104 protein-coding genes, 1 tRNA gene, 1 other RNA gene and 2 pseudogenes (2 of these 108 cut by a window edge) are annotated in these 115,343 nt (G+C 42.1%); 15 read left to right on the top strand and 93 right to left on the bottom strand.

Annotated features, from left to right (window positions below; genetic code table 11):
* From ACESR9_RS02820 to ACESR9_RS02810, 3 genes are all read right to left on the bottom strand, one after another.
* Positions 1–429 carry the 5' end (the start) of a sensor histidine kinase gene (locus ACESR9_RS02820; RefSeq protein WP_373105449.1) on the bottom strand. The gene continues 927 nt to the left of window position 1, outside the view, so the window shows 429 of its 1,356 coding nt (coding positions 1–429); it begins with the start codon at positions 427–429; its stop codon lies off the left edge, out of view.
* The gene (locus tag ACESR9_RS02815; RefSeq protein ID WP_373105446.1) at positions 413–1,093 is read right to left on the bottom strand and encodes a response regulator transcription factor; all 681 of its coding nucleotides are present in this window, start codon (positions 1,091–1,093) and stop codon (positions 413–415) included. Before ACESR9_RS02815 ends, ACESR9_RS02820 begins: the two co-directional genes overlap by 17 nt.
* A 135-nt stretch (positions 1,094–1,228) precedes the next feature.
* On the bottom strand, positions 1,229–1,738 hold the full coding sequence (locus ACESR9_RS02810; RefSeq protein ID WP_023917779.1) for a hypothetical protein: 510 nt from the start codon (positions 1,736–1,738) through the stop codon (positions 1,229–1,231).
* A 204-nt stretch (positions 1,739–1,942) separates the two neighbouring features.
* On the opposite strand from ACESR9_RS02810, the gene ACESR9_RS02805 reads away from it, so the two are divergent.
* Complete coding sequence (locus ACESR9_RS02805) at positions 1,943–2,476, top strand: biotin transporter BioY (protein WP_373105444.1); 534 nt, start codon at positions 1,943–1,945, stop codon at positions 2,474–2,476.
* A 152-nt stretch (positions 2,477–2,628) separates the two neighbouring features.
* Here the strand turns inward: ACESR9_RS02805 and ACESR9_RS02800 are convergent, their stop codons facing one another.
* Together ACESR9_RS02800 and ACESR9_RS02795 are read right to left on the bottom strand one after the other, a co-directional pair.
* Positions 2,629–3,351, bottom strand: coding sequence for an ABC transporter permease (locus ACESR9_RS02800; protein WP_049503982.1), 723 nt, complete (start codon positions 3,349–3,351; stop codon positions 2,629–2,631).
* A gap of 1 nt (position 3,352) precedes the next feature.
* Positions 3,353–4,309 carry an ABC transporter ATP-binding protein gene (locus ACESR9_RS02795; RefSeq protein WP_373105542.1) on the bottom strand — a complete coding sequence of 319 codons (957 nt, stop codon included), beginning with the start codon at positions 4,307–4,309 and terminating at the stop codon, positions 3,353–3,355.
* Positions 4,310–4,415: 106 nt separating this feature from the next.
* Between ACESR9_RS02795 and ACESR9_RS02790 the strand changes: the two genes are divergently transcribed.
* Both ACESR9_RS02790 and ACESR9_RS02785 read left to right on the top strand, forming a co-directional pair.
* Positions 4,416–5,126 (top strand): LytR/AlgR family response regulator transcription factor, encoded by a 711-nt coding sequence (locus ACESR9_RS02790; RefSeq protein ID WP_049517974.1) that lies wholly within the window; start codon positions 4,416–4,418, stop codon positions 5,124–5,126.
* Entirely contained in the window at positions 5,126–6,403 is a 1,278-nt protein-coding gene (locus tag ACESR9_RS02785) for a sensor histidine kinase (RefSeq protein ID WP_373105441.1), read from the top strand. The genes ACESR9_RS02790 and ACESR9_RS02785 overlap by 1 nt, the downstream gene beginning before the upstream one ends.
* A gap of 98 nt (positions 6,404–6,501) precedes the next feature.
* Here ACESR9_RS02785 and ACESR9_RS02780 read toward each other — a convergent pair whose 3' ends face one another.
* The 13 genes from ACESR9_RS02780 to truB form a co-directional block, all read right to left on the bottom strand.
* Positions 6,502–9,045, bottom strand: a complete 2,544-nt coding sequence (locus ACESR9_RS02780; RefSeq protein ID WP_373105439.1) for a M1 family metallopeptidase — start codon at positions 9,043–9,045, stop codon at positions 6,502–6,504.
* 129 nt (positions 9,046–9,174) lie between these two features.
* The gene (gene phoU, locus ACESR9_RS02775) at positions 9,175–9,828 is read right to left on the bottom strand and encodes a phosphate signaling complex protein PhoU (protein ID WP_201087642.1); all 654 of its coding nucleotides are present in this window, start codon (positions 9,826–9,828) and stop codon (positions 9,175–9,177) included.
* 12 nt (positions 9,829–9,840) lie between these two features.
* Entirely contained in the window at positions 9,841–10,599 is a 759-nt protein-coding gene (pstB, locus tag ACESR9_RS02770) for a phosphate ABC transporter ATP-binding protein PstB (protein ID WP_003003393.1), read from the bottom strand.
* 29 nt (positions 10,600–10,628) lie between these two features.
* The gene (gene pstB / locus ACESR9_RS02765; protein ID WP_003006600.1) at positions 10,629–11,432 is read right to left on the bottom strand and encodes a phosphate ABC transporter ATP-binding protein PstB; all 804 of its coding nucleotides are present in this window, start codon (positions 11,430–11,432) and stop codon (positions 10,629–10,631) included.
* A gap of 10 nt (positions 11,433–11,442) precedes the next feature.
* The gene (gene pstA, locus ACESR9_RS02760; protein WP_003006597.1) at positions 11,443–12,327 is read right to left on the bottom strand and encodes a phosphate ABC transporter permease PstA; all 885 of its coding nucleotides are present in this window, start codon (positions 12,325–12,327) and stop codon (positions 11,443–11,445) included.
* Entirely contained in the window at positions 12,317–13,228 is a 912-nt protein-coding gene (gene pstC, locus ACESR9_RS02755) for a phosphate ABC transporter permease subunit PstC (RefSeq protein WP_014713132.1), read from the bottom strand. The genes pstA and pstC overlap by 11 nt, the downstream gene beginning before the upstream one ends.
* A gap of 16 nt (positions 13,229–13,244) precedes the next feature.
* Positions 13,245–14,111: a phosphate ABC transporter substrate-binding protein PstS family protein gene (locus ACESR9_RS02750; protein ID WP_049490904.1), complete on the bottom strand. Its 867-nt coding sequence runs from the start codon at positions 14,109–14,111 to the stop codon at positions 13,245–13,247.
* A 105-nt stretch (positions 14,112–14,216) separates the two neighbouring features.
* The gene (locus ACESR9_RS02745; RefSeq protein WP_373105436.1) at positions 14,217–15,521 is read right to left on the bottom strand and encodes an RsmF rRNA methyltransferase first C-terminal domain-containing protein; all 1,305 of its coding nucleotides are present in this window, start codon (positions 15,519–15,521) and stop codon (positions 14,217–14,219) included.
* Positions 15,522–16,292 (bottom strand): inositol monophosphatase family protein, encoded by a 771-nt coding sequence (locus ACESR9_RS02740; RefSeq protein WP_371605346.1) that lies wholly within the window; start codon positions 16,290–16,292, stop codon positions 15,522–15,524. It lies immediately after the preceding gene.
* Complete coding sequence (locus ACESR9_RS02735) at positions 16,282–16,560, bottom strand: UPF0223 family protein (protein ID WP_031577056.1); 279 nt, start codon at positions 16,558–16,560, stop codon at positions 16,282–16,284. Before ACESR9_RS02735 ends, ACESR9_RS02740 begins: the two co-directional genes overlap by 11 nt.
* A 12-nt stretch (positions 16,561–16,572) precedes the next feature.
* Positions 16,573–16,974, bottom strand: coding sequence for a Spx/MgsR family RNA polymerase-binding regulatory protein (locus ACESR9_RS02730; protein ID WP_009732658.1), 402 nt, complete (start codon positions 16,972–16,974; stop codon positions 16,573–16,575).
* 309 nt (positions 16,975–17,283) lie between these two features.
* Positions 17,284–18,219 (bottom strand): bifunctional riboflavin kinase/FAD synthetase, encoded by a 936-nt coding sequence (locus ACESR9_RS02725; protein ID WP_155167801.1) that lies wholly within the window; start codon positions 18,217–18,219, stop codon positions 17,284–17,286.
* A gap of 4 nt (positions 18,220–18,223) precedes the next feature.
* Entirely contained in the window at positions 18,224–19,120 is an 897-nt protein-coding gene (gene truB / locus ACESR9_RS02720; protein ID WP_373105431.1) for a tRNA pseudouridine(55) synthase TruB, read from the bottom strand.
* A gap of 181 nt (positions 19,121–19,301) precedes the next feature.
* On the opposite strand from truB, the gene ACESR9_RS02715 reads away from it, so the two are divergent.
* Positions 19,302–20,618, top strand: coding sequence for an FAD-containing oxidoreductase (locus tag ACESR9_RS02715; RefSeq protein WP_155171589.1), 1,317 nt, complete (start codon positions 19,302–19,304; stop codon positions 20,616–20,618).
* A 35-nt stretch (positions 20,619–20,653) separates the two neighbouring features.
* Here the strand turns inward: ACESR9_RS02715 and ACESR9_RS02710 are convergent, their stop codons facing one another.
* From ACESR9_RS02710 to pcrA, 4 genes are all read right to left on the bottom strand, one after another.
* Positions 20,654–21,454: an alpha/beta fold hydrolase gene (locus tag ACESR9_RS02710; RefSeq protein WP_031576625.1), complete on the bottom strand. Its 801-nt coding sequence runs from the start codon at positions 21,452–21,454 to the stop codon at positions 20,654–20,656.
* A 31-nt stretch (positions 21,455–21,485) separates the two neighbouring features.
* On the bottom strand, positions 21,486–21,929 hold the full coding sequence (locus ACESR9_RS02705; RefSeq protein ID WP_373105427.1) for a GNAT family N-acetyltransferase: 444 nt from the start codon (positions 21,927–21,929) through the stop codon (positions 21,486–21,488).
* A 9-nt stretch (positions 21,930–21,938) separates the two neighbouring features.
* Positions 21,939–23,213 carry a DUF2130 domain-containing protein gene (locus ACESR9_RS02700; RefSeq protein ID WP_045759278.1) on the bottom strand — a complete coding sequence of 425 codons (1,275 nt, stop codon included), beginning with the start codon at positions 23,211–23,213 and terminating at the stop codon, positions 21,939–21,941.
* A 328-nt stretch (positions 23,214–23,541) separates the two neighbouring features.
* On the bottom strand, positions 23,542–25,827 hold the full coding sequence (gene pcrA, locus ACESR9_RS02695; RefSeq protein WP_373105425.1) for a DNA helicase PcrA: 2,286 nt from the start codon (positions 25,825–25,827) through the stop codon (positions 23,542–23,544).
* 151 nt (positions 25,828–25,978) lie between these two features.
* Here pcrA and ACESR9_RS02690 point away from each other — a divergent pair, with 151 nt between their 5' ends.
* Positions 25,979–27,169, top strand: coding sequence for a cation diffusion facilitator family transporter (locus tag ACESR9_RS02690; protein ID WP_373105423.1), 1,191 nt, complete (start codon positions 25,979–25,981; stop codon positions 27,167–27,169).
* Positions 27,170–27,350: 181 nt separating this feature from the next.
* On the opposite strand, the pseudogene ACESR9_RS02685 reads toward ACESR9_RS02690, so the two are convergent.
* The 12 genes and pseudogenes from ACESR9_RS02685 to dnaG all read right to left on the bottom strand — a co-directional run.
* Positions 27,351–27,749 (bottom strand): annotated as a pseudogene (locus ACESR9_RS02685) (transporter substrate-binding domain-containing protein); the annotation flags it as partial.
* A gap of 28 nt (positions 27,750–27,777) precedes the next feature.
* Complete coding sequence (gene lepB / locus ACESR9_RS02680) at positions 27,778–28,338, bottom strand: signal peptidase I (RefSeq protein ID WP_003006560.1); 561 nt, start codon at positions 28,336–28,338, stop codon at positions 27,778–27,780.
* Positions 28,339–28,503: 165 nt separating this feature from the next.
* Positions 28,504–30,009, bottom strand: coding sequence for a pyruvate kinase (pyk, locus tag ACESR9_RS02675; RefSeq protein ID WP_021152957.1), 1,506 nt, complete (start codon positions 30,007–30,009; stop codon positions 28,504–28,506).
* A gap of 69 nt (positions 30,010–30,078) precedes the next feature.
* Positions 30,079–31,092 (bottom strand): 6-phosphofructokinase, encoded by a 1,014-nt coding sequence (pfkA, locus tag ACESR9_RS02670; RefSeq protein WP_021152956.1) that lies wholly within the window; start codon positions 31,090–31,092, stop codon positions 30,079–30,081.
* An 84-nt stretch (positions 31,093–31,176) separates the two neighbouring features.
* The gene (locus ACESR9_RS02665; protein ID WP_373105419.1) at positions 31,177–34,278 is read right to left on the bottom strand and encodes a DNA polymerase III subunit alpha; all 3,102 of its coding nucleotides are present in this window, start codon (positions 34,276–34,278) and stop codon (positions 31,177–31,179) included.
* An 83-nt stretch (positions 34,279–34,361) separates the two neighbouring features.
* Positions 34,362–34,449, bottom strand: a tRNA-Ser gene (locus ACESR9_RS02660).
* Between the two features lie 10 nt (positions 34,450–34,459).
* Positions 34,460–34,808: a transfer-messenger RNA gene (gene ssrA, locus ACESR9_RS02655) on the bottom strand.
* A 103-nt stretch (positions 34,809–34,911) separates the two neighbouring features.
* The gene (locus ACESR9_RS02650) at positions 34,912–35,706 is read right to left on the bottom strand and encodes a hypothetical protein (RefSeq protein WP_373105417.1); all 795 of its coding nucleotides are present in this window, start codon (positions 35,704–35,706) and stop codon (positions 34,912–34,914) included.
* 9 nt (positions 35,707–35,715) lie between these two features.
* A complete protein-coding gene (locus tag ACESR9_RS02645) occupies positions 35,716–36,423 on the bottom strand; it encodes an ABC transporter ATP-binding protein (RefSeq protein ID WP_118228334.1) in 708 nt (235 codons plus the stop codon).
* A 171-nt stretch (positions 36,424–36,594) separates the two neighbouring features.
* Positions 36,595–36,924: a metal-sulfur cluster assembly factor gene (locus ACESR9_RS02640; RefSeq protein WP_049486316.1), complete on the bottom strand. Its 330-nt coding sequence runs from the start codon at positions 36,922–36,924 to the stop codon at positions 36,595–36,597.
* A gap of 76 nt (positions 36,925–37,000) precedes the next feature.
* On the bottom strand, positions 37,001–38,110 hold the full coding sequence (gene rpoD / locus ACESR9_RS02635) for an RNA polymerase sigma factor RpoD (RefSeq protein WP_003003251.1): 1,110 nt from the start codon (positions 38,108–38,110) through the stop codon (positions 37,001–37,003).
* Positions 38,111–38,112: 2 nt separating this feature from the next.
* Positions 38,113–39,891, bottom strand: coding sequence for a DNA primase (gene dnaG, locus ACESR9_RS02630; protein ID WP_373105413.1), 1,779 nt, complete (start codon positions 39,889–39,891; stop codon positions 38,113–38,115).
* A 214-nt stretch (positions 39,892–40,105) separates the two neighbouring features.
* Here dnaG and mscL point away from each other — a divergent pair, with 214 nt between their 5' ends.
* Complete coding sequence (gene mscL, locus ACESR9_RS02625) at positions 40,106–40,486, top strand: large conductance mechanosensitive channel protein MscL (protein WP_373105411.1); 381 nt, start codon at positions 40,106–40,108, stop codon at positions 40,484–40,486.
* Between the two features lie 101 nt (positions 40,487–40,587).
* Here mscL and rpsU read toward each other — a convergent pair whose 3' ends face one another.
* Complete coding sequence (rpsU, locus tag ACESR9_RS02620) at positions 40,588–40,764, bottom strand: 30S ribosomal protein S21 (RefSeq protein ID WP_000048054.1); 177 nt, start codon at positions 40,762–40,764, stop codon at positions 40,588–40,590.
* 179 nt (positions 40,765–40,943) lie between these two features.
* On the opposite strand from rpsU, the gene ACESR9_RS02615 reads away from it, so the two are divergent.
* Positions 40,944–41,912, top strand: coding sequence for an NAD(P)/FAD-dependent oxidoreductase (locus ACESR9_RS02615; RefSeq protein ID WP_373105408.1), 969 nt, complete (start codon positions 40,944–40,946; stop codon positions 41,910–41,912).
* Positions 41,913–41,934: 22 nt separating this feature from the next.
* On the opposite strand, the gene whiA is transcribed toward ACESR9_RS02615, so the two are convergent.
* The 11 genes from whiA to cdaA form a co-directional block, all read right to left on the bottom strand.
* Positions 41,935–42,852 carry a DNA-binding protein WhiA gene (gene whiA, locus ACESR9_RS02610; protein ID WP_003006525.1) on the bottom strand — a complete coding sequence of 306 codons (918 nt, stop codon included), beginning with the start codon at positions 42,850–42,852 and terminating at the stop codon, positions 41,935–41,937.
* Positions 42,849–43,826 (bottom strand): YvcK family protein, encoded by a 978-nt coding sequence (locus ACESR9_RS02605; protein WP_003017791.1) that lies wholly within the window; start codon positions 43,824–43,826, stop codon positions 42,849–42,851. The genes whiA and ACESR9_RS02605 overlap by 4 nt, the downstream gene beginning before the upstream one ends.
* Positions 43,823–44,713: an RNase adapter RapZ gene (gene rapZ, locus ACESR9_RS02600; RefSeq protein WP_009732574.1), complete on the bottom strand. Its 891-nt coding sequence runs from the start codon at positions 44,711–44,713 to the stop codon at positions 43,823–43,825. The genes ACESR9_RS02605 and rapZ overlap by 4 nt, the downstream gene beginning before the upstream one ends.
* Before the next feature lie 77 nt (positions 44,714–44,790).
* On the bottom strand, positions 44,791–45,174 hold the full coding sequence (locus ACESR9_RS02595) for a RidA family protein (RefSeq protein ID WP_373105406.1): 384 nt from the start codon (positions 45,172–45,174) through the stop codon (positions 44,791–44,793).
* Positions 45,175–45,192: 18 nt separating this feature from the next.
* A complete protein-coding gene (locus ACESR9_RS02590; protein WP_061455439.1) occupies positions 45,193–45,396 on the bottom strand; it encodes a hypothetical protein in 204 nt (67 codons plus the stop codon).
* A 12-nt stretch (positions 45,397–45,408) separates the two neighbouring features.
* Positions 45,409–46,722: a GTPase ObgE gene (gene obgE / locus ACESR9_RS02585; RefSeq protein ID WP_023917726.1), complete on the bottom strand. Its 1,314-nt coding sequence runs from the start codon at positions 46,720–46,722 to the stop codon at positions 45,409–45,411.
* A 33-nt stretch (positions 46,723–46,755) separates the two neighbouring features.
* Positions 46,756–46,887, bottom strand: coding sequence for a DUF4044 domain-containing protein (locus ACESR9_RS02580; RefSeq protein WP_003011566.1), 132 nt, complete (start codon positions 46,885–46,887; stop codon positions 46,756–46,758).
* A 117-nt stretch (positions 46,888–47,004) separates the two neighbouring features.
* On the bottom strand, positions 47,005–48,321 hold the full coding sequence (locus ACESR9_RS02575) for an Ig-like domain-containing protein (protein WP_373105403.1): 1,317 nt from the start codon (positions 48,319–48,321) through the stop codon (positions 47,005–47,007).
* Positions 48,322–48,368: 47 nt separating this feature from the next.
* On the bottom strand, positions 48,369–49,718 hold the full coding sequence (gene glmM, locus ACESR9_RS02570; RefSeq protein ID WP_373105401.1) for a phosphoglucosamine mutase: 1,350 nt from the start codon (positions 49,716–49,718) through the stop codon (positions 48,369–48,371).
* A 21-nt stretch (positions 49,719–49,739) separates the two neighbouring features.
* Positions 49,740–50,489: a CdaR family protein gene (locus tag ACESR9_RS02565; protein ID WP_301362409.1), complete on the bottom strand. Its 750-nt coding sequence runs from the start codon at positions 50,487–50,489 to the stop codon at positions 49,740–49,742.
* Positions 50,486–51,334: a diadenylate cyclase CdaA gene (gene cdaA / locus ACESR9_RS02560; protein ID WP_373105398.1), complete on the bottom strand. Its 849-nt coding sequence runs from the start codon at positions 51,332–51,334 to the stop codon at positions 50,486–50,488. The genes ACESR9_RS02565 and cdaA overlap by 4 nt, the downstream gene beginning before the upstream one ends.
* A gap of 103 nt (positions 51,335–51,437) precedes the next feature.
* Here cdaA and murT point away from each other — a divergent pair, with 103 nt between their 5' ends.
* The 3 genes from murT to ACESR9_RS02545 are packed head-to-tail and all read left to right on the top strand — an operon-like array spanning position 51,438 to position 53,864.
* Complete coding sequence (murT, locus tag ACESR9_RS02555) at positions 51,438–52,781, top strand: lipid II isoglutaminyl synthase subunit MurT (protein ID WP_373105397.1); 1,344 nt, start codon at positions 51,438–51,440, stop codon at positions 52,779–52,781.
* Complete coding sequence (gatD, locus tag ACESR9_RS02550; RefSeq protein ID WP_373105395.1) at positions 52,781–53,569, top strand: lipid II isoglutaminyl synthase subunit GatD; 789 nt, start codon at positions 52,781–52,783, stop codon at positions 53,567–53,569. The genes murT and gatD overlap by 1 nt, the downstream gene beginning before the upstream one ends.
* 10 nt (positions 53,570–53,579) lie before the next feature.
* Positions 53,580–53,864: a LapA family protein gene (locus ACESR9_RS02545; protein WP_070589415.1), complete on the top strand. Its 285-nt coding sequence runs from the start codon at positions 53,580–53,582 to the stop codon at positions 53,862–53,864.
* Positions 53,865–53,886: 22 nt separating this feature from the next.
* On the opposite strand, the gene ACESR9_RS02540 is transcribed toward ACESR9_RS02545, so the two are convergent.
* The 25 genes from ACESR9_RS02540 to ACESR9_RS02420 form a co-directional block, all read right to left on the bottom strand.
* Positions 53,887–55,074, bottom strand: coding sequence for an MFS transporter (locus tag ACESR9_RS02540; protein WP_315377934.1), 1,188 nt, complete (start codon positions 55,072–55,074; stop codon positions 53,887–53,889).
* Between the two features lie 109 nt (positions 55,075–55,183).
* Positions 55,184–56,362 carry an MFS transporter gene (locus ACESR9_RS02535; RefSeq protein WP_373105392.1) on the bottom strand — a complete coding sequence of 393 codons (1,179 nt, stop codon included), beginning with the start codon at positions 56,360–56,362 and terminating at the stop codon, positions 55,184–55,186.
* Between the two features lie 25 nt (positions 56,363–56,387).
* Entirely contained in the window at positions 56,388–57,260 is an 873-nt protein-coding gene (locus ACESR9_RS02530; protein WP_373105390.1) for an XRE/MutR family transcriptional regulator, read from the bottom strand.
* Between the two features lie 4 nt (positions 57,261–57,264).
* Complete coding sequence (locus tag ACESR9_RS02525) at positions 57,265–57,621, bottom strand: hypothetical protein (protein ID WP_003006477.1); 357 nt, start codon at positions 57,619–57,621, stop codon at positions 57,265–57,267.
* A 205-nt stretch (positions 57,622–57,826) separates the two neighbouring features.
* Positions 57,827–59,734: an ABC-F family ATP-binding cassette domain-containing protein gene (locus tag ACESR9_RS02520; RefSeq protein ID WP_373105387.1), complete on the bottom strand. Its 1,908-nt coding sequence runs from the start codon at positions 59,732–59,734 to the stop codon at positions 57,827–57,829.
* 103 nt (positions 59,735–59,837) lie between these two features.
* Positions 59,838–60,560 (bottom strand): M57 family metalloprotease, encoded by a 723-nt coding sequence (locus ACESR9_RS02515; RefSeq protein ID WP_118095714.1) that lies wholly within the window; start codon positions 60,558–60,560, stop codon positions 59,838–59,840.
* A gap of 81 nt (positions 60,561–60,641) precedes the next feature.
* The gene (locus tag ACESR9_RS02510) at positions 60,642–61,481 is read right to left on the bottom strand and encodes a DNA/RNA non-specific endonuclease (RefSeq protein ID WP_373105383.1); all 840 of its coding nucleotides are present in this window, start codon (positions 61,479–61,481) and stop codon (positions 60,642–60,644) included.
* Between the two features lie 82 nt (positions 61,482–61,563).
* The gene (locus ACESR9_RS02505; protein WP_024056063.1) at positions 61,564–61,752 is read right to left on the bottom strand and encodes a DNA-directed RNA polymerase subunit beta; all 189 of its coding nucleotides are present in this window, start codon (positions 61,750–61,752) and stop codon (positions 61,564–61,566) included.
* On the bottom strand, positions 61,742–63,025 hold the full coding sequence (gene murA, locus ACESR9_RS02500; protein ID WP_023917703.1) for a UDP-N-acetylglucosamine 1-carboxyvinyltransferase: 1,284 nt from the start codon (positions 63,023–63,025) through the stop codon (positions 61,742–61,744). Before murA ends, ACESR9_RS02505 begins: the two co-directional genes overlap by 11 nt.
* 66 nt (positions 63,026–63,091) lie before the next feature.
* Positions 63,092–63,322, bottom strand: a complete 231-nt coding sequence (locus tag ACESR9_RS02495; protein ID WP_013903322.1) for a DUF1146 family protein — start codon at positions 63,320–63,322, stop codon at positions 63,092–63,094.
* Between the two features lie 98 nt (positions 63,323–63,420).
* The gene (locus tag ACESR9_RS02490) at positions 63,421–63,840 is read right to left on the bottom strand and encodes a F0F1 ATP synthase subunit epsilon (RefSeq protein WP_201089832.1); all 420 of its coding nucleotides are present in this window, start codon (positions 63,838–63,840) and stop codon (positions 63,421–63,423) included.
* A gap of 13 nt (positions 63,841–63,853) precedes the next feature.
* Positions 63,854–65,260 carry a F0F1 ATP synthase subunit beta gene (atpD, locus tag ACESR9_RS02485; protein WP_013903321.1) on the bottom strand — a complete coding sequence of 469 codons (1,407 nt, stop codon included), beginning with the start codon at positions 65,258–65,260 and terminating at the stop codon, positions 63,854–63,856.
* Positions 65,261–65,345: 85 nt separating this feature from the next.
* On the bottom strand, positions 65,346–66,227 hold the full coding sequence (locus ACESR9_RS02480) for a F0F1 ATP synthase subunit gamma (protein WP_003006449.1): 882 nt from the start codon (positions 66,225–66,227) through the stop codon (positions 65,346–65,348).
* A 15-nt stretch (positions 66,228–66,242) separates the two neighbouring features.
* Positions 66,243–67,748, bottom strand: coding sequence for a F0F1 ATP synthase subunit alpha (gene atpA, locus ACESR9_RS02475; protein WP_003006447.1), 1,506 nt, complete (start codon positions 67,746–67,748; stop codon positions 66,243–66,245).
* Positions 67,749–67,763: 15 nt separating this feature from the next.
* Positions 67,764–68,300, bottom strand: coding sequence for a F0F1 ATP synthase subunit delta (locus ACESR9_RS02470; protein WP_049483899.1), 537 nt, complete (start codon positions 68,298–68,300; stop codon positions 67,764–67,766).
* A complete protein-coding gene (gene atpF / locus ACESR9_RS02465) occupies positions 68,300–68,794 on the bottom strand; it encodes a F0F1 ATP synthase subunit B (RefSeq protein WP_003006439.1) in 495 nt (164 codons plus the stop codon). Before atpF ends, ACESR9_RS02470 begins: the two co-directional genes overlap by 1 nt.
* Before the next feature lie 19 nt (positions 68,795–68,813).
* On the bottom strand, positions 68,814–69,527 hold the full coding sequence (gene atpB / locus ACESR9_RS02460) for a F0F1 ATP synthase subunit A (RefSeq protein ID WP_024055550.1): 714 nt from the start codon (positions 69,525–69,527) through the stop codon (positions 68,814–68,816).
* Between the two features lie 33 nt (positions 69,528–69,560).
* Positions 69,561–69,761 (bottom strand): F0F1 ATP synthase subunit C, encoded by a 201-nt coding sequence (locus ACESR9_RS02455; protein ID WP_003006433.1) that lies wholly within the window; start codon positions 69,759–69,761, stop codon positions 69,561–69,563.
* A gap of 228 nt (positions 69,762–69,989) precedes the next feature.
* Entirely contained in the window at positions 69,990–75,863 is a 5,874-nt protein-coding gene (locus ACESR9_RS02450) for a ZmpA/ZmpB/ZmpC family metallo-endopeptidase (protein WP_373105374.1), read from the bottom strand.
* A 233-nt stretch (positions 75,864–76,096) separates the two neighbouring features.
* Complete coding sequence (glgA, locus tag ACESR9_RS02445; RefSeq protein WP_373105372.1) at positions 76,097–77,524, bottom strand: glycogen synthase GlgA; 1,428 nt, start codon at positions 77,522–77,524, stop codon at positions 76,097–76,099.
* The gene (gene glgD, locus ACESR9_RS02440; RefSeq protein ID WP_371494643.1) at positions 77,524–78,660 is read right to left on the bottom strand and encodes a glucose-1-phosphate adenylyltransferase subunit GlgD; all 1,137 of its coding nucleotides are present in this window, start codon (positions 78,658–78,660) and stop codon (positions 77,524–77,526) included. The genes glgA and glgD overlap by 1 nt, the downstream gene beginning before the upstream one ends.
* On the bottom strand, positions 78,650–79,792 hold the full coding sequence (locus tag ACESR9_RS02435) for a glucose-1-phosphate adenylyltransferase (protein ID WP_021152896.1): 1,143 nt from the start codon (positions 79,790–79,792) through the stop codon (positions 78,650–78,652). The genes glgD and ACESR9_RS02435 overlap by 11 nt, the downstream gene beginning before the upstream one ends.
* A 50-nt stretch (positions 79,793–79,842) precedes the next feature.
* Positions 79,843–81,750, bottom strand: a complete 1,908-nt coding sequence (gene glgB, locus ACESR9_RS02430; protein ID WP_373105368.1) for a 1,4-alpha-glucan branching protein GlgB — start codon at positions 81,748–81,750, stop codon at positions 79,843–79,845.
* A 331-nt stretch (positions 81,751–82,081) separates the two neighbouring features.
* On the bottom strand, positions 82,082–83,815 hold the full coding sequence (gene ptsP / locus ACESR9_RS02425) for a phosphoenolpyruvate--protein phosphotransferase (protein WP_049474827.1): 1,734 nt from the start codon (positions 83,813–83,815) through the stop codon (positions 82,082–82,084).
* Between the two features lie 4 nt (positions 83,816–83,819).
* The gene (locus ACESR9_RS02420) at positions 83,820–84,083 is read right to left on the bottom strand and encodes a phosphocarrier protein HPr (RefSeq protein WP_003006411.1); all 264 of its coding nucleotides are present in this window, start codon (positions 84,081–84,083) and stop codon (positions 83,820–83,822) included.
* 476 nt (positions 84,084–84,559) lie between these two features.
* Here ACESR9_RS02420 and nrdH point away from each other — a divergent pair, with 476 nt between their 5' ends.
* From nrdH to nrdF, 3 genes are all read left to right on the top strand, one after another.
* Positions 84,560–84,778 carry a glutaredoxin-like protein NrdH gene (nrdH, locus tag ACESR9_RS02415; RefSeq protein ID WP_003006408.1) on the top strand — a complete coding sequence of 73 codons (219 nt, stop codon included), beginning with the start codon at positions 84,560–84,562 and terminating at the stop codon, positions 84,776–84,778.
* Positions 84,779–84,893: 115 nt separating this feature from the next.
* Positions 84,894–87,053 carry a class 1b ribonucleoside-diphosphate reductase subunit alpha gene (gene nrdE / locus ACESR9_RS02410; RefSeq protein ID WP_373105364.1) on the top strand — a complete coding sequence of 720 codons (2,160 nt, stop codon included), beginning with the start codon at positions 84,894–84,896 and terminating at the stop codon, positions 87,051–87,053.
* Between the two features lie 112 nt (positions 87,054–87,165).
* Positions 87,166–88,125 (top strand): class 1b ribonucleoside-diphosphate reductase subunit beta, encoded by a 960-nt coding sequence (gene nrdF / locus ACESR9_RS02405; RefSeq protein ID WP_373105362.1) that lies wholly within the window; start codon positions 87,166–87,168, stop codon positions 88,123–88,125.
* A 108-nt stretch (positions 88,126–88,233) separates the two neighbouring features.
* Here nrdF and ACESR9_RS02400 read toward each other — a convergent pair.
* The 13 genes and pseudogenes from ACESR9_RS02400 to ACESR9_RS02340 form a co-directional block, all read right to left on the bottom strand.
* Positions 88,234–88,665, bottom strand: a pseudogene (locus ACESR9_RS02400) (DHHA1 domain-containing protein); the annotation flags it as partial.
* 148 nt (positions 88,666–88,813) lie between these two features.
* A complete protein-coding gene (locus tag ACESR9_RS02395; protein WP_023917686.1) occupies positions 88,814–89,140 on the bottom strand; it encodes a hypothetical protein in 327 nt (108 codons plus the stop codon).
* Between the two features lie 531 nt (positions 89,141–89,671).
* The gene (gene cas2, locus ACESR9_RS02390) at positions 89,672–89,845 is read right to left on the bottom strand and encodes a CRISPR-associated endonuclease Cas2 (RefSeq protein ID WP_023917684.1); all 174 of its coding nucleotides are present in this window, start codon (positions 89,843–89,845) and stop codon (positions 89,672–89,674) included.
* 456 nt (positions 89,846–90,301) lie between these two features.
* Positions 90,302–92,920, bottom strand: coding sequence for an alanine--tRNA ligase (gene alaS, locus ACESR9_RS02385; protein ID WP_373105359.1), 2,619 nt, complete (start codon positions 92,918–92,920; stop codon positions 90,302–90,304).
* 23 nt (positions 92,921–92,943) lie between these two features.
* Positions 92,944–93,429: an LURP-one-related/scramblase family protein gene (locus ACESR9_RS02380; protein WP_003012021.1), complete on the bottom strand. Its 486-nt coding sequence runs from the start codon at positions 93,427–93,429 to the stop codon at positions 92,944–92,946.
* 253 nt (positions 93,430–93,682) lie between these two features.
* Positions 93,683–94,627 (bottom strand): peptidylprolyl isomerase PrsA, encoded by a 945-nt coding sequence (gene prsA / locus ACESR9_RS02375; RefSeq protein ID WP_340280384.1) that lies wholly within the window; start codon positions 94,625–94,627, stop codon positions 93,683–93,685.
* Between the two features lie 72 nt (positions 94,628–94,699).
* Positions 94,700–95,419: an O-methyltransferase gene (locus ACESR9_RS02370; protein ID WP_031573456.1), complete on the bottom strand. Its 720-nt coding sequence runs from the start codon at positions 95,417–95,419 to the stop codon at positions 94,700–94,702.
* A gap of 1 nt (position 95,420) precedes the next feature.
* Positions 95,421–97,223 carry an oligoendopeptidase F gene (pepF, locus tag ACESR9_RS02365; protein WP_031573459.1) on the bottom strand — a complete coding sequence of 601 codons (1,803 nt, stop codon included), beginning with the start codon at positions 97,221–97,223 and terminating at the stop codon, positions 95,421–95,423.
* Between the two features lie 266 nt (positions 97,224–97,489).
* On the bottom strand, positions 97,490–98,440 hold the full coding sequence (locus ACESR9_RS02360) for a competence protein CoiA (RefSeq protein ID WP_373105356.1): 951 nt from the start codon (positions 98,438–98,440) through the stop codon (positions 97,490–97,492).
* A gap of 73 nt (positions 98,441–98,513) precedes the next feature.
* Positions 98,514–99,095, bottom strand: coding sequence for a lipoprotein (locus ACESR9_RS02355; RefSeq protein WP_373105353.1), 582 nt, complete (start codon positions 99,093–99,095; stop codon positions 98,514–98,516).
* Positions 99,096–99,262: 167 nt separating this feature from the next.
* Positions 99,263–100,435: an MFS transporter gene (locus ACESR9_RS02350; RefSeq protein WP_373105351.1), complete on the bottom strand. Its 1,173-nt coding sequence runs from the start codon at positions 100,433–100,435 to the stop codon at positions 99,263–99,265.
* Between the two features lie 70 nt (positions 100,436–100,505).
* Entirely contained in the window at positions 100,506–101,852 is a 1,347-nt protein-coding gene (locus tag ACESR9_RS02345; RefSeq protein ID WP_373105349.1) for a DUF1958 domain-containing protein, read from the bottom strand.
* Positions 101,853–102,040: 188 nt separating this feature from the next.
* Positions 102,041–102,748, bottom strand: a complete 708-nt coding sequence (locus tag ACESR9_RS02340) for a glucosamine-6-phosphate deaminase (RefSeq protein WP_373105347.1) — start codon at positions 102,746–102,748, stop codon at positions 102,041–102,043.
* Positions 102,749–103,055: 307 nt separating this feature from the next.
* Here ACESR9_RS02340 and queA point away from each other — a divergent pair, with 307 nt between their 5' ends.
* Together queA and ACESR9_RS02330 are read left to right on the top strand one after the other, a co-directional pair.
* On the top strand, positions 103,056–104,084 hold the full coding sequence (gene queA, locus ACESR9_RS02335) for a tRNA preQ1(34) S-adenosylmethionine ribosyltransferase-isomerase QueA (protein ID WP_373105344.1): 1,029 nt from the start codon (positions 103,056–103,058) through the stop codon (positions 104,082–104,084).
* Between the two features lie 11 nt (positions 104,085–104,095).
* Complete coding sequence (locus ACESR9_RS02330) at positions 104,096–104,566, top strand: arginine repressor (RefSeq protein WP_003006364.1); 471 nt, start codon at positions 104,096–104,098, stop codon at positions 104,564–104,566.
* A 29-nt stretch (positions 104,567–104,595) separates the two neighbouring features.
* Here ACESR9_RS02330 and ACESR9_RS02325 read toward each other — a convergent pair whose 3' ends face one another.
* The 9 genes from ACESR9_RS02325 to sodA form a co-directional block, all read right to left on the bottom strand.
* Positions 104,596–105,930, bottom strand: a complete 1,335-nt coding sequence (locus ACESR9_RS02325) for a dipeptidase (RefSeq protein WP_373105341.1) — start codon at positions 105,928–105,930, stop codon at positions 104,596–104,598.
* A gap of 19 nt (positions 105,931–105,949) precedes the next feature.
* Positions 105,950–107,464: a YfcC family protein gene (locus ACESR9_RS02320; RefSeq protein WP_049523137.1), complete on the bottom strand. Its 1,515-nt coding sequence runs from the start codon at positions 107,462–107,464 to the stop codon at positions 105,950–105,952.
* 124 nt (positions 107,465–107,588) lie between these two features.
* The gene (gene arcC, locus ACESR9_RS02315; protein WP_373105339.1) at positions 107,589–108,533 is read right to left on the bottom strand and encodes a carbamate kinase; all 945 of its coding nucleotides are present in this window, start codon (positions 108,531–108,533) and stop codon (positions 107,589–107,591) included.
* A gap of 85 nt (positions 108,534–108,618) precedes the next feature.
* Positions 108,619–109,635 carry an ornithine carbamoyltransferase gene (gene argF, locus ACESR9_RS02310; protein WP_003006350.1) on the bottom strand — a complete coding sequence of 339 codons (1,017 nt, stop codon included), beginning with the start codon at positions 109,633–109,635 and terminating at the stop codon, positions 108,619–108,621.
* Between the two features lie 84 nt (positions 109,636–109,719).
* A complete protein-coding gene (gene arcA, locus ACESR9_RS02305) occupies positions 109,720–110,949 on the bottom strand; it encodes an arginine deiminase (RefSeq protein ID WP_003002445.1) in 1,230 nt (409 codons plus the stop codon).
* A gap of 236 nt (positions 110,950–111,185) precedes the next feature.
* Positions 111,186–111,875: a Crp/Fnr family transcriptional regulator gene (locus ACESR9_RS02300; protein WP_373105335.1), complete on the bottom strand. Its 690-nt coding sequence runs from the start codon at positions 111,873–111,875 to the stop codon at positions 111,186–111,188.
* Positions 111,876–112,034: 159 nt separating this feature from the next.
* Positions 112,035–113,102 (bottom strand): serine hydrolase, encoded by a 1,068-nt coding sequence (locus ACESR9_RS02295; RefSeq protein WP_042760211.1) that lies wholly within the window; start codon positions 113,100–113,102, stop codon positions 112,035–112,037.
* 98 nt (positions 113,103–113,200) lie between these two features.
* Positions 113,201–114,673, bottom strand: a complete 1,473-nt coding sequence (locus ACESR9_RS02290; protein WP_049472134.1) for a helicase HerA-like domain-containing protein — start codon at positions 114,671–114,673, stop codon at positions 113,201–113,203.
* Between the two features lie 210 nt (positions 114,674–114,883).
* On the bottom strand, positions 114,884–115,343 hold the 3' portion of the coding sequence (sodA, locus tag ACESR9_RS02285; RefSeq protein ID WP_003006336.1) for a superoxide dismutase SodA. Its footprint extends 146 nt past the window's final position; only the last 460 of its 606 coding nucleotides appear in the window; its start codon lies off the right edge, out of view; the stop codon is at positions 114,884–114,886.

Raw genomic sequence — 115,343 nt, 5'->3', positions numbered from 1 at the left:
GTAACTATTTGTGATTTGGAGTTGGGAAACCTTGTTAAGCAATTTACGACCAAAAGTTACGGTTTTGAAGTTTAAAAACCCACTTCCCGTTGTTAAGTTTTGATATTTTTTGTTCAGTAGAACAACAGTGGTATTGGAAGTAACGTCACCTTTTGGTTCCGATTTATCAGGATTAGGCATCATCATCTCATGCTCATCACCCTCTTTGGAATTAGACTGTTTCTGATCCCGGTTGGCAATAGCTATAATGGAATAAGGATCCTGACTCAAGGTCTTGAGATTCTCATCGACCGTTGTATAGAGACTCGAGCGCATAACCTGAATAATAATTAAGGTCATGGCTGAGAATATCAAGGTGAAGAGACCAAAATATCGGATGAAGTAAGAAAAGTCATCTTCTCCGACTGTTTTCTTAATCCTTGTTAGCATCTTTTAAGATATACCCCACACTGCGTAATGTTTGCAAGCTCTCAACAAAATCAGTACCTTTTAATTTCTTACGAATTTTTGAAACATAGACCTCAACAACAGAGATGGTTGTGTCACTATCAAAGCCCCAAAGACGATCGAAGATCTGTGTCTTTGGAAGGATGACATTTTGGTTTTGAAGGAAGTAGACCAAGAGATCAAATTCCTTCCCAAGAAGTTCCACTTCTTTCCCATCCACATAAGTCGAATTGGTAGATAAATTGACCTTCAAATTGCCATAATTAAGGGTGTTTTCATTGACCTTTCCTGAGCGCTTCAAGAGGGCTTGAATCCGCATCTTGAGCTCTTCTAGGTAGAAAGGCTTGGTGAGGTAATCGTCTGCCCCTAGCTCAAAGCCGTGTCCTTTGTCATCCAGACTTTCTTTGGCTGTCATGATCAGAACAGGGGTTGTCACGCCTTTTTCACGCAATTCTTTCAAGACATGGAAACCGTCTTTTTCAGGAAGCATCAGGTCCAGCAAAATCAAATCATAGATCCCGCTTTCTGCTTCGTAAAGACCTTCTTCTCCGTCAAAGACCTGCATGACATCCGCAAAATCATCTAAAAAATCAAATACTGAATTTGATAAACCAAGGTCATCTTCGACCAATAGAATTTTAATCATCGTCGTATCCTCTTCTCTTTCGTGAGTGAGTCTTTCTAATCTATTCTTAACCATTATAACACGACTTGCCTTCATTTCCTATAGTTTAGAACCTGGTTTTATGATCAAATTCAGCCTGCCTGAGGAAGGCTAATTCTATGAGTTTGTCGTGTTTTCTTTGTTACTTTGACTGTCACTCGTCTTGTTTTTATTTTTTGAATTCTTCTTATTGGACTTTTTAGAGGACCCCTGGTTCCCTTCTTGTCCGCCAGATTGGTTCATGCCATTATCTGGACCATTCCCTTGTGGGCCACCATTGCCTTCCTGTGGCATCTGACCCGGACCGCCACCTTGTGGACCACCGCCTTGAGGTCCGCCATCCTGTGGGCCACCATTTTGCTGGTTTCCTTGTGAAGGATGGCCAGTTTGACTATTTTGTTGCTGATTGGATCCTTGGTTCTGACCCGTTTGGACCGGTTGAGAAAATTGTTGATTATTGGAAGATTGTGAGGCGATGACACCGACACCAAAGCCACTTCCAGCACCAACCAACAATCCACCAACGGCTGCCATGCCAATCCACCACTTAGGACTTCGTTTGAGGACAACCATTTTTTCTTTGGATTCTTGCGTTTCGACTACTTGTTTTGTTTCTTTTTGATTCATCTTTTTACCTTTTATCTTTTTGTACAAGTACTTGTCTTTTAAAATTTAAAGGGAGCTCGATCCTTTAGTAAGGCGATTATACTTTAGGAGTCTTAAGCCTGCCTAAATTTTTACTTAAAACAACCTAAAACGACTGGGACTATTGACAGGATGAAACCGATATTGTAGAATAGTTACCATAAAATAAATAAGAGGTTAACTGTTATGAAGAAAATCTTTCCCTTAGTTCTCATCTCCATTGGAGTGGCCATGATCTCCGTCCTATCTCAATTCACCATTCCCTTTGGTCCAATTCCTTTGACCCTGCAGACACTCATGATCGGGATCATCGGGACCATCTATAAACCCAGCCATGCCTTTGTCACAGTCTGTCTCTACCTACTTTTAGGCTTCTTAGGTTTTCCAGTATTTGCCGGCGGTGCTGGTGGCGCTTCGCATTTCCTTGGTCCTACTGCTGGTTTCCTCCTCTTCTTCCCATTCCGAGCATGGATCACGTCTCTGTTCACGAGTGCTAAATCCAGCCTTGTCACTATCTTTTTGGCCAATCTCCTCAGTAGTGCTCTCCTCTTTGTGTCAGGAGCTATCGGCTTTATGCTGGTCACGCATACCGATCTCCAAAAAGCATTTACTTTGGTCGTTGCTCCCTTTATCCTTGCTGACCTCATCAAATTGATCATCATTACGATCACCAGCAAGGCGGTTTTCGCCAGCCTTAAACACCACTGGTATTTCAAATAAGATACAAAGGGCTTAGCGGATATATTAAAAATATCAACATCTGAACACAGATGTTGATTTTTGTTATAGGGATACATGTATAAATCTTTTCAATTGAACTCCTTTTAAAGAGAACACTGTTTTAATGATGAAAAACATAGATCCTCCTTCCTTTATTTTTCCTTATAAAGAACTCTCAAGATCAGTAACTGTGTTAACAAAATCCAGATGATCAGAATAGTGAAGTCAAAAAATGAGACGGGACCATGACTATAGACACAAGCTCGTAGGAGGTTGACAGAAGGGACAAATGGAAGAACATGGTAGAGATGGTTTATCCAATCTGGAAGACGACTTGCAGGGTACATGATTGGTGAAAACATCAAACCAATCATGAGAATCAACTGAGACATCAGCGTGACAATATTGGGAGAAAAAGTATAAGCAATGGCAAATCCAAGACTGATCATCGTAAGACAGATCAGAAATAGGATGAATACAGCCAGAACAGATACATTTAGTCGGACAGAAAAACGAAAATAGCCCAGTATAACAGAAATGAATACTCCAGGTAAAATAGCAATCATCCACATCCAAAGATCTGCTAAGGAAATCAGAATTCGTGGTATTGGAAGGGCTCGTACGTAGTCTACATGTCCTTCTGACTTCGCATTTGCTATAACAGGGGATGAGATAGTACAGCCAATAGAAATGATTCCTATCAGAACTGAACCAGAAGAGAGATAGTAGGCAGCTGTCGTATCAATCTCACCGATCACTAGTGGATAACCAAAAAGAAGTGAAATGGATAACAGAACCTGAGCTAGCGTAAAGAGTAGAAATAGATCTTTTTGACGAAGATAGTTCCAACGAAGTAAGTAAAAAAATTGAGTCATATCAGTTTGTCAACTCCTCTCTATAAAGATCTGAAATGGATACGTTTTTCTGAGTAAGTGACAGATTAAAAATATTCTTTCTATCCAATTCCTGTGTTAGTTTTGGTAGCAGTCTTGTTAACTCCTCCTCTTCTATTTCAATCTGGCAAATCGAACCATTGATAATGGTATAATCATGAAATAGAGCTAAGCTATCTTCATTTCTAAACTCAAAAGAGATTTGATACTGTTTTTGATAGGTTATTTGCTGAACTGGGCCTGATTTGATTAACTTCCCATGGTTAAATAAGGCATAGTTGTCTGCATATTTTTCAACTTCCAACAAGTTATGTGTCACAATAATAATGGTATGACCTTTATGCGCCAACTTCTGTAATAATTGCCACTGTTTTTCACGACGTATTGGATCAACATCGTTCGTGGGTTCATCAAGAAGAATGATGGTCGGAGATCCGATTAAAGCCATTGCAAAAGAAGTTAGACGCTTTAAACCGCCTGAGAGATCCTTTCCTTGTTTTGCCCTGTACTCCTTAATTTCCAAGTCGGTTAAGAGCTGATCCATTTCTTTTTGTAAATCTATGGTGTTTAACCCTCTCATTCTTCCAAGCATTTCTATGTTTTGTTCCACCGTCAATTTCTCAAGTGGTGCATACTGTTGCGACATATAGCTCATCATTGAGCGAGCTTGTTTACGATTTTGAACAAAAGAAATATCTCCATAGCATACGTCTCCTTTATCAGGTTTGGTAAAACCAATCATTTGATTTAAGAGGGTGGACTTACCAGCACCATTGTGTCCTAAAAAGGCTGTAATTTTAGCAGCTTCTATTTCTAAGGAAATATGGTTATTAGCAAAATGTTGCTTATCGAATGATTTTGTCAAATCTCTAATAGTCAGTGTCGCAAATGTCTTCATCTCATCACTCAAGACTGAGAAGATTTTCCCAGCTTCCTTCATTTTTGATAAGATTATTGTATAATAAACATATGACTTTCCATGGTTTACGTCATGATTTACCATTTTAGTGTCATAATTAGCCAACTCAATTTGATAAGGGGGACTTATGTTAAACGTCGTTATTTGTGATGACTCAACTAGAGATGCTAGTCAGTTAGAACAGTATTTACTTTCTTACGACAAGGTTCCTGTAGAAACAAAACTATATACAAATCCACAAAAAATGCTAGAACAGTTAACAAGGGATACACATTGTGTTTTTTTGGATATTGATATGCCACAAATTACTGGAATTGACCTTGCACGTGAAATTCGTCAGTTCAATCCTTTTATCCCCATTATTTTTGTGACCAGCTATCGTGATTACATGGAACAAGTATTTGAAGTACAGACTTTTGATTACTTAGTAAAACCATTTGAACCCCAAAGGTTAAATAAGGTAGTAGACAGAATTTTACGTTATTTAGATTTAGGACAAACCATCTTTAACTTCTCATTTGGAAAACAAAGTTACTCTATTCCTTTAAGTGACATTACCTATTTTGAGAAAGATAAGCGTTCCGTTTTTATTTATACACTAGCAGATACCTATAAGTCCTTACTGAAAACTCAAGACATTTTAGATAAACTACCTGATTATTTTATTCAAATTCATGCTTCTTATATTGTAAATCCCAAATATATCAAAGATTTTGATGCGAAAACAGTAACTATTTTGCTAAATGGAACCGAGGAGCATTCACTTCCAATTAGTCGTAAGTTCCAGTCTTCTTTTAAAGAAAAATACTATAACTATCTCAGTGAAAGGAATTTCTAATGCTAATAGGATTGCGGATCATTAGTATCTTGTTTGACTTATTTCTAGCAAGTGTTTTATTTTATAGGCCAATATCCAAAAGTAAACATTCAAAAGAGACACTATTAGTCCTTTGTTGTTGCTTGCTTTTTCATGTGGCTCTTGTTTTTCTATTTTTAGAAAGTCGCGTTTTTTTAGTTAGCAATCTCTTTCTGAGTATTGTAGAATCCGCTCTTGTAGGACTCTATTTTGATTTCTCCTTTCGTGATTCTTCTTTTTGGATATTCTTACAAACAAGCCTGACATTATTAGCCGGAGCTGTCCTCAATCAAGCTATCCAACTATTTCTTCCACTGTCAAAAGTATCGAAAAATTTAGAACTGATTAGTGGTTACCTTGCCATCAGTTTTCTTTTTTCAACTGTGATCACTCTTGTTCTTCGACAGTTATTTCGAACACATCAAAAGTTAAGCATGGCAACATCTAGAAGAAATTGGCTTTATCAATTCATCGTGCCGATTTTATCGATTATTTTTGCCTTTACTGTATCTGCTATTCAAGGGCAAGTATTTGGACCAGATTATCTTTCTGTCATTTCACTCTTGTCTCTTATTGTATTGTCGTTTTCCTCGCTGTATTTTACCTTACATCTTTCTCAACAACAGCACGCTTATTATCAAAATAAATTAGATAAAGAACAACTTCAGTTCCAATTAAGAGAAACACAACAGTCTCAAGAGGAATACCAACGATTGCAAAGTCTTCGGCATGACTTAAAAAATAAACATTTAACCCTCTTGGCACTTCTAGAAGAAAATCCTGATGAAGCTAGAGAGTATCTTCAATCGTTAACCGATAGTATTTCAGGAAAACAAATCTTTTACTCCAAAAATCCAACGGTTAATTATTTACTAAATCAAAAACTGCGCGATGTGGAAGATGCAATTGCATTAGAAATTGACTGCTTTATCCCACAAGAACTATCTATTCAGCCCGATGTTCTAGCTGTTATTTTAGGAAATTGTTTGGATAATAGTATTTCAGCCTGCCTTCGATTGACTGATAAATCGGAGAGAACATTATCTCTGAATATACGTTATTTTCAACAAAATCTATTTATTTCGATCAATAATACCTTTAATGAACAGGAACAAGAGACTCGTAAAACACGTCAAAGAGATGGTTGGGGCTTGCGAAACGTTGATGCTCTAGTACAAGAATACCAAGGAACTGTCAAGCGTTTCAAAGAAAATGGCCGCTATCGAACGGAGATTCTCTTACCAAGCCCAATAAACTAATGATCCTTCTCCTTTGATATCCAATACAAATGATTCATTGAAAAAGCAAAAGATGCTACAGAATGAATTCTGTAGCATCTTTTATAAATTTATTTCATTTATTTCGTCGCAAGGATAGCGGCTTCTACTGCTGCTTTTTCCCGTTGAATCAAATCCACACGCGCTGCGATTTCCTTGATTCCCATGCTGATGTTTCGGCTGATAGCCATATCAGACAATTGAGGCTCAAAGAAGGCCTTATATTCATTCAAGCGTTCACGGGTCTTGAAACAGTTTGCTGGGTAGATGACAAACTTATCAAAGCTCATATCACCACCGAGGGCTTTCTTGACCCAATCCCAGTTTTCACGCGCCCAAGTCCAAGTTCTTCCTTGGGTAAAGTCATCGTGTAAGAAGTTGTAGTACCAACTCATAGCCAAGTCCTGAGGTTTCACCACATCCTTGTTCTTCCACTCCTTCAATAGAGCTTCCAAAGTTTCCTCATCCTTGGTATAAGAAAGTGCAGCCGCCAACTGGCGTTTAAAGTTCCCATCTACTGTCTTAACATAAGTATCCAGGTATTGTTGGCTAAGCTCCTTGGTTTCCTGGTGCTTGATTTGGTTAACCAAGATTTGCAGGCGGATGGCAGCTGGAAGTTTTTCCAAATCAGCTGCATGCGCTTCAAAGATAGCGCTCGCTTGAGCTTTTGCAGCTTCATCATTGGCCTTGATCATATTAGCAATCATTAGCTGACGAACTTTTTCGTCTTCTTCTGTTTCACCAGGCTTAGCTTCTAGACCCAAGCGTTCAAAGTTGTAACGGTTCAAGCGTTTCAACAACTCATGGAAGGCCGCTTCTGTTTCAGTTCCTTCATCCACAAAGAGACTGATTCCAGCTAAGACGCTCGAAACAGCTGAAACAACCAAGTAGGAACTTTCTTCTGTCAAGTGTTCAATCACTGGCAAGAGGCTTGCATAAGAAATTTGACCACTTTCAGCTAAAAGACGGCGTTCTTGAACCACTTGTAATTTTGAAGTGCTATCCAAGCTAGCAAGGTCAGCAAGGATGTCTTCCAACAATTCCCCACGGTAGTCACTGATATAGTGAGCTGTATTTTCTGTATTGAAGCGAAGAGCTCCGCTGTTAGCTGCTTTCAAGGCACTGTAGTTTGGAATTTCTAAAACTTCTGTTTCCAAGGTATCTGGAATACCCGTCCAGTTGCTATTTAACGGAACAACCCACTTGCGTCCTTTTTCTTCTCTTTCTCCGATGAAGAACTGCTCTTGACAGATGATCAAGGTATCGTTTTCCACAGAAGCTGAAACAACAGGGTATCCTGGTTGCTCCAACCAAGAATCCATAAAGGCTGCGACATCACGACCTGAAGCTTGCCCAAGAGCATCCCAAAGGTCACGACCGATAGTATTGCCGTATTGGTGTTTTTCAAAGTAGATCTTCAACCCTTTACGGAAGGCGTCATCGCCTAACCAGCGGCGAAGCATGTGCATGAGACGGCTACCCTTGGCGTAAACGATTGCTGGGTCAAAGAGGGTGTTGATCTCATCAGGGTGTTTGACTTCCACATGGACGGATTGAACGCCATCTGTAGCATCGCGTTTCAAGGCAGCAGGCACTCCAGTTGTTTGGAAGTCTTCAAAGATATTCCAGCTTGGTTCAATGGCATCCAAGCTGACATATTCCATCATATTGGCAAAGCTTTCATTCAACCAGAGATCATCCCACCATTTCATGGTCACGAGGTTTCCGAACCATTGGTGAGCCAATTCGTGAGCCACCACCAAGGCTACTGTTTGACGGCTTTGGGCCGTAGAGTTTTCATCTACTAGAAGGTAGACTTCACGGTAAGTCACCAAGCCCCAGTTTTCCATCGCTCCAGCTGAGAAATCAGGAAGCGCTACATGGAGGGATTGAGGAATTGGATACTTGACGCCATAATAGTCTTCATAAAACTCGATGACACGTACAGCGACATCAAGAGAAAACTCTAAGTTTTTCAACGGATGGGCCTTGGTTGAATAGATACCTACGAGAGTGCCATTTTTTGTTTTGGCTGTGATCCCTTGAAGATCTCCGGCAGCAAAGGCAAGGAGGTAAGAAGACATCCGTGGAGTCGTAGCAAATTTCCAAATTCCTGTTTCTTTGCGGTTTTCCACATCAATTTCAGGCATATTTGAGAGGGCAATTTCACCTTCTTCTTGGTCAAATTTCAAAGAAAGATCGAAAGTTGCTTTGGCTTCAGGCTCGTCCACACTTGGAAAAGCTTCACGCGCAAAATGGCTCTCAAACTGGGTAGAGAGGACTTCCTTCTTCACGCCATCAATGCTGTAGTATGATGGGTAAATCCCTGTCATATTGTCTGTGATCTTACCAGAATAGGTCAGAGTAACTGTCACTTGACCTGTTCCTTCCAATTCAACATAGACTGCTTCATTGTCATCATCAACCGTAAATGGACGGGCTTGACCTGCTATTTCTACTGTTTCGATGGTCAAATCCTTTTGGTGAAGCGAGATCTTGTCCGCCTTGGCTTGACCTGTGATCACCACACGACCGCTAAAGGTCTTGGTTTTACGACTTAAATCCAAAAACACTTCGTAATGTTCTGGAACGAATGTTTCTACAAAATGTGCAACTGCTTGCATAATTTCCTCCTTTAAATGTTTCATGCTTTCCAATGAAAAGCCCTAACAAAACTATTTTATCACAAAGTTAAGATAAAAGAAAAGACAAGCATGACAATGCCTGTCTGAGATCGAAAAGACTTTATGATCTTACATTTCGATAATTTTACCTGTTTCAAAGTAAACCACCCATTCACAGATATTTTTTGCATAATCTCCGATGCGTTCCAAAAAGTTGATCACTTGGAAATAATCACGTCCGGTCACGATGGACTCTGGATTATTCCGAATTTCTTCTGTTGCTAATTCTTGGATGCTATCGAAGTAATGGTTGATGACTTCGTCTCGTGTCGCAACTTCATAGGCCAAATCCACATCGCCTTTGAGGTAAACATCTAGTGTCGCTTCGACAAAATCTTTGACTTCACGGCCCATCTTGCTGATCTCTTCCTCAACAGATTGGATGCGGACTTCCCCTTTCATGCGAATCGTTGCCTTGGCAATTGATACTGCGTGGTCACCCATCCGCTCTAAGTCAGAGACCGCTTTTAAGACAGTCATCACGACACGAAGGTCTTGTGAAACGGGCTGTTGAAGGGCAATAATCTCAAAGGATTTGCGCTCTAATTTCACTTCGTAGTCGTTGATCTCCGCATCATCTTCGATAACTTGGCGGGCCAATTCACGGTCATGGGTCACGAAAGCGCGGACCGTACGGTTGATCTGACTCAACACTTCATTTCCCATTGCATAAAACTGGTTATGCAACTTCTCTAAATCTTCTTCAAATTGAACTCGTAACATTTTATTTTCTTCCTATCCAAATTTACCAGAGACATAGTCTTCTGTTTCTTTCTTAGCTGGGTTCAAGAACATTTCATTGGTGTCATTGTACTCAATCAAATCGCCATCCAAGAAAAAGGCTGTTTTATCAGAAATCCGACTCGCTTGCTGCATGGAGCGTGTCACCAAGAGCATGGTGTAGCGGTCTTTTAGTCCATATAAGGTTTCTTCAATCTTACCAGCTGAAATCGGGTCCAGCGCTGAAGTTGGTTCATCCAAAAGAATAATCTTTGGACTAGTCGCAAGAACCCGCGCCACACAGACCCGCTGCTGCTGACCACCGGAAAGTCCGATAGCTGAATCATGCAGGCGATCCTTGACTTCATCCCAGATGGAAGCGCGTTTCAATGAGGTTTCAACTGCCTCATCTAAGACAGCCTTATCCTTGACACCATTAATCATCAACCCATAAGTCACATTATCATAAATGGACATTGGAAAGGGATTTGGCTGTTGGAAGACCATTCCGATTTCCTTCCGCAATTCGACCGTATCGGTCCGTGGTCCGTAGATATTGTGACCGTTGTAGAGGATGGTCCCTGTGGTGGTGACCTCATGGTTAAGGTCCCCCATACGGTTAATGGCTTTTAAAAGGGTAGATTTCCCTGATCCTGAAGGACCAATCAAGGCTGTAATCTCCTTTGGAGCAAAATCCAAAGAGACACTATTCAAAGCCTTCTTTTTATTGTAATAAACCGACAAGTCCTTGACTTGCAAAATTGGTTCTGTCATTCTATTTTCCTTTTTGTTGTCATATTACTTTATCCAAAGTGACCCGATACATAATCGTTGGTCGATTGCAATTTCGCATTTTGGAAAATATTCGAGGTCTTATCGTACTCGATGAGGTTTCCAAGATAAAAGAAACCGGTATAATCACTAGCACGCGCTGCTTGTTGCATGCTGTGGGTCACGATGACAATGGTGTAATCTTTCTTCAGCTCCAGCATGGTTTCTTCTAATTGCGCTGTTGCGATCGGATCAAGCGCTGAAGCTGGCTCATCCATGAGTAGGATATCCGGCTTCACCGAGATAGCCCGCGCGATACAAAGTCGTTGCTGTTGACCACCTGAAAGCGTTAGAGCTGATTTGTGAAGATCATCCTTGACCTGATCCCATAGGGCTGCCTGTTTCAAAGAAGTTTCGACCAATTCGTCCAAGATCTTCTTGTCTTTCACCCCAGCACGTTCATGAGGGAAGGTGATATTTTTGTATATTGATTTGGCAAAAGGATTGGGTCGTTGGAAAACCATCCCAATGTGCTTGCGCATTTCATAGACATTGATATCTGGACGATTGACATCGATTCCTTCATACCAAATTTCACCCGTAACACGCGCAATATCGATGGTATCGTTCATCCGGTTCAAACTACGAAGATAGGTTGATTTCCCAGATCCTGAAGGACCGATCAAGGCTGTAATCTTATTCTTTTCAAACTGCATGTCGACGCCTTTGATGGACTCGTTAGTTCCATAATAGACATGCAAATCTTTAGTCGATAGGACCACCTTTTCTTCAGGAAAAGTAATGATGTGTCTCTCATCCCAATTGTATTTTGACATTTCTTCTCCTTTAAGCAGATGTTAGTTTTTTATGGAGGTAACTTCCGAGTTTGCGGGCTCCAAAGTTAAAGATCAAGATAAAGATCAAAAGAACGGCGGCAGAACCGGCTGAGACTTCGATCGAGTCTGGAATGGTTCCTTCACTGTTGACCTTCCAGATATGGACAGCCAAGGTTTCAGCCTGACGGAAGATCGAAATCGGGCTGGTCACACTAAAGATATTCCAGTTTGACCAATCAAGGGCTGGAGCCGATTGACCTGCAGTATAGATCAAGGCAGCGGCTTCCCCAAAGATCCGTCCTGAAGCTAAGACGACCCCAGTGATAATACTTGGAAGAGCTTCTGGTACCACGACATGAATCACAGTTTCCCAGCGAGACAAGCCCAGTGCTAGACCTGCTTCGCGCTGCGTATGGTGGACGTGCTGCAAGCTATCTTCGATATTGCGGGTCATCTGTGGCAGGTTAAAGACGGTCAAGGCCAAGGCCCCTGAAATGATCGAAAATCCGTATTTGAACTGGACAACGAAGACCAGGTAACCAAAGAGACCTACAACGACAGATGGCAAAGAAGACAAGATCTCAATACAGGTACGAACCAAATTGGTCAAACGCCCTTTTTTGGCGTACTCAGAGAGGTAAATCCCAGCCCCAAGAGAAAGTGGGAAGGAAATCACCAAGGTAATGACCAAGAGGAAGAAGGAATTATACAATTGAATTCCGATCCCTCCTCCTGCTTGGTAAGAAGAAGATTTCCCAGTCAAGAAGTGCCAGGATACATGGGGCAAGCCACGGACCAAGATATAAAGGATCAATGAGGCAAGAATCGCAACGATGATCCCTGAAATAGCATACAGCACTCCTGTGGCAATTTTATCCATTCGTTTAGCGTGCATAGTTCTTCTTACCTCTTTCTTTCGTAATCAGTTTAATCACACTGTTAAAGGCAAGACTCATGAGGAGCAATACCAAGGCGAGTGACCAAAGAACATTGTTATTGACCGTACCCATGACGGTATTTCCGATTCCCATGGTCAAAATAGAGGTGAGGGTGGAAGCTGGTGTAGTGAGCGAGGTTGGTACCACTGCAGAGTTTCCGACCACCATCTGGATAGCCAAAGCTTCCCCGAAGGCACGCGCCATACCAAAGACAACCGCTGTAAAGATTCCTGAGCGGGCTGCCTTGAGCGTGACATGCCAAATCGTTTGCCAGCGTGTCGCACCCATGGCCATACTAGCTTCCCGGTAATGACGGGGCACAGCTCGGAGGCTATCGGTCGTCATAAAGGTGACAGTTGGCAGGATCATAACAAAGAGGACAAAGACCCCTGAGAGAATCCCAAAACCAGTCCCTCCAAAGAGACTACGCGTAAATGGGACGACCACTTGAAGGCCAATAAATCCATAAACAACTGAAGGAATCCCCACTAAGAGCTCAATCGCTGGTTGTAAGAAACGAGCTCCTTTAGGAGAGACTTCTGTCATGAAAACTGCTGCACCAATGGCAAACGGCGTTGCCAAGAGGGCAGAAAGCAAGGTTACAATAAAGGAACCTAGAATCATTGGTAGGGCTCCGAATTCCTTTGCAGCAGGATTCCAAGAGCTCCCAAATAGAAAACTAAAGATATTGACTTTATTGACAAAGAAAGTCGATAAACCTTTTTGGGCCACGAAAATCAAAATCATGGCAACGACCACAACAATCAAACTCATACATAGAAAGGTAATGGTTTTCCCAAATTTTTCTAGGCGGGAGTTTTTTGATTTCGTCAGCATTTTTTTTGCTACTTCGTTCATTTTTTACCTAATTCTTTTATTTTTTTGTCACATTCCCTTTTAAATCACGGGTGACTTTCATATCATTGATTGGGATATAGCCCATCTTGCCAACAACTTTTTGCTGGATCTCATCGGTCATCATGTAGTCAATGAATTTTTTAGACAACTCATTGGGTTTTCCTTTGGTATACATGTGTTCATAAGACCAGATTGGCCAGTTATTGTTGACAACATTGGCTTTGGTTGGTTCATAACCGTTAAGCTTCATGGTTTTGACACTGCTATCCAAGTAGGTAAAGGCCAGATACGAGATGGCTCCTGGCGTTTGAGAAACGATGTTTTTCACCATTCCATTAGAGTCTTGCTCTTGGGCCTGCTTGGGTTGTTTGCCATCCATGATAATGGCATCAAAGACAGCACGACTACCAGAACCAACCGCCCGGTTCACAATCGTGATTTCAAGATCTGGACCTCCCAATTGCTTCCAGTTGGTATATTCACCCGTAAAGATCTTTCGCAATTGCTCTGTTGTCAAATTGTCGATTGAGATATTTTTATTGGCAATGATGGCTGTCCCTGCTACGGCTACCTGATGATCGACCAGACTAGAGGCATCAATCCCCGATTTTTCCTCTGCAAAGAGGTCACTATTTCCGATGTCCACAGCGCCTGATTGAACTTGTGAAAGTCCTGTACCAGAACCTCCTCCTTGAACATTTACAATCTTACCAGGATGTTCTTCAATGTAGCGATCTACTACTCCTTCAACCAAGGGTTGTAAGGCAGTCGATCCAACAGCAGTGATGGATTCTCCGCGATTGATCCAAGAAGCACAAGCAGATAAACTTCCTGCTAATGCAATCGTCGCTAGTCCTAGGATCAGCTTTTTAGACTTTTTCAAATCATGTCTCCTTGATATTCACTATTTCACTTATGATTTTGACAAGTTTTTTTCAAAAAAACTGTACTTCCACTATATCATAGAACGGGTTCTTTGCCCAGCATTTTACCTAAAACGAAGCCCCTTTGGATAGAAATTTTTCAGGGTTTGCCCGGTCACTTTGGCAAAGCCCAAACCATTGCCTTCTACAAGGACCTGGTACCATCCATTTGGATGCGTTTCCTTCAATTGAACTGTCTCTCCCGCCACATAATGAACAAAGTCCTCAGGCGTGATCGAAACAGTCTCTTTGACTTCACTCGGTTTCAGAGCTAGACCAAGCGCAAAACTAGGTTCAAATCGATTTTTCTTGAAGGTCCCTAGGTGCAAGCCATTTCGGGCGATTTTTACTTTGCGCAAATCTGGTAAACCTAAAGGAACCAAATACAGCTCGTCACCAAAGGTTTCGAGGACACCTTCTAGAGTGATCTTCAAGTGTTTCTTAGCAAATTCCTGCCACCATTTCTTTTGTTCAGCAGATAATTGGTCCTTTTTGGAAGGGATTTTAGCAGGCCGATTCTCTCCTAGATAACGAAACTTAGCGACAAATTGACCCTCCCCTTTAAAGCGATGAGGATACATACGCGCGGTTTCTGGATAGTCAATGCCTTCTGCCATACCATTGATCTTCTCGATCGTTTCCAGCTCCAGATCATAGTTTTCCAAAAGCCAGGATACAATTTCTTCATTTTCCTCTGGAGCCCAGGTACAGGTTGAATAAACCAAGGAACCACCTGGGACCAACATCTTGAGGGCATCCTCCAGAATTTCTCTTTGAAGAAGACTACACTCTCGAGGATATTCGACAGACCAATAGTCCATGGCATCAGGTTGCTTACGAAACATCCCCTCACCCGAACACGGGGCGTCTAGTACAATCAGATCAAAAAAGCCTGAGAAAACTTTGGCCAGACGATCGGCAGACTCATTGGTCACCAGCACATTTCGCGCACCAAAGCGTTCTACATTCTCTACAAGAATTTTCGAACGACCCTTGTGGATTTCATTGGAGACCAAGAGTCCCTGATTGTCCAAATAAGACAAGAGCTGGGTGGTCTTTCCACCAGGAGCTGCGGCCAAGTCTAAGACCTTCATTCCTGGCTTAGGCTGGGCGACTTGGGCCACTATCTGAGCTGCTGGCTCTTGCGAATAGACCAAGCCCGTTGCGTGCTCGATGGATTTTCCTGAGACCTTTCCATAATGTCCCCAAGGGGTATTGGGAATCGGATCATCAAATGCTTTTTGAGTTTCTTTCAAAGGATTAGTCCGAAAGGCCGATACTGCTTCTTGCTCAAAGGTCGCAAAAAAAGCAGCAGCATCCTCACCTAGAAGATGCTGGTATTTTTCTTTAAAACCATTGGGAAAATTCATTTAACTTCTCCCTTTCTTAAGATAGGTTTGAATTTCTGTTAACTTCACTTTTGGAACCATCATAATGGGTTCCACTGACTGGTAATTAGGTTTATCTCCATTTAGATTTAAAACGGTATAGCCCAACTGTTCCCCCATGATCGCAGCTGCGGCATAATCCCAGGGCCAGATATAGCTAAAATAGGCTAGAATGCCACCTGAGAGAATTTTTGAAAAACTAATACCGGCACTTCCGTAGACCCGAATGCCCAGGGAATCTATACCAAGATCGGCCATGCCCCAGTCATTTTTCTCAAGCATACCGACATTTGAAGCAATCAAAAGGTTTTCCAGAGGTTGGTCCACAAAGGGCGTCAGTTCAACCTCATTGCGATAAACAGGGAATTCTCCACCCCCGTAAAAAAGGTGATCCCGCATCACATCGTAGATCAGGCCAAACTGACCAATTCCGTCTTCAAAATAGGCCACCATCACCGCAAAATCTTCCTTTTGGGTCACAAAATTATTGGTCCCATCAATAGGATCAATCACCCAAACGGATCCTTCTGAAATCGGTGAACGAAGGCCATTTTCCTCCGCAAAAATCCGATCTTCTGGGTAGCGATGTGTGATTTTTTCAACCAAATCCTTTTGAACCTGTTGGTCCATCTGGGTGACTAAATCTGTCGGCCCAGTCTTTTTTGAGATCATCAAGTCATCATGGAGATGAAGACGCAAGTAGTCTCCAGCCTCTAAAACGATTTGTTTGGCAAACTCTAATTTATTCTTCAAGAGAAAACCATCCTTCCTCTTTTTGCTTTGCAGTCTGGGTCGCACGATAGAGAGAATAACCGCTCACTTCTTCGAACTCCCGTCCAAGACGCTTTTCTTCTCCGATACTAGGTACGACCTTCTTAAAAGCGCGGTAGGCTTCCATGTATTCTTTGGCCTCTACCTTACTTTCATAAGCTTCTTCAACTTTATTGAAAAAAGAAAGCACTGAAGCAAGCTCTTCAGTGCTCCACGATAAGTCCAGTGGGTAACTATAATTTTTTTGCATTCGACATACTTCTTAGTTTATTTCTGCTCTTAGAGTGGCAGAGCGTAACTCTTGTTTGCGATAACTCCGTGGCAAGAAGGCCCGAATTTCATCTTCGTTAAAGCCAATCTGCATACGTTTGTTATCTAAAATAATCGGTCTCCGCAAGAGACTAGGATTTTCCTCAATCAGATGGATCAAGGCTGAGATGGATAAATCTTCAACATCAACATCCAATTTTTGAAAAATTTTTGAACGAGTTGAAATAATGTCGTCTGTTCCGTTTTCGGTCAAGGCCAATATACTTGTCAACTCCTGTTTGCTCAAAGGACTTGTCATAATATTGTGTTCTTTAAATGGAACATCGTGCTTTTTTAACCAAGCCCGAGCTTTTCGACATGATGTACAACTCGGTGATAAAAATAATGTAATCATGTGGTTCACTTCTTTTTTTATATATAACTATCTGACTCTATTATACAAAAAAAATAGGTGCTTGAAAAGCGCTTTTTTGATTTCTCGACGATTTTTCTGGATTTCAGTGGAAAAAAGAAATCCCTTTCATTATTCTCAAGAAGAGGCCCGAAAAAAGAGAGTGGGACAGAAATCGGTAATTCGTTAGAATTCGATTTCGTCGTCCCACCTCCGCACAGTTGAGTAGGGCTGTAAAAGCTGATGAAATCAGCGTAGTAGAGCCCACTCAACCACTGCGTCTTGTTCGACAATCCAAAAACAATTGAGAGGCTAGGACTTTTGTCCCAGCCTCTTGGTCCAGTTTCGTGAAATTGCTTCATCTTCTTTCAATTGAGCCACTAGTTGATCGATCCCATCGAATTTGACCATTTCTCGTATCTTATCCAACCAATGAATGGTCAGGGTATGACCATAGATATCTCCTGTAAAATCAAAGAGATTGACTTCGAAACGAAGCTCTTTTCCATCAAAGGTGACATTTTTTCCGACAGAAGCCATCCCACGGTAGGTCTGCCCTTTAAAATCGACATCGACTACATAAACGCCATCTGATGGGAGATAGGTCCGATCAATCGGCGCTAAATTGGCAGTAGGATAGCCAATGGTGCGTCCACGCGCATCCCCATGCACGACGATTCCTCGACTGGATAAAGGGTGACCAAGTAGACAGGCAGCTTCTTGGACGCGTCCTTCTAGGATAGCTTGACGAATGCGGGTTGAACTAATCTTTTCCCCCTGATCCAATACAGGAGAAATGACTTCCACTTGACCATCAAAATAAGCAGCTAAGTCAGAGGCCTTTTTCTTATCAGAGCCAAAACTATAATCAAATCCAGCAATTAAAACTCGGGCTCTCAAGGCTTTGACAAATTGATCGACAAATTCTTTCGCAGTTTTAGAAGCAAAATCGGTCGTAAAATCAATGAGGAAGAGCTCATCCACTCCTAGTTCGTTTAATTTTTGGAACCGATCCTCAGGGCTCTGCAAATGAAGCAGTAATTCTGGTTGGTAGCGAACAAAGGCTAACTTAGGAGATTCAGGGAAGGTTAACAAAGCGACCTTCAAGCCTTTTTCATCCGCGATCTGACGCGCCTTTTTAAAGAGTTCTTGATGCCCCAGATGCAGGCCATCAAAGTAGCCCAGAACCAAAACTGTCTCATTCTCCAAATGGATCTGGTTAGCAGTAGTAATCGTACGAATATTCATGAATTTATTGTAACACACTTTCTGTTAGAAAGACTTTTCGAGGTTTGTAAAGTTCTTCTCTTTTTTCTAAAATGGCTACCAATTTTCCTTGGTAAAAAGCAGCTAACTCTTTGGAGTCACTCTCAACTGGAATAAAGCGTCCCACTTGGACTTCGCTAACCTTTTCAACTGTCAGCTCTACTTTTTCCAGATCCCCGGTGCCAATTTCAAGTGGGTGAAGGAAGCTCAAATCTCCTTGCGCTACTTTTTCAGCCACTTCTTCTAAGGTCAGGGCATCATCCAGTGACAAACCAGCAGCACTGGTCCGTGTCAGATGAGACATATGGGCTGCGTAGCCCAGTTTTTGACCCAGATCCACCGACAAGGTTCGGATATAGGTGCCCTTGCTGCATTTGACTCGGAAACGAAAACGGGCTAGCCCTCCTTCATAGCTAATCTCACTGGTGCGCGTAAAGTCATAAATGGTTACCTGCCGGACAGGGCGTTCCACTTCTTCTCCTGCCCGCGCATATTCATAGAGCTTACGTCCATTGACCTTGACAGCGGAATACATAGGTGGTACTTGCTCCATTTTTCCCACCATTTGGGCAATCATGCGATCGACCTCTCCTACATCTAAAGGTGCTTCCACTGGGGTCCGCTCTACGACTTCCCCGCTGGCATCCTCCGTCGTGGTAGAAAATCCCAAAGTGATTTCTCCTTCATAGACCTTGCCTTCATCTTGCATAAATTCCACCATCCGGGTCGCCTTTCCAACTGCTATCGGAAGCACTCCCACCACATCCGGATCCAGCGTTCCCCCATGGCCGATCTTCTTAGTTCCTAAAATTTTTCGCAGTTTAAAGACCACATCATGTGAGGTCATGCCTGCTTCTTTTTTTACATTGATAATTCCGTCCATCTGATTTGCTCTTTCTAACTGATTGTGTGACCATCCGGTCCACCGACCCTTTATTATACCATGAAACAAGACTTCTTGTCCCTCTTTCCCCCTTCCCATGAACTCCTAAAAAATCCCGTAGCAGATTTCAGACTTTTTAAAATGGGTTTGATACAATAGAAAGCGAAAGAAGGTGTAACATATGTTAATGTATGATGTTATTGTGATTGGATTTGGTAAAGCTGGTAAAACACTTGCAGCGAAATTATCAAGCCAAGGAAAAAAAGTCGCTCTGATTGAAAAGAGCAAGTCTATGTATGGTGGTACTTGTATCAATATCGCTTGTATTCCCACCAAGACCTTGATTGTTGCAGCAGAAAAAGGCTTGGATTTTGAACAAGCCATGAATGAGAAAAATGCTGTCACCACTCGTCTCAACGGAAAGAACTATGCAACTATTGCTGGAACCGGTGTAGACATTATCGACGCGACGGCTCGTTTCGTTTCTAACAAGGTCATCGAAATTCAAGCTGGAGATGAAAAGGAAGAATTGACAGCTGAAACCATTATTATTAATACTGGTGCTGTGCCAAATGTCCTTCCGATTCCAGGTTTGGCTGAAAGTAAATTTGCCGTGGATTCAACCGGCATTCAACGTTTGGAAAACCTACCTAAACGCCTGGGTGTCCTTGGTGGTGGACCAATCGGATTGGAATTTGCTCATCTCTATAATACCTTGGGTAGCCAAGTAACGGTACTAGACGCTTCTGAAACATTCTTGCCACGGATCGAGCCAAGCATTGCAGCTCTTGCAAAAGGCTACCTGGAAGAAGATGGTATTCAATTCTTGCAAGGCGTTCATACCCAAGAAATCAAAGATGGCCAAAACAGCTTAACGGTTGTCACAGATAAGGGAGACTTCGAGTTTGATATCCTTCTCTACGCAACAGGACGTAAACCAAACATCGCTGGACTTGGTCTTGAAAACACAGATATCCAAGTCACTGATCGTGGAGCAATCCAAGTCAACCGTCATTTAGAAACCAGCGTCCCTGGTGTCTTTGCAGTTGGGGATGTCAATGGTGGTCCTCAGTTTACTTACATGTCACTCGATGACTTCCGCATTGTCTTCAACTACCTTACAGGCGATGGTAGCTACAATCTCGAAACTCGTAGAAATTATGCGACAACACTCTTTATTGCTCCTCCACTTGCCCAAGTCGGCTTGACCGAGCAAGAAGCACGTGACAAAGGACTTCCAGTTGCTGTTAAAGAATTGCCAGTTGCTGCCATGCCTCGTGGACATGTCAATGCAGACCTTCGAGGTGCCTTCAAAGCCGTGGTCAACCCAGAAACAAAAGAAATTCTTGGAGTGACGCTCTTTGGAGAAGCTGCAGGCGAAATCATCAACCAGATTACCATGGCCATGGACAACAAGATCCCTTATACTTACATCGCAAAACAAATCTTTACTCACCCAACCATGGCAGAAAACCTAAATGATCTCTTTGCGATTTAACTAACATAAAAAAGCTGGAAAATATTCCAGCTTTTTTAGTTTAAGAATTCACAGACAGCCTCTTGAAATACTTTATTTTCTTCATAAAGAGCATGCCCAGAATGTTTTAGAATAAGGAGCTGGCAACCCGAAATCGCTTTTGCTAGTTCCTTAGATCCGTCCACACCGACCACATCATCTTCAAGGGCACCAAGGATCAGGGTCGGACAATGAATTTCTTTTAAGACCTCAAGGCTATTATGTTCCAGGCAAGACTGAGACTGAATGGCTATTCTATTTTCATCTTTGATTCGCCCCAAGCGACCCATGATATTATAAAGCAACCGCCACTTTTGATAGCTCTTTTGCGTGTAGGAATGCTTTGCAATATCCAGCATGAGATGCTTAAAATTTCCAGATTGACTAAGTTTTTGCCAATGCTCAATTCGTTCTCTAGCAAGTTGACTAGGTTTTGCAGTGGTCACGGCTAAAATGAGCTTTTGAACCTTTTCTGGAAAATCTGCAGCTAGCCATTGGGCAATCATTCCACCTTGTGAAATCCCCATAACATAAGCGGTATCTAGGTTTAGTGTCTCCATTGCTTCTGCTACATCTGCTGCCATATCCCACGTCGTATAGCCCTGTCTCAGCTCATTGATTCGAGAAAAAACATAGATTTTATAACGTTTAGCAAGTAGACGATACGAGAGAGAAAAGAGCTGTGCCTTTCCTTTAACGGTCTGAAGCCCATCCCCCAAGCCTGGTATGATCACTAATGGCTGCTTACCTTTTCCAAATGTTACATAGTCCATGCTCTTTTTGTTCAAATATAAGGTTTTCCCTTTTGTTGAAGACATTACTTCGTTCCCTCTACTATTTTTTCATGATTTATTCATGTTGAGTTTTTAAATGCAAGGCAAAGCCAGCAGTCACTTTTTCAAATCCAACTGCCTGATAAAACTGATGTGCAGCATTTCGTTCAGCGGTTAATCCACTATTTAGAGCCAGCGCCTTAACCCCTTCTTTTACAGCTTGTTTTTTCAATTCATCGATTAGCCTACTAGCAATTCCTTGTCGTCTTGTTTCTTTTGCAACTGACAAAGCCAAAATACGATAGTAAGATCCATCTGTTTCAAAAAAGAAGAGTTTTGCATAACCTAAGAAACCTAAAATTTCTCCGTTTCTTTCAGCTAGAAGACAGCCATAATGTGGCTGAGAAAGAATCATTTCTAAACGTCGAGACAGCTTAGAAGCGGTCGTTGGATAGCCCAAGTCTTCGTATAAAGACAGTAGGGCTTCAGTATCTTTCATGGTTGCTTTTCGTATCTGCATAGGATCCTCCTAGTCTTCCTTCAAGGCATCAAATTTAGCCTTCATGGTTGGATTCTTCCGAGTCAATTTTTTAACGGAAACATCATCCAACTTGTTGTTAGCAAGACGAAGTTGATTTTCTGATGTAGTCAAGAACTTCTTAACTTCTTCCATGCGCTTGATGGCTTTGTCGATTTCATCGATGGCCTTACCGAAGTTGACTGAAGCTGAGTTGTAGTTCTTAGCAAAGGCAACTTTGAAAGCATCCAGGTCTTCTTCAAAGTGGGTGATATCGATATTTTGTTCACGGACAAGCGCTAATTCCTGCTTGTATTTAAGGGAATTGAGGGCCGCATTGCGCAGGAGCCCAATGATCTGGATAAAGAACTGAGGACGGACCACATACATCTTCTCATACTCGTGGCTAACATCGACAATTCCTGTGTTGAAGTAGTCGTTATCTGCTTCAAGCATGGTCACCAAAACGGCATATTCACAGTTCTTTTCTCGACGGTCCTTGTCCAACTCTTTGTAGAAATCCGCATTTTTGTGTTTCTTTTCGGTCCCGTCGGCTTCATTCTTCATCTCAAACATAATGGAGATAATCTCCACTCCATTTTCATCACACTCGCGGAAGATAAAGTCGCCTTTAGACCCACGCGCAGAGACCTTGTTGTCCTTTTCAAAATAGGCATTTGGGAAGGCAAAACTGCGAACCTTGTTGAATTCACTTTCCGCATACTGCTCCAGACTTTCACCGATAGCTTTTGTAGATTGTTGGGCCTTGAAATTCTTGTAGAACTCGACCTGTTCATTGGCCGCCTTTAGCTGGGCTTCATAATTTTGTTTAACAGAAGCTAGGGACAGTTCATTTTCCTTCTCTTGAAGGAGCAATTGGTTTTGTACCTGATCACGCTCCTTCTCCAAATTAGAAAGCGTCTTTTGCAGTTGGTTCTCATGCTCCAAGCGCAAGGTGGCCAATTGATTTTCCAGCGCTTGCACTTCTTTTTCTTTCTCTAGCAAGCTTTGGCTAGCGGTTTGCTCCACCTCTTTTTTAGCCAATTCTTTTTCAGTATCAAACTGTTGAATCTGGTTTTGTAACTGGGCAATTTCTTGATCCTTCTTGGCTAACTTCTCTTGTTGCTCATTAAGGGCCTTTTGCTCAGCCAAAGCCAACTCTTGCCGAATTCGCTCATGAATTTCCTTGTCAAACTCTGCTGTCCGTACCTGTGACAAGAGTTCGCTGTATTGACTTTCATTGACTGTAAAGACTTCCCCACAGTTGGGGCACTTGATTTCGTTCATAGCATGCCTCTTTCTCTATTCTTAGTATATTATATCATGCCACCAGTAAAATCAAAACCAGCAAACGAGGCTTGCTCCTACTATTTCCCTAGTTTATGACAGTGAATAGAGTAAATGAGAGAATTTGAGAAAGAAGAACAATGACCATTAAAACTTCCCGCCGTGAGAAAAGCAGGAGAAACAGATTTGTTTCTCCTGCTCGGTAGATTTGAGACGGAAGGCTCAAATCTAAGGTATGGAATCCCAAAGGGAGTCGCTACCGTCCGTCCTCACCTAAGGGAAGTTGATAAAAGGACAAAACCAGCAAGCTAAGCTTACTGGTTTCAGTTTATTTCTTCTCAATTGGCGCGACACTGGCTAAGAGTTTCTTTAGCCCCACTTCTGGGAAGTTGATCTTGAGTTCTTGGGTACTACCACTACCAGATACTTCAAGCACGGTTCCTTCACCCCACTTCTTGTGAATGGCAATGTCGCCAATGGACCAAGCGACGCTCTCTTTGGCGCTAGAACGGTTGCTATTGCCAAAGGGGAGGCTTGATGATGTGAGAGCACTTGGAGCTGCTTGTCTCTTGCGCTCTTGAAGGGCTTGCGACAGGCTCATTCCTTTTCCAAAGGTCGTTCCGCCTCCATTGCTATACGAAGCCTTAAAGCTAGTGTTGACTGGACGGGCTAATCCTTGGTAGGTCAATAAATCCGAGCTAATTTCATTGATAAAACGCGTTGGCCGGTTGTAGCTGGTCCGTCCAAAGAGCAAACGTGAGTTAGCATTGGTCAAGAAGAGAACCTTCTCTGCCCGCGTGATCCCTACATAAGCCAGACGACGCTCTTCTTCCAATTCATCTGGATCCTCTGCTGCACGACTAAGAGGAAAGACATTTTCTTCCATTCCAATCAAGAAGACAACTGGGAACTCCAATCCTTTGGCTGCGTGAAGGGTCATCAAGGTGACTTCTGAAGTTTCTTGGGCCCCATCATCTGTATCGGCAATCAAAGCCAAATCGTTCAAGAAACGACTCAAGGTCTCCACACCTGATTCGTCGTCGACGGTCTCTCCATTTTCATCAAAATTCTTGGTAACAGACAGGAACTCTTGGATATTCTCGATGCGGGCCTGACTTTCCAAATTTCCCTGATTGGTTAGGGCCGTCATATATCCTGTCTTATCAAGGACTTCTTCGACCAACTCTGTAATGGTCAGCTGGTCCAATCTTTCTCTCAAATCAAGAATGAGATTGGCAAAGTCCCAGATGGCTTGGGCAGCCTTTCCTTTGATGCCAGAGAGCATGATATTGGCTGAAGCATCCAGGAGTGAGGACTCTTGCATTTGAGCAAAGTCACGAATCTTATCCACTGTACCTGGCCCGATTCCCCGCTTGGGTTCATTGATAATGCGCTCAAAACTGATATTGTCACTGAGGTTGGCAATCAAGTTCAGATAAGCAATGACGTCCCGAATTTCCTTCCGGCTGTAGAACTTGGTGCCCCCTACCATGGTGTAGGGAATGTTGGACTTGAGTAGCGCTTCTTCAATGGTCCGTGACTGAGCATTGGTCCGGTAGAGAACGGCAAAATCACGGTGTTTGTAGCCAGCTTCACGACTGAGCTCTTCAATGGTTTTAGCAACAAAGACCGCTTCATCCTGCTCGTCATTAGCCCGGTAATAGACAATCTCTTCCCCGTCTTCATTTTGTGTCCAGAGATTCTTCGGACGGCGGTGGCGATTGTTTTTGATGACATCATTGGCTGCTTGCAAGATGGTTTTAGTGGAACGATAATTTTCCTCCAACAAAACGACCTTGGCATCAGGATAATCCTTCTCAAAGTCCAGGATATTCTGCATATCTGCTCCCCGCCAGCCATAAATAGACTGGTCCGCATCCCCAACGACACAGATATTTTTAAAGCGTGAAGCCAAGAGTTTGACCAACTGGTATTGGGCATGGTTGGTATCTTGGTACTCATCCACGTGGATATATTGGAACTTCTGCTGGTAATAGGTCAGCACATCTGGATGCTGATCAAAAAGACGCAAGGTCAGCATAATCAAATCATCAAAGTCCACTGCTTCTGACTGACGGAGTTCCTTTTGGTAAGCCTCATAACACTTAGCGACGATCTGGGTGTACATATCGCCAGCCTGGGCGGCGTAGGCCACTTCATCGATCAGGTCATTTTTGGCATTGGAAATAGTCCCCAAGATGGTCCGTTCATTCCATTTTTTAGGATCCAAGTTCAAGGACTTCAAAATCCGCTTCATCAAGGTCCGTTGCTCACCCGGGTCGACAATGGTAAAATTGCGATTGTAGCCAATGTGATCCGCATCACGACGGAGGATGCGCACACACATAGAGTGGAAGGTGGCAATCAAGCAGTCTTGGGTGGCTGGATTCAACTGATAAGCCCGCTCCTTCATCTCCCGAGCGGCTTTATTGGTAAAGGTAATGGCCAAAATATTCCAAGGATTGACCATTTTTTCATCGATCAAGAAAGCGATGCGGTGGGTCAAGACACGTGTCTTACCAGAACCAGCCCCCGCCATAATCAAGAGGGGACCTTCTGTCGTTTGGACCGCCTCTGCTTGGCGATCATTCATACCATTCAATAAAGGATTCATCTCATACTCCTCATTCATTCAATCGTTCTATTATACCACAAAACCTGCCTAGCTTCTTTTAAAAAAGGACTCATTTGAATTTCCCTTCCAAAAACGATATAATAGTAGCTTAAAGAAAACAGGTTCATATCCGAGGTTGTAGGAGGAAATTTTGGAAAAACCATACAGTAACTTAAAACTGGCCGAACGTGGTGCCATCATCAGTATTTTAGCCTATTTACTACTTTCTTCAGCAAAATTAGCTACTGGCCATCTGCTTCACTCCTCTAGTTTGGTAGCCGATGGATTTAACAACTTATCAGATATTATCAGCAATGTCGCCCTGCTCATCGGGATTCGTCTCGCTCGCCAACCAGCTGACCGTGATCACAAGTTTGGTCACTGGAAAATTGAGGATCTAGCTAGTCTAGTCACCTCAATCATTATGTTTTATGTCGGTTTTGATGTCTTACGCGATACCCTCCAAAAGATCTTCAGCAATGAAACAGTTAGCATTGATCCACTCGGTGCTGGTGTCGGAGTGGTTTCAGCCCTTGTCATGCTAGGCGTTTATTTCTACAATCTTCGCTTAGCCAAACGAGCCAAATCAAAAGCCTTAAAAGCAGCCGCAAAAGACAATCTTTCAGACGTCGTCACTTCTCTTGGAACGTCGATCGCGATCGCTGCTAGTGCTTTTAACTATCCAATTGTCGATAAAATCGTAGCCATCATCATCACCTTCTTTATCCTCAAAACAGCCTACGATATCTTTATGGAATCTTCCTTTAGTCTTTCAGACGGCTTTGACGATAGTCTCCTCGAAGATTACGAAAAAGCTATTTTAAAACTCCCTAAGATTGCGCGTGTGAAATACCAACGCGGACGGACCTACGGAAGCAATATCTATCTGGACGTTGTCTTGGAGATGAATCCCGATCTTTCCGTCTATGAAAGCCATGCGATCACAGAAGAAGTCGAGAATCTCCTAAAAGAAGAATTTGGAGTCTTTGACATTGACGTCCATGTGGAACCTAGCTCAATTCCTGAAGATGAGCTGATCGAAAACGTTGAAAAGAAACTCTTAACCTACGAAAAACGCCTCTATGCTAAGCAAGAGTTTGATACATTGCTAGCGGATAATTATACCTTGATTGACGATACCGGTCACGAACACAACAAGGCAGAATTAATAGAGGCTCTCGCAAGCGACCAAGTTCAATTCCAAAACTTTGAACTGGAGTCCATCAGCCAAAAAACCAAACTCATACGCTATGAACTAGACGGTCAAATCCATACCAGTCTCTGGCGTCGCCACGAAACTTGGCAGAAGATTTTCCATCAAATTACAAATAAAACCGACTAAAAGAGGCTGGGACAAAAGTCCTAGCCTCTCAATTGTTTTTGGATTGTCGAGCAAGACGCAGTGGTTGAGTGGGCTCTACTACGCTGATTTCATCAGCTTTTACAGCCCTACTCAACTGTGCGGAGGTGGGACGACGAAATCGAATTCTAACGAATTACCGATTTCTGTCCCACTCTCTTTTTTACTTGATGTCGTCTGTTGCTACATCCGTTCCGAACCACTTCTTAGAAATCTTTTGGAATTGGCCCTTTTGATAGAGTTTTACGAAGGCTTCATCAATTTTTTTCTTCAAAGTTTTATCCGCCTTGCGCACTCCTACCGCAAAGGATTCTGTCTCAAACCCGACAGGAAAGACATTGTAGTCTTTTAAAATTCCTTCCGTCTGCAGATAATAGTTGGCATAGACACGGTCGATTAAGAGGCCATCGATCCGATCATTCTGAAGATCGATCAGCGCCTCGTTGAAACTCTGGTATTGGGTAGCCTTTTGATTTTTGATCTTATTTTTCAAGATTTTAGGATTGGCTTCAAAATCCATATAGCCAGACGATCCGGTCTGGGCATCTAATCGTTTCTCTTTGATATTTATAAAAAAAATAGCCTTTCGGCTATTCTTCTACTTTTATAAATCCAAATTTATTGAGGGGATAGAGACGCAGATTCACGACTCCTTCGATCTGATTTTTATGGATATAACCAAACTCACGGCTATCTTCTGTATCTCCACGGTTATCATTTAAGACCAGATAAGTATCGGATGGGACACGACCAGCCTTGGTCCCTTTTAACTCTGATAAGAAGAAATCATCCGTATAATACCCATTACTCGTTGGAGCAGCTAGGTGTTTGTTCAGCATTTTATTCAGGTAAGGTTCTGGTGTTGCCTGTCCATTCAAATAGAGGACGTCATCTACGTAGCTGACTTCGTCGTTTTCTTTGGCAATGACACGTCCAAGGTATTCTTTTCCACCGACCTTGTATAAGACCAAATCACTGCGATCTACCTGAGCATTTCTAGTCGCTACCACAAGATCTCCAGTTTTCACAGAAGCATTAGCCATTTTATCATTGATACTAAATGGATGAAATACAAAGATTCGAAGCAAAATCAGTGCCAAAACCAGTACACCGACAATGATGACATTTCTAATTAAATCTCTCCTTGGCATGTATGTCTCCCTTCCTTTTTATTTATTATACCATGTTTTTGATCTTTAAAAAAGAGAAAGTAAGCATTAGTGAGAATTCTTATCAATACACACCAGAAGAAAAAGAAAAACCTCGCGGTCAATCCTTTCGGACCAACCAGCAAGGCTTTTAGATATAATTTTCTATTAACGTACTGTACGGATACGCATTGTGTTTGTACGAACAGCTTCTCCAACTGGTACACCAGCAACGATAACGATATCATCACCAGATTTAACAAGACCAGCTTCAACTGCTTTACGTTCAGCAATTTCGAACATATCATCAGTTGATGAAGGAGCATCTGTCAACATTGGGATAACACCCCAGTTCAACATCAATCCACGTTCAGTCAATTCGTCAAATGTCAATGCCAAGATATCAGCATCTGGACGGTATTTAGAGATCAAACGTGCAGTGTGACCTGTCTTAGTCAATGTTACAACCAATTTGATATCCATTGAGTTTGTAGCATCTTTAACAGCTGAAGCCATAACTTCTGTCTTAGAGTTACGTTCGAATGAAGCTGGGTTCAAACGACCATATTCTTTCAAAAGTGTTTGAGCATTCATGTCGATTTTCGCCATTGTAGCTACAGATTCAAGTGGGTATTTACCGTTTGCAGATTCACCTGAAAGCATTGTAGCATCAGTACCATCGATAACAGCGTTGAAGACGTCAGATACTTCAGAACGAGTAGCACGTGGTTTTTCAGTCATTGTTTCAAGCATGTTTGTTGCAGTGATAACAACTTTACCAGCAGCATTTACTTTAGAAGTAATCATTTTTTGGTAAACTGGAACCATTTCGAATGGTACTTCGATACCCATGTCACCACGAGCGATCATGATACCATCAGTAACTTCGATGATTTCATCCAAGTTTTCGATACCTTGTTGGTTTTCGATTTTCGCAAACAATTGAACGTGGCTGTTACCAGTTTCTTCACAGATAGCACGAACTTCTTGAACGTCTTTTGCAGTACGTACGAATGAGATCGCGATGAAGTTGATACCTTGTTCCAAACCGAAGCGGATATCGTCGTTATCGCGTTCAGCAAGTGCTGGGAAAGGAATCTTAGTGTTAGGGATGTTTACACCTTTTTGTTTAGCGATGATACCATCGTTTTCAACTTCAACAACAAATTCACGTTTAGCAACGTCTTTTTCTACAACGCGAAGACCCAATTTACCATCATCAACCAATACTTGGTGTCCAACTTCAACGTCATCAAAGATGTCAAGCGCACCAGCAACGTTCAAAGCAATCACTTCACGAGTTGATTTGATGCCTTGTTTTGTAGCAACGCGGATACGTTCACCAGTCTTGTATGAATATTCTTTAGCTTCGCCTTCGAACAATTCAGTACGGATTTCAGGACCTTTTGTATCAAGAAGGTAACCAACTTTTTTACCAGCGATTTCTTCTGCACGTTTAACAGTCGCCATACGTTCACCTTGTTCTTGGTGGTCACCGTGTGAGAAGTTGAAACGGAAAGTGTTCGCACCAGCTTCGATCAATTTAGCAATGTTTTGTGCTGAAGCTTCAACGTCAAGTTTTTCAGCCCAGTATCCATCTTCACCGAATTTTTTACCACCACGGATTTCTACCGCAGGACCTAAAGTTGCAACGATTTTTACACGTTTGTTCATGATATATATGACTCCTTTTTAAATATATCTGTCTTTTTAAGACAAGGTTAACGAATTTATGAAATAAAATTAAATTGAAGACAAGCTACGGTTCAACTCGGCAAGACCAAGATCAGCTTTATGTGGATTGTTTACCACAATCTTACCATCTTCTGTCAAGCTAAAGAGGGCTCCTTCTTCTGCTTTACCAAGGATTGGATTTTCCACCATTTTTTCATTGCGGATACCAACGGCTACACCACCGATTCCTTGTTTCAACAATTTAACAGCGTGTGCTCCCATACGTGAAGCAAGAACACGGTCACGCGCAGTAGGTGAACCACCACGTTGGATGTGGCCAAGCTCAGTCACACGAAGGTCACTTTCATCACCAGCTTCTTTCAACGCTTTACCAAATTCATCTGCAGACATCACGCCTTCAGCCAAGATGATGATGTTGTGGGTACGACCTTTTGCGTAACCTTCTTTGATGCTCTCAACAACATCTTCGATCTTGAATCCTTCTTCAGGGATGATGATTTCATCTGCACCAGATGCAATCCCTGCCCAAAGAGCGATATCTCCAGCGTTACGTCCCATCACTTCGATAACGAAAGTACGGTGGTGACTAGATGAAGTATCACGGATCTTATCGATCGCGTCCATTGCAGTTGTGACTGCCGTATCAAAACCAATTGTAAAGTCAGTTCCGACGATATCGTTGTCGATCGTACCAGGAAGACCCACAGCTGGGAATCCAAGCTCAGTCAAGCGCATCGCACCATGGTAAGAACCATCTCCACCAATAACGACAACACCTTCTATCCCGTGTTTCTTCAATTGCTCGATCCCTTTTAATTGACCTTCGCGTTGTGCGAATTCAGGGTAACGAGCTGAATGAAGGAAGGTACCACCACGGGAAATAATATCTCCAACAGATGAGGCGTCAAGGGGCTGAATTTTACCAGCAACCATTCCCGCATATCCATCATAGATACCGAAAACTTCCATTCCTTCTGAAATTGCTTGACGAACAACTGCACGGATGGCAGCATTCATACCAGGGGCATCTCCACCACTAGTTAAAACAGCAATACGTTTCATTTCGTTGTTTGCTCCTTTTTTTCTTTTACATTCTACGTAATTATAACACAAAGAAGACTAAAATTCTCGTATTTTTCGCAGTTTTTACCGATAAATCGTTTTCATAACGAGATTCTTTAATTCATCTTCCAATTCTTTGTTTTTCTGGACGGTATAGCCCTTCAATTGAAGAGTTTTTTTCTCGTCTTCATAGCGTAATATCACAGGATATGGGCCCGGATATTTTTTCAAGATAGAAAGAATCGTTTTATCCTGACGATGATCGAGCAACTGGATCCAGAACTTTTCATTGGTCGCTAGTTGTGCCTCTGCTAGAATCATCTGCAAGCGCCCGTCACGCTCTTGTATCTTCCCTGTCAAGTAATAAAAGCCACCTTCTTTTATCAAGGAGGAAAATCGATTGTAGGTTTCAGGGAAAAGGGTCACATCCAATTTTTTCTTGGTATCACTGACTTGTAAGAAAGCCATGAGATCACCTGACTTGGTTCGAATGGTTCGAATGCTTTGTACCTCAATGAGAATGCGTACCTGCTCTCCTTGCATGAGTTGAGAAATTGGTTGGATCTCGTAGGGACTCGTTTGCCCAATCGCAACCAATGGGTGAGTACTGAGCCCGACACCAATAATGGCCTCTTCCTTCTCATATTTTTCAGCCTGGCTAAAGTCCTCCGCTTCTGTCCAAGAATAGTTAGAATCTGCAAATAAACTACCTAGCTCATCAGCAAAGACAAACAAATTCGGCAAATTGTGAAGCACCTTGCGTCTATTTTTTTCAAAGATGTCAAACAGTCCAAGCTCCACTAAAGGTGTTAACAAAGGCAATTTATGATACTGATTGGGGAGTCGTAAAATAAAATCTTCGACACTTTCAAAGGGACGATTATCAATGATCCAATACGCTAAATCTCTTGGGAGTCCCTTGATATTTTTCATTCCCAAGTAGATTTTTCGATCCTGGAACTTATCTCTGTAAGGGATGGTGTTGATGGATAATGGCGCGACTTTAAAATCAAACTGGAGAGCATCTGTCAGATATTCGCTGCTCGAATAATTGAGCATGACATCAAAGAAAACATCTGGATAATGGACCTTGAAATAGGCCATCTGAAAGGCCAAGGCAGAATAGGCATAGGCATGGGAACGGTTAAACCCATAGCCTGCGAATTTTTCCATGATCGCAAAGACCTCTTTGGCTTTTTCTTCCGTATGCCCAAGTTTAAGAGCACCTGCGACAAAATCGTCTTCCATCTGATGCATTTCAGCTGCATTTTTTTTGCCCATAGCCCGACGTAAAATATCGGCTTTCCCTAGACTAAAGCCTGCAAAACGCTGGGCAACCTGCATGACCTGCTCTTGGTAGAGCATGATCCCATAAGTGGGCCTTAAGATTTCTTCAATAGCTGGATCTAAAATCTCAACTTTTTCTTGGCCGTGCTTTCTTTTGACGAAATTATCAATGTAATCACTAGCCCCTGGACGATTGAGAGAGGTGGTCGCTACCACTTCTTCGAAATGATTGGGTCTCACTCGTCTCAAGAGGCGAATGGCTCCAGCCTGTTCAAATTGGAAAATCCCCTTGGTATCCCCAGCAGCAAACAAGGCCAAGGTTTCTGGATCTTCTAAATCAATGGCTTCAATCACGATCTCTTCTTGGTACTTTTCATAGACCGCTTCCTTCATTTTCTGAACAAAGGTTAAATTTCGCAGACCCAAAAAGTCCATCTTCAACAGACCATTGGCTTCAACCGCATGAGCATCGTACTGGGTGACAAACATGTCTTCTCCGTACTTGAGAGGAATGTGATCCGTCAAATCCTGGTCACTCATCACAACCCCAGCCGCGTGGATAGATGTCTGCCTTGGTTGGCCTTCAATTCTTTTAGCAATTTCAAAGCCACGCTCAAATTCTGCTCGGCTATGAATCACTTGTCGAAAAGCTAGATTCTGTTCATAAGCTGTCGTCAGTGTATCCCTAAAGCCAATCCGCTTGGTAATGGAGGTCAATTCATACTCAGGTACCCCAAAACGTTTGAAGACATCTCGAATGGCTTGTTTGGCCCCAAAGGTTGAAAAGGTCACGATCTGAGCTGCATGGTAACTCCCGTAACGGTCTCGCACATAGCGGATAAATTCTGGACGATAGATATCAGGAATATCAATATCAATATCCGGCATGGTGTAGCGCTCCACATTTAAAAAGCGCTCAAAGAGGAGGTTCTTCTCCACAGGATCAATCCCTGTAATCCCTAGGGAATAGGCTACCAGTGAGCCTACAGCAGACCCACGTCCCATTCCCATATAATAGCCTTGACTCCGTCCGAAACGAAGAAGGTCCCAGACAATCAAGAAATAATCATCAAAGCCCATTTGGTGAATAATGTCTAATTCATGCTCCAGACGTTCTTGATAGACCGGACTGGTCAAGTTCTTTCGAAGGAGACCCGCTTGGGCTAATTCTCTTAGTTCCTCAACAGCTGGTTTCTGGGGATTGAAGCGAGGCAATTTCAACTGGGTATCAATATCATATTGAATCCCTTGGACAAGGTTTTCCAGATTTGTGATAGCTTGCGGAAATCGCTCTGCAAAATCATTCTTTAAATCCTGAGGAGTTTTTAGGACTGTTGTAGAATCAATTGGCCCTGTTTCTGTCAAGCTTTGATTGTCCTTGATGGCTGCCAGCATCTGCATGGCTTCCACATCCCCAGCCTCAAAAAATCGAACGGTATGAAGAGGGAGCACAGGGTGGCTAAACTCTTGGACCGGCGTATCCGCAAAAACTCCGATGAAGTAATCTAGACCAAGTGGCAAGTCTCCACTAGCAAAAGGCGCTGGGACAATGACTGCTACTCCTTCTGTTAGGTGCTTCACATCCTCCCAATTGCTCTTCCCCATCATTTTGACGGTCGACATCTTCATCAGATTCTGGTAGCCCTTCGTTGACAAGGCCATCATCCGAAACGGAATTGTTTCATTGTCTACCTCTAGTCCAATTTCTAAACCTACCAAGGGGCTGAGTTTTTGGGCCTGACAGGTTTCAATAAATTCATAGGCACCATACAAATTATCTACATCCATGATTCCCAATGCGTCATACCCCATACTTTTAGCCACTTGGACATAGTCTTTTATGGTCACAAGGCTTTCCATAAAAGTATAGACTGATTTGGTATCTAGCTGTGCAATCACTTTTTCTCCTCCCTCACTTGTCTATTTTTGGGACTCTTTTTTGTACAAAAAAACACCACTGCTACACAATGATGTCTCAACAACGGAAGACATGGGATTCGAACCCACGCACGCTTTTACACGCCTACCGCGTTTCCAACACGGCCTCTTAAGCCTCTTGAGTAATCTTCCATGAATAAAAATATGGAGCCGGTGGGAGTCGAACCCACGTCCAAACACCTGCCAGCATATTTGTCTACAACCATAGGTTATGTCTTAGTTTAACAGCTACATGACACATAACTCAAGCCCTGTACCTGCGAGTCTATCAATCTCTTATCTAACCCCTAGACAAAGCTAGATCGTATCTCGCTAAAATTAAGACCTGTCATCAAACACGAGCGATTCGAATCGGGTCACGCCTGCTGGTGTTTAGGCAGCTAAAGCGTAAGAATTATTATTTTTTGCAGTTATATTTAACTGGCGTTTTACATCCGCTAGATGAGTTGCAAAATATGCCTCATAATGCCTGTCGAATCCGTAACGACCCCAAAACGAATACAATTAGTATATCAAAATGTAGCCAAAAATGCAAAAGAAAAAAATTGAACAAGAAGGCTTCCACCGGGAAGCTCCTTGCTCAATTAACTGTTTTTATTGAAGATTCAACTTATATTTGCTGATATAATGAATGGTGAAGTACATAGAAACAATCTTAATGACTTCATAGATGAGACCTGGAATGAAGTTAGGTCCAAATTCATCAATATTTCCATAAACCAATGCAGACCCAACAGCATATGAATCTTTTAATGGATTGACTGCTGTACCGATGATACTTAAAACAATGCACAAGAGAAAGAAAAACAGAATAGCCTTAAATCCACGACGGTTTTGGAAGAGTTGGCCAAGTGCGATCGATACATAAAATAGGAAGATCCCTGAAGCTGTGGTAAAAATCCACCAAACGATAATCCAATAAGCAATAGAATGACTAAAAGCCTCAGAGATAATACTAAATACAGGAGAGATGTCTTGTCCAATGACAGCACCCATCACAATAATTGTGATAAAACCACTAAAAAATAGAAGGAATAGGCAGTAAAGACTCGCTACTAAAGCTCCCACAAATTTAGACAAAATGATCGCATGCGGGCTAGCTGGAAGGGTCCAGGTCAAGTAGCCTTCACGTCCGTATAAGTTGGAATAGAAACGACGGATAATAATATAGTAGTTACTAAGATAAAGGCCAATGACTCCTCCAAAAATGAGAATCCCAAGAGTCCCCGTTATAATTTGCATACTATTGGTTTCCATATCCACAAAACCGTTTGTAGCACTTCCACCAATAACACCTGTAATCACTGACAAACCTAGTGCGATCAGGGTGATCAATAAATACCACTTAGCTGTCGATTTGAATTCATATTTTAATAATTTACCAAACATGGGTTCCTCCTAATAAACACGGAATTGATCACGGAAGATCTCATCGATTGATTTTCCGTGTTGATTGCGCATAACAGTCGTATTTTCATGCAAGAGGATTCTTCCTTGGTTGATGAAAATGGCCTCATCCAAAACTTGCTCAATATCAGCAATCAAGTGAGTAGAAATCAAGACAGAAGAGTTTGGACGTCGGTTTTGAATAATGGTCCGCAAAATATAATCACGCGCTGCTGGGTCGACCCCACCGATTGGTTCATCAAGGACATACAAGTCAGCTTCACGACTCATCACCAAAATCAATTGTACTTTTTCCTTGTTCCCTTTTGAAAGGCTGTTCAATTTTTGATTTGGATGCAAATGCAAATCGTTGAGCAATTGGTAAGCTCGTTGGACATTAAAATCTGAATAAAAATCTTGGAAATAGCTAATAGCATCACTAATTTTTATATTTTCACTCAGATAAGTTGTATCTGGCAAATAGGAAACCACTTTTTTAGAAGCTGGGGATGGTAATTGCCCATGAATATAGATATTTCCAAGGCTTGGTTGCAACAAACCATTAATCAATTTAATGATGGTTGTTTTCCCGCTACCATTGGGACCCAAAAGGCCAATAATACGGCCAGGTTGGATGTTCAAACTAACATCCATGAGAGCAACTTCATGCCCATAATTCTTTGTCACATGGTCCAAGTAGACCAAAGGATACTGATTCATGTAAATCTCCTTTATTTTCTATTTATGCTATTATACCTTGTCCCCTTGATGATTGCAACTTTATCTGAAAATTTGCAAAGAATTTGTAAATGCTTGTTCAAAAAAAGGGATACAAACAAATCAGAGGTTAGGGTTTCCCTAACCTCTGATTTGTTTTGATGCATAGAAAGTTTAACTAATTCCAAGTGCTATCCGCGCATAGCGGCTCATCTTTTCAACCGTCCAAGCAGGGTACCAGACCAACTTCACATCCACAGATGTCACTTCTTCTACTTCTGCTAAAACATCATGAATCTGATCTGTCAGAAGATCCGCTAATGGACATCCCATGGTCGTTAGCGTCATATCAATAACGGTCGCTCCAGTTTCACCATCAAAATGGATCTCGTAAACAAGACCTAAATTAACAATGTCAATCCCAAGCTCAGGATCGATTACCTCTTCCAAAGCATTTAAGATTTTATTTTTAATTTCTTCAATTTGCTCAGTTGTATATGCCATATGACACTTCCTTTTTTTGTTATGTTACTCTCGATAGAATTGCTTAGCTCGGGTTAAAAAGATCCACAGGATCTTTTTAATCCTCAATAAAATCACGCAATGGTTTGCTTCTGCTTGGGTGGCGGAGTTTGCGGAGGGCTTTGGCTTCGATCTGACGGATCCGTTCACGGGTCACGTTGAAGACTTTACCCACATCTTCCAAGGTCCGCATTTTTCCATCATCCAAACCGAAACGTAAACGAAGTACGTTTTCTTCCCGGTCTGTCAGGGTATCGAGGACTTCATCTAATTGTTCACGTAGAACCACACGAGTGGTGTAGTCTACTGGATTTTCAATCACTTCATCTTCGATGAAATCTCCCAAATGGCTATCGTCTTCTTCCCCGATTGGCGTTTCCAAAGAAACAGGCTCTTGGGCAATCTTCAAGATTTCGCGCACCTTATCAGGCGTCATATCCATGCGTTCAGCGATTTGTTCAGGCGTTGGATCTTGTCCCAATTCTTGCAAGAGATTGCGTTGTTCACGAACCAACTTGTTAATGGTTTCCACCATGTGAACAGGGATCCGAATGGTCCGTGCTTGGTCTGCAATGGCACGAGTGATAGCCTGACGAATCCACCAAGTCGCATAGGTAGAGAACTTGAACCCTTTGGTATAGTCAAACTTATCAACGGCCTTCATCAAGCCCATATTTCCTTCTTGGATCAAATCCAAAAATTGCATTCCACGACCAACGTAACGTTTCGCAATGGATACAACCAAACGAAGGTTGGCTTCTGCAAGACGTTGCTTAGCTTCCAAATCACCTTGTTCCACTAAGATAGCCAATTCTTGTTCTTCTTCATTGGTCAAAAGAGGAACAACCCCAATTTCTTTCAAGTACATCCGTACTGGGTCGTTGACCTTGGCAGAGTTGCTTCCAAGCAATTCCTCATCTGACAATTCTGGCTCTTCTTCATTGTTCAACACACGCGCACTTGGGTTGCCGTCTTTATCAGTGATCGAAATCCCTGCATCTTGAATGCGTTGCAAAAGGTCTTCAATCCCATCTGCATCTAGCGTGAATGGAATAACCAATTGGTCATTAATTTCATCATCTGTTGCAGTTCCGCTTTTCTTGTGGCTGCGAATAAATTCTGCAATTTGAACGTCCAATGTTGTAATATCTTTTTGTTCTTTAGCCATTCCTACTCCATTCTTCTTTTTTGAGCGATTAAACGCTCGAGTTCCAATAAAGCTTTTTCCGCATCCCCTATTGAGGAAGCTTCCTTCACTTTATTTCCAATTTGTTGACTTTCTTTGCGAAGAAGCTCACGATTCCGTGTCGCTTCTACTTCTTCTAACTCACCATCTGCTATCTCATCTGGTAAATCTTCTTCTAACATGCGGTACCAGGCGTGCTGGACCCCTTCAGGCTGCTCAGATAAATCCTGAGAGGTGACTTCTCCATTTTGACAGAGCAATTGATACAAGATCTGTAACTCCGGCGTGTCAAAGGCAAAATCAGGTCGCAACCGGTAATCATTGAGCACCATTGGAAAATCCTTCATCCTACTTAACAAATGATTTTCTGCCTTGATCAAGCGCGTCATCCCACGATTCGGCAAGAGCTCTACTGAAAAATTCGACGTTTTTGATCGCCCACCATCTTGCGCTTCTTGCCGTTGATGCAAACGACTATTATTGACAATCTGCTCAATCTGCAAGTAATCAAAGTCCGGCAATAAATCGGCCAACTTATAAATATAGGTGTTTTGCGCTGTAATAGAACGCGTCTGGGCGATCATCGGTGCCAACTTTTCGACAAACTCAATTTGCGCCTGCAAGTTCTCAATATACTGGGGTTTCCAGTAGTGCATCAAGAATTCAACCTTACTGATCCGAGAATTCTTCAAGAGGGTAGCTAGATCTTCTGGGGACGTCTTTTTGAGGTACTCATCAGGGTCCATCTGATCTGGGATACGGACGATCTCCAACTCCAGATCCTGCAAGACATCCAAGGCCTTAGCGGTTGCTTCAAGTCCCGCCTTATCCCCATCATAGGTCAAAATGACCTTTTTGGTAAAATGAGACAGGTGCTGGACGTGCTCTGGTGTCAAGGCTGTCCCCATAGAGGCGACTGCATTTTCAATCCCAGCTCGATAAGCCGCAATGACATCCATAAAGCCTTCCATGATATACATTTCATGTTGCTTTTTGGCGCTCGTCTTAGCTTGATCCAAATGATAAAGTTCATAACTCTTATTAAATAGACGGGTACTACGACTATTCTTGTACTTGGCTTGATGACTGCCATCTTCCGTCAGTTTCCACAGCCTACCAGAAAAAGCAATGACACGTCCGCTATCATCAGTCAAGGGAAACATGATCCGATCCTGAAAGGCATCAAAAACCGTTCCAGCATCTGAAATTGTAAACAAACCCGAATCGGTAATCACTTTCTCAGAGAACTTCTCAGAGAGATTTCGATAGAGATAATTCCCTTCTGCTGGGGCTAAGCCTAATTGAAAATGTCGGATGACCTCATCCGTCAGTCCACGTTCATGCAGATAATTTCGCGCTTCTTCTCCCATCTTTGTCGTCATCAGAATCGCCTGGTAGAATTTACTGGCTTCCTGATGAATCTCATAAAGTTCTTGGTTGGGATTGATAGACGCTGATTGGGCAGGTCTTGCCTGGTACTGAATCGCAATACCCGCTTTTTCTGCTACGATCTGAACCGCATCCATAAAAGCGACTCCACGGTATTCCTCAATAAACTTAAAGACATCTCCCGAGCGACCACATCCGAAACAATGGTAAAACTGCTTGTCTTCAACGACATTAAAAGAAGGAGTCTTTTCACCATGAAAAGGACAGAGCCCTAAAAAATTACGGCCAGCCTTGGTCAAAGAAACAACTTCTCCAATAACTTCAACAATGTTTACACTGTTTTTAATTTCTGCAATCAGCTCTTTATCAACCATAAACAGTGCCTCCATTTTACCATAGATTATCACTTTATATTTTATACTAAAAGTTAGTAAAAGTAAATTTTTTCCTACCGATTTCACACATAAAAGAAAAGATTTTCAACCTTTATCACTAATTTTAAAAAAATGAGGCATATTCCTTGTCAGTCGAATATTTTTCCGTTATACTATCATAGTAAAAATTATTATGAAAGGACATATTTAGGATATGTTAAAAGATTTGAAAGCTTTTCTCCTTCGTGGGAATATTGTTGACCTTGCTGTAGCAGTCGTTATCGGAGCTGCATTTGGAGCTATCGTAACATCACTTGTTAACGATATCATCACTCCACTTATTTTGAAACCAGCTATGAAAGCTGCTGGTGTTGAAAAGATTGCTCAATTGTCATGGAACGGTGTTGCATACGGTAGCTTCTTGAGCGCTGTGATCAACTTCCTTGTTGTTGGTACTGTTCTTTTCTTCGTAGTGAAAGCTGCTGAAAAAGCTCAAAACCTTGGTAAAAAAGAAGAAGCTGTCGAAGAAGAAGCTCCAGCTCCTACTCAAGAAGAGTTGCTTGCTGAAATCCGCGACTTGCTTGCAAACAAATAATCAGATAAAAAGATCCGATCTTCTAGTTAGAAGGTCGGTTTTTTTGTCTTTGATGGATGAGAAAAAACAAAAAACAGACCGAAGTCTGTTTCTGTATTCAATTAGAATTTTTTACGTTTACGAGCTGCTTCTGATTTACGTTTACGTTTTACAGAAGGTTTTTCATAGAATTCACGTTTGCGTGTTTCTTGAAGAGTACCAGCTTTAGTAACCGCACGTTTGAAACGACGAAGAGCATCGTCAAGAGATTCATTCTTACGTACTACTGTTTTTGACATATTTTTCACTCCCTTCAAGCCTAAAATCTTAATTATTTTATCATACTTTAAAGGTGCTGTCAAGATCTTTTGAAACTTTTCTAGCCTTCCTAGCCTTCATGCCATTTCTTTTTTCAGACTTTTTCATTCTTCCTATTTTATGATACAATGGAAACATAGAAAACCCTGAAGGAGATACCATGTCAGAAATTTATGATATTACGATTGTTGGGGGCGGACCAGTTGGTCTGTTTGCTGCTTTTTATGGCAATATGCGCCAAGTTAAAGTCAAACTGATTGATTCCTTACCTCAACTTGGAGGGCAACCAGCCATTCTCTATCCAGAAAAAAATATCCTCGATGTACCCGGTTTTACCAATTTAACAGGTGAAGAATTAATTGACCGCTTGATCGAGCAAGTCAAACGATTCGATACACCGATCTTCCTCAATGAAACTGTAGAGGATATTCAAAAAGAGGGTGACCTCTTCATTATCACTACTTCTCGCCAAGTGCATCAGTCTAAAGCAGTCATCATTGCCATGGGTGGCGGTGCCTTTAAACCACGTGCTCTTGATATCGAGGGGGCTGATACCTTTGATAACGTCCACTATCACGTATCAAACATCCAACAATATGAAGGACAGCAGGTGACCGTCCTTGGTGGTGGAGACTCTGCTGTAGACTGGGCTCTTGCTTTTGACAAGATTGCTCCAACTACGATCATTCATCGTCGGGATAACTTCCGTGCTTTAGAACATAGTGTAGAAGAACTCAAACAATCTTCTGTTAGCATCAAAACACCATTTGTTCCTAGCCGCTTGATTGGTGAAAATGGTCATGCCACTCATCTTGAAATCACAAAAGTTAAAACCGATGAAACCGAACTCATTCCGATTGATCACTTATTTGTCAACTATGGCTTTAAATCTTCAATCGGAAACTTGAAAGAATGGGGTGTAGAATTGCAACGCCATAAAATCAAGGTCAACCAAAAACAAGAAACCAGCCTTCCTGGAATTTATGCTTGTGGAGACTGCTGCTTCTATGAAGGAAAGATCGATCTCATTGCTACAGGTCTGGGAGAAGCCCCAACAGCTGTAAACAATGCCATCAACTACATCTATCCAGATAAGAAAGTCCAACCAACACACTCAACCAGTTTATAATAAAAAAGGCCTTTGGCCTTTTTTATTTATCTAAATCGTCTGCGATTTTATTAATCTTACGCAAGCGGTGATTGACGCCGCTTTTTGAAATAGGTTGTTGCAAACTATCTGCGATCTGCTGGATGGAATAATCTGGATGGTTCATCCGGATATAGGCAACCTCTTGCAGGTCACTTGGTAAACTTCCTAGACCGACCGTATCCACAATTTTACTAATATTATTAATGGTTTTCATGCTAGCTGTGACTGTTCGCTGAATGTTGGCCATCTCGGCATTATTAGCCCGATTGAGGTCATTGCGCGTCTCTCTCATGACCTTGATAGACTCAAATTCCTGCATGGCTTGCATGGCCTCTACGACAATTAGAAAATCAATAATATCTTCCGCTCGTTGCAAATAGGTTACCACTCCTTTTTTCCTCTCGATGGTTTTCGCATCTAGTAAAAATCCTTGCATGAGAAGGGCAATTCCTTCCGCGTGGTCTGTATAAACAGAATGAATTTCCAGCTGGTACTTCCCTTTTTCAGGATCTTTTATCGAACCACTCGACAGAAAAGCTCCCCGAAGATAAGCACGGCTAGCTACTTCATCTTCTAAAACACTAGCATCAATGCCTGTCTCAATCCCAAAGAAGGCATCTGCCAAATGCAAGTCAGCTAAAATTTCTTCTACCTTTTCATCCAAGAATACTGTGTAGACACGATTCTTTTTCAAATTGGTTTTTTGATGGTGGCGAATATCCGATTTGGCCTCATAAAAATGATGCAATAATTCATAGATATGGCGAGCGATTTTGGCATTTTCGGTTGTCACCGAGAGCGTCAAGCCCCCCATTGAAATTCCTAAACTTCCAGACATCTTGATAATGGCAGCCAATTCACTCTTTTCAAATCGCTTGAGAGACAATAATTCTTCTTTGACACGAACCGTAAAACTCATTTTCTCACCTGCACGATCTGCATCAACTCTTCGACTACTTTTTCACCATCATGAAAGGCTCCTCCATTGACCAACTTCAAGAAATCAGAAGAAATCACTTGGGGAACTTGCGAGTGCAGCCCCTTGAAATCGTGCTCTACCTGCACCAAGTATTCATCAAATTTGTTACTGTTCATGTAAGCTGCGGGAACCTGATTGATATTGACAAGGACCGTATCGATGAACTTCTCTCCCAAATGTTTATGGAGAACGGCAACGTGGTCACTGTCTGTGAAATGCTCGGTTTCTCCTCTTTGGGTCATGATGTTACAAACATAGGCTACCTGAGCCTTGGTTTCAAGGATGGCTTTCCCAATCTCATCGATCATCAAATTTGGAAGGATCGAGGTAAAGAGCGAACCAGGACCTAAGACGACCATATCACTTTCAAGAATAGCTTCCACCACTTTCTTACTAGCCTTTGGCCGCTCTTGATCGAAGGTATTGGTCACATAGACATGATCAATCATGCCGGTGTAGTTGGCAATGTGGCTTTCTCCTACCACTTCTTTTCCATCTTGAAAGACGGCATGAAGGGTCAAAGGACTATCACTGGAAGGATAGATCTTGCCGGTCGTATGAAAGAACTTGGTCAACAACTGCATGGCATTATAGGTCGAGCCTTGCATCTCTGAAATCCCTGCAATGATCAAGTTTCCCAAAGGGTGTCCGGCCAAAGGGCCATCATCGTCTGCAAAACGGTATTGAAAGACCTTCTCATAAAAACGAGGCATATCTGACATGGCAACCAGCACATTTCGAAGATCTCCAGGTGGTGTCAATTTTTGGATGTTCTTCCGCAATTCACCTGAACTCCCACCATCATCTGCAACGGTTACAATAGCAGTAATATCGACCGGTTTCTTTCTCAGACTATCGAGAATAACAGAAATCCCTGTTCCTCCTCCAATAACGGTTACTTTAGGTTTTCTCATGAGCGATTCACCGTTTCTTTCCGTCTGTCCTTGTCTCTATGACTGCAATTGACCTGCCAATTTTTTTCTAAATCATGCGCTAAGCGCTCTGCAAAGGCTACTGAACGGTGTTGCCCACCGGTACAGCCCATAGCGATGGTGAGAACGGATTTACCCTCCCGTTTATAAGACGGTAAAATAGGAACGATCAGGTCATGGAGGTGACGATAAAAGTCCTCTGATTCAGGGTGATCCATGACGTAATCATAGACAGCTGGATCTTGACCGGTTAAATTCCGAAGTTCCAATTTGTAGTAGGGGTTTGGAAGGAAACGCACGTCAAAGACAAGGTCAGCATCGATCGGAAGGCCATATTTAAACCCAAATGACATGACCTCAACCCGAAAATCTGGCTGATTATCTTGACTGGCAAATTGTTCTGCGATGGTTTTTCTCAGATTACGAGGCGTCAACTCAGTCGTATCCACCACATTTTGACTGATATTTTTTAAAGGGGATAAGAGTTCGCGCTCTAAGGTAATCCCATCTAAGACACGACCATCTGCCGCTAGTGGATGGCTGCGACGGGTTTCCTTGTATCGTGCTACCAACTCACTATCAGTGGCATCCAAGAACAAGACCTTGAAATCGAGGTCTTCTTGGTTGTCCAATTCATCCAAAATAGTGCGAATTTCATTGAAAAAAGAACGGCTCCGCATGTCCACAACAACGGCTAATTTATTGTTATCCGGGCTATGACGCATGAGCTCAATAAATTTCAGCAAGAGCGCCGGTGGCATATTATCGATGGTAAAGTAACCCAAATCCTCAAACGATTGGATGGCGACGGTCTTTCCAGCACCGCTCATCCCGGTTACCATGACCAGTTGAATCTTACTTTCTGTCATTTTCTCCTCCCATAAATAAAACAGAGTGGCCTACAGTTTCCTGCTCTCCACTCTGTCTTTTTGTCTTTGAATGGTTATTAGGCTTTGATTTCCGCAATAACTTCAATTTCAACCTTCACATCACGTGGCAGGCGTGCTACTTCAACAGCAGATCGAGATGGAAACTCTGTAGTAAAGACTGTTTTATAGACCTCATTAAAAGGTACAAAGTCATTCATATCACTTAAGAAACAAGTGGTTTTCACCACGTGGTCAAAGTCTGTCCCAGCCTCTTCCAAAATAGCCCCAATATTCTTTAAGACTTGTTCTGTTTGTTCTTGGATGGTTTCGCCAATGATTTCGCCTGTTTCAGGTGACAAGGGAACTTGTCCACTTGCAAAGAGAAGATTGCCTACGATTTTCCCTTGAACATAAGGTCCAATTGCTGCGGGTGCTTTATCTGTATGAATTGTTTTTGCCATAGTATTCTCCAAGTCTATTTACTTCTGCTGGTTTTCTTTTGCTAATTTTTCTCTTTGTAAGCGCAATTTCCGCTTAGGATTTAGCGTATTAAAGAGTTCTTCTAGTTTTTCAGCATTCCAAACATCGGCTGCTGAAACAAAATTTCCATTTTCATCTCGAAAAGATATTGGTTTATCTCCCACTGAAAAAGCCTCACTTCTTATTTGGAATCCTTGATCCACTCGGGATCTATCCTAATCCACAAACTCAAATTCAAATTTACCGATCCGGACGATATCGCCATCTTTTGCCCCACGCGCACGGAGAGCTTCATCAACACCCATGCCACGCAATTGACGAGCAAATTTCATGACCGCTTCATCACGATCGAAATTCGTCATATTGAAGAGTTTTTCAAGTTTTTCACCAGACAAGACCCAAGCAGCATCGTCATCCCGACTGATGTCAAAGGCTGGCTGGTCTTCATCAAAGCCATAGTAGACTTCTTCTTGGGCCATTTCGTCTTCTGAATACAAGAGGAATTCTGGCGTTTTGTCTAACAATTCTGCTGTTGCTTCTAACAAGTTGTCCAAACCTTGATGCGCCAAACTAGAGATCGGAAAGATCTGTGGCAGTTCATCAAACTCATCATAATTGGCCGCCAATTTCTTCTTGAATTCTTTCAAGTTTTCTTGGCTTTCTGGCATATCCATCTTATTTGCCACGATAATCTGAGGACGTTCCATCAAACGAAGATTATAGGTTTCAAGCTCTTTATTGATTTGAACATAATCTTCGTAAGGGTCGCGTCCTTCACTGGCTGACATATCAATAACATGCAAGATAACCCGGGTGCGCTCAATGTGACGAAGGAACTGGGTTCCGAGTCCGACACCTTGGCTAGCTCCTTCAATCAATCCAGGAAGGTCTGCGACTGCAAAGGATTCACCTGACGGCGTCCGAACCATGCCCAAGTTTGGAACGATGGTTGTGAAATGATAAGCTCCAATCTTTGGTTTGGCTGAAGTGATGACACTAAGAAGGGTTGATTTCCCTACTGATGGGAAGCCAACCAAACCAACGTCTGCCAAGACCTTGAGCTCTAATTCGAGTTCGCGTTCCTGACCAGGTTCCCCGTTCTCAGAAATCTCTGGAGCTGGATTCTTAGGAGTAGCAAAACGAATATTTCCACGTCCGCCACGGCCACCGTGGGCGACAATGTACTCTTGTCCATTTTCAACTAGGTCTGTAATGACCTTGCCAGTCTCAGCATCTCGGACGGTCGTCCCTTGAGGGACTCGTACATAGAGATCTTCTGCTCCCCGTCCGTGCATCCCTTTGGTCATTCCTTTTTCCCCATTTTGGGCTTTGAAATGCCGGTTATAACGGAAGTCCATCAAGGTACGCAAGCCTTCGTCTACTACGAAGATGACATTGCCACCACGGCCTCCATCACCACCCCAAGGTCCGCCATTAGGGACATATTTTTCGCGACGAAAAGCCACCATGCCATCGCCGCCATTTCCAGCCTTGACCTTAATCTTGGCTGTATCTAAAAACATACTCATAAATAGATGATTTCCTTTATTTCTGTGTGCGTCTTAGTAAGAAAGAGCACCAATTGCGGTTGCAAAGATTGCACCTACCGTTACAATCAACATAATCACAATGACCACCATCGTGATCATTTCAAATGGTGTTTTTTTACGTTTTCCGTTATCTCCAAAAGCCACTTCTAATACCTCGATTACTATAAATTCATTAGCCCTATTTTACCACGAAATAGGGGATTTTTCAAATCGAGCCTACACAAAAAGACCAGACAAATGTCTGATCTTTCATGGATCATTTTAAGAATCTTTTCTTACACGTAAAACACCAACTGATAGAACTGCTAGGAAGACACCCATGACAAGAACCACCGGTGTCATCTTTTCACCTGTACTTGGAAGAACTTTTTTCTTACCAGGTTTTGGAGCTTCTTCTTTAACAGAAGATGAAGATGATTTCAATGAAGAACTTGATGTAGAGGTTGAGTTCGATGTAGAACCAGAACTCGATGAACTTGACGAATAACTAGAACTCGATGAAGAGCTAGAACTTGATGAAGAACTAGAACTCGTTGAGGAGGTTGAGCTAGGTGTCGGTGGAGTTTGTTCTTTCTCACCCAATCCTTCGCCAGATCCTGTTTCCAATCGCACTTCACGGGTTAAACTACGCGGTGCTGGGAAATTGGTTGCCTTCCATGTTAATGTATTATGGACAATATCACCGACTTTAGTTCCAGGAGCTACTTTTGTAGAATATTCAATATACATTGGCCAATTGTAATTATCACCAAATTCAATCGTAAAACCAGTGGTCTTGCCATCTGCATTCTTATCGAAAACAGCTTTTTTAGTAAAGTTATCCAGAACTGGGAGACTCAAGATCTGAGCTTCGTTCTTGATCCCACCTGCTACAGGAGCATAGCGAACCGCACGCAAGCTACCTTCAACCAGAGTTAAACCATCTCCAAATTGGTCTTTAATGACCATTCCACGGAGGATATCTTGACGGGCATTTAAGAGAATACGCCATTTAACAATGGTCGGATCAGACTTATCTTGATAGCCGTATTTCATCTCGTATTCTCCAGCTTCCCCATCTGTCTTTTCATAATTCAATGAAAAATCTGTATTTCCTAGTTTAAACTGGATTGGAGATGTTTTTGTAACTACTTCTGAATCGACTTTTACATCAAAACGAAGAGCAACTCGTTTGTTGAGTGGATGAGATGCGAAATAATCATTAAAGGTGACGGTCACTGTTTTCTTAGCTGTATCAACGACAGCTTTCCCCACCGTCTGACCATTTGATTGACCTTCCTCAAGAACATTGAATTCCAACGCTGTGTAGAGGGTTAATTCTTTTGGTAAGCTAAGTGTTAAAGTATCACCAGCTTGAATGGCTTGCGAATCTGGAAACGCTAAATAAATACTTGCTGACAATTTTTCATTTGTCAACACCTTGCTCCCATTTGTTAGCGTGTTACCGTCTTTCGTTAGACGTGCTGTCTGTGTATATGATGAGACTTCTGCAGCATGAATTGTTTTAGTCAAACCAGCTGTGAATAGAATCGTTAGCACTAAGGCAAGTGCCCATACAATTTGACGAACCTGTTTCATATATACCTCCTCTGCTCGCCTATTTGCGAGCCATGTTTTTTACAAGGTTAAAGTCCGATTTCTGCTTGAACAACTGCAGCAATGGTATCTACATAATAGTCCACTTCTTCATGGGTTGGTGCTTCTGCCATCACACGAAGGAGGGGTTCGGTTCCACTTGGACGCACAAGGATACGACCATTTCCTGCCATTTCCGCTTCCATTTTTTCAATGATTTCACGAATAGCAGGCACTTCCATCGCCTTGTCTTTCATGCTATTTTCAACCCGGATATTGACAAGCTTTTGTGGGTAAATACTTACTTCTGCAGCCAATTCAGATAATTTCTTACCAGTTTCTTGCATGATTTTGGTTAATTGAACGCCTGTTAATTGGCCATCCCCAGTCGTGTTGTAATCCATGATGACTACATGACCGGATTGCTCCCCACCAAGGTTATACCCAGATTTGCGCATTTCTTCGACCACATAACGGTCTCCAACAGCTGTGATTTCTTTTTGAATTCCCTTTGCATCCAATGCCTTATGGAATCCGAGATTGGACATGACGGTTGTGACGATCGTATTTTTTTCGAGCAAGCCCTTGCTTGAAAGATACGAACCGATGATGTACATGATCTTATCCCCGTCTACGATTTCTCCATTTTCATCCACAGCAATCAAGCGATCACTATCTCCGTCAAAGGCAAGACCAATCGCTGCGCCTACTTCTTTCACTTTCTCTTGCAAGTGATCTGGGTGAGTAGAGCCAACCCCATCATTGATGTTCAAACCATCTGGGTTTTCACCGATGACGGTCAATTGAGCTCCTAAATCTGCAAAGATTTGACGAGCACTGGTAGAGGCTGCACCATTTGCTGTATCTAAGACCACGTGCATGCCCTCGAGTTGGACACCTGTCGATACAAGGAATTCTTGATACTTACGCAAGCCTTCCGGATATTCCATGACTGTTCCTAAACCTTGCGCACTTGGACGTGGAAGGGTATCTTCAGCGGCATCAAGCAAGGCTTCAATTTCAAGCTCGCGATCATCATCCAATTTGAAACCATCACCACCAAAGAATTTGATTCCATTGTCCAAGGCTGGATTGTGGCTAGCAGAAATCATAACGCCGGCGCTGGCTTTTCCCGTACGAACCAGATAGGCAACACCTGGCGTTGCAATCACACCCAACTTATAAACGCGAATCCCAACTGATAAGAGACCAGCGATCAAAGCATGCTCCAGCATTTCACCAGAAATACGCGTATCACGTCCAACAAACACCAAAGGTGTTTCTTCTTCATGTTGGCTCAACACATAACCACCGAAACGACCCAACTTAAAGGCCAATTCTGGTGTTAATTCTACATTTGCTTCTCCACGGACACCGTCCGTTCCAAAATATTTACCCATTTTTGATTACCTTTTTACTTTCTAATTACTTGAACTGGAAGAAGTCGACGACGAACTGCTTGAGCTTGACGTAGACGAGCTACTCTTTGTGGTCACTTGAATCCGTGTTTCACTCGGCTTGACCAAACCTGGTAGAACATTTCCTTGAGCATCTACTGCATTTAAGGAAATAGTTCCGCTATAATTTCCACTAATGATCTCACTGGATGGGAAGACCGCTTGGACATGATCAATGCGACTCAAGGTTTCTTGATCGCTGGTCACTTCTACTTTGGTGGTTTCAAGAGAAATATTCGAAACCGTTATTCCATCTACAATTTGATTGTCTGGAATCGTTGCTCTAACAGCAAACGATTTTTTCGCTTTCTTCCCGATTTTTACAGAAACTTTCTGAGGCTCTACGGTTGCGGTCAAACCAGCCGGAAGATCTTCCACAATCAACGGCACTTCAACGGTACCTTCCTTGGCCTTACGAATATCCGCTACCACGCGAAACTTCCGAGTTCCCGGCTGCATTTCGCTTGCTAGAGCGACCCGGTTTGAACCCTTTAGAAAGACTGTTACTTCCGATGTTAACCCACTGACAAAGTATGTCTTGTCATTGTACTTGGCATCAATCGGAATATTGGTCAAGGTATTGGTGTAGGTCTCTGAACTCACTTGTCTAGCGCTGCTATTATTTTGAAAATTAAAGGAAGATGCATTGATAAACAAGATAAAGGACAATAAGACGGAAGAGAAAACATAAAGAAATTCTTTTTTCGATCTCATTTTGTCACCCTCCCAAATAGACGCTCTTTCCAACTAGTCGTTTTATTCTCTTCAGGAACCAAGAAGGCTCTCAATTCTACCTCGAACTCGTCTAAGGTTAAATCGTGTCGGAAAGTTCCATTGTAAGTCACAGAGATCCCGCCCGTTTCTTCTGATACCACAAAGGTAAAAGCATCAGAGACTTCAGACAAACCAATGGCTGCGCGGTGACGCGTTCCGAACTCTTTTGAAATTCCAGTGTTTTCGGTCAAGGGCAGGTAGGCACAAGAAACAGCGATTTTATCATTGCGAACAATGACCGCTCCATCATGCAAAGGAGTATTAGGAATGAAGATATTAATCAGCAATTCTCCTGAAATATCTGCATCTAGAGGAATCCCTGTGGAAATATATTCCTGAAGGGTTCTAGCTCCTTGAATAGCTACCAAAGCACCAATCTTACGTGGGCTCATATAAGCCACTGCCTTAACATAGGCCTGTACCATTTTCTCTTCCTGACTGACTTCACTCGTCGTAAAAAATTCTGTCGCCCGACCTAAACGCTCTAAGCCAATCCGAATTTCAGGGGAGAAAATCACAACCAGCGCGATAACCCCATAGGTAATCACTTGATTGATCAGCCAAGAAATAGTCGTTAAACCCAAAAAATTGGCTAAAAATTGAGCCAAGAAAAAGATAATGACCCCACGCACCAAAATCATGATCTTGGTCCCGACGATGGCTTTGATCAAAAAATACAGCAACCAAGCCACCAGGGCAATATCGATGATATTGATAATAACACTCCACCAATTTGGGAACAAACTGGTCCAAAATTGTGGATTTGAAAACTGTTGAATATTCATATTCTCATACCTACCACTTCTCTAAAAGACATCATCTTATTATAACACGTTTCAACAGATTTTTCTGTAACCTTCTGATGCTTTTTATGATAAAATATGATTTATGAAGATAAATACAACCTTGGGCCTTCTGGCAGGAAAGCTTTCCGGCTCTATTCTAGAAAAAATGGGGCGGGGATCAACCCTACCAGGTAAAGTAGCCCTCAAATTTGATAAAGATATTCTCAGTCAACTGGCCAAAAACTATGAGATTGTTGTGATTACAGGGACAAATGGGAAAACCCTGACCACTGCACTAACCGTAGGTATTCTCCAAGAAGCGTTTGGACCGATTTTGACCAATCCAAGCGGAGCCAATATGATCTCTGGGATTACAACGACCTTCTTACGGGCTAAGCATTCGAAATCAAATCGACCGATTGCGGTACTAGAAATCGACGAGGCCAGCCTATCTCGGATTTGTGATTATATTAAGCCCAGCCTGTTTGTGGTCACCAATATTTTCCGAGACCAGATGGACCGCTACGGTGAGATCTATACAACCTACCAAATGATTTTGGATGCCATTCACAAGGTCCCAACTGCGACGGTTCTGTTAAATGGAGATAGTCCGCTCTTTAATAGTCAGACCTTATCCAATCCGATCCAATATTATGGATTTGATACAGAAAAATCAGAGCCACAACTAGCCCATTACAATACCGAAGGAATCCTCTGCCCGCATTGTTACAACATACTCAAGTACAAGCTCAATACCTATGCTAACCTGGGAGATTATATCTGTGAGCACTGTGGTTTCCACCGGCCACCACTGACCTATGCCGTATCGGATCTCCTCTCTTTAACCCATCGATCTTCCAACTTCCGGATTCAAGGCCAAGACTACCACATCAATATCGGTGGTCTTTACAACATCTACAATGCCTTAGCAGCTGTCTCTGTTGCTGGATTCTTTGGAGTACAACCTGAAGTGATTAAGCAAGGATTTGATCGCAGTCGCGCTGTCTTTGGTCGCCAGGAAACCTTTAAGATTGGGGATAAGGAATGTACCTTGGTCCTGATTAAAAATCCGGTTGGTGCGACCCAAGCCATTGAAATGATCAAACTAGCCCCTTATTCCTTTAGCTTATCGGTTCTCCTCAACGCCAACTATGCAGACGGAATCGATACGAGCTGGATTTGGGATGCCAACTTTGAGCAAATCACCCAGATGGACATTCCAGAGATCAATGCTGGCGGAGTGCGCCACTCTGAGATTGCTCGGCGGCTTCGGGTCACTGGCTATCCTGCAGAAAAGATCACAGAAATGGCTGAATTAAAAGAGGTCTTCCAACGCATCCAGCAACAGGAAACCCCTCACGCTTACATTTTAGCTACCTATACAGCCATGCTAGAATTCCGTGAACTCTTGGCCCAAGAACACCTGATTGAAAAGGAGATGCACTAATGACTTATACTTCCCTAGAATCTTCTGATCAGGCACAGTATCCCTACAGCCTGCGCATTGCCCATCTCTACGGCAATTTAATGAATACCTATGGGGACAATGGAAATATCCTCATGCTCAAGTACGTTGCGGAAAAGCTTGGAGCCCATGTCACTGTTGATATCGTCTCTCTCAAAGACCGGTTCGATCCTGATGCCTACGATATAGCCTTTTTCGGCGGCGGGCAAGACTACGAACAGACCATTGTATCCGAGGATCTACCAGATAAAAAAGAAGACCTCGAACGCTTCATTCATGACAATGGCGTGGTCCTGGCTATCTGTGGTGGCTTTCAGCTTCTAGGCCAATACTACATTGAAGCTTCTGGCAAACGTATTGATGGACTCGGTATTATGGGCCACTATACGCTTAACCAAGTCAACAACCGCTATATCGGTGATATCAAGATCCATAACGAAGAATTTAACGAAACCTATTATGGTTTTGAGAACCACCAAGGTCGGACCTTCTTGGCGGAAGATGAAAAACCACTGGGCAAGGTCGTCTATGGAAATGGGAACAACAAAGAAGATGGGTGCGAAGGGGTTCATTACAAGAACGTCTTTGGCAGCTACTTCCACGGTCCTATCTTGTCCCGAAATGCCAATTTGGCCTATCGCCTAGTGAGCACTGCTTTAAAAAATAAATATGGCAAGGACCTTTCCCTACCGGCTTATGAGGAGATTCTAAGCCTAGAGCAGCCAGAAGAGTACGCTGATGTGAAAAGCAAGGCCCCTACTGAACAATAAGGAGATAATGATGAACAAAAATAACCTACACTACATTGCTTTATTACTTTTAATTTTATTGATTGCTGGTATTTCCCTTGCAAACATGCAAACGGTCACCGTGAATTTCCTCTTGATTCAATTTAAATTACCCTTGATCATTCTGATCTTGCTCTGTGTCCTCTTGGGTGCATTCGTCATGACCTTGGTTAATTTTTCAAAGGGCTTCTCCCTAAAAAAAGAACTCAAGAGCACTCAAAAGCAACTGGAAGAAGAAAAGAAAGAAATCAAGACAGAAGAAAAAGAAAACAACTAAAAAGCACCGATTGGTGCTTTTTTTATGCTGATGTACCTTCTTTTGCTTGTAATTTCTTGGCGACTACTTGAGCGAGGAGTGAAAAGAGAATGACACCAGCTCCAATCAAGAGAAATGATTCCATACGGACACTTGGCAACCAGGTCATCAATCCTTTAGCTACGGGCATAAAGAGAATGGCTAGGGTAAAAATCGTGCTTAAGACCCGGCCCAGATAGTCTCCTTCTACCTTGGTTTGAACTTGGGTAAAAAAGTGAATGTTAAAAATCGTCATAAAGAGTTCACAGACCAAATTTCCAGAAAAGGAAAGAAGAGGCGGAAGAGGCAAGCCCATCATAAGCACTCCCACTCCTGTTAAAATCAATAAGAAGAGAAGCGCCTTCATGCTTGATTTAAATTTATTAGCGATCAAGGCTCCGATGATAGAGCCAATAGCACCCATGGTTAAGATGGTCGCATAGGCTCCTTTGACCCCGTAAAGGCGATTGGAAAAAGGAAGCAAAAATTCAAAGGCTGCAAAAAAGAAATTCATGCTGGAAGCTACTAATAAGAGAAAGAAAATTTCTTTTTGATGCCAGATGTAGTTTAGTCCATCTTTCATATCCGAAAAAATATCTTTTCCCGTAAAAGGCTTCTTCTCTTGAGCTTTGGCTTCTTCTTTCGGAAGGAATGCCACCAGAACGAAGGCGATAAAAAAAGTCAGGGCATCCAGTAAGAGGGTCGCATGGAGACTGGCAAATTGTAAAACAAGGAAAGAGAACACAGGAGAGCTGACACTTACAACCTGTAGGACCAACTCCAAGTGGGCATTATAGATCACAATCTCATCTTTTTCTACAAATTCTGTGATAATGGCTTTATTAGCAGGTCGTGAAAAAGCAAAGGCTATGGCCTGGACAATATTGGCAACAATCAGGGCTGCAATCATCAAGCTATCATTTGTAATAAAAGAAATTCCCAAACAAAGGAGGCCACAAACCAAGTCGGTCGTCATCAAAATCTTGCGACGGGAAAAACGATCTGAGATCACGCCACCAAATGGATTAGCTAGTATCGCTGTCACCAACTCCGAAATTTGATAAATCCCTAACACCGTCTTTCCCACCGTACCCATTGAGGCCAGCCAAACACTATTCCCATAATCATAGAGCATATTCCCTATTTTATCGATAGCTCCACGAGCAATTAATTGGACTGCATGTCGATTCATAAAAAAACCTCCTTCATTTTCTGAAACTATTGTATCAGTTCATGAAAGAGGTTTTCATTTTGTCCCCTATTTGGGAAAAATAATAGTTTACAAATTTATCAAAGGATCCCTACTGTTCTTTTGATTGAAGCTGCTTAGCTACTAGCTGAGCCAAGAGTGAAAAGAGAATAACCCCAGCTCCAATCAAGAGAAATGATTCCATACGGACGCTTGGCAACCAAGTCATCAACCCTTTGGCGATGGGCATAAAGAGAACAGCCAAGGTATAAATTGTGCTCAATACTCTACCTAGATAATCATCTTCCACCTTGGTTTGTACTTGGGTAAAAACGTGGATGTCGAAAATGGTCACAAAAAATTCACAGACCAAATTTCCTGAAAAGGAAAGATAAGGCGGAAGGGGCAAGCCCATTATGAACACTCCGACCCCTGCCATGATCAGTAAAAACAGGAGAATTTTCATACTTGATTTCATTTTATTGGCAACAAGCGCTCCTAGAATAGATCCAATAGCTCCCAGCGTTAAAATGGTCGCATAAGCTCCTTTAACCCCGTATAGACGATTCGAGAAGGGAAGTAAAAACTCAAAAGCCGCAAAAAAGAAATTGACGCTAGAAGCCACTAATAAGAGAAAGAAAATCTCTTTCTGATGCCAGATATAGTCTAACCCATCCTTGATATCAGAAAAAATATCTTTCCCGGTAAACTGTTTCCTCTCTTGCACCTTAGCTTCTTCTTTCGGAAGGAAAGCCACTAGAACAAAGGCAATGAAAAAGGTCAGCGCATCCAGTAAGAGGGTCGCATGAAGACTGGCAAATTGTAGAACTAGGAAAGAAAAAACAGGTGAACTGACACTAACAACCTGTAAGACCAACTCCAAGTGAGCATTATAGGTCACAATCTCATCTTTCTCAACAACCTCTGTGATAATAGCTTTATTGGCAGGTCGAGAAAAACCAAAGGCAATGGCCTGAACAATATTGGCAAAAATAAGAGCCGCAATCATCAAGCTATCATTTGTGATAAAAGAAATCGCCAAACAAAGGAGTCCACAAACCAAGTCGGTCGTCATCAAAATCTTGCGACGAGAAAAACGGTCTGAAATCACTCCTCCAAAAGGATTCACGAGAATCCCTGTCACTAACTCAGAAATCTGATAGATCCCTAATACCGTCTTTCCTATAGTCCCCATCGAGGCCAGCCAGACACTGTTCCCATAGTCATAGAGCATATTTCCAATTTTGTTAATAGCTCCACGACTAATTAATTGGACCGCATGTCGGTTCATAAAATCTCCTTTATCTCTCTCCTATTTATGAATATTCATTTATTACAAATTTATCAAAGTGTTCTTGATAATAGGCCACCTGCTCTGGAAGTCCTAGCACGTCAAAAATATGCATGGCTTCCTGCATTTGCTGCCGCCCTTCTTCTGTTTGCCCCTTCTGATAGAGGGCAAATCCCTTGAGATAATGAAAGATATTGCGTTCGTAGAGCTTGATACTCTTCCCGATAATCTTTTCTACATAAGCTTCAAAATAGCTAGCATTTTCAAAAGAACGGTGTTCTAAACAATGCTGGTAGCAATTCAGAGCCAGAATCAAGACCAGTTTGCGATGGCGACCAATTTCTTTGTAGAAATCTTCCCGCTCCATCACTTCTCTCCCAAGCCGTGTGACATAGTCCACATCATAAAAGCTATAGAGATTGCCAAAGAGGATCAATTCATACATGGTCCACTCTTCCGTTTGAAAGAGGTAATCTGCCACCTTGTCTAGATCACGCTGCTTCATGGTATAACTGGCATCTCTCTGGCAAATCAGGCCTTGTAGCAGGATCCAGTTCAATTCAAAATAGAGGGGATTGGTCGAATGTTTAGCCTTTTCAAGTTCCTCTTCTTGAAGCTTTTGAAAACCTGCAATATCATTGGCGTAATAAAGAGGAACCAACTGGGCCATCAAAGCGACATGCTCATGGTGTTGAAAATTTCTGGCCTTATCCATAAAATTCTCTATCGTCACATGGATATTGTCCAAAATGTCAAAGAAGCGCGAAGCAGCCAGATCCGACTCCCCCAATTCAAAACGGGATAACTGGGAGGTCGAGCAAGCTTCTCCTGCAGCTTCTTTCAATGAATAATTTTTACTGATTCGAAATTCACGAAAAACTTTTCCTAAATCTTCCATTTGATTACCACTTAAATTCCTTTAAGTGCCTTTCTAACTCTTGCAAGTACCCTTCGTAGAATCCTTGATCTTCTTTCACGGAAACATCTAATTGTCTTAAGTAGGAAATCAGCCAATCAACCAATAAATCATACTGATGAAGAGGTAGGCGTTTCATCTGCTCTTCAACAAAAGAAATGGCCTCTGCAAAGCGCTGCTCTTCTAGAACTTGCTGAAGATAGTGAGCCCCGTTGATGAGTCTTCCTTCCTCATCCTCATACTGCCCCAAATCTAAATTTTGAATCTGTAGGCGCAAAGTTGTACCAATCATGTTGGCTACACCTTTAACCTGCTTCATAAACCAATCATTTTCAGTAGCCATTATGTTCTCCTTATACAAATTAGAAAACTATACTTACTGCGCTAGTGCTTCCCATTCTAGCATGGCTTCTTCTTGGGCGGCGGTCAGCTGGTCGATTTGCTACTGGCTCTCCATGAGTTCGCAAACGTCAGTGGCCCGCAACTTCTTTCAACGTGTAATTCTTATTAATTCGAAATTCACGAAAAACTTTTCCAAGATCTTCCATCTATTCCACCTGCTCTGACAGTTCTGCCCACTCTTCCATGACCGCTTCCTGCTGGACAGTTAGTTGATCCAGCTCGCTCTGAAGTTGAACCAAGTCGGCTGCATCATTGGTGCTATGCATAGTTTCGGTGATGTCTTGGATTTTTTGATCCAGCTCTTCCATCTCCGCTTCCAATTGCTCAATACGACGAGTGATTTTCCGGAGTTCCTTCTGGTTTTGCTTCTGCAAGTGATATTCATTGCTGGTGACTTCCTCCGTAGAAGAAACAGGCACAGCTTCTGCTTGTGCTGTTGCAAGAGCCTCTAACTCAGCTTTTTTCTCCAGATAATAATCATAATCTCCTAGATAAAGAGTTGAGCCCTCTTCTGAGAGTTCCAAGACTTGTGTAGCCACCCGATTGATAAAGTAACGGTCGTGGCTGACAAAGAGCAAGGTCCCATCAAAATCAATCAAGGCATTTTCCAGCACTTCCTTGCTATCGATATCCAAGTGGTTGGTTGGCTCATCGAGAATCAAGAAATTGTTATTTTCCATGGACAGCTTTGCCAAGAGTAAACGCGCCCGCTCTCCACCCGACAGCATGCCGACAGTTTTCTTTACATCATCGCCTGAGAAAAGAAAGGCTCCTAGGCGATTGCGAATTTCTACTTCTGGTGTCAGTTTAAAGTCATTCCAGAGCTCATCCAAGACACTGTTGTGAGGGGTTAGTTTACTTTGGGTCTGGTCATAGTAGCCCACCTCGACATTGGCCCCAAAACGGGCTTCCCCCTTGATGAAAGGAATCTGCCCGACAATAGACTTGATAAGAGTAGATTTCCCGATCCCATTTGGTCCGACAATAGCGACCGCATTCATCTTACGGATATCCAGATTGATCGGCTCGGACAGGATTTGATCGTCATAGCCGACAGCTGCCTCTTCTACTGTCAAAACGACATTACCAGAGGCCTTATCAGAATGGAAGGTCATATGGGCAGACTTGGTCCCAGCTTCGGGCTTGTCTAGGCGCTCCATTTTTTCCAACTGCTTGCGACGAGACTGGGCCCGCTTGGTGGTTGAGGCCCGCACCAAATTGCGATTAACAAAGTCTTTGAGAGCAGCTATTTCTTTTTGTTGTTTCTCGTAGTTCTTGGCTTCGGTCAGAAGCTTTTGCTCTTTTTGCTCGACAAAGCTGGAGTAATTGCCGACATAGCGGTCCAAGGAATGCTTGGTCAAATCCAAGGTAATGGTTGCGACCTTATCTAGGAAATACCGGTCGTGGCTGACAATGAGAAGGGCTCCGCTATAATTGACCAGATAGTTTTCCAACCAGGCGATGGTCTCAATATCCAAGTGGTTGGTCGGCTCGTCCAGTACCAAGAGATTTGGTTTTTCTAGAAGCATCTTGGCCAGAGCTAGACGGGTATTTTGCCCTCCTGATAGCTCTTCAATCTTCATCTGCCACATGGACTCATCGAACTTAAAGCCATTGAGAATCGCGCGGATATCTGCTTCATAGGTGAAGCCACCTGCCTGACGGAATTCTTCCGAGAGACGGTCATAGTCCTGCATGAGTTTTTCTAAGTCAGCCCCAGTTTTTTCCCCCATCTCAAGCTCCATCTGCCGCAAAGTTTTCTCCGTTTTACGGAGGTCGTCAAAGACATGGAGCATCTCATCGTAGATGGTATTGGACGACTCAAAGCGGCTATCCTGGGCTAGATAGGAGAGGGAAAGGTCGCGCTTTTTATTGATTTCCCCAGAAGTTGGTTCTTCTTCCCCCACCAAGATTTTCAAGAGCGTAGACTTACCTGCTCCGTTCTTTCCGACCAGGGCAATCCGGTCTCGTTCATCCACTTGCAGGCTGATATTATCAAAAAGAACCTCCCCTGCAAAAGAGCGTTCAATTTTGTTGGCTTGTAAAATAATCATGTCCTTATTTTACTATCTTTTTTCATATTAAACAAGGAAAGACGAGCCATCAAAAAAATCCTGAGCCCTTGGGGCCCAGAACTTTTCAATGATAAATTGTATTTTATTCTTCCTTGTACAATTGTCGGACTGCTTCCACATCTGTATCCTGGATACTGTAGAAGGAGCCAGCCGGTTGCATGACCGATTCTCCATCAGTGTGGTCCAGCCCAATCGCATGGCCTAGCTCATGCTCAGCTGTATTGACAATTCGATCATAACTATAGTTATAGACATAATTTAAAAGATAATGGCGATTGAGACGCACTGTGATGTGGGTGAATCGGTTGGTTAAAAGGTTAGTCTGAGAGGCAGTCTCTCCTGCAGCAGAAACCGATGCGTTATCCATTTCCGTCAAGACCACATTAGCCTCTTTTTCATTTGTAACCAACTTGAAGGTAAAGGCTCCTGTTTGGTTCCAAGCCTCAATAGCATCCCGATAAGCTTTTACAAAAGTTTGACTGATATTGGGATCCAGGTAGACCGTGGCTTCCGCTTTTTCCCAGCGAGCACCGCTATGCTCATGATTGTCCGTCTGCGTGGTCTGTGAGCTAGACGTCATCCCAAAGCGCGATGCAAAACCCTGATCTCCAAATAAATTGCCGACTTGATAAACAACCTTTTGGGCAGCTCGCCCAACTCCATCCATACCAGAACTAGGAGAATCTGTAAAATAGATGATCCCCACTAGGACGAGAAAACTGATGGCAATGGTCCAGAAAAATCCCCAAAAGAGACTCCAAGCCATGCGAAGGATTCCTCTGAAAAACCGAAAAATAGTTCTCATACATTCTCCTTTCTCTTAAAGAAGGTATGCAATTGTAACACTCCATGCTTAAAAATAACTTAAATAAACCTGCTTTTTTGCTTATTGATGGATGGTTACTTTTCCTGTCTGGTAATCCAGGCTCATTCCACTTTGAACATTGGGAACAAAGACATTGAACTCAAGAGTCCCGTCACTCGATTTGGCTTCGATGTGAGAACCTAAAGGAATCAGATCTTCCGGCTGATTGTAGATCAAAGTGACCCGATAGCGGACCCGCTTGTTCTTATCTAAGGCTTTTCGAACCAGGGTCTCATAGTAGTTTTGACCAGTGGAATGAGGATCATTGGCTTGATTGGACCAAGCCGTTTGCACGGCGATATTTTTGGGATTGCTAGTAGAAGCGTCAAAGCCTTTGAGATTGCCGATCAAGGCGTAACCCAATAGATGACCCCGATCCACAGCATGGTCGTACTCGCCTGACAGATTATGAACCTGATGCCAACCAGCAGGTTTCCAATCGGTTAGGCCACTTCCTGTTGCATCGCGATCTCTGTACTGACGAGTCGCCTTAGTCATGATGGCATTGGCAACTGTCGGTACGGTCTTTCCATTGACTTCTTTTGTCTTGTTATCCGCATAGGGTTGACTAGCCACACTGGCATCCAAATCTGTTCGATTGCCCTTAACGACAAAGGCTCCAGCTCCGTTCCATTCTATGTCATTTCCCAATTGTGAACGAGCAGATTTCGTTAGTACCGAGCTAGCTAACTCTTTACTGGGTGTTTCCTCTTGGCTACTGGTCACCACGGAAACAACCTGATCCGTCGCTTCTTTTATCGTCGGTTGATTAAAATAATAGCCCCCGATTGCTAGGGCTGTTGCCACCACAAAACCTGCTAGGGTTTGTTTGGTTCGTTTGCTTACTGTTTGTTTTGTCATGCCTCTCTCCAAAAAAGAGCAGCGCTAGATGGGTCACTGACTCGATTCGCTGCTCTCCTTTTTACTCAATGTTATTTAAATCTTATTTGCCGGTTAGCTTCCCAATGATTTCTGACCAGGTATCCGGAGAGAGAATGGACCATGGATTCTTTCCATCGCCAATCACTCCATAGCCAATGACCAAACCAACTGCAAAAATGATGATGGCAATCACAGCCAACAGGAGGACAATTCCTAGCTGTTTTCCAACATAGCGAAGATTAGTTTTCATCGTCTTCTTCCTCTACACGTTTCACGTCTGCACCTAGTGCCACCAATTTCTCATGGAATTGATAATAACCACGATCTAAGTGACTTAATTTGCTGACCTTTGTTTCTCCTTCTGCCACTAAGCCCATCAAGACAAGCGTTGCACTCGCACGCAAATCGGTCGACATGACCTCTGCACCTTGGAAGCTTTCACCTCCTACGATACGAGCTGTATCCCGCATAATATCTGAGTGAACGCCCATTCGACGCATCTCTTCTAAGTGCTGGAAGCGATTCTCAAAAACAGTTTCAATCATGGTGGACTCACCTTTAGCCATGGCCATCAAGGCTGTAAATTGAGCCTGCATATCGGTTGGGAATCCTGGATATGGAAGGGTTTTAACGGTCACTGGACGGAGCTTACTGATATCCGATTGAATCCGAATTCCATTTTCTTCTTCGGTTACCGTCACTCCCATCTCCTGCATCTTAGACAGCAACGGACGGTTGTGTTCCCAAATGGCATCTTCGATCAAGACATCTCCACCGGTCATAGCTGCCCCAATCATAAAGGTTCCAGCTTCGATGCGGTCTTGTACAACATTGTGGTCTGCCCCGTGCAAGCTCTCCACACCGACGATGGTTAAGGTCTCAGTTCCTGCCCCCTTGACAGTAGCTCCCATTTTGTTGAGCAAAAGAGCTAGGTCGACAATCTCAGGTTCCCGCGCAGCATTTTCAATCACGGTGACTCCATCAGCCAAGGTTGCGGCCATCATAATATTTTGTGTCGCCCCTACTGATGGGAAGTCCATATAGATATGTGCTCCCTTGAGACGATCTGCTTTCGCTTCAATATAGCCGGCCGTTTGTGTAATTTCAGCCCCCATGGCTTCCAGACCTTTGAGATGGAGGTCTATTGGACGACTACCGATCGTACAGCCTCCAGGCATGGAAACTTTAGCATGGCCATTGCGTGCCAAGACAGGACCCAAGACAACGATAGAGGCCCGCATCTTGCTCACATACTTATAAGGCGCTTCCTCTGATAATTTTTCTTGCGCATCTACGACAACCGTATTTTCTTCTTCATTGAAGGTCACTTGTGCATTCAAGCCACGAACGACATTGTTCATTGTGAAGACATCTGATAAAACAGGGACGTTTTTTAAGGTCGTCACGCCCTCACTTGCAAGGACTGTTGCAGCAAGAAGCGGAAGGACAGCGTTTTTTGCTCCTTCGATTTTGACAGTTCCAACTAGTCGATTATTTCCACCATTAACGATTATTTTTTCCATACGGGATTGTTCTCCAATTTCTTAAAGTCACGACTTCTATCATACCATATTTTTGATAAAATGTGGCTAGAATTGGCCAATAAAAATCTGCCGACTCATCTCATACACGCTGATAAAAAATGAGCTGGCTAGATAGCCGATTCCAATGCTGAGCATCAAGATCAAAAAACGGATTTTAACAGCATTTTCAGTACTTACTTTTAAAAACTTTTCCCATTGAACTAGGTTCAACAATAGGTAATAGGCAAAAAAGATAAACAATAAATGGCTTGAAAAGTTAAAAATCATTTGGATCATACAGCTATTATACCATATTTGATTCTCACTTTCTTCTTTTGATTCTCACTCAACAAAAATAAGGCGAGGACAAGACCTCTACCTTATTTTTTAATATGTTATAAACGATTTCCGACATTAATCCGGTTAATGGCGCGTTGAAGAGCAATTTTAGCACGACGTTCCATATCAACCGAATGCTGATCTTTGGCTTCTTCAATCGCTTTTTCAGCTCGCAGTTTGGCACGTTCTGCACGACTAATGTCGATATCTCGAGCACGTTCGGCAGAATCGGCAACAATGGTAATGACATTACCTGCTACTTCGATAATCCCCCCATTGACTGCAATCCAATCAATATGTTTGTCATCGTCGACACGACGAACCTTTACTTGGTCTACAGCCAAAACCGCAATGGTATTGATATGATGAGGTAAAATCCCTAATTCACCATCAATTGTCTTGACAGATACAAATGCGGCATGATGATCATAAACCAGTCCATCCGGTGTAACGATTTGGACGTTCATTTGACTCATCTTTCACCTCTTCTTAGAATCCCATTTTTTCAGCTTTGGCAATCACATCTTCGATCGATCCAACACCACGGAAGGCATCTTCAGGAAGATGGTCATATTTTCCGTCCAAGATTTCTTTAAAACCACGAACAGTTTCTGCAACCGGTACGTATGAACCAGGTTGACCGGTAAATTGTTCCGCAACGTTGAAGTTTTGTGACAAGAAGAATTGGATCCGGCGAGCACGAGCAACCAAGGTCTTTTCTTCGTCAGACAATTCATCCATCCCTAAGATCGCAATGATATCTTGCAATTCATGGTAACGTTGAAGGACGCGTTTGACCTCAGAAGCTACTGCATAGTGTTCTTCTCCTACGATTTCTGGAGAAAGGGCACGTGAGCTTGATGCCAATGGGTCCACCGCAGGGTAGATTCCCAATTGTACCAATTTACGTTCCAAGTTGGTTGTTGAATCCAAGTGGGCAAAGGCGGTTGCTGGCGCTGGGTCTGTATAGTCATCGGCTGGCACATAGATGGCTTGGATGGAAGTAACAGAACCTTTCTTCGTTGACGTAATCCGTTCTTGCAATTGACCCATTTCAGTTGCCAAAGTAGGTTGGTAACCAACGGCTGAAGGCATCCGTCCCAAAAGGGCTGATACTTCAGATCCGGCTTGGGTGAAACGGAAGATATTGTCGATAAACAAGAGAACGTCCTGACCTTCGACATCACGGAAGTATTCCGCAATGGTCAAACCAGTCAAAGCAACACGCATCCGTGCTCCAGGTGGCTCATTCATTTGTCCAAAGACCATGGCTGTTTTTTCAATAACGCCAGATTCTTTCATTTCCCAATAAAGGTCATTCCCTTCACGTGTCCGTTCCCCAACACCGGTAAATACAGAAATACCACCGTGTTCTTGGGCAATATTATGGATTAATTCTTGAATCAAGACAGTCTTCCCAACTCCGGCACCACCGAAGAGTCCGACCTTCCCACCTTTCAAATAAGGGGCTAAGAGGTCAATGACCTTGATCCCTGTTTCAAGAATTTCTTCTGAAGTAGAGAGCTCGTCAAAGGATGGAGCTTTTTTGTGGATGGAGTCACGAGGAGCATCCTCAGCAAAAGGTTGATCCAAGTCAATGGTATCTCCAAGAACATTGAAGACACGTCCCAAGGTTTCTTTTCCGACTGGAACAGAGATTGGACGACCTGTGTCCAAGACTTCCATTCCACGTGTTAAACCATCGGTTGATTCCATGGCGATGGTCCGTACGACCCCATCACCAAGTTCCAAAGCTACTTCAAGAACGACTTTTGATTTTTGTTGGTCATTTTTATAGACTACAAGCGCATTATTGATCTCAGGAAGTTTATCTCCAACGGAAAAGGCAACGTCTACGACGGGACCTACGACCTGAGAAATTTTGCCTAAACTCATGTCATTCTCCTATTCTAAGTAATTTCTACTGCTCAAAAGTTCTCTTTCGAGCATCTGTTTTTGTATATAAAATTGTATCCGACAACTATTCAAGGGCGCTAGCACCAGCAACGATTTCAGTAATTTCTTGTGTAATCGCTGCTTGACGAGCACGGTTGTATTGAATCGTTAATTCATCAATGACTTTCTTGGCATTGTCTGTTGCAGTTTGCATGGCCATCATCCCAGCAGCATTTTCAGCTGTTTTAGCATCAATAATGGCACCATAGATCATGCTTTCAGCAAATTGAGGAAGCAATTGATCCAAGATGGCATCTCGACTAGATTCCAATTCTAGATTCAATACATAGTCCTCATCCGCTTCATTTGGGTCCAAATCAATAATTGGAAGCATTTGTTCCACCCGCATTTGACTCGTCAAACTGTTGACGTGGTGGTTGTAACAGACGTACAACTCATCAAACAAGCCTTCCTGATACATTTGGACTGTTTTCGAAATGATCTTGCGAACTTCCTTAAAGCTAGGATGATCAGGCAAACCACGCAATTCATAAACCGGCTGAATCCCACGGGCACGGAAGAAATCCGCACCGACACTTCCAATACAGATCACTTCAAAGTCATCTCCAGTTGGATGGTATTCAGCCTTCATTTCCATCATGGTTTTAAGGATGGAGGCATTGTAACCTCCGACCAAACCACGATCGGATGTAATCACGATATAAGCTGTCTTTTTTACCGGCCGACTCACCAACATAGGATGGAACTTGGCATTCTCAGTTTCATGTCCATGGAGCAAGTCAGTTAGTAACTTACGTACCTTAGCGGCATAAACCTGAAAATCCTTGGCTGCTTGCTCAGATTTCCCAAGTTTAGCAGCAGACACCATCTGCATGGCATTGGTAATTTGACTGGTATTTTTAGTGGATGCAATTTTATTTTTTATATCATTTAATGAAACTGCCATCTTCCACTCCTATTTCTATTTGAAATTTGACTGGTTGACAAATTCTGTAAGGGCTGCATCCAGTTCTTCTTCTGCTGGAAGATCATGTGTCGAACGAATCGTCTCAAAGATTTGGTTATAATGTGCTTCAAAGTAATCAAACAACTCTTCTTGGAAACGAAGAATGTCGTCTACTGGAACACTATCTAAGAAACCATGAGTCAAGGCATACAAGATCACGACTTGTTTTTCAACTGTTAATGGTTCATGAACGGGTTGTTTCAAGACTTCAACTGTTCGGCGACCACGGTTCAATTTCGCTTGAGTCGCAGCATCCAGGTCACTACCAAATTTCGTGAAGGCTTCCAATTCACGGTATGAAGCAAGGTCGATACGAAGGGTACCTGCAACTTTCTTCATAGCCTTGATTTGGGCAGCTCCCCCTACACGGGATACAGAAGAACCTGCATCAATGGCTGGACGAATACCAGCATTGAACAAACTATCTTGCAAGAAGATTTGTCCATCTGTGATCGAAATCACGTTGGTTGCGATATAAGCAGAAATATCTCCTGCTTGGGTTTCAATGATTGGAAGGGCTGTAATAGAGCCACCACCCAATTCATCTGAAACTTTAGCTGAACGTTCCAACAAACGGCTGTGGAGATAGAAGACATCCCCTGGGAAGGCTTCACGTCCTGGTGGACGACGAAGAAGAAGGGACAATTCACGGTAGGCTACGGCTTGTTTTGACAAATCATCATAGACGATCAAAACGTGTTTACCGTTATACATGAACTCTTCTGCCATGGCAACACCGGCATAAGGTGCCAAGTAAAGCAATGGAGACGGTTGAGAAGCCGAAGCGGTTACCACAATCGTATAATCCATGGCTCCGTATTTACGAAGAGTTTCTACTTGCGTACGAACTGTTGATTCTTTTTGACCAATCGCCACATAGATACAGATCATGTCTTGACCCTTTTGGTTCAAGATCGTATCGATGGCAATCGAAGTTTTCCCTGTTTGACGGTCCCCGATGATCAATTCCCGTTGACCACGTCCGATTGGAACAAGGGCATCAATGGCTTTCAAACCAGTTTGTAGGGGTTCTGAGACAGATTTCCGTTGCATAACACCAGGAGCTGGTGTTTCGACTGGACGGAATTTATCTGTCACAATCTCACCCAAACCATCTACTGGTTGGCCAAGTGGGTTGACAACACGACCAATCAAGGCATCCCCTGCAGGGACTTCCATGATTTTACCTGTACGACGGACAGAGTCTCCTTCACGAATATCCGTGAAATCACCCAAGATGATGATACCGACATCCGTTGTCTCTAAGTTTTGGGCCATCCCGTATGAGCCATTTTCAAAGATCAACAACTCACCACTCATGGCATTTTCAAGACCATGAGCACGGGCAATCCCGTCACCAATGTAGGTTACAACACCTGTCTCAGTGACGTCAAAGTTTGGCTTGAAATTTTCAATTTGTTGCTTAATTAAAGCGCTGATTTCTTGTGCGTTAATCGCCAAAATTCACACCACTTTCTATTTCAATTTAGATTTTATAACTTGCAATTGGTGTTTGAGACTGGTATCCAACGTTTTATGATTGGCTGTCACGACAAAGCCACCAATTAAATCTGGATCGATCTTTTGTTGGATCGAGCGAACTTGAATCCCAAATTTTCTTTCGATAATGGGGATTAGCTTTTGCTCTTGAACAGGATCCAAACCAGCAACCGTCGTAACAGTGACGACAAAAGCGTTGCTCAACAGTTGAATCTGATCCAAACAAATCGTTACAATGTCATAAAATAAGGCTTCACGATGATTGAGAATAACCACTTCAATCAAATGGTCGAGTAATTGTGAATCAGAGGGTTGAAAAAGTCTTAGACTTTTTGCTTTCTCTTCATCCTCTACACCGATATGAGCTAAGAAGTTAGCAAGTCCAGTCTCTTCAAAAATAGCCTTGATTTGGGTCAATTTTTCAAAGACTAGATCTTGTTCTCCTTTTTCAAAGACCAATTGAACAAAAGGCTGGGTATATTTCTCAATCACCATCAGTTGCTTTTTGTCCATTAGGCTTCTCCTAATTCATCAAGATAGCGATCGATCAGTTGGCGTTGACCTTCAGCATCCAGCTGTTGACTCAACAATTTGCCGGCAAGATTGACAGTGAGATCTGCCACATCGCCTTTGATACTGTTCAATGCTTCTTCTTTGTTATGCGCAATTTCTTGTTGCGCTTTTTCTTTCAAACGTACTGCTTCTTGAGTGGCTTCTGAAAGGATCTGAGATTTGTTCTTTTCTGCAGTTTCCTTTGCATTTTCGACGATAGACGCAGCTTCTTTGCGGCTACCTGCCAACTCTTCTTCACGTTTACTTGCTAGTTCCTCAGCTTTTTGACGAGCTGATTCTGCTCCATCAATATCATCTGTAATCTTTTTGGCACGCGCTTCTAAAATTCCATTGATATTGTTCCATGCAAATTTCTTTATTAAAAAGATTAATAATAGGAAGGAACCAGCAATGAGAATAAAGTTACCAATAATTTCACTCATTGATACATGCATTCTTCTACTCCTCCTCTACTTACTCTTCACCATTAATTTTCTTACCAATATAGATTGATGACAACATGGTAAACACATAGGCTTGGATACATGAAATGAAAATCGAAAACGCTGTCCACGCCATGCTTCCAATAAAGGCAAATGGATACCAATAAACAGCTTGATGCGACAAAGTCACAAGCAAGCTTGCTAGTACCTCACCCGCAAAGATATTTCCGAAGATCCGAAGTGCCAAGGAGGCAAAGTTCGTTAATTCTTCCAAAATATTCATGGGGGTCATAAATCCGGGTGTCACAAAAGCCTTTAAATATTCCTTCACACCACGTCTGCGAATTCCTTCTACATGGGCGATTAAGGTGATCAAAAATGAAAAGGCAAAGTCATAACCCAGGTTAGCGGTTGGTGATGTCCACAAATTGTAACCATTGGTCGTTTCGATTTTAGCCATCAATCCAATGTTATTGGCTACTAAAAGAAAGAGGAAAAGAACAAACAAGAACAAGGAATAGTCCTTTATGTAATGTTCCCCAATATTTCCTTTGGTGAAGCCTACGACAAAGTCATATGCGTATTCCAGCACATTTTGTTTGCCTTTTGGTCGGATCGACATTTTTCGACTGGCCCAATAAATGAAGCCAAAAACGGCGAAAACAGAAATCAGGGTCATAGCAAGTAGGGTCAAATTAAAAGATACAGGTCCAAGAGTAATCGTTGGATTGATACTTTCTTCCAAGGTTTGACACCTCCTTTTCTAAAATAGAAGCGTCTATTTGATAATAAAGGCCATAACCAAGGTTACGAAGAAAGTACCTTCGACAAAGGCAACACCAAGAATCAAGAGGCTACGCAATTGACCGATAATTTCTGGTTGACGAGACGCAGATTTCAATAAGCTACTCATCATCAAACCTTCTGCCAGTGATACACCAAAACAGGCTAAACAAAGACCTAAAAATGTTAAATTCATGATGAATTCTCCTTTTATAAATTTTACCTCCTTAGTTTACTCCTAAAAGATATAATAGTCAAATATTTCCTATAAAAGTAAGCGTTTTAGTGAAATTACGTTAATTTTTTAATATGATAATTTTTCCTATCTACGATTGATTTCTTTTAATTTTTAGACGCTTTGTCCACCTCTATTCATTTTTTCTTCTAAAAAACTCTCACCTGCTCAGCAGATGAGAGAATTTGATTATTTAAAGATAGACGTTTTGAAACTGTCTGTTTGTTGCAGTAATTTCTTAAAGATTTTTTCTTTCAAGGCAAGGGTATTGTCAAATTTAACAGCACCATTCTTCAAGCTGGCCTGATCTTTTTCAACTGCAGTAGCGAAAGCTTGTTTCAAGTCATCATAAGTGCTGTAAATAGTGCCATCCACTTCAATAGCCTGAAGTCCATTTTTGGCACTGGTTACCACTTCATTGAAGTAGGCTTTCTTCCAGTCTTCAAGGGTACTGAATTTCCCATCAGAAATCTTTTGAATAATGTAATCATCCCCTAGAGTCGCATGACCTGCTTGTTTGGATTCCCGTTTATACTTGTTTGAAGCATAGCCTAAGAAGCCTTTTTCATAGCCATAGTAACCCCAGAGTCTGAAGGTATTGTGTTTGAAGGACATGGCTCCAGGAGCCCCTTCACTGGTGTTTCCACCATAGATCCCTGTCATCATCGGTACCGTCACATAGGCTGAGCCAAAGTCAGATGGATTATAGACTCCATTTCCAGGACCACGATTGGTCATGAAGTTGTTGGTGATGAGATCATCTACTGAATGTAAGGTGATGGCTTTTTCCTCATCGCTCAAAGGACGTACCTTATCAAATTGATTCTTGGTGTTAGCCCCTCGGTATTGTTTATCAACCTTCTTGAACCATGCATTGTTCAAGTCTTGACTGCCTTTGTTGAGGACAGCTTCTCCTTCTAGGTAATCCAGAAGCATGAGGGTATCATTATAGCCTTTCATATACCGATCGATGTCCTCACGTGAGGTGAGGTCATTCGGATTGGTATTGTACCATTGGTTTCCATCATTTGGACGTTCATAGGCCATGTTGATACCTAAGGCCTTGTATTCCCCATTTGGATTGGATACGGATGGCGTTTGTAACATGCCTTGGGCAAAGGCTTCGATATCAGTTCCTTCGCGATGTCTCCAACCACCTAAATAAACCATACGGTCATTGACGTGCGTCGTTTCATGCGTGAAGGCAGAGACCCCAAAGTCACTGATCATATCGGTCACCATGAAGAAGACAGAATCGTCTTTATATGGATTTCCGTAAATTCGCGCCACTGCTCCCATCCGCCAATCTGTCGCATGGTAACGATCGGTTGGACCATACAATTCACGGATTGGAGCCACATCTTTACCACTGTTGGTGTGGCCATAACGGTCTGTACTAATGCCCTTGTAGTTTTGGTTATCAAGGACAGGGGTCGGAACCATATTATTGCTCTTCAAGAGTTGATTGCGAACCTTATCTGTTGCTAGACGTGACCAGAAATCTAGGTAATTCTGTTGTCCTTTAGCGACCTTATCAATTTCGGTTTTGAAGGCATTCCGCTCTGCTACCGTGTTCTTACCATATTTCTCGAAGGAACTATAGGCCATGGTATTGTAAGTTGAAATCAAGAACATATGAGCATCTTTTAAGTTCAAGAGTGGCAAGATCATTTTACCGTGAACATCATTGTTTAAGCCCTCATAGGCTCTATGCTTAGCAGATGCGAACGCTGGATTGGTCGTCTCAGGCTCCACAATATAGACATTGTCTTTGGTTGCTTTGATGAACCAATCATTCAAGTCTGTATCAGTTGTAAAGAGGTCCATATTGTACTTCAGGAAGTCATTTAGGTTGCTAGAAAGAGTCGATTTAGCCACGACTTCACGGAAGGCATCATGGGTACGAGTCCCTTTGATGTAGTCTTCTTTTGAGCCGATTTCAATCAAGCGGTCTAAAACATCGACATTCTTCCCATAGAAGTCTGGCTTGAACAACATGAGCTGCTTGAGATTGACATCATCGAACTTCACTCCGTAATAGCGATTGAGGTAAGAAAGCCCTAAAAGAACGGCCGCCTTGTTGTCATCAACTTTCTTGATAAGGGCCCGTTTGGCAGCCTCATCTGTGTTCAATTGATGGTCTTGGTTTTCAACCAGTTGTTTGACAAAGTGAGTCAGATTGTCCTTGACTGCTTGGAAGCTTTCTTCAAGGTAAAGGTTCTTAATGGCATTGACTTTGTTAGGACCTGTTCGACCAAGATGTGTGTAGATTGGATCTGATTGTAATTCGACAGGACTTAATTTCTCTACGATGGCACCAATGAGATCGCTCCGATCTTTGTCCACCATATTCGGCGTGTAGACTACTTCACCGAGCTCCGCTACACTGTACTCTTTGACTTGTTTGACATTAGACTCTTTCGGTGAAATGCTGAAGACATCTTTGGTCTTATCTGCGTAGTGGATCAGGATGTGGTCGGCATCCGATAGTTCAGTGACAAAATCATTGCCCTTCATAGCGGTCACAGACAAAACTTCCTTGGTCAAGAGAGGACTCGTTGCAGCCAGTTTATTCCCTTGGTCGACAATCCATTCTTTGTTGTAGAAAGGTTGCAATTTAGCAATATTGCGGTAAGCTAGCTCACGAGTCGCATCGTAAGCAGTGATGGCCTTGTATTGATCGTCTTTGCTAACAAGGTGATTGAGCGTATCTTCAATCGGTTTGCTGCTGGTATATTTATCAGCAGTGATTCCCATTGCTTTGATTTTCTGCTCAGCTTCTGCCAGCGAGATGCTAGGGATTTTACGGGAGTTGTTAAAGGTTTTCTTCCCTTCACTCACGCCTTCAACACTGTAATTGCGCTTGGTTCTTGAATAGGTGAAGTAATCATCTGCGTCGATATCGGAGTGTCCGAAGACCATCTCACCCGTTTTGACTTTCATCATGGTGATGTTGTCTTCAATAGTCCCCAAGGCCCAGTTGGTCCCTAGTAATCCACCCGATTGAACCGCTTCTTTCAGTTCAATTGAACCTTTAGCAACTGAATTTCTGAGAACCCCTTCTTTACCTACTGTGTGGTTATTTCCACCATTTTGAGATGAATAAGCCAAACCTGCAGCTTTGGCTTTATTCCCAGTGATTTCAGCATCAACGTAAGCTTTTTCTACGACACCCTTCCAGTTCTCACCAACAACACCCGCTAGATAGCCACCTTTGTTCCCAGCAGCGTGCAGTTTCCCGATAAAGGCGACATTACTTACTTTTCCACTGCCATCAATTTTATTGACGATCCCTGCTACGTCATTGTTCCCAACAACACTTCCTGTTACTTTAACGTTCTCAACAGTTGCATTGTTTTTGATGACACCTGCGATTGGTGCCACTCGATCTGTCCCAGGTAGGTCAATATTGACATTTTCAAGCAAGAGATTCTTAACTGCACCACCTTCGATGTTCCCAAATAATGGTCTTGTAATGTTATGGATGGCAAATTTATTTCCATCCGTACTTTCCAAAATTCCCTTGAAGGCATTGGTCACATAGGATTTCCCTGCTGGCTGGACATTAGCCGCATTCATATTGCTACCAAGCTTAAAGGTACCAGTCGGATTGGCTTGCATGGCTTTTACAAGTTCGTTGAAATTGTAGTAGACATCACCTTCATGTGCTTTTGGTTTCGCAATATAGTGGACATAGTCCTCACTAAACTGTTGATCTGCAGTCCGTTGGACCAGATCAGGAGCTTTGGCTGTTACTTTGTAGAGGGTCGCGCCGTCTACCGTCACTTCTTCAATTTTATCAACCGCTAGTTTTGTAACCTTATTATCATGGGTGGTGACCTTTAAGTAGTAAGGCTTCACATCTGAAGGTGTTTCTGACAAGAGGCTACGATCGGTCTCAAAGCCTTGGTCATCCACGCTAATCAGACTAGTTTCCTTGATGTTTTTGATTTCAACTTTTTTAAGATCAATTCTCAGCGGTTCTTCCTTGAGAACTTCTTCTTCATCCCCATTTCCACGGTCATAGACCATAGTCGTTGCGAGCGTATAATTCTTGTAGTAGTCTAAGTCTGCTAAGGCAGCTGCTAAGTCCGTCTCTGAAAGGGCAAAAGTTTTCACCACTTGATCACCCTTCTTCAATACAGCCTGGATGGACTTGATGGTCACACCGTCTGGTTTATCCAAATGATAAGTAGCTTTAGCACTGCGCTTCAATTCTTCCTGATCGACCTGGGTCAAAGTTAAGGTAGGCTTGTCAAGTTCTTTGGTCCCTTGTTGAATGATCTGATCTTGGGCTTGTTCTACTACTTCTTCAGAAATTGTAGGAGCATCCGTTGTTTTGACACCTTTAATGGTCTTATAGACCTTGGTGATTTTTTTCTTCCCATTTTTACCGACTTTAGAAACCCTTTCGGTTCCTTTTAGCAAGGTGGCATCTTGTTCGGTTACCGTCTTAAATGGAATTTCTTCAAACGAAACATCCTCTGTTTGGCCTTCAATCGCCTTAGTCCCACGACTAATTTTTTCTGTCACAGGAACTTTTACCGTTTCAGTGGTCGTGCTCACGGGCTCGCCAATCTTCTCACCATTGACGGTCTTATAAACTCGACGAATCTCCTGGCTACCAGCCTCGCCTTTCTGAAGGAGGCTTTCTTCATCGGTGTAACGATTGGCGTCCGTTACATACTCTGTTTCATATGGAAGGATTACCGTTTCTGTCTCTGTTACCGTCCCTTCCGTTACTTGATAGGTTGGGTTCTCTGGTTGAATAGGAGCTTCGCCGACATGGCCTTCTTCCTGTGTTCCCTTGGCTTCCACCACACCTGTATAGGTTGGGTTCTCTGGTTGAACAGGAGCTTCGCCGACATGGCCTTCTTCTTGTGTCCCTTTGGCTTCCACTACGCCTGTATAGGTTGGGTTCTCTGGTTGAACAGGAGCTTCGCCGACATGGCCTTCTTCCTGTGTTCCCTTAGCTTCTACCACGCCTGTATAGGTTGGGTTCTCTGGTTGAACAGGAGCTTCACCGACGTGACCTTCTTCTTGTGTCCCCTTAGCCGTTACAACTGGAGAAGGACTGGGTTGAGGGGTTGGTTGGGCATCTTCTTTTGTCCCAACAGCAAGAATTTGTGAAACTGGTTCTTTAGTGACCTTGCTTTCAACTACTCTGCGAACTTCTTGTCCATCTACCACACTCACTTCCGTCAATATGGTTCGCTCCCCATTTTGGCCAGCAGTCAGCACCTTGGTTTGCCCTTTGGCTAATGTAGGATCCGCTTGTTTGACAGTTTCAAATGGCACAGGCTCAGTAGAGACTTCCAGGCTTGGTTTTTCAACTTGAGGAAAGGCTGGAGAGACTTCTGGGGTCACACGCGCTTGTGGTTCCACTTGTGGAATCCCTGTGCTTGTTTTGATCGTTCCTTCTACAGAAGGTTTCGTTTCCTGCATAGCCTTTGGCTCTTGTAAGCTCGTCTTTTGGACTGACGGGTAGCGCAGATAACCAATATAGTCATAGCCGTCAATTTGAATCACGCCATTTGCAAGATCTTTGCTCGATGCGATCGCAAGATCCTGATTATAGGCGCGCAAAACTTGATTTTGTAGGGCTGCGACTTCAACTGGAAGTAGAAGACTTTGTCCCATGGCTCCAATCAAAAGGACGCCCATGACCTTCTTCCGGTGCTTTTTAGAGAGTAAGAGGACCGCAAAGGAAGCTGTGGCTAGACTTAGCCCAAAAAGGGCGACTTCCTGACTTCCTGTTTGAGGAAGAACCGACTGAATTGCTTCCTTCTTCTTATAGACGAGATAGAAAGTATCTTCATTTTGATACTCTTCAGGGATTGCATGAATCACCTGTGCTTTTTCTTCAGCAGTCAGCTCTTCTTCTGTCACATATCCTAAGTGAACATGAGCAGGTAGAGTCATCTGATCAGCTTGGACAGGACGAGCTCCTAACAAGCTTCCTCCTAATAAAAAGGCTCCAATGGCCACCGGACCAACACCGACAGTTAATTTCCGAATCGAATATTTGGTCATTTTTTCAAACGTTTGTTTCGCTTTTTTCATCCTAAAATTCCTATATAGTAATATTTAACCCTCGAGCAGGGACCTGATTATTTTTAGAGAGGATGGGATCCTTTCCAGAAATAAGAACCTTCCCGGGATTTTTTACCTTTACCTATCTTATCTTTTTTCTTCTATTTTAGCAAGCTCTAAAACTCAAAAAAATAAACCGTTTTCTTTATAGGAAGAAAGCAACACAAAAAACGCCTCGAAAGGCGTTTGTATTATAGATCTATTTATAAGGATTGGTACAAATCATTGTATCGTTGACTAGCCGTATCCCATGAGAAGTCACGCGTCATAGCTTGCTCTTGGAGACCATACCAAGCCTGTTTGTCATTGTAGTAGACAGCCAAGGCTTCATCAACTGCCCAGTTAAACCAATAGCCAGACAAATTATTGAAACTAAAGCCTGTTCCACTTCCATCAACAGCATTATACGGTTGGACCGTATCTCGAAGTCCGCCGACTTCATGCACTAAAGGAAGGGTTCCATAACGCATGGCCATCATTTGAGAAAGACCACACGGTTCAAAGCGGCTTGGCATCAAGAAGACATCTGACGCTGCATAGATTTCTTGGGCCAATTGGACATCAAATGTGATATTAGCTGAAAGTTTATCTGAGTAGGCTTGACCGAACCAAGCAAAGGCATTTTCAAATCCAGGATCTCCTGTACCGAGCAAGACAATCTGAATATCCTTTTGCAAGAGTTGATGCAACTCTTCTACCACAACATCAAAACCTTTTTGGCGTGTCAAACGAGAGACGATCCCAAACAAAGGTACATCATCGCGAACGGGTAGACCGACACGTTCTTGAAGAGCTCGTTTACTAGCTGCTTTACCTGAAAGATCTGAGAGACTGAAGTGATACGTCAGAAGCGGATCAGTTTCAGGATTATATAGATCCGCATCAATCCCGTTAACAATACCGGTCACCTTGCCAGACTCCATCCGAAGGATCTGATCCAAGCCACAACCATATTCAGAAGTCATAATCTCATGTGCATAACTAGGAGATACGGTTGTCACACGGTCAGCATATAGAATGCCGGCTTTCATCCAATTCAGGCAATCATTCCACCGAAGTGTTCCGTCTGCATAGCGTTCAAATCCCACTCCGAATAGATCCCATAACATTCCTGGGTCAAACTGACCTTGGAATTCCAAATTATGGATGGTCAATACTGTCTTAATCCCATGATAAGCTTGAATCCAACGGTATTTCTCCTTAAGCAAGAAAGGAATCATCGCTGTATGGTAATCATGTGCATGAAGAACATCTGGAATGAAGTCAACCCGTTCCATCGTTTCTAAGGCCGCAAGCTGGAAAAAGGCAAAGCGTTCGCCATCATCAAAGTCACCATACACATGGCCTCTAAAGAAATAGTGTTGGTTATCAATAAAGTAAAAGGTGACTCCATCGCGCACAATGCGTTTCACACCAACATATTGACTTCTCCAGCCAACCTTGGTCTCAAAATGCAAGACATCTTCAATTTGATCCCCAAATTTTGCCTCTACCATATCATAGTAAGGGAGAATCACGCGCACATCATGACCACTTTTAGCTAAGGATTTAGGAAGAGCGCCAATGACGTCTCCCAACCCCCCTGTTTTAGAAAACGGTGCTCCTTCAGCTGCAACAAATAATAGTTTCATTAGACAATATCCTCTGTAACAATCGTTCCTTTTTTAACCACGACAGGTGCTTCTTTTGTCCCACGAATCGTCACACCAGCAGCCACTTCGGCCCCCTTATCCAGGATGGCATGTTCGACGATTGCATTTTCATGAATGACAACACCAGGGAAAAGAAGGCTACTGCGGACTTCTGAACCTTCATGAAGGTGTACCCGGCGTGAAACAACAGAGCGTTCAACGGTTCCTTCTACAATACTACCAGAAGCAAATTGGGACGATTTGATATTTGAAGTCTTGGAATAATAAGTTGGCTCTTCATTCTTCACTTTTGTATACACCTTTTGATTTGGTGAAAAGAGCTTCATGAATTTTTGGTTTTCCAACATATCCAAGTTTGCTTGATAATAGGATTCAACTGAGTGAATATTTGCTAGATAGCCTGTATACTCAAAGGCAAAGGCATTGTATTCCACCGCCAATTCACGTAAGATATAGCGAAGTTTTTGTGGGTATTCTTTTTTGGCTTCTTCTTCAATTTTTTCAATCAACCAAGGAGTATCTACAATAAAGACATCTGTTGACATATTGTAGACTTCATCAGGATTCTTACCATCAAAAAGTTTTTGCTCTGTAACATGGTCTGTTTCATCAATTTCCAAGACAGCATTCACTTCAGAAATGTTTTGCAGATGCAACTTTTTATAAACCACTGTAATCGGACGATCAATGGTATTATGAAGGTGGAAAATCTGATTGAGGTCAATATTCATTAATACATCACAGTTCAAAGCAACTGTTTGGTTCGAACCAGACCGTTTCAAATAGGTCAATAATTGTTGGTAGTATTCTGGTCCTACCGTTGTATTTTCAACTGGAGTATTATAGATTCCGAGGTAATAGTGGCTCAATAAAGTAGACAATCCCCACTCACGACCTGAACGAATATGGTCAAAGACCGAACTAATATTTTCTTGTTGGAAAATCCCAAAAACACTACGAATACCAGCATTTGCAAGACTAGACAATGGGAAGTCGATTAAGCGGTATTTCCCATCAAACGGTAGGGATGCTACCGGACGATGGCTGGTCAAAGTGGACATATCATGATACCCAACTGTATTTCCTAAAATGGCTGAATATTTATCAATCTTCATCTGTTGCTACCCCCACTTTTTCATTGTAACCGACAACTTGTACTTCCTCTGTTCCATCAATCACGACACCTTCTGCAATGACTGCACCTTCTCCGATAATCGCGCGTTTCACGACAGCTCCTTTACCGATAATGGCATTGCTCATCACGACAGCATCTTCGACAACTGCTCCTTCACGAACTTGAGCTTCTGTTGATAAGATGGAGTGTTTGACTGTACCGTCTACCGAACAACCGTCGACGACAAGAGAATCTTCGATGTGGCCATGTTCCCCAAAGAAGTTCGGTGGAGAAATGAGGTTGCGTGAATAGATTTTCCAGTGACGATCGCGACTATCCAAGGCATTATTCGGATCGATATATTCCATATTGGCTTCCCAAAGAGACTCAATCGTACCAACGTCTTTCCAATAGCCGTTGAATTCATAAGCATAAACACTTTCGCCTGATTCTAGATAAGTTGGAATGACATTTTTACCGAAGTCTGACATATCGATATCGCTCTTTTCAGCAGCAACCAACATATTGCGAAGACGAGCCCAGTCAAAGATATAAATCCCCATGGAAGCCTTGGTAGATTTTGGTTCAGCTGGTTTTTCTTCAAATTCAACAATCCGATTATTAGCATCGGTATTCATGATTCCAAAACGACTCGCTTCCTTCAAAGGTACATCTAGAACGGCAACGGTCAAGCTCGCATTATTATCCTTGTGCGCTTGAAGCATATCATCATAGTCCATCTTGTAGATATGATCACCAGAAAGAATCAAGACATATTCAGGATTGATGCTGTCGATATAGTCGATATTTTGTAGGATGGCATGACTAGTTCCTTCGAACCAACGATTTCCTTCACTAGCTGAATAAGGTTGTAAAATAGAAACACCTGTATTGATTCCATCCAAGCCCCAGCTTGAACCATTTCCAATATGACTATTGAGGGCCAGTGGCTGGTACTGTGTGATCACACCAACATTGTGAATTCCTGAGTTGGCACAGTTTGATAGCGCAAAATCGATAATCCGATAGCGCCCACCAAATTGAACCGCAGGTTTTGCGATGTTTTTGGTTAATTTTCCAAGACGTGTTCCTTGCCCACCGGCAAGAATTAAAGCGAGCATTTCATTCTTCATTGACTACTTCCTCTTTTTAAAGCTTGGACTCCCATAGAGTCAACCGATCGTCATTTCTTATCTGATGTTTTAGATTTTGTCTTACGCACCTTGCGTTTTACCTTCCAAATGCTAGCTCCTAAAGCCGGCAAGGTAAAGGTCAAGGTTTGTTCATAATCCTTCCACAGTCCCTCTTGAGACTGAACTGTCGGATTGTGCTCTTTCCAGACACCTCCCCATTCTTCTAATTCTGTATTCCAAATTTCTTCATAGACCGCTGATACAGGCACACCAATCGTAAAGTCCTTGCGTTCTACTGGTGCCATATTGAAGACACATACTAGAAGCTCGCCTTTACGATTCTTCCGGACCATAGACAAGACGCTCTGATCTCGGTTATCAGCATCAATAATCTCTAAGCCATCAAAGCTATCATCAATCTCCCACAATTCTTTGTGCTCTTTGTAGAAATGATTGAGCTGAGAAGTGAAACGACGCATCTTAGCATTCATTTCATCCTCTAGATTGCCCCATTCCAGTTGCTCCTCTGACTTCCATTCCAAAAATTGACCAAATTCTGAACCCATAAAGAGCAATTTCTTACCTGGATGGCAGATCTGATAAGTTAAAAGATTACGGAGTCCAGCAAATTGATTGTAACGATCTCCCCACATCTTATGCATCAAACTCTTCTTACCGTGCACCACTTCATCATGTGAAAATGGTAGTAAGAAATTCTCAGAAAATGCATACATGTAACTAAAGGTCACCAGATTAAAGTCAAATTTCCTGTAGACCGGGTCTTCCTCATAGAATCGGAGAATATCATTCATCCAACCCATATTCCATTTATAGTCAAAGCCTAGACCACCTTCTTCTTCAGGGCCTGTGATCTTTTGACCAGCAGAACTTTCTTCTGCAATCATCATAACATCTGGGTGTTCGTTCTTGATAATCGCATTCAAACGTCTAAGGAAATGAACCCCTTCATAGTTGAGGTTTCCCCCATCAATATTTGGTGTCCATGGACCGCTATCGTAATCAAGATAGAGCATATTGCTCACGGCATCAACCCGAATTCCATCTAAATGATAGGTGTCAATCCAAAACTTCAAACTAGAAATCAAGAATGACTGGACTTGATTTTTTCCTAAATCGAAGTTCAAAGCTCCCCAACCATAGTTATGTGCCCGATGTTCATCCTGATACTCAAAAGTTGGTGTTCCATCATAATAAGCCAAAGCATCATCATTAATGATGAAATGGCCAGGTACCCAATCCACAATCACTCCGATATTGTTGAGGTGACATTCTTCCACGAAATCTTGAAACTCTTCTGGGCTACCATAAGTCTGCTCGAGGGCAAAATAGCCCATGAGCTGATAGCCCCAGCTCAATCCCAATGGATGGGCCATCACTGGCATAAATTCTACGTGGGTGTAGTTCATCTCAACCAAATATGGAATCAATTCTTCTTTTAGTTGTTTGAAGGTATAGGAACTGTGATCCTCATTACGTTTCCACGATCCTGCATGAACCTCGTAAATATTAACGGGTCGTTCCTTAAAACCAAGTTTTTTGCGGCGTGCTCTCCAAAGACCGTCTTTCCAGTTCTTTTCCGGAATGGTCTTAATGATAGACCCTGTATTGGGTCGTTTTTCCATCCATAACGCTAGAGGATCAATTTTTTGAACCTGATGACCATTATTTCGTGTCACCAAATATTTGTAGATATCTCCCTCTTTTGCATCCGAACAGAAGACTTCCCAGACGCCTCCTTCATTACGAACCATTGGAATTTTCCGGGCTTCCCAATCAGTAAAGTCACCAATCAGATCGACCGCCTGGGCATTGGGAGCCCAAACACGGAAGGCATACCCTTCTTGTTCTCCCCTTGTTTCCTTGTGAGCACCTAAATACTCTTGAAGCTGGAAATTATCCCCTCTTCCAAATGTCCATAAGTCTGTGCTTCTATCCATATACTCACCTCTTTTATTTTTTGAAAGCGTTTTCTAATTGTTTTTATTTTACTATAAAATCACTTAATTTTCAAGTTGATTCCAGGAAAATCATGTAAATTTATCAGGAAAAGTTCTTTCATTTTCTTTTCCGAACCTTTTACTTCATTCCTTCGCTTTCCTCCCAATCTTACTTACGATTATACTATATATACGAGGAAAATTAAAGAAAAACCCGAACATTTAAATCACTATTTTTATTACTAACTAGTTTATTACGAATAAAATGAACATTTTTATGAACAATGTAAAAAAAAGACTAAGACAGATTTGTCTTAGTCTTGTTGAATTCTTAGTCTACGTTCACATATTCTTTTGAAAGTTCAAGAACTTCTTCCATGGTTGAACATTCAGTCAGAGCACGGTTAGCGTATTCTTGCATTTTAGCTGTGTCGAGTTTCTTCATCAAGCTACGTGTACGAAGGACAGATGTCGCTGACATAGAGAACTCATCCAAGCCCATTCCGACAAGAAGTGGAACGGCAGTTTGGTCACCGGCCATTTCTCCACACATACCAGCCCATTTTCCTTCAGCGTGAGCCGCTTTGATCACGTTGTTGATCAAACGAAGGATAGATGGGTTATATGGTTGGTAAAGGTATGAAACTTGTTCGTTCATACGGTCAGCAGCCATTGTGTATTGGATCAAGTCATTTGTACCGATTGAGAAGAAATCAACTTCTTTAGCAAATTGGTCCGCAAGCATTGCAGCAGCTGGGATTTCAATCATGATCCCTACTTGGATATCATCTGCTACCGCAACTCCTTCGGCAAGCAATTTAGCTTTTTCTTCTTCAAGAATGCCTTTAGCCGTACGGAACTCCGTCAACAAAGCAACCATTGGGAACATGATCCGCAATTTACCGTGAACAGATGCACGAAGCAAAGCACGCAATTGTGTACGGAACATTTGATTACCAGTTTCAGAGATAGAAATACGCAAAGCACGGTAACCCAAGAATGGGTTCATTTCTTTAGGAAGGTCGAAGTAAGGGAGTTCCTTATCCCCACCGATATCCATTGTACGAACGACAACAGGTTTACCGTTCATACCTTCAAGAACTGCTTTGTAAGCTTCATATTGGTCATCTTCAGTTGGGAAGTCTTGAGAATCCATATACAAGAATTCTGTACGATAGAGACCAACAGCTTCTGCACCGTTATCATTCACACCTTCAACGTCTTTAGGTGTACCGATGTTAGCAGCCAATTCGAAATGTTTTCCATCAGCAGTAACTGTTTGAGCATCTTTAAGGAGAGCCCATTCAGCTTTTTGTTTAGCGTAAGCTTCACCAGCTGCTTTGAAGGCTGCAATTTGCTCTTCAGTTGGGTTGATCACCACTTCACCAGTGATCCCTGAAACAGCCAAAACATCACCATCTTTGACAAGTTCTGTGATGTTATTTGTACCCAAAACAGCTGCGATTTCAAGTGTACGCGCCATGATAGCTGAGTGACTAGTACGTCCACCGATGTTAGTAACAAAGGCTTTTACGTACTTTTTGTTCAACTGAGCTGTATCAGATGGTGTCAAGTCATGCGCCACCACGATTGCTTCTTCATTGATAGAAGCAGGGTTTGGCAATTTCTTACCAAGCAAGTTGGCAAGGACACGTTTGGTAACGTCGCGAATGTCTGCTGCACGTTCTTGCATGTAAGGATTGTCTTCCATTCCTTCAAAGATTGCAATGAACATGTCAGTGACTTCTTTCAAGCCAGCCTCTGCATTGATTTTTTTCGTACGAATCGTTTCTTTGATCTGACCAATCATTTCAGGGTCAGCGAGAACCATCATATGCGCATCAAAAACTTGCGCTGCTTCTTCACCAAGGCTTGCTACTGCATTCTCCCGAATAAGAGAAAGCTCGTTTTGTGAAGCTTCAAGAGCTGCATCCAAACGAGCTTCTTCTGCACTTGTATCTTCGACTGAAACAGTCTCAAATGATAAGTCTGGTTGAATGAGCAAATATGCCTTAGCAACGGCAACACCGTCAGATGCTGCAATTCCTTTTAGCATTTTTGTCATATTTTTAAGCCAATCCTTCTTTAGTCATTGTTTCTGAGATAGCTGCGATCGCATCATCAGCGTCAGCACCTTCAGCAGAAATTACAACGTCAGCACCTTGACCAACACCAAGGCTCATAACACCCATGATTGATTTCAAGTTAACTGATTTACCTTTGTATTCAAGAGTGATGTCTGATGCAAATTTGCTAGCAGTTTGAACCAACAAAGTTGCTGGACGTGCGTGGATACCTGTTTCTGCCACGATGTGGAAATCTTTAGAAGCCATAATTGGACTCTCCTTTTAAAAAATAGTTTTTGAGTTACCTTTTGATAACCCTTACAATTTGGTATTATATCATCTTTTGAAATTTTTTTCAAGATTTTTATCACTGACTTACAGAAAAAGACTGCGAAAAATCCCAATTTAGATACATTCTAAGAAGCTACTGAAGAATGGAGAACAAATCTTTTCAATTTTCTACTATATTATAAGTACCATTTTCCTCCACTTTCAAAAACAAAGAAGCAACTGTACCACAGGATATTGATTCACCAAAAAATTATAACTAATTAAAGATGCTTTAAAGCCTATTCCTATCCCATTTCTTGGAATTTCTCAATTTCCATCCACCACAATATATTGTGTTTTAAAAACCCCATTTCATATCTTTGCACAATATTTAGTTTTATTTTGTTGACAAGTTGCTGGATTTTGTTTATACTGTTTACAGATTTATATTTCGATAGGAGAACGAAAAAGAAATGGTAACCATTTATTCAAAAAATAATTGTGTTCAATGCAAAATGACCAAACGATTCCTCGATAGCAATCACGTGGAATACCGCGAAATTAACTTAGATGAACAGCCAGAATTTGTAGAACATGTTAAAAACCTTGGCTTCAATGCTGCTCCAGTTATTCAAACACCAGATGAAGTATTTTCTGGTTTTCAACCAGCTAAGTTGAAGAAACTTTCTTAATAAACACAGTATTTTGCTTAAATAGGGGTCTAGCGTTAGCAACCTAACACTAGACCTTTTACTTGTAAAGAGAGGACTTCTCCTCTTCATTTTTTTGAACTAGAAAAGGATTATTATGGGATTAAAATCTCTTGAAGATGTGACGTATTTTCGTCTTAACAATGAAATCAACCGTCCAGTAAACGGCCAAATCATGCTTCATAAAGATAAAGAAGCTTTGGATGCTTTCTTTAAAGAAAATGTTGCACCAAATACCATGGCCTTTGACTCGATTACAGACAAGATTCAGTACCTTCTCGAGCACAATTACATTGAGAGAGCTTTTATCGAGAAATATCGTCCTGAATTTTTAGAGGAATTGGCCCAATTTATCAAAGACCAAAACTTCCAATTCAAGTCCTTCATGGCGGCTTATAAATTCTATAACCAATACGCTTTGAAAACAAACGATGGAGAATATTATCTTGAAAGCATGGAAGACCGTGTCTTCTTCAATGCTCTTTATTTTGCAGATGGAAATGAAGACATCGCACGAGACATCGCAAATGAAATCATCCACCAACGTTACCAACCAGCTACTCCTTCATTCTTAAATGCTGGACGTGCCCGTCGTGGAGAATTAGTTTCTTGTTTCTTGATCCAAGTAACTGATGATATGAATGCGATTGGACGCTCTATCAACTCTGCCCTTCAACTTTCACGTATCGGTGGTGGGGTTGGGATCTCCCTCAGCAACCTTCGTGAAGCTGGAGCACCGATCAAGGGCTATGAAGGAGCTGCTTCTGGGGTCGTACCTGTTATGAAACTGTTTGAAGATAGCTTCTCTTACTCGAACCAACTGGGACAACGCCAAGGGGCTGGTGTGGTATACTTGAACGTCTTCCACCCAGACATCATTGCCTTCCTTTCTACTAAGAAAGAAAATGCTGATGAAAAAGTTCGGGTTAAGACTCTCTCACTTGGGGTCGTCGTACCAGACAAATTCTATGAATTGGCTCGTAAAAATGAAGAAATGTACCTCTTCAGCCCATACTCTGTTGAGCGTGAATACGGAGTGCCATTTAACTACATTGATATCACTGAAAAATATGATGAGTTGGTCGCTAATCCAAATATCCGTAAGACAAAAATCAAGGCACGTGATTTGGAAACTGAAATTTCTAAATTGCAACAAGAATCTGGCTACCCTTATGTAGTCAACATCGATACTGCTAACCGGGCCAACCCAGTTGATGGAAAAATCATCATGAGTAACTTGTGTTCAGAGATCCTACAGGTTCAAGAACCAAGCTTGATCAACGATGCCCAAGAATTTGTCCAAATGGGAACAGACGTCTCATGTAACCTTGGTTCAACCAACGTGGTCAACATGATGACTTCACCTGATTTTGGTCGTTCCATTCGTGCCATGGTTCGTGCCTTGACCTTCGTCACCGATAGTTCTCATATCGTCGCTGTTCCTACAATTGACCACGGAAATAAACTGGCGCATTCGTTCGGACTTGGAGCAATGGGACTTCACAGCTACCTTGCCCAACAATTGATCGAATACGGATCACCTGAGTCTGTTGAGTTTACAAGTATCTACTTCATGCTCATGAACTACTGGACTCTCGTAGAATCAAACAACATCGCGCGTGAACGAGGCGTTACCTTCCACAACTTCGAAAAATCAGACTACGCCAACGGTAGCTACTTCGATAAGTACACAAGTGGAGAATTTGTACCAAAATCTGATCGCGTCAAAGAACTCTTTAAAGATATCTTCATCCCAAGTGCAGAGGATTGGGCAGAACTGCGTGCTAAAGTTCAAGCAGATGGTCTTTACCACCAAAACCGCTTGGCTGTCGCACCAAATGGTTCCATCAGCTACATCAATGACGTCTCTGCTTCTATCCACCCAATCACACAACGGATTGAAGAACGCCAAGAAAAGAAAATCGGAAAGATCTACTATCCTGCTGCTGGTTTATCAACCGAAACCATTCCTTACTACACTTCTGCCTACGACATGGATATGCGTAAAGTCATCGATGTCTATGCTGCGGCAACTGAGCACGTAGACCAAGGTCTTTCACTGACCCTCTTTATGCGCAGCGATATTCCAAAAGGTCTCTACGAATGGAAAACTGAAAACAAACAAACCACTCGTGACTTGTCTATCCTTCGTAACTACGCCTTTAACAAGGGTATCAAGTCTATCTACTACGTCCGTACCTTTACAGATGATGGTGGAGAAGTCGGTGCTAACCAATGTGAAAGCTGTATCATCTAAGACAGCCCCAAGGTTCGCCATTAAAAGTCGGTTCGCCGACTTTTTGTGCGTATTCTATCCATTTATGGTAGAATAGTAACGATTGAATGAATAGAAAAAGAAAGTGATGCAAATGGAAACATACTACAAAGCCATTAACTGGAATGCCATCGAGGATGTCATCGATAAATCTACTTGGGAAAAGCTAACCGAACAATTTTGGTTGGATACACGTATTCCTTTGTCAAACGACTTGGATGACTGGAGAAAGTTGTCTAATAAAGAAAAAGACCTCGTTGGTAAAGTCTTTGGTGGATTGACACTCTTGGATACCATGCAGTCTGAAACGGGCGTGCAAGCTCTTCGTGCAGATATTCGTACTCCCCATGAAGAAGCCGTCTTTAACAACATCCAATTTATGGAATCTGTCCACGCTAAGTCTTACTCTTCTATCTTTTCTACCTTGAATACCAAGTCAGAAATCGAAGAAATTTTTGAATGGACCAATACCAACCCATATCTTCAAAGAAAAGCAGAGATTGTCAACGAAATCTACCTCAATGGGACTCCTCTTGAAAAGAAAGTTGCCAGTGTTTTCCTTGAAACCTTCCTCTTCTACTCTGGTTTCTTCACACCTCTCTACTATCTTGGAAACAACAAATTGGCCAACGTAGCTGAGATCATCAAGTTGATCATTCGGGACGAATCAGTTCACGGAACCTATATCGGCTACAAGTTCCAACTTGGATTTAACGAATTACCAGAAGAAGAACAAGAAAAACTCAAAGAGTGGATGTACGATCTGCTCTACACCCTCTATGAGAATGAAGAAGGCTACACAGAGAGCCTCTATGACGGTGTGGGCTGGACAGAAGAAGTCAAGACCTTCCTTCGCTACAACGCCAATAAAGCCCTCATGAACTTGGGACAAGATCCGCTCTTCCCAGACTCAGCAGATGACGTTAACCCAATCGTCATGAACGGAATCTCAACCGGTACCTCTAACCACGACTTCTTCTCTCAAGTCGGAAATGGTTACCTTCTCGGTGAAGTAGAAGCTATGCAGGATGACGATTATAATTACGGATTATAAGATAAAAACCTTTCCAGACGGAAAGGTTTTTTTGTTGCAATCTTTTTCTAATTGGATCTGCTTCTTTTTTGAAAAAAGAGGTTGGACAAATATCCAACCTCTCCATTATTACAATTTACCTGATACGGCATCCAACAATTCTTGGATTTTCGCTTGGTTGCTTCCTCCTGCCATGGCCATGTCTGGTTTACCACCACCACGTCCATCGACGATTGGAGCTAATTCTTTGATCACATTGCCTGCATGCACATCTTTTGTCTTGCTGGCTACAAGGACATTGACCTTGTCACCGATGGCTGCGACAAGAACAAGCACATCAGAGTAGTCTTTTTGTTTCCAGTTATCCGCAAAGGTACGAAGGGCACCTGCATCTGAAACTGAAACTTGGCTGGCAATGTAACGGTGTCCATTTGCTTCTTGAACATTCTTGAAGACATCGCCTGCTGCCGCTGCTGCTGCTTTTTCCTTCAATTCTGCATTTTCTTTTTGCAATTGACGAAGTTGTTCTTGAAGACCTTCCACCTTGTGAGGAACTTCCTTATTTGAATCATTTACTGGAGTTGGAACTTGTACAGCTTTTATGAGATTTGTAAGACCGTTTCCATCTCCTCTCGAGGGTTTGGTGGCTTCCTACTTAAAAATAATCTTACGTTTTTTAGTGTTTTTCATTTTTAGTTTCTCCTTGATTTTAATGAATTGTGTTTTTATCAGTATAATAGATATCCCCTATTTTATAAATATCATAGTCACTGGGGTGAACGTGTATTTTGTGTTCTTTTTGGTTGTATTCATCCCACAAGATGAATTGTAAGTATTCACCATCATCAGTTTTTCCAACAATTTCACGATCTTGTGGATTAGGGTTTTTCACTATCTGCTCTTGTTTCTCTTTCTCTAATCTATCATAGATATTAGATAGGTCATTTCCAGCCTTGAAAATGAACATAATGACTATTGTACTAAAGAAAATCCCAAAACATAGTAAATTGAGTAATGCTCTATTAAATCTTCCCATTTTATTCCTTTCTTATAACTCATCGTCTAAATATTTAATAATTTCACCAATAATTTTCTCTTCTGTATCAGATGAAAACTTGGAATTAACTTGTTTCCTATAGCTCCCTGATGCTTCTCTGACAATATCAGAATAATAGATACATTGAATGTATTGCAAGCGTATAACATCAGTCATTAAGCTGTATTTTGAACCTTTACGCCCTCCATAACATTCATCAAACGTAGAAGGAATTTGAGCTCTTTCAATCCACTATCAAGGGTTAGGGGGGCCTACTTCATATGCTGCATCCCAAAAAGGGAATCAACACACAGTATAGTTCCTACCTGGAAACAATCCTAAGTATACCATATTTTACTAGAGCTTTCAGCTAGAAGAACAAACAATCTTCACGTTCTATTGATCTCTCACCCCATTCAAACGAACGGTTTCCTCCAAACTACCGACATAGATGATATTGTTGTCCTCTTGCTTGGCATCATAAGAATTTTGACGAGCACCAAGTAAAAGCTGATAACTAGAGACCTCTAACTATAAATCAACCTCAAAACAAGAGCGTTGCACTCGAATACCAAATACCTCTAGAAGTTTAGCCAATTTCAAGCTCCGTTTAATGCTGGTGATATCGTAGATAATCGAGCAAAAGAGAGACTTTTTCTTGGCGAACTCTTTCTCATCTCCTGATAAACGATAGAATAATCCCATTATTTATCTCCTGTATCACATGTTCGATAAGATTGAGGACCTAGCTCCTCAAACGATCTGATCAAGCTTTTGATTTGCTGATCAGCAGTATAGAAAAAACTGTAACGTTTGCTATACCTTGAACATATGGATGATTTTCCAGCATCCTTTCCCTCATACCTCGGATAAAGATTTCACTTCCCTCATCTGTTCATATGACAGCATCATCCTCCTCTTTTTCAAATAGCTCCTTTTCTAGCTCTCCCTGAAAATTTCACCATTCCCATTTTTCACGATAATTCTGTATTCAGATAGACCTAAAGCATAGTCCGACTTTTGTACGAATAAACCACTCATGTCCTAACACCTCCTCAATGGATAAAGGATATTAGTTTATCACGTTTTCAAAAGTAGTCAAGCCATATATAAAAAAATACACAAGCAAAAAGACCTACCCGAGGGTAGGTCTTCTCTAGATTACAATTTACATGCTACGGCATCCAACAATTCTTGGATTTTCGCTTGGTTACTTCCTCCTGCCATGGCCATGTCTGGTTTACCACCACCACGTCCATCGACGATTGGAGCCAATTCTTTGATCACATTACCTGCATGCACATCTTTTGTCTTGCTGGCTACAAGGACATTGACCTTGTCACCGATGGCTGCGACAAGAACAAGCACATCAGAGTAATCTTTTTGTTTCCAGTTGTCCGCGAAGGTACGAAGGGCACCTGCATCTGATACAGAAACTTGGCTTGCGATAAAGCTGTGACCGTTTGCTTCTTGAACATTCTTGAAGACATCGCCTGCTGCAGCTGCTGCTGCTTTTTCCTTCAATTCTGCATTTTCTTTTTGCAATTGACGGAGTTGTTCTTGAAGACCTTCAACCTTGTGAGGGACTTCTTTAAGTTGAGGTGCTTTCAAGGTTGCTGCGACTGCTTTCAGTGCATCTTCTTGTTCACGATAAGCTTCGAAGGCTTCCTTACCAGTCACTGCCAAGATACGACGAGTTCCTGATCCGATCCCTTCTTCTTTGACAATCTTGAAGAGGCCAATTTCAGAAGTGTTACCTACGTGAGTACCACCACAAAGCTCTACTGAGTAATCACCGATAGTGACAACACGGACTTCTTTACCGTATTTTTCACCAAAGAGGGCCATGGCTCCCATTTCTTTAGCAGTATCTATATCTGTTTCAATCGTTTCGACTGCGATCGCTTCCCAAATCTTTTCATTGACTTGTTGTTCAATAGCGCGCAATTCTTCAGGAGTTACGGCTTGGAAGTGGGTAAAGTCAAAGCGAAGGAATTCTACTTCGTTGAGAGATCCTGCTTGGGTTGCGTGGTTACCAAGGATATTGTGAAGAGCGGCATGGAGCAAGTGAGTTGCAGTGTGGTTCTTCATGACACGATGACGACGATTGGTATCGATCGCCAAGGTGTATTCTTGGTTCAAGGCAAGAGGAGCAAGAACTTCAACAGTATGAAGTGGTTGTCCATTTGGTGCCTTTTGTACATCTGTTACAGTAGCTACGACTTTTCCTGTAGCATCCAAGATTTGACCATGGTCCGCAACTTGTCCACCCATTTCAGCGTAGAATGGAGTTTCTGCAAAGATCAGTGATGCAGTTCCTTCTGAAACAGCCTCTACTTCAGCATTATCTGCTACGATAGCCACCAACTTAGAAGGCAATTGGCTGGCATTGTAGTTGAAGCTACTTTCAACTGTAATGTTTTGAAGGGTTTCATTTTGCATCCCCATAGATCCACCTTTGACAGCAGATGCACGCGCACGTTCTTGTTGTTCCTTCATAGCCGCTTCAAAACCGTCACGATCGACCGTCATTCCAGCTTCTTCAGCGATTTCTTCTGTCAATTCCACTGGGAATCCATAAGTATCGTAGAGTTTAAAGACATCCTGACCAGCGATAACCGTTTGACCTTTTTCTTTCAAGTCTGCTACGATAGTTTCTGCAAAGTGTTGACCAGAGTTCAAGGTACGAGCAAATGATTCTTCTTCACTCTTGATGATTTTTTCGATGAAGTCTTGTTTTTCAAGTACTTCTGGGTAGTAGCTTTCCATGATCTTCCCAACGGTTGGAACCAATTTATACAAGAAGGTTCCTTCGATCCCCAATTTTTGACCATGCATGGAAGCACGACGGAGGAGACGACGAAGAACGTAACCGCGTCCTTCATTACCAGGAAGAGCTCCATCTCCAATCGCAAATGAAAGCGAACGGATGTGGTCAGCAATCACCTTGAAGCTCATGTTATCGCCATCTGGATCGTAGGTTTTACCAGACATCTTTTCTACTTCACGGATGATTGGCATGAAGAGGTCTGTTTCAAAGTTGGTCTTCGCCCCTTGGATAACGGCTACCAAACGTTCCAAACCAGCGCCCGTATCAATGTTCTTGTGTGGCAATTCCTTGTATTCGCTACGAGGAACAGCAGGGTCTGCGTTAAATTGTGACAAGACAATGTTCCAGATTTCGATGTAACGGTCGTTTTCGATATCTTCTGCAAGCAGACGAAGACCGATATTTTCAGGGTCAAAGGCTTCTCCACGGTCAAAGAAGATTTCTGTATCTGGTCCAGAAGGCCCCGCACCGATTTCCCAGAAGTTGTCTTCGATTGGGATCAAGTGACTTGGATCTACCCCAACAGCGATCCAACGGTTGTATGAATCTTTATCATCTGGATAATAAGTCATATAAAGTTTGTCTTTGGGGAAGTCAAACCATTCAGGACTTGTCAAAAGCTCATAAGCCCACGTAATAGCTTCATCACGGAAATAATCTCCGATTGAGAAGTTCCCCAACATTTCAAACATGGTATGGTGACGAGCAGTCTTCCCTACGTTTTCGATATCATTGGTACGGATGGCTTTTTGAGCATTGGTAATCCGTGGATTTTCAGGTTTGATGGTTCCATCGAAGTATTTCTTAAGAGTGGCAACCCCTGAGTTAATCCATAAAAGTGTAGGGTCGTTTACAGGAACCAAGCTAACAGATGGTTCTACAGAGTGACCTTTGCTTGCCCAGAAATCAAGCCACATTTGACGGACTTGTGCACTAGATAATTGTTTCATATTTGTCTCCTAATTTTTTAAGATTAATTTGCGCCAGCTTCTAACATTTCGACATAATCGATGGCGACACAAAGTGAGATGACTAAATCAGCGTATTCATCCTCATACACCGATACTTGGTAGGTAGAGGTTAGATGAAAGAGTTCCTTGCTAATCTCAGCAACGATTTGATCCCGATCATCGAATAATTTGAATTCTAGGTCCCAGATATTTCCTTGTACCCGAAGTCCCAAATCTTCGATATCGTACTTATCCCTGAAGAGCGTCAGCTTTTTATGGATAAAAAAGCGGTCCCCATCCTTCAACTCAACCACAAACTTGGGAAGAAAGCTGATTGTTTTTTTAGTAATGTGGCTCACTTCTTGTCCATTCTTATCATAGATGGTAAAAGTCTTGGGAATCTTAAGAAAAGATCCCTCAACCTGGTATTCAACATTTCCCAACTCATCTTTGATATCGAATCGCTCGCCACCCAATCGAAATTTTTGTTTCACTTGATAGGTTCGCATCTTTTGATCTCCTTTAAAAAGCTCCAGACAACTGCCCATAAACAAAAGACAAGCCACTAAACGAAGGGCGAAAAACCGCGGTACCACCTTCATTCAATGAACTTGTCATTCTTCATTTTATATGCAATTGTCTCAGCCGAGTAGCAAAATCATTTCTCTTCCATGGCTCGCACCCCCGCCACTTCTCTGATTCCGAGTAACAATGATTTATTCTCAACTATTTCATTATACAAGTTCCAAATGGAACCGTCAACTATTTTTTAGATGATGAGCTGCTATCGCTCGTTTGAACACCGATATTTTGCAAATATTGGTTAAATGTTGATTTGAAAGCATCATCTTTGACCTTGATATTGGCATTGGTCATCGCTTTTGCAATAACGCTACGGATGAAATTGGTATCTTGCTTACGACCGTCAACAATGATCTCTTTCAAACGTTTTTCGTATTTCTTCCAGTCAGAGCCTTTTTCTGTCTTCTTATTCAATTTGACAATATAGTAGCTAGCAGAATAGTTTTGACCTGCTGAAACTGTGATCACATCTGAAATGCCGTTTTCATCCAATTTAAAGGCAGCTTCTTTGACTTGAGATGGGATACCTGCTGTTCCTGAATCGAACTTGACTTCGCCACCTTTGTCTTTTGTAGCAGTATCTGTTGAATTGTCTTTGGCGATTTGGGCAAAGTCTGCACCTTCCGCTTTAGCAGCTTCCAACACTTCTTTTGCTTTATCTTCTGAATCTAACTTGATAATTTGTGCTGTTACTTCTGGTGTGTAAGATTCAAAAGCTGCCTTGTAGTCAGACTCTTTGATATCTTTCTTAGCCGCTTGGTTGACTGCATATTCCAACAACATATTGCTACGGATTTGTTTCTTCGCTGTTTCTTCCGTCAAGCCTTGTTGCGCCAAGTATGCATCGAATTGGTTACCTAATTGTTTCTTTTGTTTAGCCAATTCTTTATCGACTTCTTTATCAGAAACTTTTGATCCATATTCTTTTTCAAAGACTTTATTGATGGTCATTTGGAAAAGAACTTGTTGAGCACCTTGGTTGGTTTTGATTTCATTATAGAAATCAGAAACTGTGATCGTGTCCCCTTTCATGGTCACGATATCTTTGTTTGTGCCATTGGCACACGCTGCTAGTGTTACGACTGATAGCAAGGTCACAGCACCCGCTACAAGTTTTTTCTTCATGAAAATTATTCTCCGTTCCTTTTTAAACTTCTTCTATTTTACCACAAATTAGAGAGAATACCTTAAATTTACCTAAAAAGAGCTAGGATCTGGCAAGGTTACCGTCTCTGCATTTTTCCGAATCATCAAAATACCATCTCCAAGTGGCACCAAACTAGCGGTCAAATCTGGATGATTGAGAGTCGCATGAAAGAGATTCTGAAGCCCCCGGTAAATGGTTCGTTGTCCACGACGCACTTCCATGATGTCCTTGGCAACATCTCCTCCTTGGAAAATATCATCCAGTACCACAATTCCCCCAACCTCTAAGAGTTCGAGAATCCGTGGTAAAAAGACGATGTACTTAGACTTAGCAGAGTCCATAAAGACAAAGTCATAGGTCTCTGTTAAATCCTGCAAGACATCTACCGCATCTCCTTCAAGCAAGGTGATTTGCTTTCTCTGATCGTATTTAGCCAGATTTTCCTTGGCAAAGCCAATCATCTCTTCATTCCGATCAATAGTGGTAATTTGTGCATCGGGAGCATTTTCAGCCATTAAGAGCGCTGAAAATCCAATTGCTGTCCCAATTTCCAGGATTTTCTTTGGTTGTAGGGCTTGCAGGAGTAGTCTAAAGTAAGCTACCGTTTCATGCGGAATAATCGGAATATTTTCCTTGCGGGCGAATGCTTCTAACTCCTCCAAGGCACCTGCTACCGGTTTTTGACGCGTGCGCATAAAGTCAACGATCTCATCTTTAACCACTGGCCGGCGCATATTGTGGTTGGCATTTTTACTATAAGACTCTACCATCTTATGCGAGTCCTAATTTTTCTACTAGGGCTTCAAATTCATTCAACCGACGTTCAAAGACCGCAAAGGCTGCGTCCAAGTAGTCTTCTTTTTCCATATCCACACCTGCTTTGCGGATGACATTGAGTGGATAATCAGAATTTCCAGCTTTCAAGTAGTCGATATATTTATCACGATCTTCTTGTGTTCCATGAACAATCTTTTCAGCTAAGGCTGAAGCTGCTGCAAAACCTGTTGAATATTGGAAGACATAGTAGTTATAGTAGAAGTGAGGAATCCGAGCCCATTCATATTGGATCTCAGGGTTGTCTTCTTTTGAAAGACCATAGTATTTTTCATTGAGCTCTGCATAAAGGTTGTTCAAGAACTCACTAGTCAAAACGGTACCTTCTTGGTCTGCTTTATGAATGGCATGCTCAAATTCAGCAAACTGCGTTTGACGGAAGACGGTTCCACGGAAGCCATCCAAGAAGTGATTCAAAATAGCAAAACGAGTTGCATCGTCTTCTACTTCTTCTAACAGACGTTCGGTCAGGATATTTTCATTGGTTGTAGAGGCGATTTCAGCAAGGAAGATGGAATAGTCCCCATAGACATAAGGCTGGGTTTCACGGGTATAGCTAGAATGCATACTGTGACCAGTTTCATGCACTAAGGTGAAGAGATTATCCAATGTATCTTGCCAGTTCAACAACATGAAGGCATTGGTATCATAAGAACCTCCTGAATAAGCACCTGAGCGTTTTCCTTGGTTGACATGCACATCAATCCACCGTTCGCTAAAGGCACGTTTCACACGAGAAAGGTAGTCCTCACCCAAAACAGCCAAGACTTCTTCTGCTTTGGCCAACGATTCTTCATAGGTAAACTTGTAGTCTGTATCGGATAATGGCGTATACATATCGTACATCTTCAAGTCTGAGATTCCTAGAATTTTTGAGCGCAATTGCACATAGCGTTGCAAGAGTGGCAAATGTTTGTTCACAGCTGCTACCAAGCTATCATAAACACTTTCTGGTACAAAGTTTTCAGAAAGGGCCGCTTCACGGGCAGAAGAGAATTTGCGAACTTTGGCATTGAAGTTGTGAACTTTCACATTGGTTTGCAAGGTTTTAGCATAGGTATGTTGGTACTGTTCATAGACCTTGTAGAGACCTTCGTAAGCTTCTTTACGAACGGCACGATCTTTTGATTCTACCAAAGAAATATAGTTTCCATGGGTTAATTGAACTTCTTCACCCTTGTCATCATGTACAGTTGGGAAAACAATATCTGCATTGTCCAAGATTTCAAAAGTTTCACCACCAGCTGCAAAGATCTCACCAGCTCCTGCAAGTAATTCCTCTTCTTTTTGAGACAAGACATGTTCTTTTTTCTCTAGCAAACGATCAAAATAATGACCATATTGTTCCAAGGCTGGAACTTCACTCACAAAGGCCTTGTACTGCTCATCCGTAATGGCCATGAATTCAGGCTCATAGAAGGCAAAGGTTTCACCTAACAAGCTATAAAGAGACATCCCTTTTGATTGGTACTCTTGGTATTTAGCCACTCGTGTGTCTTGGTCATTTTTCATATGGGCATAGACGTAGACTTTTTCTAAACGACGGCTCAATTCCAAATATGCATTGGTTGTATCCAACAGTGTTTGCGCTGAATCCAACAAATGGCCAGCATAGTGGCTTGCTGCTTTAATATCTGCAGCTAAGCTAGCTGCTTCTTCTTCCCAAGCTTGATCTGTCGCAAAAATTGTCGACAAATCCCATTGGTATTTTTCATCAATTTCATTACGTTGTTTTACCATTTCGATTAATCCTCCAATGGTTCTATTTTAGCATATTTGAAAAATGCTTTCTATTAATTTCTATTAATACTTGAAAAGCTTTTAAAATAAGGCTTTCTAATTTTAATAGTTACTTGTTAATTCTCAATAGTTTATAAAAACCATATTCAAAACCGTATTCAATTCTTGCCCGTATAGTTAAAAAAGCGAAATGAAAACAGCTCTTTTTTATTGTCTATTCTAATAGACAAAAATGAACATTTCGGGAGGATTTCTATCTTAGAAAGTTAGCTTTTCTGTTGAGCATAAAAACGTGGGGGATAAAGGATCTGAACGGATTGGATTCCTTGCGACTGATAATAGGTCATAAATTGCTGGTAGTAACCTTCTACATCCTCTTTAATTTGGAGCAAGTTCTGTGAAAGGATCGGACGACAAAGAGGATAAAAGAAATCTAGCTCCAGTTCCATCAGATGGTTTCCCTGCAAATAGAGTTCTTCCTGAAGCTTCAGCCACTTTGGGTGACGATAAAAGAGTTGCTGCTGGATATACGTTAAAAATGTCCGATCGAGCTCGACTGCCATTTGCCGCATGGGTTGTGAAAGATAAGGGGTCCGTAAGACTTCCAGTAAAGACCTTTGACCAAAAGGGAAAACTTCTGTTTGATAATGCAATCGCCCTCTCAAATCCTCATGGATGAGGTATTGCAAACGCACTTCTTTCTTTTCAAGATCCAATTCCCAAAGATGGAACCCGCGATTCTGACTAAAATAAAGAAAACCAGCCTGTAGCTTTGTCAGTCTTTCCTTGAGCCACAACTTTTTACCAAGTAACCAATAGACCTGGTAACCGTTGGATCTATACGCATCGCTTCTCTCCTTCAAGCGTTCTAAAGATAGGGGGCTGCACTGCACTTCCAAAGCTAAATTCTTGTCTACTACCAAAAGATCAGCAATTTGTTGAAAATCTGCTAAATAACTTTCTACTTCTGTATGAGACTCCTTAGAGGCCCAATCATAAAGACTGGCTTTCAATTCCAGATGTTCAAAACTCTCAGCTTCGTGATGGTAGGGACAATGCTGTAATTTTACATGAGCAAAATGAGCCCGTAGAACCGAGCCATTTTTTAGACGCACTGGACTATGACAAGCTAAGCAATAGAAGGGACCTTCTGTCACAGCTGGGATCTCTTCCATACAGTTCCACCGCTTTTGATTGTTATCCATGGCAATAAACATAGCCCCACCTCCTCATCTATATCATTCGAAAAAAATAAGAAAAAGGCTGGAAATTTCCAACCTTTTTTTGCTATTATTCGTCAGAATCTGAGTCTGAATCGTCACTAGAATCATCAGCAACAGGAGATTTACTCAATTCTTTCTGCATATCTTTCATTTCTTTACGAGTACTTTCCAACTCTTCACGAGCATCTTTCAAGATTTCGATCAAAGCTTCACGGTCTTCTTTAGGAACGACTGTGCTATCTGAACCGATGCTTTCCAAGCCTTCATTAAAGAGATCTTTTTGGTTTTCTAATCCTTGCTTTAAGGTACTAATCATTGCATCGTATTGTTCTTTTGCAGAACCTGTCACAGAAGTACCTGCTTCTTCAGTAATAGAAACAGATTGATCCATTAATTTTGCAAACAACTTTTTGAAGTCTCCAACTGTTTTAGCCTTGCTGATTTCAGCGTCTGTTAAGAGGCTAGAAGATGAAGTCTCTTCTGAATCTGTTGAAGTATCCTTGCTTTTTGAAGTGTTGGCAGATTTGCTCGTCACTTTAGTAGTTGATTGACTATTTGAAGTTTCCTTCTTTGTGTCTTGTTTGTTTGAACAAGCAGCTAGGGAAACAATCGTCAAAAGAGCAGCTGTCGATAAGATCATTTTTTTCATAAAATGGTCTCCTTTATATTTATTTTACCTCATTCTAGCATCGAATACTTTGATTGTCAAATTAATCACTAGTTCTTAATAATAGCAAAAAAGTTGGACAAAACACTGTGAAATCAATGTTTCTGTCCAACTCCTCGATGATTAGTCATGCAATTGTAACAATTTCATTAGTCTACTTTGCCACCAAAAAGGCCGTGAGCCTTCCCTTGGGGCATTTTTAAGGCAAAGCTCAGCAAAAAGACGATCCCTACAACCCCTGCTAAAAAGAAACTCATGACTTGGTAACCACCTCTTTCAATACAGAGGGCTGCGAAGGGTTGTAAAAGAATGGTGCCTAAATAACGAGCTCCTTGGACAATGGCCATGGCAAGAACCAAGTCTTTGCCATTCACCTGTTGGGCAATAAACCGTAAGGAGACCATAATCAAAACCATCCCTGTTGTATGCTTGGCTAAAAGAGTTAGAAGCACTTTTAAGAAGACAGGACTTGGAAGAGCGTAGACGGCATATTGAGCGAAAATAATTCCAATTGGAAGAGCGATCAAAACCCGTAAAGGCCAGTGGTCCATGAATCGATCAGAGAAAAAGATCAAGGGGGCTTCCACTACAACCGAGATAGCTACAACCGTTGAGGCAATATGAACTGGTAGACCACTATCCATGAGTAGCTCAGGAATATAGGTATGACCAATATTTCCAACCCCTGAAGCCAACCCAATCAACACAATAAAGAAGAGATAAGGTCCATTGTGAAGAAGAGGGCGAATAGAGACCGGCTCTTTAACCTTTTCTTCTTTTTTCTCTCTTGTCTTCATCCGAACGGCACTTAGACAGAAAATGCTGAGTACAATGGTGATCAAAACCGTATAATAGACAGCTTGGGGGCTAAACTGATGATAGACCCAGCCGGCTATTTGGACACCGACCGAGTAGCCAATGGTTCCCCAGACGCGAATCTTCCCAAAAGCGTATGGACTTTGCGTTGCAAAAACTTCCATCATGGGAGCTGTCCCATTCAAACAGACTAGAACAATCCCATAAAAAACGGTCAGCCAAAAGAGATTGGGGGCCCAAAGAAAACCGAAGACACCACCAATGATCACACTCAGACTGAGGGTCGTCATTTTTACGATTCCAAATCGCTCATTGATATACCCAAAAAAAGGTTGGGCTACCATGGATAAGAAAAAGGCAACCGATACCAAGGTCGACACTTGGGTTGCACTATAGTGCTTTCCCATCAAATAGACGGAAATGAGGGTCGTAAAGAGAGATGTGGACATAAAATAAAAACTATAGAGCAGCATATAAGCTGCATAAGAATTTCGGAATTTTTTCATATAAATCCTTTCTAAAAATATCGGAATGGGACAATGACAAAACCCAACTGACAATCAGTTAGGTTTTATTTTATTCTTTATTATAGCGCTTTTGAGCCTCTATTTTGCGTCTCTCACGACTTTGTTTTTCAATCGAGAGAATGATGATAAGAATGAGAATCGGAATCAAGATCAGGAAGTGATCTAGCGAAAGCCATTTACTGTGCTTAGCCGTTGTCTTTTTCCCACTTGCTGTTTCTTTGACAAGCTCTGGCTTGGCTCCTTCTTCCACCTTCATATCATCTCGGATACCTTCAGACAAAGTGTAGAGATCATTATCTACTGTCAGATAGCCATCTTTTACCGCAAGGGTCGGTTCTTTAGCACCTTTTTTGACCGTTGCATAGAAGGGTTTTTCAAGCGTATAGGTCTTGCCGTCAATCTTCTGGACACCTGCATCTAGCAATTTTTTATAGCCAAAATCTTTATAGGCTTTTTCGATCAAGGCATTGCCAAACGGGTGACGGTAATATTCCCCATCTTGGTCTGCCCAATCTCCTACGCCCATAATGACAGCAATTAAGCGCTGATTGCCCCGTTTGATGGTCGCGATATAGTTGAAAGCTCCACGAGGACTTGATCCAGTTTTTAAACCATCCACACCTTTCAAAGCATACTTGGCTCCTGGCAATGAATAATTGTAGGTATCAAAGGTTTCCTCATACGGAGTCCCTTTTTTGACCGTGACTTGTGCTTGATTGGTATAGTTTAAAATATCCGGGTATTGATTAATGAAATGATAGACCAAAATTCCCAAATCACGCGCAGTTGTCTGGTTGGCCGCATCATTTGGATAATTGTTGACCTGATAGTAGCCTTGCAAGGTGGAGATGGCCGCCCCACTCGGGTTATTCCAGACCGTATTGGTCATCCCTAATTCCTTAGCCTTGGCATTCATGCGCTCGATAAAAGCATCTGGATCATTGTTGGACATGAGATTGGCCAACATGAGGGTCGATACATTTGAGGATGGAACCACTGTCATGGTAATCAACTCAGGAATGGTGTAGTCTACTCCAGCAACAATATTATTGTTGGAGATCTCATAGATCTTTCCGATCGCTTGGTCTGAAGCGGTCGCCTTGATCACTGTATCCTTACTGATCTTGCCATTTGACATATCTTCAAACAAGAGATAGAGCGTCATGAGCTTACTCATGCTGGCAGGATCTCTGACTTCATCGATATTGTCTTTCCAAAGAACATTTCCCGTATTTCCGTCAATAATAAGCGAAGAATGTGGACGGTTAATGGCTTGGACATTGTCATTTGGGTACATCTTTTGCGCCATATCCACCAATTCATCCGCACTCGCTAGAATTGGCTGGCATAAGAGACTCAGAAGGAGGCAAATATGGATCAAATATTTTTTTATCATAAACTTTTCCTTTATAACAGACTAATCCGCCGGAGGCTAAAACAAGCTTCTAGCCCTCATGCCCTTTCCTCTTGTCTCCCAGTAGATGAAAAGAGCTAATCCCAGCAGATAATTACTTGTATTGTACCATACTTTGAAGCAGAAAAAAACCTATCTGGCCCGAATAAATCGGCGATAGGTCCTGTTTTTTATTGACTTAACAAGCTCAAAGCTTCCTTATCCGCAATAATAGTCACATTTGGATGTCCTTGAAGGGCACTAGCTGGCACTTTTTCTGTCCTTTCACCCTCTACTGTACCTTTGATCGCTTGGGCTTTTGATTCCCCATAAGCAAACAAGACAATTGATTTCGCAGCTAAGATATTGGCAATCCCCATCGAAATAGCTTGGGTTGGTACATCTTCGATCTTATCAAAGAAACGAGAATTAGCTTCAATGGTAGAGGCATCCAACTGAACTAAGTGGGTCTGACTATCAAAGGATGTCCCTGGCTCATTAAAACCGATATGCCCATTGCGTCCGATACCCAAGATCTGAAGATCCACTGGATGGTCTTCGAGTATTTTGTTATAACGGATCACTTCTTGATCGGCAGATTCTTCTACACCCGATGGGAGATAACTTTCTTTGAATGGTTTGGCATCAAAGAGGTTTTTCTCCATGAAATACCGATAAGATTGAGGATCATCTCCCGTCAACCCTACGTATTCATCTAAGTTCACACTGATTAGATTAGACAGATCCAAATCACTTTCACGAATTTGTTTATAAAACTCAAGGGGACTGCTTCCAGTCGCAAGACCTAAGGTTTGAGCACCTTCCTTTAAGGTTTCTTTTAATATATCAAAGGCAACTTTTCCACCCTCAATTTGGTCCTTTACTTCAATAATTTTCATTGGATAGACCTCCTATTTCTCTATGCTTTTATTATATGGTATAGACCAATTTTTGTCAAGTGAAACCGCTATCTTTTTCTGGCATTTTTTTCATTTTCAAGTCGATTCGTGATATAATGAAAGGTATGATTGTATCACTATTATTCATCATTTTTTTGATCGGACTCCTTGTCTTTCTCTTATCTTTCTTGATTCATCAAAGAAAGATTCTCAAGGTCCTGATCTTTTTGATGGGAATCTGCCTGATGCTCTTAGCTGTCGGGACTACCATCTATCTACTCACAAATTTATTATAAAAGGAGCGCAAATGAATACCAACGATTTTGACTTTGATTTGCCTGAAGAACTGATTGCCCAAACCCCTCTTGAAAAACGAGATGCCTCTAAACTTTTGATCCTCGATCGAAAAACAGGGCAATTCCAAGACCGTCATTTTGATGCAATTTTGGATGAATTGGAGCCAGGAGATGCTCTTGTCATGAACAATACGCGCGTGCTCCCTGCCCGTCTTCATGGAGTCAAACCAGAAACAGGTGGTCACGTCGAATTCCTTCTCCTTAAAAATACTCAAGATGACTGTTGGGAAGTCTTGGCAAAACCTGCAAAACGCTTAAAGGTAGGGGCCACAGTCAGCTTCGGAGATGGTCGTTTGACCGCAACTGTCGAGGAAGAATTGGAGCACGGAGGCCGTATCGTTCGCTTCCACTACCAAGGGATCTTTTTAGAAGTTTTGGAAAGCCTTGGTGAAATGCCACTTCCTCCCTATATTCACGAAAAGCTTGCTGACCGCGAGCGCTACCAAACCGTTTACGCCAAAGAAAATGGTTCTGCTGCAGCTCCAACGGCAGGTCTTCATTTCACCCAAGAATTGCTCCAAAAGATTGAAGCCAAAGGGGTTCACCTGGTCTATTTGACCCTTCATGTGGGCCTAGGAACCTTCCGTCCAGTATCTGTGGACAATCTTGAAGACCATGAGATGCACTCTGAATTTTACCAACTTTCTGAAGAGGCTGCTACTACCCTTCGTCAGGTAAAAGCTGCAGGGAAACGCATCGTAGCTGTTGGAACGACTTCTATTCGAACCCTTGAAACAATTGGCAACAAATTTGATGGAGACATCCAAGCCGATTCAGGTTGGACCAATATCTTTATCAAACCAGGTTATGAATGGAAAGTCGTCGACGCCTTTTCAACTAACTTCCACCTTCCAAAATCAACTCTGGTCATGTTGGTTTCTGCCTTTGCCGGTCGTGAATTAACCCTAGAAGCCTATCACCATGCGATTCAAGAACGCTACCGTTTCTTCAGTTTTGGGGATGCTATGTTCATCAAGTAAAGGAGTCTCTCATGAATAAAATTGAAAGCCGCCACCGCTTGATCCGCTCGATCATTTCTGAGCGTAGGATTCATACCCAGCAAGAACTTCAAGAAGCCTTAGAAGCCAATGGCGTTCTCGTTACCCAGTCTACCCTTTCACGGGATGTCAAATCCTTGAATCTGGTAAAAATTAACGAGGGGGATAGTTCCTACTATGCCATGAATACGATTGCTCCTTCCCGTTGGGAAAAGCGCCTGCGGATGTATATGGAAGATGCCTTAGTCATGTTGCGGCCGGTTCAAAACCAGGTCGTTGTAAAAACTCTTCCAGGTCTTGCCCAATCCTTTGGAGCTATCTTAGATGCATTGGAACTCCAAGAAATTGTAGCTACCATCTGTGGAGACGATGTCTGTTTGGTTATTTGCGAAGACAACCAAGGAGCTTTGGATTGCTTTGAAAAATTAAAAGAATTCACCCCACCCTTCTTCTTTAGTAAATAAAAAGTTTGGAAACCAAGTTTCCAAACTTTTTATGTTGTGGCTAAGCGTTGAATGGCTTCTCGATAGATTTCCATCGCAGCGTAGAGATCGTCAATTTTTGCTCGTTCATTGGCTTGGTGCTCGGTCTGCTCTGCACCTGGGAAAAGAGCCCCAAAAGCGACACAATTTCCCATGGTCCGCGCAAATGTCGCACCACCAGAAGACATAGCTGGCATCTTATCACCTGTTTCTTCCTGATAGACGGCCATCAAAGAGCTGACTAAAGGACTATCCAAAGGAACATATAAAGGAGCTAAATAATCAAACTCTTCATATTCCAACTGATAACTAGCTGCAATTTCTCGCAAACGAGCTACCAAGGCATCCTTGTCTGCTAAGACGGGGATCCGAATATCAATTCCGATTTCCGATTGTTCTTGATCGATCACAAGGGTCGCAAGATTGAAGGAAAGATCTCCACTTGGTTCATCTTTGATTTCACCGAAGAGAGCTGCTCCTGTCGCGTCTTCACCAACAGCATCTGCGATAAAGAGCAAGGCTGGATGGGGTTGAATGAGGGATAAACTTTCCGCTAAACCGACAATGGCATTCACTCCTTCAGCCGCATCTTTAGAGTGCTTGGAAACACCCAAAACCGTTACAGAATTTTCTGTTTGGCTATACTGAACCCCACTTTGATCCAAAATAGGAAGCAACTCTTCCAAACGATGACCAGCATAGGTCGCCTTGTCTGGAACAACATTGAGGGCCTGACCAGCTTGTAAAGGAAGATCATCCCAACCTGGACCATGCAATTTCACTTGTAATAAGCCTTTTTCAGCATAGGTTAATGGGAAAGAGGAATCCGGTGCAAATCCTAGATCTGCTTGCTCTTCAATTTGGTTGTAGCGGTTCATACAGCGCCACAAGGTTTCTTCATCCGTCCCAAAGATAAAGCGGATTCGTTTGGTAAACTGGATGCCATCATCCAATAAACTCTTAACTGCATAGAGGGCAGCGAGGGACGGACCCTTATCATCCTGCACACCACGACCTACTAAATAATCACCGACAATAGTCGCTTCAAAAGGTGGCGTTTGCCAATCTTGTAAATCACCGGCTGGAACAACATCCAAGTGACAAAGAACGGCCAGGAGTTCTTCCCCCTGACCGATCTCTGCATATCCATAGTATCCTTCAGGATCTATATATGTTTGAAAACCTAATTCTCGAGCAAGCTCTAAGGTTTTTTCTAGGACATCTTGGATAGCTTGTCCAAACGGTGTTCCATTTTCCCCTTCATTTAATACAGAAGGGTAAGAAATGATGGTTTGAAGCGAGTTTAAATACTGCTCTTTCACATCGTCCTTAATTCTATTTTTCATGAAACACCTCACTCACTTCTTATAGGAATGGAACGAAGGTTCCAAGAAGAAGGAGAACAATTGTTACTACAATGATAGCAACGACAAGTTTTGCCATGAATTTCCACCAAGTAGCAATGTTGATGCGTCCAAGAGCAAGAGCTCCCATTACAATACCAGAAGTTGGTGCGATCAAGTTCAAGACACCAGATGCTGATTGGTAGGCAGTGATGATCAAGCTAGGACGTACATGTACGAATTCTCCAAGAGGAGCCATGATACCCATTGTCGCGCTGGCAAGACCAGATGATGATGGGATCAAGAATGACATTGGCAAGTAGAAAATGTAAGTCAAGACGATGAAAACTTGAGATGAAAGTCCACTGAGTCCTTCTTTACCCCAGTTCAAGATAGTATCAGTGATCATACCGTTGTTCATGATGACTTGGATACCACGAGCGATTGCTACGATAAGAGCAACACTCAAGAGGTCAGCTGCACCATTCATGAAGGATGAAATAATTTTTTCTTCTTTCAATCCGTAAACAATACCGATTAAAATACCCATAAAGGCAAAGAGCATTGCTCCTTCAGGGAAGTACCATGAACCGAGAGCTTGAGTTGAAGTACCAACAATCTTACCAACTACTGGAAGGCCTGTTAACCAAGTATTAAAGTCACTGAAAATAGTAACATGGAGATCATTCCAAGGAATGAAACTCAAGACCATCAAGACAAAGGTCAAAACAAAGAGTACAAAGACTTGTTTTTGTTTCTTTGAAAGAGTTGAATTAACATTTTCATCATCTTCACCAACATTGAAGAATTTCATATCTTCATCACGAGTTGCATAGGTGAGAGATTTGGTTGGGTCTTTTTGGATCTTATCTGCATACTTGTAAACAAACCAAGTGCTAAGACCAGTTAAGACAACCCAGAAAATCAAACGAAGGATGATACCTTCACCAAGACCAACACCTGCAGTTGAAGATGCGATACCTGTTGCAAATGGGTTCAAGGTAGATGCCAAACATCCAATCTGTGAACCGAGCAAGATAATGGCTACCCCAGTCAAACTATCAAATCCAACGGCCATCATAACTGGCACAAGGAGAGGATAGAAAGCCATGGTTTCTTCACCCATACCATACGTTGTACCACCAAGAGCAAACAAAGGCATAAGAACCAAAATCAACATTTTTTCGCGACCTTTGTATTTCTTCACGATGGAAGCAATACCAGTGTCTAGCATCCCAGTTTCATTGACAACACCAAGGAAACCACCAACCATTAAGATGAAGAAGGCTACATCAATCGCCGCACTAGTTTCTTTAATCAACGAACCTTTTTCAGGTGTTGTTCCTAGCATGGCACGAACAGGAGCCATCAAGACATCCCAAATCCCTTGAGGATTTTGCGGTTGTGACTTATAAACACCATCCACAAAAGCTCCAGCTGGGATAATCCAAGTCAACACTGCCATAATAGCAATGATGATCAACAATACGGTATAAGATGAAGGCATCTTAAACCCTTTTTTAGCTTTTTCACTCATTTGTCTTCCTCCTAACGCAACAAAGTGTGAGTGATGTTTTACAAGAGTCTCTTGTAAAACGCTTACCTATAGATTTATTCTATCACAATAAGCTTTAAAATACTAGTTTTTTCCTAATTTTTCATTAGTCTTTTTGGATGATTGTTCCACTTTCAGACTCAATTAAAGCGCTAAGGTTTTCAAGTGATGTAATAACTGCTTTTCCTTCTGGGCGACCATTGACGAAGGCAATGGCAGCTTCCACTTTAGGAAGCATGCTTCCTGGTGCAAATTGGTCTTGTTTGATGTATTCTTCCAATTGAGCCACATTAACATGTTCCAATTTTGCTTGGTCTGGTTTGTTATAGTTCACAAAGACATAATCGACACCAGTCAAAACGATGAAGAGGTCTGCTTCTACTAATTCAGCCAAACGTTGAGAGGCGAAGTCTTTATCGATGACAGCTTCAACACCAGATAGGCTACCATCTGCTTCTTTCACAACTGGGATACCGCCACCACCGGCAGCTACAACGACTTGACCGTCGTTCAACAAAGTACGGATGGTATTGATTTCTTTGATATCCACTGGTTTTGGTGAAGCCACAACTTTACGCCAGCCACGGCCAGCATCTTCTTTGAAAGTTGCTCCTGATTTTTCAGCTTCTGCTTTTGCTTCTTCTTCTGAGTAGAATGGACCGATTGGTTTGCTGAGGTTGACAAAAGCTGGGTCGTTCTTATCAACAACGACTTGTGTCACAACAGAAGCCACGTCTTTTTCGATTCCTTCTTCAAGAAGAGCATTTTGAAGAGCATTTTGAAGCCAGTAGCCAATGCTTCCTTCGGTCATTGCAACTAATGAATCAAGTGGGAAAGCAGGGTTCTTTTCAGAGTTTGCTGCCAAGTGTTGGAGCAAGAGGTTCCCTACTTGAGGACCATTTCCGTGAGTGATGATCAAGTCATCCCCATTTTTAATTAATTTGACTAAGTGTTTTGCTGTTTCTACAAGCGCTTCTTGTTGAGCTTGAGCAGAAGGATCAGATGATAGAATAGCATTTCCTCCCAAAGCAACGACGATTTTTCTTGACATAAGTTTTCCCTTTCTATAAAAAATAGGGGCAGGACTAAAGCTAGCAGTCCAGCCCCTATAGCTGTTGGTATACGGTTATAAAGTCTTAAACTTTTGGAATGTACAAGTTACCAAGAGTAGCTGCCATAACCGCTTTGATGGTGTGCATACGGTTTTCAGCTTGGTCAAAGTGACGAGCATATTTGCTGCGGAACACTTCGTCAGTAACTTCCATTTCTTCTACGCCGAATTTTTCAGCAACGTCTTTACCGTAAACAGTATTTGTATCGTGGAAGGCTGGCAAGCAGTGCAAGAAGATCAAGTCTTCGTTATCAGCTTTCTTAATCAAATCCATGTTTACTTGGTAAGGTTTCAAAAGGGCAACACGTTCTGCAAATTTGTCTTCTTCACCCATTGATACCCAAACGTCAGTGTAAAGTACATCTGCACCTTTCACAGCTTCGTCAGCATCTTCAGTGATCAAGATATGAGCGCCACTTTCTTTTGCAAATCCTTCTGCCAATTCAACGATTTCTTTTTCTGGGAAGAGTTCTTTTGGTGAGAAGATGTGTACGTTCACACCAAGGATAGCACCTGTTACAAGAAGGCTGTTCGCTACGTTGTTACGTCCATCACCACAGTATACAAGTGTCAAACCTTCCAAACGTCCAAAGTTTTCTTGAACTGTCAAGTAGTCTGCAAGCATTTGAGTTGGGTGCCATTCGTCAGTCAAACCATTCCATACTGGAACACCTGAGAATTCAGCCAATTCTTCAACCATACGTTGGCTGAAACCACGGAATTCAATACCGTCAAACATACGTCCAAGAACTTTAGCAGTATCTTCTGTAGATTCTTTTTTACCAAGTTGGATGTCGTTTGCACCTAGGTATTCTGGGTGAGCACCAAGGTCGATAGCTGCTGTTGTGAAGGCAGCACGAGTACGAGTTGAAGTTTTTTCAAACAAAAGCGCAATGTTTTTACCAGCAAGATAGTGGTGTTCAATGTTGCGTTTTTTAAGGTCTTTCAAGTGAGCTGAAAGTCCGATAAGGTATTCTAACTCTGCACGTGTAAAGTCTTTTTCTGCCAAGAAGCTACGTCCTTGGAACACTGAATTTGTCATTCTATTTGTCTCCTATTTTCTTTCTAGTATTGATCAGTAAGAAGGAAGAGCTGATCCCCAAAGACCAGCTCCCGGTCTTCTCTATTAGATTTCTTCACGTTCAAATGGCATCGACATACAACGAGGTCCACCACGACCGCGAACCAATTCACTTCCGCGGATCTTAATCAAACGAAGTCCGTATTCTTCTAATTTCTTGTTTGTGACTGTGTTACGGTCGTATACAACTACCACACCAGGTGCGATTGTAAGAGTATTTGAACCGTCGTTCCATTGTTCACGAGCAGCTGCAACCACATTGCCATCACCACAAGGGATCAATGTAACTTTTTCAACACCAAGGTTTTCAGCAAGCAATTCAGCCAAATCCCCTTTTTCTTCAACAATCTTCAATGCTTCATTTTCATATGTTACAGAGAAGACGCGAAGGTTGCCTTGGATTTCTGGGTGGATTGTGAATTTATCGTAGTCCACCATTGTGAATACTGTATCCAAGTGCATGAATTTACGGTTGTTCGCAAATTCGAAGGCCAATACTTTCTTGAAGCCAACGTTCTTCTTGAAGATGTTTACCAACAATTTTTCAATTGATGCAGCATCTGTACGTTGTGAGATACCAACTGCCAAGACATCTTTAGAAAGGACCAATTCGTCCCCACCTTCGATACGAGTATCTTCTTCACGGTTGTATACCAATTCTACATTACCACCATATACTGGGTGATATTTGAAGATATATTTACCATACAAAGTTTCACGGTTACGTGTATCAGCATACATGTGGTTCAATGATACTGCATTCCCAATTGTAGCAAATGGGTCACGTGTGAAGTACAAGTTTGGCATTGGATCAATCGCAAATGGGTAGTCAGATTCGACAAGGTCTGTCAAGCCTTTGTCAGCTTCAGGAATTTCTGGAAGCTCAGCTTTTTGGAAACCAGCCATTGTTTTTTCAACCAATTCTTGGTTGTCTTCAATACCACGAAGGATTTCGCGAATAGCGTTTTTAGTTTGGCGTCCACGAATGTTTGCTTCATCAAGATATTCTTCGATGAATTGTTCGCGAATTTCTGGAGTAGTCAATGACTCAGCTGCCAATTTTTCAAGATAAAGTACTTCGATTCCTTCGTTACGAAGCGCTTGAGCAAAATTGTCGTGTTCTTTTTGTGCATCTTCCAAGAATGGAATATCATCAAAAAGAAGACGCTCTAGATAGTCAGGCATCAAGTTTTCCAACTCTTTACCTGGACGGTGCAACATTACTTTTTTCAGTTTTCCAATTTCTGAGAAAACATGAATTGGTTTAGTTGACATCTGTCATCCTCCTTTTTTCTTTGAGCTTGTTCACAAGCTTATTACATTTGTTATTATAGTCTTTAATGATACCGCTTTCACAAAGGATTCTGCTTTTTGAATGCAAAGAATTTGGCATTTTTTTGAATGTTATTTAGATTTTAGTTAATATGAAGCGTTTTCTTTGCATATTTTGCCTTTTATATTATTTTTATGAATATATATTTTTTTGTAAAAAAATAAAAAAGATCAACAAATTAGTTGATCTCTTCAAAACTCTTTAAAAAGTAGGCTGTATCTAGAAAAGTTAGTTGTTTTCTCTCATACTGGATCTTACGAGAATCGATGAGTTTCTTTAAAACTTGATTGACGGTTTCTCGGGTTGTGGCTGCTAATTTGGCCATTTCCTTCATACTAATTGGAAATGGAAGTTGATTTCCAAGGCTTTCATAGTCCTTGCACAGAATGGCTAAGGATTGAATCACACGCTCACTGGCACTAGCTGTCACGACATTGCGCAAGCGCAACTCTTGAAATTCTAGGATGGAGGAGAGCTTTCTCATAATAAAGAGCAACTGCTCCTTACTCTCTTGGGCATATAATTCATAGAGATTGACGGGAATCACGAAACAACGCAAATCCGTCACCGCACTAGCTGTATAGTGGTAACGCTCATCCTGGAACATCCCACCATAAGGGAACAGAGCCCCCTTCTTTATATAATCCATATAGGAGAATTGGTCCGACGAATCAAATTGCTCAATACGGGCAAAGCCTTTTGCCAGAAGAAAAATGCGCTCCCGCCTATCTCCTGCATAAAATAAAATTTGTCCTTTAGGGATATCCCTGGCATGAATTTCAACAGCTAATTTATCAAATAGCTCCACTGGTAGCGCAGAAAAGGCTGGATGCGAGCGGAGCAACTGGTAATCTTCCTTTGTAATCATGTCTATACTTCCTCTTATTACTATTATTAGTATAACATACTTTTTATAGAAAAGGGAAAGAAGTCTCTTTAGAACAGAAAAGTGATTCGAAACACCAAGTCATTTTCATGATATTTTGTTAGAAGAAAAGGTCTGAGTTTTGCTCAGACCTTTTGTCGATTATTCATTCATATTGACACGATGCCATTCATTGATAACATAAGCCAGTTGCCCTAATTGATAAAGACCAACGCCACTGATTTCAGAACTTTCTGGAGTCGTACCTCCAAGTCCTGCAGTGTAGATGGCAACTAAATAAGGAGTCGATTCATGGACAATCGCATCCACATTAAGTGCTTCCGCAACATAACCTGGTTTTTGTTGAATCACCAAATCTGGCAAGAATTTTTTATAGTATTCACCTGGGAAAGACTCCCCGATCAGTTCTAGTAAATCTGCATATTTTTCTTGATGATTCCAAAGATATTCCAAGACATGGATGTAATAATCCGTTGTCGTTTTATTATCTTCGCTAAAGGTTTTGACTTCTGGTGAACGGGATTGACCATAACGACTGAATAACTTGCGCGCTTGCTCCATCCCCCCTAAACGATCTGCCAAAGCATAGGCTGGGGTATTTTCAGAGTAAACCAATGAATAGCGCTGCATATCAGGGATAGACATAGCTCCATCAAAGGCAGCAACGTAATTGTCATGCTCCCCTACATATTCATAGTAGGTGTTGGTAATGTCAAACCGGTCTGTTAAATTCAGTTTGCCCTTTGCGACTTCATCCACCACCAACATGTTCAAGGGTAGCTTATAGGTACTACCTGCCGTCATTGGTTGAAGATCATTCATGGCAAATTGCTCTCCTGTAATGGCATTGCGATACGTGAAGGCAACTTGTGACGGATCAATTCCACTTTCTGCTAGGAAATCCTGAACAACCTCTACCAAGCCTTTATTAGCATAATCATAGACAAGGCCATAAGCACTCATCGTTTCCATGTCTGCATCTACTACTGCTTGCTTAGCTTCAGGAGATTTGACACGCGGTTTTTTCGTCTCAGGGGTAGACTTTTCGATATCTTGTTCTTTTGCTTCTTTTGTTTTCTTTGCTTTTTTTTCAATTGCTGATGCTGTTGGTTGCGTAACATGCAAGTAGCCCAGTGCGCTTGTTCCCACTAAGCACAATAAAATACTGACCGCAATCATGATCGAGCGTAGATTAAAATATTTTTTCATACGAGATTAATTATAAAAGATTCTACTGAAAATAACAAGAATTATCAGAAAGAGAAAACGGTTTCTTTTTAAAAAGTTTATTTCTTTTCATCAAAGGCTTATTTCCGTTTAAAGGAGCCCATAATTAGCTTAGCAATCTCACGCGCAATCGTCCGGAATAAGGAACTCAAGAAGGAATCCTTGGCTTTTTCAAGACTGGATTTTCTTGGGCGACCTGGACTGCGTTTTTGAGCTGCCTTATCTGCTGCAGCCTCTTCCTTTTCTGCTTCTTTTTGCTCTTTTTCTTGTGCTTCCTTACTTGCTTTAGCTGCTAATTTTTCATAGGCAGATTCCCGATCAATCGTCGTCGCATACTTTTGATGGAAAGGCGATGTTGTGATCAAGGCCAATTGTTCACTCTCATTTAAGAGGTCAAAACTCGATTGAGGAGAGAGAATGTAAGCACGCTCAACCACACTAGGTTGCCCCTTCTCATTCAGGAAAGAAACCAAGGCTTCCCCTGTCCCTAATTCTGTGATCACTGTTTCTGTATCAAAATCTGGATTCGGACGAAAACTTTGGGCAGCAACCTTAATCGCCTTCATTTCTTTGGGTGTATATGCCCGAAGTGCATGCTGAACACGATTTCCAAGCTGTGCCAAAACAGATTCTGGAAGGTCTTGAGGATTTTGGGTAATAAAATAAATCCCTACACCCTTCGAACGAATCAGGCGTACCACTTGTTCGACCTTCTCAAGAAAGAGCTTGCTTGCATCCTTAAAGAGAAGATGCGCTTCATCAAAGAAGAAGACCAATTTTGGCTTTTCAGGATCTCCAACCTCTGGAAGTGTTTCAAAAAGACGAGACAGCATCCAAATCAAAAAGGTTGAGTACAATTTTGGTGAATGAAAGAGCTTTGTAGCCGAAAGAATATTGATATAACCACGACCAGATGCATCGAGTTGCATGAAGTCATTTAAATCAAGTGCGGGCTCTCCGAAAAATTGGTCTGCTCCTTCTTCTTCAAGAACCAAGAGACTTCTTTGGATGGCTCCGACAGATTGTTTGGTGATATTGCCATATTGGGCCGAATAGTCTGAACTGTGTTCATAGACTTCCTTTAAAAGGCTTTGCAGGTCCTTCAAATCAATCAAGGGCCAATCTTTCTCTTGGGCCACTTTAAAGACAATTGCGAGAATTCCTGATTGGGTTTCATTCAAATCAAGCAGACGAGAAAGAAGCAATGACCCCATCCCTTCGACAGTCGCCCGAACAGGATGACCAGCTTGACCAAAGACATCCCACAATCGAACAGGGAAGGCTTGTGGCTCAAACGGATCTGTGATCCCAAGAAGCTTGTAGCGTTCTTCCAATTTTGGTGTCCATTGCCCAGCTTTGGCTAAGCCAGATAAATCTCCCTTGATATCAGCTAGAAAGACCGGAATGCCTTCTTTGCTTAATTTTTCTGTTAGAACCTTGAGCGTAACCGTTTTTCCTGTTCCAGTTGCACCTGCAATCAAGCCATGACGATTTAACATCCGCAAATAGATAGGCGTCTCAACGGCTCCTTTAGTAATGGTAATACTAGTCATTTCATTTCTCCCTGAATGTTTCAGTTTTCATTTTAAGGTTTATCTTTTCCTTGCCTAGGCCCTTCAAACCAGGCTTCAGACAAGTAAGACACACTCCTACTAGTGTATCATTTTCCTGACCAAACGCAAGAAATTATACTCCAATTTTTCGGATGCACATAAAAAAATCTATAAGAGCCAATACTTGCTCTTATAGATTCCTTCATTTTATTATTTTGCTGCTGCAAACAATTCATTCACTTTATTCCAGTTGATCACTGAGAAGAAAGCTTTGATGTAGTCAGGGCGTACGTTACGGTATTTCACGTAGTAAGCATGTTCCCAAACATCCAAACCAAGGATTGGTGTTTTACCTTCAGAGATTGGTGTATCTTGGTTTGCTGTTGAAGTCACTTCGAGTTTGCCTTCTTTGTTGACAACCAACCATGCCCAGCCAGAACCAAAACGTGTCGTTGCTGCTGCTGTGAAGGCTGCTTTGAAGTCTTCAAATGAACCAAATGTAGCATCAATCGCTGCAGCAAGTTCTGCTGAAGGAGCTGTTTGTTCTGGAGTCATCAATTCCCAGAAAAGAGCGTGGTTCAAATGACCACCACCATTGTTGATCACAGCTTGGCGAATATCAGCTGGAATGGATTCAACATCAGCTAACAAGCTTTCAAGGTCTTCTCCA

Origin of the sequence: Streptococcus parasanguinis (assembly GCF_964238605.1) — a bacterium.
Lineage (GTDB): Bacteria > Bacillota > Bacilli > Lactobacillales > Streptococcaceae > Streptococcus > Streptococcus parasanguinis_AJ.
This window is presented reverse-complemented; position numbering and strand designations above follow the sequence as displayed.

What these genes read in the sequence shown, in the direction of transcription:
- ACESR9_RS02815 (WP_373105446.1), bottom strand. Translation starts at nt 1,093, where the DNA reads ATGATTAAAATTCTATTGGTCGAAGATGACCTTGGTTTATCAAATTCA.
- ACESR9_RS02810 (WP_023917779.1), bottom strand. Translation starts at nt 1,738, where the DNA reads ATGAATCAAAAAGAAACAAAACAAGTAGTCGAAACGCAAGAATCCAAA.
- ACESR9_RS02805 (WP_373105444.1), top strand. Translation starts at nt 1,943, where the DNA reads ATGAAGAAAATCTTTCCCTTAGTTCTCATCTCCATTGGAGTGGCCATG.
- ACESR9_RS02800 (WP_049503982.1), bottom strand. Translation starts at nt 3,351, where the DNA reads ATGACTCAATTTTTTTACTTACTTCGTTGGAACTATCTTCGTCAAAAA.
- ACESR9_RS02795 (WP_373105542.1), bottom strand. Translation starts at nt 4,309, where the DNA reads ATGAAGGAAGCTGGGAAAATCTTCTCAGTCTTGAGTGATGAGATGAAG.
- ACESR9_RS02790 (WP_049517974.1), top strand. Translation starts at nt 4,416, where the DNA reads ATGTTAAACGTCGTTATTTGTGATGACTCAACTAGAGATGCTAGTCAG.
- ACESR9_RS02785 (WP_373105441.1), top strand. Translation starts at nt 5,126, where the DNA reads ATGCTAATAGGATTGCGGATCATTAGTATCTTGTTTGACTTATTTCTA.
- ACESR9_RS02780 (WP_373105439.1), bottom strand. Translation starts at nt 9,045, where the DNA reads ATGCAAGCAGTTGCACATTTTGTAGAAACATTCGTTCCAGAACATTAC.
- phoU (WP_201087642.1), bottom strand. Translation starts at nt 9,828, where the DNA reads ATGTTACGAGTTCAATTTGAAGAAGATTTAGAGAAGTTGCATAACCAG.
- pstB (WP_003003393.1), bottom strand. Translation starts at nt 10,599, where the DNA reads ATGACAGAACCAATTTTGCAAGTCAAGGACTTGTCGGTTTATTACAAT.
- pstB (WP_003006600.1), bottom strand. Translation starts at nt 11,432, where the DNA reads ATGTCAAAATACAATTGGGATGAGAGACACATCATTACTTTTCCTGAA.
- pstA (WP_003006597.1), bottom strand. Translation starts at nt 12,327, where the DNA reads ATGCACGCTAAACGAATGGATAAAATTGCCACAGGAGTGCTGTATGCT.
- pstC (WP_014713132.1), bottom strand. Translation starts at nt 13,228, where the DNA reads ATGAACGAAGTAGCAAAAAAAATGCTGACGAAATCAAAAAACTCCCGC.
- ACESR9_RS02745 (WP_373105436.1), bottom strand. Translation starts at nt 15,521, where the DNA reads ATGAATTTTCCCAATGGTTTTAAAGAAAAATACCAGCATCTTCTAGGT.
- ACESR9_RS02735 (WP_031577056.1), bottom strand. Translation starts at nt 16,560, where the DNA reads ATGCAAAAAAATTATAGTTACCCACTGGACTTATCGTGGAGCACTGAA.
- ACESR9_RS02730 (WP_009732658.1), bottom strand. Translation starts at nt 16,974, where the DNA reads ATGATTACATTATTTTTATCACCGAGTTGTACATCATGTCGAAAAGCT.
- ACESR9_RS02725 (WP_155167801.1), bottom strand. Translation starts at nt 18,219, where the DNA reads ATGAATATTCGTACGATTACTACTGCTAACCAGATCCATTTGGAGAAT.
- truB (WP_373105431.1), bottom strand. Translation starts at nt 19,120, where the DNA reads ATGGACGGAATTATCAATGTAAAAAAAGAAGCAGGCATGACCTCACAT.
- ACESR9_RS02715 (WP_155171589.1), top strand. Translation starts at nt 19,302, where the DNA reads ATGTTAATGTATGATGTTATTGTGATTGGATTTGGTAAAGCTGGTAAA.
- ACESR9_RS02710 (WP_031576625.1), bottom strand. Translation starts at nt 21,454, where the DNA reads ATGTCTTCAACAAAAGGGAAAACCTTATATTTGAACAAAAAGAGCATG.
- ACESR9_RS02705 (WP_373105427.1), bottom strand. Translation starts at nt 21,929, where the DNA reads ATGCAGATACGAAAAGCAACCATGAAAGATACTGAAGCCCTACTGTCT.
- ACESR9_RS02700 (WP_045759278.1), bottom strand. Translation starts at nt 23,213, where the DNA reads ATGAACGAAATCAAGTGCCCCAACTGTGGGGAAGTCTTTACAGTCAAT.
- pcrA (WP_373105425.1), bottom strand. Translation starts at nt 25,827, where the DNA reads ATGAATCCTTTATTGAATGGTATGAATGATCGCCAAGCAGAGGCGGTC.
- lepB (WP_003006560.1), bottom strand. Translation starts at nt 28,338, where the DNA reads ATGCCAAGGAGAGATTTAATTAGAAATGTCATCATTGTCGGTGTACTG.
- pyk (WP_021152957.1), bottom strand. Translation starts at nt 30,009, where the DNA reads ATGAACAAACGTGTAAAAATCGTTGCAACTTTAGGTCCTGCGGTAGAA.
- pfkA (WP_021152956.1), bottom strand. Translation starts at nt 31,092, where the DNA reads ATGAAACGTATTGCTGTTTTAACTAGTGGTGGAGATGCCCCTGGTATG.
- ACESR9_RS02650 (WP_373105417.1), bottom strand. Translation starts at nt 35,706, where the DNA reads ATGTTTGGTAAATTATTAAAATATGAATTCAAATCGACAGCTAAGTGG.
- ACESR9_RS02645 (WP_118228334.1), bottom strand. Translation starts at nt 36,423, where the DNA reads ATGAATCAGTATCCTTTGGTCTACTTGGACCATGTGACAAAGAATTAT.
- ACESR9_RS02640 (WP_049486316.1), bottom strand. Translation starts at nt 36,924, where the DNA reads ATGGCATATACAACTGAGCAAATTGAAGAAATTAAAAATAAAATCTTA.
- rpoD (WP_003003251.1), bottom strand. Translation starts at nt 38,110, where the DNA reads ATGGCTAAAGAACAAAAAGATATTACAACATTGGACGTTCAAATTGCA.
- dnaG (WP_373105413.1), bottom strand. Translation starts at nt 39,891, where the DNA reads ATGGTTGATAAAGAGCTGATTGCAGAAATTAAAAACAGTGTAAACATT.
- mscL (WP_373105411.1), top strand. Translation starts at nt 40,106, where the DNA reads ATGTTAAAAGATTTGAAAGCTTTTCTCCTTCGTGGGAATATTGTTGAC.
- rpsU (WP_000048054.1), bottom strand. Translation starts at nt 40,764, where the DNA reads ATGTCAAAAACAGTAGTACGTAAGAATGAATCTCTTGACGATGCTCTT.
- ACESR9_RS02615 (WP_373105408.1), top strand. Translation starts at nt 40,944, where the DNA reads ATGTCAGAAATTTATGATATTACGATTGTTGGGGGCGGACCAGTTGGT.
- whiA (WP_003006525.1), bottom strand. Translation starts at nt 42,852, where the DNA reads ATGAGTTTTACGGTTCGTGTCAAAGAAGAATTATTGTCTCTCAAGCGA.
- ACESR9_RS02605 (WP_003017791.1), bottom strand. Translation starts at nt 43,826, where the DNA reads ATGAGAAAACCTAAAGTAACCGTTATTGGAGGAGGAACAGGGATTTCT.
- rapZ (WP_009732574.1), bottom strand. Translation starts at nt 44,713, where the DNA reads ATGACAGAAAGTAAGATTCAACTGGTCATGGTAACCGGGATGAGCGGT.
- ACESR9_RS02595 (WP_373105406.1), bottom strand. Translation starts at nt 45,174, where the DNA reads ATGGCAAAAACAATTCATACAGATAAAGCACCCGCAGCAATTGGACCT.
- obgE (WP_023917726.1), bottom strand. Translation starts at nt 46,722, where the DNA reads ATGAGTATGTTTTTAGATACAGCCAAGATTAAGGTCAAGGCTGGAAAT.
- ACESR9_RS02575 (WP_373105403.1), bottom strand. Translation starts at nt 48,321, where the DNA reads ATGAAACAGGTTCGTCAAATTGTATGGGCACTTGCCTTAGTGCTAACG.
- glmM (WP_373105401.1), bottom strand. Translation starts at nt 49,718, where the DNA reads ATGGGTAAATATTTTGGAACGGACGGTGTCCGTGGAGAAGCAAATGTA.
- ACESR9_RS02565 (WP_301362409.1), bottom strand. Translation starts at nt 50,489, where the DNA reads ATGAGATCGAAAAAAGAATTTCTTTATGTTTTCTCTTCCGTCTTATTG.
- cdaA (WP_373105398.1), bottom strand. Translation starts at nt 51,334, where the DNA reads ATGAATATTCAACAGTTTTCAAATCCACAATTTTGGACCAGTTTGTTC.
- murT (WP_373105397.1), top strand. Translation starts at nt 51,438, where the DNA reads ATGAAGATAAATACAACCTTGGGCCTTCTGGCAGGAAAGCTTTCCGGC.
- gatD (WP_373105395.1), top strand. Translation starts at nt 52,781, where the DNA reads ATGACTTATACTTCCCTAGAATCTTCTGATCAGGCACAGTATCCCTAC.
- ACESR9_RS02545 (WP_070589415.1), top strand. Translation starts at nt 53,580, where the DNA reads ATGAACAAAAATAACCTACACTACATTGCTTTATTACTTTTAATTTTA.
- ACESR9_RS02540 (WP_315377934.1), bottom strand. Translation starts at nt 55,074, where the DNA reads ATGAATCGACATGCAGTCCAATTAATTGCTCGTGGAGCTATCGATAAA.
- ACESR9_RS02535 (WP_373105392.1), bottom strand. Translation starts at nt 56,362, where the DNA reads ATGAACCGACATGCGGTCCAATTAATTAGTCGTGGAGCTATTAACAAA.
- ACESR9_RS02530 (WP_373105390.1), bottom strand. Translation starts at nt 57,260, where the DNA reads ATGGAAGATTTAGGAAAAGTTTTTCGTGAATTTCGAATCAGTAAAAAT.
- ACESR9_RS02525 (WP_003006477.1), bottom strand. Translation starts at nt 57,621, where the DNA reads ATGGCTACTGAAAATGATTGGTTTATGAAGCAGGTTAAAGGTGTAGCC.
- ACESR9_RS02520 (WP_373105387.1), bottom strand. Translation starts at nt 59,734, where the DNA reads ATGATTATTTTACAAGCCAACAAAATTGAACGCTCTTTTGCAGGGGAG.
- ACESR9_RS02515 (WP_118095714.1), bottom strand. Translation starts at nt 60,560, where the DNA reads ATGAGAACTATTTTTCGGTTTTTCAGAGGAATCCTTCGCATGGCTTGG.
- ACESR9_RS02510 (WP_373105383.1), bottom strand. Translation starts at nt 61,481, where the DNA reads ATGACAAAACAAACAGTAAGCAAACGAACCAAACAAACCCTAGCAGGT.
- ACESR9_RS02505 (WP_024056063.1), bottom strand. Translation starts at nt 61,752, where the DNA reads ATGAAAACTAATCTTCGCTATGTTGGAAAACAGCTAGGAATTGTCCTC.
- murA (WP_023917703.1), bottom strand. Translation starts at nt 63,025, where the DNA reads ATGGAAAAAATAATCGTTAATGGTGGAAATAATCGACTAGTTGGAACT.
- ACESR9_RS02495 (WP_013903322.1), bottom strand. Translation starts at nt 63,322, where the DNA reads ATGATCCAAATGATTTTTAACTTTTCAAGCCATTTATTGTTTATCTTT.
- ACESR9_RS02490 (WP_201089832.1), bottom strand. Translation starts at nt 63,840, where the DNA reads ATGAGTCAAATGAACGTCCAAATCGTTACACCGGATGGACTGGTTTAT.
- atpD (WP_013903321.1), bottom strand. Translation starts at nt 65,260, where the DNA reads ATGAGTTTAGGCAAAATTTCTCAGGTCGTAGGTCCCGTCGTAGACGTT.
- ACESR9_RS02480 (WP_003006449.1), bottom strand. Translation starts at nt 66,227, where the DNA reads ATGGCAGTTTCATTAAATGATATAAAAAATAAAATTGCATCCACTAAA.
- ACESR9_RS02470 (WP_049483899.1), bottom strand. Translation starts at nt 68,300, where the DNA reads ATGGACAAAAAGCAACTGATGGTGATTGAGAAATATACCCAGCCTTTT.
- atpF (WP_003006439.1), bottom strand. Translation starts at nt 68,794, where the DNA reads ATGCATGTATCAATGAGTGAAATTATTGGTAACTTTATTCTCATTGCT.
- ACESR9_RS02455 (WP_003006433.1), bottom strand. Translation starts at nt 69,761, where the DNA reads ATGAATTTAACATTTTTAGGTCTTTGTTTAGCCTGTTTTGGTGTATCA.
- ACESR9_RS02450 (WP_373105374.1), bottom strand. Translation starts at nt 75,863, where the DNA reads ATGAAAAAAGCGAAACAAACGTTTGAAAAAATGACCAAATATTCGATT.
- glgA (WP_373105372.1), bottom strand. Translation starts at nt 77,524, where the DNA reads ATGAAACTATTATTTGTTGCAGCTGAAGGAGCACCGTTTTCTAAAACA.
- glgD (WP_371494643.1), bottom strand. Translation starts at nt 78,660, where the DNA reads ATGAAGATTGATAAATATTCAGCCATTTTAGGAAATACAGTTGGGTAT.
- ACESR9_RS02435 (WP_021152896.1), bottom strand. Translation starts at nt 79,792, where the DNA reads ATGAAGAATGAAATGCTCGCTTTAATTCTTGCCGGTGGGCAAGGAACA.
- glgB (WP_373105368.1), bottom strand. Translation starts at nt 81,750, where the DNA reads ATGGATAGAAGCACAGACTTATGGACATTTGGAAGAGGGGATAATTTC.
- ptsP (WP_049474827.1), bottom strand. Translation starts at nt 83,815, where the DNA reads ATGACAAAAATGCTAAAAGGAATTGCAGCATCTGACGGTGTTGCCGTT.
- ACESR9_RS02420 (WP_003006411.1), bottom strand. Translation starts at nt 84,083, where the DNA reads ATGGCTTCTAAAGATTTCCACATCGTGGCAGAAACAGGTATCCACGCA.
- nrdH (WP_003006408.1), top strand. Translation starts at nt 84,560, where the DNA reads ATGGTAACCATTTATTCAAAAAATAATTGTGTTCAATGCAAAATGACC.
- nrdE (WP_373105364.1), top strand. Translation starts at nt 84,894, where the DNA reads ATGGGATTAAAATCTCTTGAAGATGTGACGTATTTTCGTCTTAACAAT.
- nrdF (WP_373105362.1), top strand. Translation starts at nt 87,166, where the DNA reads ATGGAAACATACTACAAAGCCATTAACTGGAATGCCATCGAGGATGTC.
- ACESR9_RS02395 (WP_023917686.1), bottom strand. Translation starts at nt 89,140, where the DNA reads ATGGGAAGATTTAATAGAGCATTACTCAATTTACTATGTTTTGGGATT.
- cas2 (WP_023917684.1), bottom strand. Translation starts at nt 89,845, where the DNA reads ATGGGATTATTCTATCGTTTATCAGGAGATGAGAAAGAGTTCGCCAAG.
- alaS (WP_373105359.1), bottom strand. Translation starts at nt 92,920, where the DNA reads ATGAAACAATTATCTAGTGCACAAGTCCGTCAAATGTGGCTTGATTTC.
- ACESR9_RS02380 (WP_003012021.1), bottom strand. Translation starts at nt 93,429, where the DNA reads ATGCGAACCTATCAAGTGAAACAAAAATTTCGATTGGGTGGCGAGCGA.
- prsA (WP_340280384.1), bottom strand. Translation starts at nt 94,627, where the DNA reads ATGAAGAAAAAACTTGTAGCGGGTGCTGTGACCTTGCTATCAGTCGTA.
- ACESR9_RS02370 (WP_031573456.1), bottom strand. Translation starts at nt 95,419, where the DNA reads ATGGTAGAGTCTTATAGTAAAAATGCCAACCACAATATGCGCCGGCCA.
- pepF (WP_031573459.1), bottom strand. Translation starts at nt 97,223, where the DNA reads ATGGTAAAACAACGTAATGAAATTGATGAAAAATACCAATGGGATTTG.
- ACESR9_RS02360 (WP_373105356.1), bottom strand. Translation starts at nt 98,440, where the DNA reads ATGTTTATTGCCATGGATAACAATCAAAAGCGGTGGAACTGTATGGAA.
- ACESR9_RS02355 (WP_373105353.1), bottom strand. Translation starts at nt 99,095, where the DNA reads ATGAAAAAAATGATCTTATCGACAGCTGCTCTTTTGACGATTGTTTCC.
- ACESR9_RS02350 (WP_373105351.1), bottom strand. Translation starts at nt 100,435, where the DNA reads ATGAAAAAATTCCGAAATTCTTATGCAGCTTATATGCTGCTCTATAGT.
- ACESR9_RS02345 (WP_373105349.1), bottom strand. Translation starts at nt 101,852, where the DNA reads ATGATAAAAAAATATTTGATCCATATTTGCCTCCTTCTGAGTCTCTTA.
- ACESR9_RS02340 (WP_373105347.1), bottom strand. Translation starts at nt 102,748, where the DNA reads ATGAAAATTATTGAAGTAAAGGACCAAATTGAGGGTGGAAAAGTTGCC.
- queA (WP_373105344.1), top strand. Translation starts at nt 103,056, where the DNA reads ATGAATACCAACGATTTTGACTTTGATTTGCCTGAAGAACTGATTGCC.
- ACESR9_RS02330 (WP_003006364.1), top strand. Translation starts at nt 104,096, where the DNA reads ATGAATAAAATTGAAAGCCGCCACCGCTTGATCCGCTCGATCATTTCT.
- ACESR9_RS02325 (WP_373105341.1), bottom strand. Translation starts at nt 105,930, where the DNA reads ATGAAAAATAGAATTAAGGACGATGTGAAAGAGCAGTATTTAAACTCG.
- ACESR9_RS02320 (WP_049523137.1), bottom strand. Translation starts at nt 107,464, where the DNA reads ATGAGTGAAAAAGCTAAAAAAGGGTTTAAGATGCCTTCATCTTATACC.
- arcC (WP_373105339.1), bottom strand. Translation starts at nt 108,533, where the DNA reads ATGTCAAGAAAAATCGTCGTTGCTTTGGGAGGAAATGCTATTCTATCA.
- argF (WP_003006350.1), bottom strand. Translation starts at nt 109,635, where the DNA reads ATGACAAATTCAGTGTTCCAAGGACGTAGCTTCTTGGCAGAAAAAGAC.
- arcA (WP_003002445.1), bottom strand. Translation starts at nt 110,949, where the DNA reads ATGTCAACTAAACCAATTCATGTTTTCTCAGAAATTGGAAAACTGAAA.
- ACESR9_RS02300 (WP_373105335.1), bottom strand. Translation starts at nt 111,875, where the DNA reads ATGATTACAAAGGAAGATTACCAGTTGCTCCGCTCGCATCCAGCCTTT.
- ACESR9_RS02295 (WP_042760211.1), bottom strand. Translation starts at nt 113,102, where the DNA reads ATGAAAAAATATTTTAATCTACGCTCGATCATGATTGCGGTCAGTATT.
- ACESR9_RS02290 (WP_049472134.1), bottom strand. Translation starts at nt 114,673, where the DNA reads ATGACTAGTATTACCATTACTAAAGGAGCCGTTGAGACGCCTATCTAT.